Annotated in this window: 96 protein-coding genes, 3 pseudogenes and 1 riboswitch (2 of these 100 cut by a window edge); of the genes and pseudogenes, 67 read left to right on the forward strand and 32 right to left on the reverse strand. The window is 74.6% G+C overall.

All coding sequences use genetic code 11. The features are described 5' to 3' along the window. From EV374_RS06925 to EV374_RS06935, 3 genes are all read left to right on the forward strand, one after another. Window positions 1-775: the 3' portion of a phosphatidate cytidylyltransferase gene (locus EV374_RS06925; RefSeq protein WP_132232736.1), read on the forward strand. Its footprint begins 410 nt before the window's first position; only the last 775 of its 1,185 coding nucleotides appear in the window; its start codon lies off the left edge, out of view; the stop codon is at window positions 773-775. Between the two features lie 104 nt (window positions 776-879). After that, window positions 880-2,031 (forward strand): dual-specificity RNA methyltransferase RlmN, encoded by a 1,152-nt coding sequence (gene rlmN / locus EV374_RS06930; protein ID WP_132232738.1) that lies wholly within the window; start codon window positions 880-882, stop codon window positions 2,029-2,031. A gap of 31 nt (window positions 2,032-2,062) precedes the next feature. Further along, window positions 2,063-3,433, forward strand: a complete 1,371-nt coding sequence (locus tag EV374_RS06935) for a DivIVA domain-containing protein (protein ID WP_132232740.1) — start codon at window positions 2,063-2,065, stop codon at window positions 3,431-3,433. Window positions 3,434-3,533: 100 nt separating this feature from the next. Here the strand turns inward: EV374_RS06935 and EV374_RS06940 are convergent, their stop codons facing one another. Then, window positions 3,534-3,755 (reverse strand): DUF2631 domain-containing protein, encoded by a 222-nt coding sequence (locus tag EV374_RS06940; protein ID WP_132232742.1) that lies wholly within the window; start codon window positions 3,753-3,755, stop codon window positions 3,534-3,536. 319 nt (window positions 3,756-4,074) lie between these two features. Here EV374_RS06940 and EV374_RS06945 point away from each other — a divergent pair, with 319 nt between their 5' ends. Further along, entirely contained in the window at window positions 4,075-5,637 is a 1,563-nt protein-coding gene (locus tag EV374_RS06945; protein WP_132232744.1) for a Rieske 2Fe-2S domain-containing protein, read from the forward strand. Between the two features lie 61 nt (window positions 5,638-5,698). On the opposite strand, the gene EV374_RS06950 is transcribed toward EV374_RS06945, so the two are convergent. Beyond that, the gene (locus EV374_RS06950; protein ID WP_132232746.1) at window positions 5,699-7,291 is read right to left on the reverse strand and encodes a phytoene desaturase family protein; all 1,593 of its coding nucleotides are present in this window, start codon (window positions 7,289-7,291) and stop codon (window positions 5,699-5,701) included. 34 nt (window positions 7,292-7,325) lie between these two features. Then, on the reverse strand, window positions 7,326-8,075 hold the full coding sequence (locus tag EV374_RS06955; protein WP_132232748.1) for a TetR/AcrR family transcriptional regulator: 750 nt from the start codon (window positions 8,073-8,075) through the stop codon (window positions 7,326-7,328). A gap of 103 nt (window positions 8,076-8,178) precedes the next feature. Here EV374_RS06955 and EV374_RS06960 point away from each other — a divergent pair, with 103 nt between their 5' ends. Continuing rightward, window positions 8,179-10,365, forward strand: a complete 2,187-nt coding sequence (locus EV374_RS06960; RefSeq protein WP_132232750.1) for an MMPL family transporter — start codon at window positions 8,179-8,181, stop codon at window positions 10,363-10,365. A gap of 71 nt (window positions 10,366-10,436) precedes the next feature. Then, entirely contained in the window at window positions 10,437-11,600 is a 1,164-nt protein-coding gene (locus EV374_RS06965; protein WP_132232752.1) for an alkaline phosphatase PhoX, read from the forward strand. Between the two features lie 116 nt (window positions 11,601-11,716). Here the strand turns inward: EV374_RS06965 and EV374_RS06970 are convergent. Then, window positions 11,717-12,547, reverse strand: a pseudogene (locus EV374_RS06970) (YhjD/YihY/BrkB family envelope integrity protein); the annotation flags it as partial. Between the two features lie 92 nt (window positions 12,548-12,639). On the opposite strand from EV374_RS06970, the gene EV374_RS06975 reads away from it, so the two are divergent. Further along, window positions 12,640-13,203 carry a GNAT family N-acetyltransferase gene (locus tag EV374_RS06975; protein WP_132232756.1) on the forward strand — a complete coding sequence of 188 codons (564 nt, stop codon included), beginning with the start codon at window positions 12,640-12,642 and terminating at the stop codon, window positions 13,201-13,203. A 111-nt stretch (window positions 13,204-13,314) separates the two neighbouring features. Here the strand turns inward: EV374_RS06975 and EV374_RS06980 are convergent, their stop codons facing one another. Beyond that, on the reverse strand, window positions 13,315-14,631 hold the full coding sequence (locus tag EV374_RS06980; RefSeq protein WP_132232758.1) for a family 43 glycosylhydrolase: 1,317 nt from the start codon (window positions 14,629-14,631) through the stop codon (window positions 13,315-13,317). Window positions 14,632-14,787: 156 nt separating this feature from the next. On the opposite strand from EV374_RS06980, the gene EV374_RS06985 reads away from it, so the two are divergent. The 6 genes from EV374_RS06985 (at window position 14,788) to EV374_RS07010 (ending at window position 23,944) form a co-directional block, all read left to right on the forward strand. Continuing rightward, on the forward strand, window positions 14,788-15,474 hold the full coding sequence (locus tag EV374_RS06985) for a Uma2 family endonuclease (RefSeq protein WP_132232760.1): 687 nt from the start codon (window positions 14,788-14,790) through the stop codon (window positions 15,472-15,474). Window positions 15,475-15,517: 43 nt separating this feature from the next. After that, a complete protein-coding gene (gene dxr / locus EV374_RS06990) occupies window positions 15,518-16,732 on the forward strand; it encodes a 1-deoxy-D-xylulose-5-phosphate reductoisomerase (RefSeq protein WP_132232762.1) in 1,215 nt (404 codons plus the stop codon). Next, window positions 16,732-17,982 carry a site-2 protease family protein gene (locus tag EV374_RS06995; protein WP_132232764.1) on the forward strand — a complete coding sequence of 417 codons (1,251 nt, stop codon included), beginning with the start codon at window positions 16,732-16,734 and terminating at the stop codon, window positions 17,980-17,982. The genes dxr and EV374_RS06995 overlap by 1 nt, the downstream gene beginning before the upstream one ends. A gap of 9 nt (window positions 17,983-17,991) precedes the next feature. Then, entirely contained in the window at window positions 17,992-19,164 is a 1,173-nt protein-coding gene (gene ispG, locus EV374_RS07000; protein ID WP_089001519.1) for a flavodoxin-dependent (E)-4-hydroxy-3-methylbut-2-enyl-diphosphate synthase, read from the forward strand. 157 nt (window positions 19,165-19,321) lie between these two features. Continuing rightward, window positions 19,322-20,161 carry a DUF4081 domain-containing GNAT family N-acetyltransferase gene (locus EV374_RS07005; protein ID WP_132232766.1) on the forward strand — a complete coding sequence of 280 codons (840 nt, stop codon included), beginning with the start codon at window positions 19,322-19,324 and terminating at the stop codon, window positions 20,159-20,161. Between the two features lie 156 nt (window positions 20,162-20,317). After that, on the forward strand, window positions 20,318-23,944 hold the full coding sequence (locus tag EV374_RS07010; protein WP_132232768.1) for an ATP-binding cassette domain-containing protein: 3,627 nt from the start codon (window positions 20,318-20,320) through the stop codon (window positions 23,942-23,944). A gap of 41 nt (window positions 23,945-23,985) precedes the next feature. Here the strand turns inward: EV374_RS07010 and EV374_RS07015 are convergent, their stop codons facing one another. The 4 genes from EV374_RS07015 to EV374_RS07030 form a co-directional block, all read right to left on the reverse strand. After that, window positions 23,986-25,053: an NADH:flavin oxidoreductase/NADH oxidase gene (locus EV374_RS07015; protein WP_132232770.1), complete on the reverse strand. Its 1,068-nt coding sequence runs from the start codon at window positions 25,051-25,053 to the stop codon at window positions 23,986-23,988. A 73-nt stretch (window positions 25,054-25,126) separates the two neighbouring features. Further along, window positions 25,127-26,431 (reverse strand): dicarboxylate/amino acid:cation symporter, encoded by a 1,305-nt coding sequence (locus tag EV374_RS07020; protein WP_132233226.1) that lies wholly within the window; start codon window positions 26,429-26,431, stop codon window positions 25,127-25,129. A gap of 263 nt (window positions 26,432-26,694) precedes the next feature. Further along, a complete protein-coding gene (locus EV374_RS07025) occupies window positions 26,695-27,330 on the reverse strand; it encodes a DUF998 domain-containing protein (RefSeq protein WP_132232772.1) in 636 nt (211 codons plus the stop codon). After that, window positions 27,323-28,288, reverse strand: coding sequence for a glutathione S-transferase C-terminal domain-containing protein (locus EV374_RS07030; protein ID WP_132232774.1), 966 nt, complete (start codon window positions 28,286-28,288; stop codon window positions 27,323-27,325). Before EV374_RS07030 ends, EV374_RS07025 begins: the two co-directional genes overlap by 8 nt. Before the next feature lie 107 nt (window positions 28,289-28,395). On the opposite strand from EV374_RS07030, the gene pcaF reads away from it, so the two are divergent. The 9 genes from pcaF (at window position 28,396) to EV374_RS07075 (ending at window position 42,112) form a co-directional block, all read left to right on the forward strand. Continuing rightward, complete coding sequence (pcaF, locus tag EV374_RS07035) at window positions 28,396-29,601, forward strand: 3-oxoadipyl-CoA thiolase (protein WP_132232776.1); 1,206 nt, start codon at window positions 28,396-28,398, stop codon at window positions 29,599-29,601. 293 nt (window positions 29,602-29,894) lie between these two features. Beyond that, entirely contained in the window at window positions 29,895-30,713 is an 819-nt protein-coding gene (locus EV374_RS07040) for an SAM-dependent methyltransferase (protein WP_132232778.1), read from the forward strand. Between the two features lie 4 nt (window positions 30,714-30,717). After that, window positions 30,718-32,895 (forward strand): EAL domain-containing protein, encoded by a 2,178-nt coding sequence (locus EV374_RS07045; RefSeq protein WP_132232780.1) that lies wholly within the window; start codon window positions 30,718-30,720, stop codon window positions 32,893-32,895. Next, window positions 32,892-33,392, forward strand: a complete 501-nt coding sequence (locus EV374_RS07050) for a DUF456 domain-containing protein (RefSeq protein WP_132232782.1) — start codon at window positions 32,892-32,894, stop codon at window positions 33,390-33,392. Before EV374_RS07045 ends, EV374_RS07050 begins: the two co-directional genes overlap by 4 nt. Window positions 33,393-33,905: 513 nt before the next feature. Further along, window positions 33,906-35,267 (forward strand): glutamine synthetase family protein, encoded by a 1,362-nt coding sequence (locus tag EV374_RS07055; protein ID WP_132232784.1) that lies wholly within the window; start codon window positions 33,906-33,908, stop codon window positions 35,265-35,267. A 19-nt stretch (window positions 35,268-35,286) separates the two neighbouring features. Then, on the forward strand, window positions 35,287-36,642 hold the full coding sequence (locus tag EV374_RS07060) for an aldehyde dehydrogenase family protein (protein WP_132232786.1): 1,356 nt from the start codon (window positions 35,287-35,289) through the stop codon (window positions 36,640-36,642). 4 nt (window positions 36,643-36,646) lie between these two features. Beyond that, entirely contained in the window at window positions 36,647-37,414 is a 768-nt protein-coding gene (locus EV374_RS07065) for a 3-oxoacyl-ACP reductase (RefSeq protein ID WP_132232788.1), read from the forward strand. After that, on the forward strand, window positions 37,411-38,124 hold the full coding sequence (locus EV374_RS07070; protein WP_132232790.1) for a gamma-glutamyl-gamma-aminobutyrate hydrolase family protein: 714 nt from the start codon (window positions 37,411-37,413) through the stop codon (window positions 38,122-38,124). Before EV374_RS07065 ends, EV374_RS07070 begins: the two co-directional genes overlap by 4 nt. Window positions 38,125-38,443: 319 nt before the next feature. Further along, window positions 38,444-42,112: a SpoIIE family protein phosphatase gene (locus tag EV374_RS07075; RefSeq protein ID WP_132232792.1), complete on the forward strand. Its 3,669-nt coding sequence runs from the start codon at window positions 38,444-38,446 to the stop codon at window positions 42,110-42,112. Between the two features lie 56 nt (window positions 42,113-42,168). Here EV374_RS07075 and EV374_RS07080 read toward each other — a convergent pair whose 3' ends face one another. Further along, window positions 42,169-42,486: an STAS domain-containing protein gene (locus EV374_RS07080; protein ID WP_486485620.1), complete on the reverse strand. Its 318-nt coding sequence runs from the start codon at window positions 42,484-42,486 to the stop codon at window positions 42,169-42,171. Window positions 42,487-42,581: 95 nt separating this feature from the next. Here EV374_RS07080 and map point away from each other — a divergent pair, with 95 nt between their 5' ends. Both map and EV374_RS07090 read left to right on the forward strand, forming a co-directional pair. Continuing rightward, complete coding sequence (gene map, locus EV374_RS07085; protein WP_132232796.1) at window positions 42,582-43,439, forward strand: type I methionyl aminopeptidase; 858 nt, start codon at window positions 42,582-42,584, stop codon at window positions 43,437-43,439. Next, window positions 43,436-44,152 carry a VIT1/CCC1 transporter family protein gene (locus EV374_RS07090; RefSeq protein ID WP_132232798.1) on the forward strand — a complete coding sequence of 239 codons (717 nt, stop codon included), beginning with the start codon at window positions 43,436-43,438 and terminating at the stop codon, window positions 44,150-44,152. Before map ends, EV374_RS07090 begins: the two co-directional genes overlap by 4 nt. 57 nt (window positions 44,153-44,209) lie before the next feature. Here the strand turns inward: EV374_RS07090 and EV374_RS07095 are convergent, their stop codons facing one another. The 7 genes from EV374_RS07095 to EV374_RS07125 all read right to left on the reverse strand — a co-directional run bounded on the left by EV374_RS07095 (window position 44,210) and on the right by EV374_RS07125 (window position 50,472). Then, complete coding sequence (locus tag EV374_RS07095) at window positions 44,210-44,935, reverse strand: nucleotidyltransferase domain-containing protein (protein WP_132232800.1); 726 nt, start codon at window positions 44,933-44,935, stop codon at window positions 44,210-44,212. A 9-nt stretch (window positions 44,936-44,944) separates the two neighbouring features. Next, window positions 44,945-45,445: a nitroreductase/quinone reductase family protein gene (locus EV374_RS07100; protein ID WP_132232802.1), complete on the reverse strand. Its 501-nt coding sequence runs from the start codon at window positions 45,443-45,445 to the stop codon at window positions 44,945-44,947. A gap of 28 nt (window positions 45,446-45,473) precedes the next feature. Further along, window positions 45,474-48,176: an FtsX-like permease family protein gene (locus tag EV374_RS07105; protein WP_132232804.1), complete on the reverse strand. Its 2,703-nt coding sequence runs from the start codon at window positions 48,174-48,176 to the stop codon at window positions 45,474-45,476. Then, on the reverse strand, window positions 48,173-48,931 hold the full coding sequence (locus EV374_RS07110) for an ABC transporter ATP-binding protein (protein ID WP_486485621.1): 759 nt from the start codon (window positions 48,929-48,931) through the stop codon (window positions 48,173-48,175). Before EV374_RS07110 ends, EV374_RS07105 begins: the two co-directional genes overlap by 4 nt. Further along, on the reverse strand, window positions 48,928-49,515 hold the full coding sequence (locus EV374_RS07115) for a PadR family transcriptional regulator (protein ID WP_132232806.1): 588 nt from the start codon (window positions 49,513-49,515) through the stop codon (window positions 48,928-48,930). Before EV374_RS07115 ends, EV374_RS07110 begins: the two co-directional genes overlap by 4 nt. 64 nt (window positions 49,516-49,579) lie before the next feature. Beyond that, the gene (locus EV374_RS07120) at window positions 49,580-50,026 is read right to left on the reverse strand and encodes a ferritin-like domain-containing protein (RefSeq protein ID WP_132232808.1); all 447 of its coding nucleotides are present in this window, start codon (window positions 50,024-50,026) and stop codon (window positions 49,580-49,582) included. Beyond that, window positions 50,023-50,472, reverse strand: coding sequence for a hypothetical protein (locus EV374_RS07125; protein ID WP_132233230.1), 450 nt, complete (start codon window positions 50,470-50,472; stop codon window positions 50,023-50,025). The genes EV374_RS07120 and EV374_RS07125 overlap by 4 nt, the downstream gene beginning before the upstream one ends. Window positions 50,473-50,701: 229 nt before the next feature. Between EV374_RS07125 and rimP the strand changes: the two genes are divergently transcribed. The 12 genes from rimP to EV374_RS07190 all read left to right on the forward strand — a co-directional run bounded on the left by rimP (window position 50,702) and on the right by EV374_RS07190 (window position 62,514). Beyond that, entirely contained in the window at window positions 50,702-51,403 is a 702-nt protein-coding gene (rimP, locus tag EV374_RS07130) for a ribosome maturation factor RimP (RefSeq protein ID WP_132232810.1), read from the forward strand. Then, window positions 51,400-52,443 (forward strand): transcription termination factor NusA, encoded by a 1,044-nt coding sequence (nusA, locus tag EV374_RS07135; protein WP_132232812.1) that lies wholly within the window; start codon window positions 51,400-51,402, stop codon window positions 52,441-52,443. The genes rimP and nusA overlap by 4 nt, the downstream gene beginning before the upstream one ends. A gap of 16 nt (window positions 52,444-52,459) precedes the next feature. Continuing rightward, entirely contained in the window at window positions 52,460-52,792 is a 333-nt protein-coding gene (locus EV374_RS07140) for a YlxR family protein (protein WP_132232814.1), read from the forward strand. A 93-nt stretch (window positions 52,793-52,885) separates the two neighbouring features. Continuing rightward, window positions 52,886-55,897: a translation initiation factor IF-2 gene (gene infB / locus EV374_RS07145; protein WP_132232816.1), complete on the forward strand. Its 3,012-nt coding sequence runs from the start codon at window positions 52,886-52,888 to the stop codon at window positions 55,895-55,897. 87 nt (window positions 55,898-55,984) lie between these two features. After that, window positions 55,985-56,278 carry a DUF503 domain-containing protein gene (locus EV374_RS07150; protein WP_101414636.1) on the forward strand — a complete coding sequence of 98 codons (294 nt, stop codon included), beginning with the start codon at window positions 55,985-55,987 and terminating at the stop codon, window positions 56,276-56,278. A gap of 157 nt (window positions 56,279-56,435) precedes the next feature. Beyond that, window positions 56,436-56,930 carry a 30S ribosome-binding factor RbfA gene (rbfA, locus tag EV374_RS07155; RefSeq protein WP_132232818.1) on the forward strand — a complete coding sequence of 165 codons (495 nt, stop codon included), beginning with the start codon at window positions 56,436-56,438 and terminating at the stop codon, window positions 56,928-56,930. Between the two features lie 101 nt (window positions 56,931-57,031). Further along, window positions 57,032-58,009 carry a DHH family phosphoesterase gene (locus EV374_RS07160; protein WP_486485639.1) on the forward strand — a complete coding sequence of 326 codons (978 nt, stop codon included), beginning with the start codon at window positions 57,032-57,034 and terminating at the stop codon, window positions 58,007-58,009. 86 nt (window positions 58,010-58,095) lie between these two features. Then, complete coding sequence (locus tag EV374_RS07165; RefSeq protein ID WP_132232822.1) at window positions 58,096-58,503, forward strand: hypothetical protein; 408 nt, start codon at window positions 58,096-58,098, stop codon at window positions 58,501-58,503. Next, window positions 58,503-58,712 (forward strand): DUF6186 family protein, encoded by a 210-nt coding sequence (locus EV374_RS07170; protein WP_207913944.1) that lies wholly within the window; start codon window positions 58,503-58,505, stop codon window positions 58,710-58,712. The genes EV374_RS07165 and EV374_RS07170 overlap by 1 nt, the downstream gene beginning before the upstream one ends. An 868-nt stretch (window positions 58,713-59,580) precedes the next feature. Then, window positions 59,581-59,850, forward strand: coding sequence for an SAM-dependent methyltransferase (locus EV374_RS07180; protein ID WP_486485622.1), 270 nt, complete (start codon window positions 59,581-59,583; stop codon window positions 59,848-59,850). Between the two features lie 338 nt (window positions 59,851-60,188). Then, on the forward strand, window positions 60,189-61,142 hold the full coding sequence (locus tag EV374_RS07185) for a DMT family transporter (RefSeq protein WP_486485623.1): 954 nt from the start codon (window positions 60,189-60,191) through the stop codon (window positions 61,140-61,142). 46 nt (window positions 61,143-61,188) lie between these two features. Continuing rightward, a complete protein-coding gene (locus EV374_RS07190; protein ID WP_132232830.1) occupies window positions 61,189-62,514 on the forward strand; it encodes an MATE family efflux transporter in 1,326 nt (441 codons plus the stop codon). Window positions 62,515-62,517: 3 nt separating this feature from the next. Here the strand turns inward: EV374_RS07190 and EV374_RS07195 are convergent, their stop codons facing one another. From EV374_RS07195 to EV374_RS07205, 3 genes are read right to left on the reverse strand one after another with little or no spacing between them, the layout of a single operon-like run. Continuing rightward, the gene (locus EV374_RS07195; RefSeq protein WP_132232832.1) at window positions 62,518-63,600 is read right to left on the reverse strand and encodes a hypothetical protein; all 1,083 of its coding nucleotides are present in this window, start codon (window positions 63,598-63,600) and stop codon (window positions 62,518-62,520) included. Between the two features lie 10 nt (window positions 63,601-63,610). Continuing rightward, a complete protein-coding gene (locus EV374_RS07200) occupies window positions 63,611-63,910 on the reverse strand; it encodes a hypothetical protein (protein ID WP_132232834.1) in 300 nt (99 codons plus the stop codon). Between the two features lie 17 nt (window positions 63,911-63,927). Continuing rightward, the gene (locus EV374_RS07205; RefSeq protein WP_132232836.1) at window positions 63,928-64,941 is read right to left on the reverse strand and encodes a hypothetical protein; all 1,014 of its coding nucleotides are present in this window, start codon (window positions 64,939-64,941) and stop codon (window positions 63,928-63,930) included. Between the two features lie 238 nt (window positions 64,942-65,179). Here EV374_RS07205 and truB point away from each other — a divergent pair, with 238 nt between their 5' ends. From truB to EV374_RS07240, 7 genes are all read left to right on the forward strand, one after another. Continuing rightward, complete coding sequence (gene truB, locus EV374_RS07210; RefSeq protein WP_132232838.1) at window positions 65,180-66,064, forward strand: tRNA pseudouridine(55) synthase TruB; 885 nt, start codon at window positions 65,180-65,182, stop codon at window positions 66,062-66,064. 63 nt (window positions 66,065-66,127) lie between these two features. After that, entirely contained in the window at window positions 66,128-67,057 is a 930-nt protein-coding gene (locus EV374_RS07215) for a bifunctional riboflavin kinase/FAD synthetase (protein WP_132232840.1), read from the forward strand. Between the two features lie 181 nt (window positions 67,058-67,238). After that, window positions 67,239-67,508 carry a 30S ribosomal protein S15 gene (gene rpsO / locus EV374_RS07220; RefSeq protein ID WP_121396038.1) on the forward strand — a complete coding sequence of 90 codons (270 nt, stop codon included), beginning with the start codon at window positions 67,239-67,241 and terminating at the stop codon, window positions 67,506-67,508. Between the two features lie 225 nt (window positions 67,509-67,733). Then, a complete protein-coding gene (locus tag EV374_RS07225) occupies window positions 67,734-70,121 on the forward strand; it encodes a polyribonucleotide nucleotidyltransferase (protein ID WP_132232842.1) in 2,388 nt (795 codons plus the stop codon). A gap of 49 nt (window positions 70,122-70,170) precedes the next feature. After that, window positions 70,171-71,595 carry a M16 family metallopeptidase gene (locus EV374_RS07230; protein WP_132232844.1) on the forward strand — a complete coding sequence of 475 codons (1,425 nt, stop codon included), beginning with the start codon at window positions 70,171-70,173 and terminating at the stop codon, window positions 71,593-71,595. 203 nt (window positions 71,596-71,798) lie between these two features. Beyond that, complete coding sequence (gene dapB / locus EV374_RS07235) at window positions 71,799-72,572, forward strand: 4-hydroxy-tetrahydrodipicolinate reductase (protein ID WP_132232846.1); 774 nt, start codon at window positions 71,799-71,801, stop codon at window positions 72,570-72,572. A 48-nt stretch (window positions 72,573-72,620) separates the two neighbouring features. Further along, window positions 72,621-73,115, forward strand: coding sequence for a GNAT family N-acetyltransferase (locus EV374_RS07240; RefSeq protein WP_132232848.1), 495 nt, complete (start codon window positions 72,621-72,623; stop codon window positions 73,113-73,115). Window positions 73,116-73,120: 5 nt separating this feature from the next. Here the strand turns inward: EV374_RS07240 and EV374_RS07245 are convergent, their stop codons facing one another. Both EV374_RS07245 and EV374_RS07250 read right to left on the reverse strand, forming a co-directional pair. Continuing rightward, entirely contained in the window at window positions 73,121-73,501 is a 381-nt protein-coding gene (locus tag EV374_RS07245) for a VOC family protein (RefSeq protein ID WP_132232850.1), read from the reverse strand. 275 nt (window positions 73,502-73,776) lie between these two features. Next, window positions 73,777-74,349: pseudogene (locus EV374_RS07250) on the reverse strand (GNAT family N-acetyltransferase); the annotation flags it as partial. Between the two features lie 35 nt (window positions 74,350-74,384). Here EV374_RS07250 and EV374_RS07255 point away from each other — a divergent pair. Continuing rightward, window positions 74,385-75,692 (forward strand): glycosyltransferase 87 family protein, encoded by a 1,308-nt coding sequence (locus EV374_RS07255; RefSeq protein WP_132232852.1) that lies wholly within the window; start codon window positions 74,385-74,387, stop codon window positions 75,690-75,692. On the opposite strand, the gene EV374_RS07260 is transcribed toward EV374_RS07255, so the two are convergent. Further along, window positions 75,591-76,142, reverse strand: a complete 552-nt coding sequence (locus tag EV374_RS07260; RefSeq protein WP_132232854.1) for a GNAT family N-acetyltransferase — start codon at window positions 76,140-76,142, stop codon at window positions 75,591-75,593. The genes EV374_RS07255 and EV374_RS07260 overlap by 102 nt on opposite strands. Window positions 76,143-76,220: 78 nt before the next feature. Between EV374_RS07260 and EV374_RS07265 the strand changes: the two genes are divergently transcribed. From EV374_RS07265 to EV374_RS07285, 5 genes are all read left to right on the forward strand, one after another. After that, entirely contained in the window at window positions 76,221-77,450 is a 1,230-nt protein-coding gene (locus tag EV374_RS07265; RefSeq protein WP_132232856.1) for a DNA glycosylase AlkZ-like family protein, read from the forward strand. Continuing rightward, a complete protein-coding gene (locus tag EV374_RS33270; protein ID WP_486485624.1) occupies window positions 77,447-78,139 on the forward strand; it encodes a DUF2752 domain-containing protein in 693 nt (230 codons plus the stop codon). The genes EV374_RS07265 and EV374_RS33270 overlap by 4 nt, the downstream gene beginning before the upstream one ends. Window positions 78,140-78,806: 667 nt before the next feature. Next, window positions 78,807-79,544, forward strand: coding sequence for an FAD-dependent thymidylate synthase (thyX, locus tag EV374_RS07275; RefSeq protein ID WP_132233234.1), 738 nt, complete (start codon window positions 78,807-78,809; stop codon window positions 79,542-79,544). Window positions 79,545-79,597: 53 nt separating this feature from the next. Then, the gene (gene dapA / locus EV374_RS07280; RefSeq protein WP_132232858.1) at window positions 79,598-80,524 is read left to right on the forward strand and encodes a 4-hydroxy-tetrahydrodipicolinate synthase; all 927 of its coding nucleotides are present in this window, start codon (window positions 79,598-79,600) and stop codon (window positions 80,522-80,524) included. A 52-nt stretch (window positions 80,525-80,576) separates the two neighbouring features. Then, on the forward strand, window positions 80,577-82,265 hold the full coding sequence (locus tag EV374_RS07285) for a ribonuclease J (protein WP_132232860.1): 1,689 nt from the start codon (window positions 80,577-80,579) through the stop codon (window positions 82,263-82,265). A gap of 55 nt (window positions 82,266-82,320) precedes the next feature. Here the strand turns inward: EV374_RS07285 and EV374_RS07290 are convergent, their stop codons facing one another. Both EV374_RS07290 and EV374_RS07295 read right to left on the reverse strand, forming a co-directional pair. Continuing rightward, window positions 82,321-83,970: a type III secretion system chaperone family protein gene (locus EV374_RS07290; protein ID WP_486485625.1), complete on the reverse strand. Its 1,650-nt coding sequence runs from the start codon at window positions 83,968-83,970 to the stop codon at window positions 82,321-82,323. Then, window positions 83,967-84,446, reverse strand: a complete 480-nt coding sequence (locus EV374_RS07295; protein ID WP_132232862.1) for a YbjN domain-containing protein — start codon at window positions 84,444-84,446, stop codon at window positions 83,967-83,969. The genes EV374_RS07290 and EV374_RS07295 overlap by 4 nt, the downstream gene beginning before the upstream one ends. Before the next feature lie 114 nt (window positions 84,447-84,560). Here EV374_RS07295 and EV374_RS07300 point away from each other — a divergent pair, with 114 nt between their 5' ends. Then, complete coding sequence (locus EV374_RS07300) at window positions 84,561-87,011, forward strand: FtsK/SpoIIIE family DNA translocase (protein WP_132232864.1); 2,451 nt, start codon at window positions 84,561-84,563, stop codon at window positions 87,009-87,011. A 119-nt stretch (window positions 87,012-87,130) separates the two neighbouring features. Here EV374_RS07300 and EV374_RS07305 read toward each other — a convergent pair whose 3' ends face one another. Next, on the reverse strand, window positions 87,131-87,376 hold the full coding sequence (locus EV374_RS07305; RefSeq protein WP_132232866.1) for a hypothetical protein: 246 nt from the start codon (window positions 87,374-87,376) through the stop codon (window positions 87,131-87,133). Window positions 87,377-87,466: 90 nt separating this feature from the next. Next, window positions 87,467-87,781 carry a DMT family transporter gene (locus EV374_RS07310; protein WP_132232868.1) on the reverse strand — a complete coding sequence of 105 codons (315 nt, stop codon included), beginning with the start codon at window positions 87,779-87,781 and terminating at the stop codon, window positions 87,467-87,469. Window positions 87,782-87,845: 64 nt separating this feature from the next. Then, window positions 87,846-87,911: riboswitch (guanidine-III (ykkC-III) riboswitch) on the reverse strand. 89 nt (window positions 87,912-88,000) lie between these two features. On the opposite strand from EV374_RS07310, the gene EV374_RS07315 reads away from it, so the two are divergent. The 7 genes from EV374_RS07315 to pspM all read left to right on the forward strand — a co-directional run bounded on the left by EV374_RS07315 (window position 88,001) and on the right by pspM (window position 94,333). Continuing rightward, on the forward strand, window positions 88,001-88,924 hold the full coding sequence (locus EV374_RS07315) for an ornithine cyclodeaminase family protein (protein WP_132232870.1): 924 nt from the start codon (window positions 88,001-88,003) through the stop codon (window positions 88,922-88,924). A 74-nt stretch (window positions 88,925-88,998) separates the two neighbouring features. Continuing rightward, window positions 88,999-90,498 (forward strand): 30S ribosomal protein S12 methylthiotransferase RimO, encoded by a 1,500-nt coding sequence (rimO, locus tag EV374_RS07320; protein WP_132232872.1) that lies wholly within the window; start codon window positions 88,999-89,001, stop codon window positions 90,496-90,498. A gap of 77 nt (window positions 90,499-90,575) precedes the next feature. Further along, on the forward strand, window positions 90,576-91,169 hold the full coding sequence (gene pgsA, locus EV374_RS07325; protein ID WP_207913946.1) for a CDP-diacylglycerol--glycerol-3-phosphate 3-phosphatidyltransferase: 594 nt from the start codon (window positions 90,576-90,578) through the stop codon (window positions 91,167-91,169). Window positions 91,170-91,284: 115 nt separating this feature from the next. Beyond that, complete coding sequence (locus EV374_RS07330) at window positions 91,285-91,872, forward strand: CinA family protein (protein ID WP_132232874.1); 588 nt, start codon at window positions 91,285-91,287, stop codon at window positions 91,870-91,872. Between the two features lie 144 nt (window positions 91,873-92,016). Further along, entirely contained in the window at window positions 92,017-92,451 is a 435-nt protein-coding gene (locus tag EV374_RS07335; RefSeq protein WP_132232876.1) for a helix-turn-helix domain-containing protein, read from the forward strand. Between the two features lie 206 nt (window positions 92,452-92,657). Next, window positions 92,658-93,530 carry a PspA/IM30 family protein gene (locus tag EV374_RS07340; RefSeq protein WP_132232878.1) on the forward strand — a complete coding sequence of 291 codons (873 nt, stop codon included), beginning with the start codon at window positions 92,658-92,660 and terminating at the stop codon, window positions 93,528-93,530. A 23-nt stretch (window positions 93,531-93,553) separates the two neighbouring features. After that, window positions 93,554-94,333, forward strand: coding sequence for a phage shock envelope stress response protein PspM (gene pspM / locus EV374_RS07345; RefSeq protein WP_132232880.1), 780 nt, complete (start codon window positions 93,554-93,556; stop codon window positions 94,331-94,333). Between the two features lie 196 nt (window positions 94,334-94,529). Here pspM and EV374_RS07350 read toward each other — a convergent pair whose 3' ends face one another. Beyond that, entirely contained in the window at window positions 94,530-98,174 is a 3,645-nt protein-coding gene (locus EV374_RS07350; RefSeq protein ID WP_132232882.1) for a hypothetical protein, read from the reverse strand. A gap of 267 nt (window positions 98,175-98,441) precedes the next feature. Beyond that, on the reverse strand, window positions 98,442-99,362 hold the full coding sequence (locus EV374_RS07355; RefSeq protein ID WP_132232884.1) for a zinc finger domain-containing protein: 921 nt from the start codon (window positions 99,360-99,362) through the stop codon (window positions 98,442-98,444). Between the two features lie 110 nt (window positions 99,363-99,472). Between EV374_RS07355 and EV374_RS07360 the strand changes: the two genes are divergently transcribed. Then, complete coding sequence (locus tag EV374_RS07360) at window positions 99,473-100,681, forward strand: hypothetical protein (RefSeq protein ID WP_132232886.1); 1,209 nt, start codon at window positions 99,473-99,475, stop codon at window positions 100,679-100,681. Between the two features lie 93 nt (window positions 100,682-100,774). On the opposite strand, the gene EV374_RS33275 is transcribed toward EV374_RS07360, so the two are convergent. Both EV374_RS33275 and EV374_RS33280 read right to left on the reverse strand, forming a co-directional pair. Next, entirely contained in the window at window positions 100,775-101,563 is a 789-nt protein-coding gene (locus EV374_RS33275) for an SAM-dependent chlorinase/fluorinase (protein ID WP_165947726.1), read from the reverse strand. 258 nt (window positions 101,564-101,821) lie between these two features. Next, window positions 101,822-102,196: pseudogene (locus tag EV374_RS33280) on the reverse strand (GNAT family N-acetyltransferase); the annotation flags it as partial. A gap of 146 nt (window positions 102,197-102,342) precedes the next feature. Between EV374_RS33280 and EV374_RS07370 the strand changes: the two are divergent. Continuing rightward, window positions 102,343-102,936: a hypothetical protein gene (locus EV374_RS07370; protein ID WP_132232890.1), complete on the forward strand. Its 594-nt coding sequence runs from the start codon at window positions 102,343-102,345 to the stop codon at window positions 102,934-102,936. A 9-nt stretch (window positions 102,937-102,945) separates the two neighbouring features. Here the strand turns inward: EV374_RS07370 and EV374_RS07375 are convergent, their stop codons facing one another. Then, on the reverse strand, window positions 102,946-107,532 hold the full coding sequence (locus EV374_RS07375) for an ATP-dependent helicase (RefSeq protein WP_132232892.1): 4,587 nt from the start codon (window positions 107,530-107,532) through the stop codon (window positions 102,946-102,948). A 181-nt stretch (window positions 107,533-107,713) separates the two neighbouring features. Here EV374_RS07375 and EV374_RS07380 point away from each other — a divergent pair, with 181 nt between their 5' ends. The 8 genes from EV374_RS07380 to EV374_RS07415 form a co-directional block, all read left to right on the forward strand. Next, the gene (locus EV374_RS07380; protein WP_207913937.1) at window positions 107,714-108,100 is read left to right on the forward strand and encodes a hypothetical protein; all 387 of its coding nucleotides are present in this window, start codon (window positions 107,714-107,716) and stop codon (window positions 108,098-108,100) included. 156 nt (window positions 108,101-108,256) lie between these two features. After that, window positions 108,257-111,091, forward strand: coding sequence for a Na+/H+ antiporter subunit A (locus EV374_RS07385; protein ID WP_132232896.1), 2,835 nt, complete (start codon window positions 108,257-108,259; stop codon window positions 111,089-111,091). After that, a complete protein-coding gene (locus EV374_RS07390) occupies window positions 111,088-111,567 on the forward strand; it encodes a Na(+)/H(+) antiporter subunit C (RefSeq protein ID WP_132232898.1) in 480 nt (159 codons plus the stop codon). The genes EV374_RS07385 and EV374_RS07390 overlap by 4 nt, the downstream gene beginning before the upstream one ends. Before the next feature lie 25 nt (window positions 111,568-111,592). Beyond that, a complete protein-coding gene (locus tag EV374_RS07395) occupies window positions 111,593-113,098 on the forward strand; it encodes a Na+/H+ antiporter subunit D (protein WP_132232900.1) in 1,506 nt (501 codons plus the stop codon). After that, window positions 113,095-113,676 (forward strand): Na+/H+ antiporter subunit E, encoded by a 582-nt coding sequence (locus tag EV374_RS07400; RefSeq protein ID WP_132232902.1) that lies wholly within the window; start codon window positions 113,095-113,097, stop codon window positions 113,674-113,676. Before EV374_RS07395 ends, EV374_RS07400 begins: the two co-directional genes overlap by 4 nt. Beyond that, window positions 113,673-113,942, forward strand: coding sequence for a monovalent cation/H+ antiporter complex subunit F (locus EV374_RS07405; protein ID WP_132232904.1), 270 nt, complete (start codon window positions 113,673-113,675; stop codon window positions 113,940-113,942). The genes EV374_RS07400 and EV374_RS07405 overlap by 4 nt, the downstream gene beginning before the upstream one ends. Continuing rightward, window positions 113,942-114,307, forward strand: a complete 366-nt coding sequence (gene mnhG, locus EV374_RS07410) for a monovalent cation/H(+) antiporter subunit G (RefSeq protein WP_132232906.1) — start codon at window positions 113,942-113,944, stop codon at window positions 114,305-114,307. The genes EV374_RS07405 and mnhG overlap by 1 nt, the downstream gene beginning before the upstream one ends. A 236-nt stretch (window positions 114,308-114,543) precedes the next feature. Next, window positions 114,544-115,343 carry the 5' portion of a hemolysin family protein gene (locus EV374_RS07415; protein WP_132232908.1) on the forward strand. It continues 550 nt past the right edge of the window, so 800 of the gene's 1,350 nt are visible here — the first part of the coding sequence; it begins with the start codon at window positions 114,544-114,546; its stop codon lies beyond the right edge, outside the window.

Here is a 115,343-nt window from a genome sequence, read left to right on the forward strand (position 1 = left end):
CGTGGGCCTCGGCGCCCTGATCGTGGTGCCGCTGTTCTTCTACCGGACCGCCTTCCTGGTGGTGGTGGCCGCGGCGGTCGCCATCGGCATGTGGGAGATGGCCCGGGCGGTACGCCGCAGCGGCGCGCACCCGCCGCTGGTGCCGCTGATCGCCGGCGGGGTGCTCACCATCGGGCTGGCCTGGTTCTCCGGCCCCGACGCGCTCAGCCTCGGCCTGCTGGTGACCGTGCTGGGCACCATGGTCTGGCGGCTCGGCGACGGGCCGGGCGGCTTCCAGCGTGACCTGACCGCCGCCACCCTCATCGCCGTGTACGTGCCGTTCCTCGGCGGCTTCGCCGCGCTGCTGGCGGCGGTGCCCGAGGACGGCGACCTACGGGTGCTGGTGACGCTGGCCGCGGTGGTCCTCTCCGACACGGGCGGGTACGCCGCCGGCGTCAGCTTCGGCAAGCATCCGATGGCCCCCTCGATCAGCCCGAAGAAGTCCTGGGAGGGCTTCGCCGGCTCGGTCACCGCCGCGGCGCTGGGCAGTGCTCTGCTGCTCTGGCTGCTCCTCGACGTGGCCCCGTGGTGGGGCGCGCTCTTCGGGTTGGCGGTCTCCGGCGCCGCCGTCCTCGGTGACCTCGCCGAGTCCATGATCAAGCGGGATCTCGGGGTGAAGGACATGAGCAACCTGCTCCCCGGGCACGGCGGCCTGATGGACCGGTTGGACTCGATCCTCTTCGCACTGCCGACCGCGTACCTGCTCCTGGCGGTCTTCGTCCCGGTGCTGGAGTGAGGCGTGAATCACCCGTCGTCAGTGGTCCCGCCCGGGCGGCGGGGGGCGATTCGGCACCTCCGGACAGGTGTGTCGGCCGTCCGGCGTGACAGACTGGACGCGCCATGACGAGCTTGCCCCTGATCCCCGCAGACCCCGACGCCCCCGGGCGGCGGCCCGCGATGCCGCCCCGTCACCTCGCCGATCTCGACCTCGCCGGCCGCCGCGCCCTGGTCGCCGAGCTGGGGGAGCCGGCGTTCCGCGCCAAGCAGGTCTCCACCCACTACTTCGGTCGGCTGGTGCGTGACCCGGGGCAGATGACCGACCTGCCGGCCGCCACCCGGGAGAAGCTCGCCGACCAGCTCCTGCCCCGGCTGCTCACCCCGGTCCGCGAGCTGGCCTGCGACGACGGCGCGACCCGCAAGGCGCTCTGGCGGCTGCACGACGGCTCGCTGGTGGAGAGCGTGCTGATGGGTTACCCGGACCGCGTCACCGTCTGCATCTCCAGCCAGGCCGGCTGCGGCATGGCCTGCCCGTTCTGCGCCACCGGGCAGGCGGGGCTGACCCGCAACCTCTCCACCGCCGAGATCGTCGACCAGGCGGTCTACCTGGCCGGGGTGGCCGCCTCCGGGGCGGTGGCGGGTTCGCCGCCGCGCCTGTCGCACGTGGTCTTCATGGGCATGGGCGAGCCGCTGGCCAACTACTCCCGGGTGGTCGCGGCGATCCGTCGGCTGGTCGCCCCGGCACCCGAAGGGCTCGGGCTGTCGCAGCGCCACATCACGGTCTCCACGGTGGGCCTGGTCCCGGCCATCCGCCGACTGGCCAGCGAAGACCTCTCGGTGACCCTTGCGTTGTCGCTGCACGCCCCCGATGATGAGCTGCGCGACGAACTCGTGCCGGTCAACCAGCGCTGGAAGGTGTCCGAGGTGCTGGACGCGGCGTGGGACTACGCGGCCCGCACGGGGCGTCGGGTGTCGATCGAGTACGCCATGATCAGAGACGTGAACGACCAGCCGTGGAGAGCCGATCTGCTCGGGCGGCTGCTGGCCGGGAAGCTGACCCACGTGAACCTCATCCCCCTCAACCCGACTCCGGGCAGCCGTTGGGACGCCAGCCCCAAGCCGGTCGAGCGGGAGTTCGTCCGGCGGCTGCGCGAGGCCGGGGTGTCGACGACCGTGCGGGACACCCGGGGTCGCGAGATCGACGGAGCGTGCGGGCAGCTCGCCGCCGCCGAGGACATTGACACCGACACCGACCGGGCCGGGGAGAAGGCGTGACCGGGCGTAGCGAACGAGACCAGGAGACATAGTGGCGAGTCAGGGTCAGCGTTTCCGGCGTAAGGCGCTCCGTCGGGGATACAAGGTCGACGAGGTCGACGCCTTCCTGGACCGGGTCGAGGCGACGCTCGACGGCCGTCCGGTCGGCGCCCCCGTCGCCTCCCAGGAAGTCCACGACGTCGTCTTCCGGGTCCGCTTCAACGGCTACGACGAGTGGCAGGTCGACCTGCACCTCGACCGGGTCGAGCGGCAGCTGGCCGAGCTGGAGGAGCGCGGTGGCGCCGGCGGCCGCGGCGGCGACCCTCGCGACGCCGACCGCCTGGGCCCGCCCGACCGCCCGGGTGCCCCCGACCGCATGGGTCCGCCCGACCGGATGGGCCCGCCGGACCGCCTGGGCCCGCCCGACCGCATGGGCCCCCCGACGCGTGACGACCGCGGCATGTCGCCGGTCCCGCAGCCGATGCCGCCCCGGCCGATGCCGGCGCAGGCCGGTCCGCCCAACGACCGCTACGGCCGCTACGACGAGCCCACCGGTGCCTTCGCCGGCGGTTACGACGCCCCGCGGGGCGGCTATGAACCGCCGCGCGGCCCCGGTGGCCCCGGCGGCCCCGGCCCGATGGGACCGGGCGCCCCGATGGGCCACGGCGCTCCGCCGCCGCGCGGCCTGCCCGCCGGCCCCAGCGGCTACGGCGACGGTCCCGGCAACTACGGCGACGGCCCCGGCGGTGGCTACGGCGACCGTCCGGGCAACTACGGTGATGGCCCCGGCGGTGGTTACGGCGACGGCCCCGGCAAGTACGGCGACGGCCCGGGCGGTGGCTATGGCGACGGTCCGGGCGGCTACGGCGATCGCCCGGGCGGCTACGGCGACGGCCCGGGCGGTGGCTACGGGGACGAGCCGCGTTTCGACGGGTTCGAGGCCGGCCGGCGCGCTCGCGCCGACATGACCGCCGAGATCCGGATGCCCGAGCGGGACCTGCGTGACCTGCGGGGCCGGGGCCCGGCCGGGCCGCCTCCGCAGCCGGGCTTCGGCGGCCCACCGCACGCCGGCCCACCCGTGGGCGGTCCGCCGGTCGCGGGTCCACCCGTCGGTGGCCCACCCGTCGGTGGCCCGCCGCCGATGGCCGGCCCGCCGATGGCCGGTCCCCCCGGCAGCGACCTCTACCGCGTCGACCAGATCCGTCGCAGCTTCCAGGTGCGCCGGTTCGGCAGCGGGTACGACCCCGACCAGGTCGACCGGTTCTTCGACACGCTGCTGGGCGGCATGCAGGGGCGCAACCCGATGCCGGTGAACCCGAAGGAACTGGACACGCTGCGCTTCGGGCTGGTGCCGGGCGGCTACTTCGAGGCCGAGGTCGACGCCGCGCTCAAGGACGTGCAGGACATCCTCTTCGGCCGCTGATCCGCGTACGGCGAGGGCCCGCTCCCCGATCGGGGGCGGGCCCTCGTGCGTGTGGCCTCCGGCGCGCGGACCGGTGCGACGCCGGCTGACGCGGGTGCGGTCAGGACCGCAGGCCGTTGCGCCGCAGCACGGTGTCGCCGATGACGATGAGCAGCAGCAGCACGGCCAGGCCGATCAGCCAGATGTCCTCGACCCTGCCCTCGTGGTTGCCGCAGAGCATCGCCAGCAGGGCCAGCGCGGAGACCACCGCGCCGATCCGTCCGGACTTGCGGTGCCCGGGCTTGTGCTGGTCTGGCGACGTTACCGGCTCGCTTCCTGCCACTGGCGGTCCTTCCCTCGCGATCGGATCTCCGGTTAGTCTGGCACGCCCCGTGCCGGGCCCGGCGCTGGGTCCGACCGATGGGGCGGACCGCACGATCCGCACGGGCTCGGTGGGCGTCGGCCCGGGGCACGTACGAGGGCCGGCAGGGACTTCGGCACGGGTGCCCGGCGTCGGGCAGGTGGCGGTCACCGGCGTCGGGACCAAGGGCCCGGCTCCACCCGGGCGCATCGGCACTACCGGCGTCGCGGGTAGGTCGCCAGACTCCCTCCGGTAGCGTTTCTGGCGTACACCTTGTTTGTCGTTTTGAGGGGGAACTGCGGTGCGAGTGACCGGTACGGGGCACGCCAGCATGCGGATCGACACGGCCGCGGGCAGCATCCTGTGCGACCCGTGGGTCAATCCGGCCTATTTCGCCTCATGGTTCCCGTTTCCGGACAACTCCCTGCTCGACTGGGAGGCTCTCGGCGACGTCGACTACCTCTACGTGTCGCACCTGCACCGGGACCACTTCGACGCGGCGCACCTGAAGCGCTTCGTGTCGAAGGACGCCACCGTGCTGCTGCCCGCGTTCCCCACCTCCGAGATGGAGGACGAGCTGCGGGAGCTGGGCTTCACCAAGTTCCTGAAGGCGCCGAACGAGCAGGTAGTGGAGCTGGACGGCGGCCTGAAGATCATGATCCAGGCGCTGACCAGCCCGACCGACGGCCCGATCGGCGACTCCTCGCTGTGGGTGGAGTACGACGGGGTCCGGCTGCTCAACCAGAACGACGCCCGCCCCACCGACCTGAGCGTCTTCGCCGAGCTGGGCCACGTGCACGCGCACATGCTCCAGTTCTCCGGCGCGATCTGGTATCCGATGGTCTACGAGCTGCCGCAGGCGGCGAAGACGGCGTTCGGCAAGCAGAAGCGCGACCGGCAGTTCGACCGCACCTGGCGCTACATCGACGACCTGAAGGCCGACCACGTCTTCCCGATCGCCGGCCCGCCGTGCTTCCTCGACGACGAGCTGTGGCAGTTCAACGACATCCACGGCGACGAGGGCAACATCTTCCCCGACCAGTCGGTCTTCCTGAGCGAGTACGCCAAGGTCGGCGGCACCAACGGCGTCGTGCTGCTCCCGGGCAGCGTCGCGGAGATCACCACCACCGGAGCCAGCACGACGCACCCGGTGCCCGTGGAGGAGTTCTTCGCCAACAAGGTGGCCCACCTGGAGGAGATGCGCGAGCGCAAGCGGCCGGTCATCGAGGCCGAGAAGGCGTCCTGGCGGCACCCCGAGGTGGACGTGCTCAAGGAGATGCAGCGCCGGATCGAGCCCCTGCTGGAGGAGTCGATCTACCTGGCCAAGGGGGTCGGCGGCCCGGTCCGCTTCGACCTGGTCAGCTACGACGGCGAGAGCGTCGAATCCATCGTGGTGGACTTCCCGGGCAAGCAGGTCCGACCGTACGCCGACGAGAAGGTCCGCTACCGGTTCCGCACCGAGCGGGCGCTGATCGAGCACCTGCTGCACATCGGCGAGGTGGACTGGGTCAACTCCCTCTTCCTCTCCTGCCGCTTCTCGGCGGCCCGGATCGGCCAGTACAACGAGTTCGTCTACGCCTTCTTCAAGTGCCTCTCCACCGAGCGCCTCCAGTACGCCGAGGGCTGGTACGACGAGCACGAGCGTTCCAGCGACGCCGAGGACATCACCCTCGGCGACTGGGTGGTGCAGCGGCGCTGCCCGCACCTGAAGGCCGACCTGACCCGGTTCGGCATCGTCGAGGGCGACCAGCTCACCTGCCAGCTGCACGGCTGGAAGTTCGACCTGCCCAGCGGCCGCTGCCTGACCAGCGTCGGCCACAAGGTCCGCGCCCACCGCGCAGAAGCCACCCCCACCAGCGCCTGACCCCCTCCCGCCCTCCCGCGGCGCCCCGGCGGGTGGGTGGGGCGGCGGCGGCGGGGGTGGGTCAGGGGGTGAGGTCGGTGAGGATGCGGCGGGCGGCGTTGTGGCCGGCCGCGCCGATGACGCTGCCGGCCGGGTGGCAGCCGGCGCTGCCCGCGTAGACGCCGTCGACGCCGGTGGCGTACGGCATCCGGTCGGTGAACGAGACGGTGTTGTCGACGTGGTGGATGTGCCCGCCGGTGATGCCGAAGTGCGCCTCGATGCCGGGCGGCGGCAGCGGCACCGCGTCGGCGATCAGGTCACCCGTGCCGGGGGCGTACCGCTCGCAGATGCCGATCAGCCGGTCGACGTAGCCGGGCAGCGCCTCGTCCCAGGTGGTGCCGGCCAGCTCGTACGGCACCGACTGCACGAAGAGCGCCGACGAGTGGTGCCGGCCGTCGGACAGTGACGGGTCGACGGTGGTGTGCAGGTACCACTCGATAGTCGGCTCGGCGGGCAGCCGCCCCGCCTGCACGTCCGCCCACATGGCGCGCAGCGCCGCCATCGGCGACTCGCCGCCGCCACCGATGAGCGACTCCGAGCCGGGTAGCAGGTGGATGGTCGAGCCGAACGGGCTCGGGGAGCCCTGGGGCAGGCAGGAGAAGCGGGGCAGCCCGGTCAGCGCCAGGTTGAGCTTGAGGGTGGTGCCGGGGCGGCGGACCGCCGCCATCCGCTCGGCCAGCGGCGCCGGGAGCGCGCCGTCGGGCAGCAGGTCCATCAGGCGGTACGGGTCGCACGCGCCGAGCACCACCCGGGCGCCGATCTCCCGCCCGTCGGTGAGGACGACCCCGCTGGCCGCGCCGCCGTCCAGGGTGATCGCGCTGACCGGCGTGCCGGTGCGGATCGTCGCGCCGGCGGCCCGGGCGGCGTCGGCGAAGGTACGCGACACGGTGCCCATCCCGCCCTCGGCGATCATCCACGTGCCGTCGGAGCCGGGCAGCCGGCACATGTTGTGCACGAGGAAGTTGTGCCCGGTGCCCGGGTCGTCGGGGCCGGCATTGAGCCCGGAGAGGCCGTCGGTGACCGCGTACATGCTCATCAGCAGTTCGGAGCGGAAGTCGAAGCGGGCCAGGTGGTCGGCGACGGAGCCGCGGACGAGGTCGACGAAGACCTGCCGAAGCGCCGGCCGGACGTACCGTTCGGCGGTCTCCTCGACGGGCAGCGGCTCGGCCAGCCAGGCCGGGGCGAGGTCGTCGCGCAGCGCGGCCAGCTCGGCCTGGAGGGCGTCGTCGGCGGCCACGTCGGCGGGGGAGAAGAACTCCGCGAGCTGCGCGCGGGTGGCCGCCGTGTCGCTGCCGAAGAGCAGGTACGGCGAGCCGGGGCCGCCGGGGGTGGGCAGGAAGTAGTGCGGGTCGCGACGCAGCACGGGGATGCGCACGTCCAGCGTGGCGAGCAGCTCCGGCGGCATCAGCCCGAGCAGGTAGGACCCGGTGGAGTGGCGCAGCCCCGGCACCTTCGGGAACGGCGCCTCGGTGCGGGTGGCCCCGCCGATGACGTCCGCCGCCTCCAGCACCAGCACGTCGAGCCCGGCGCGGGCGAGCAAAATCGCGGACACCAGACCGTTGTGCCCGGCGCCGACGATCACCACGTCGGCCCGGGGCGGCAGCTCGTCACCCATGCCGGGGGAGCCTACTGCCCGCAGCCGCCACCGGTCAGCCCTTCGCCGCTCCGCATGCCGGAGGCAGGCCGTCGGCCGCCGGTGGGGCGGCCAGCAGTTGGGCCGTGAACGTCTCCATCTCCAGCTCGAAGAGCGCCTCGGCGTCGGTGACCGCCCAGTCGAACTGGTGGAAGACCTCCAGGGCGACGAGCCCGTAGAGCCGGGTCCAGCCGGAGAGGAAGGCGTACGCGACCTCGACCGGCACCTCGCCGTGGCTGAGCCGCAGCGGCTCCAGCCGCCGCCCACCCAGGCGCTGCCGGAGCAGTTCGGCCGGCGGGGTGCGGAACGGGGAGCGGCGCCAGAGGTCAAGGATCGGTCGGATGAAGACCGCGCCGAAGCGGGCGCCGGGATGGTCCGGTTCGACGCAGTCGTCGACGACGGCGTTCCGCCCGGGGGCCGGGGCGCCGAAGATCAGTCCGAACTCGGCGGGGTGCGCCACGGACCAGGTGCGGAACGTCCGGGACATGGCCAGCAGCTGGTCGACCGGCTCGTCCCCGGCGTCGTCCCGGGCCGCCTCCAGCAGCAGCCGCAGCTCGTCGTAGAGGTCGCCGGCCAGCGCCGCGACGAGCGCCTCCAGGCTGGGGAAGTAGCGGTAGATGGCCGGCGCGGTCATGCCCATGTCGCGGGCGATGGCCCGCAGCGATACGGCGTCGACCCCGCCCGTCACCAGCAGCCGCCGCGCCCCGTCCTTGATCTCGGCGACTGTCGCCGAGCGCAGGCGTTCCCGTCGGCTCGGTGCGCCCATCCGGCTGACTCCCTTGACCGAATCGACCGCCGTTGCGATAGTTAACGGCGTTCACTCAAATAAGCGATGGTCACAGCGTAGCCGTCATCGGAGGGGGAGGCGAATGTTCGCCTGGTGGGGACAGATGGTCGTGCGACTGCGCTGGTCGGTGCTGGCCGCCGCCCTGGTGCTCGTCGCGGTCGGCTCCACCTGGGGGGTCGGGGTCTTCGGGCAGCTGACCGGCGGCGGCTTCGACGACCCGGCCAGCGAGTCCAGCCGGGCCGCCGAGCGGATCACCCGCGAGCTGGGGCCGCAGGGCGCCGACCTCGTCGTGCTCTGGTCCAGTGACGCAGCGACCGTCGACCAGCCCGCCTTCCGCGACCCGGTCGCGGCCACCGTCGCCGGGCTGCGCGAGCGCCCCGAGATCACCAGCGTCACCACCTGGTACGACACCCAAGCCCCCGTGCTGCTCTCCACCGACCGCCGGGCCACCTACGCGCTGGTCCAGCTCAGGGCCGCCGACAAGGACGACAAGGCCGCCGCGTACGAGGAGCTCCGGCCGGCCCTCGCGGCGCCCGGCGTACGGACCGAGGTCGGCGGCGCCACGGCGGCCCTGCAGGAGTCGAACACCCAGACCACCGAGGACATCACCCGCGCGGAACTGCTCTCCATGCCGGTCCTCCTGGTGCTGCTCGTGCTGATCTTCGGCGGGCTGGTTGCCGCCTCCACGCCCCTGCTGATCGGCGGGCTCGCCATCCTCGGCGCGTTCGTCGCCGTGCGGCTGGTCAACATGGTCACCGACGTGTCGGTCTTCGCGATCAACGTCATCACCCTGATCGGCCTGGGCATGGCGGTCGACTACGCCCTCTTCGTGGTCAGCCGGTTCCGCGAGGAGCTGGCCGCCGGGCACGACACCCCGGCCGCGATCCGGCGGACCATGGCCACGGCCGGGCGGACGGTCCTGGTCTCCGGGCTCACCATCGCCACCGCCATGGCCAGCCTGCTGATCTTCCCGCAGGCGTTCCTGCGCTCGATGGCGCTCGGTGGGATGGCCGCCGTGCTGGTCGCCATGCTGGCGGCGTTGACCGTGCTGCCGGCCCTGCTCGCGGTGCTCGGCCACCGGATCGACGCGCTGCGCGTACCGCTGCCGTGGCGGCGTGGGGCGCGCGGTGGGCGGCCGGCGGCGGGTGGGACGGGCGGCGCCTGGGCCCGGATCGCGCACAGCGTGATGCGCCGCCCGGTGCGCTACCTGGTCGGGGTGACCGTGCTGCTCCTGCTGCTGGCCACGCCGATCCTGCGGATGGAGTTCGGCGGCTTCGACGACCGGGTGCTGCCCGCGAGCGCCGAGCCCCGGGTGGTCTCCGAGCGGATCGCCGCAGAGTTCCCCGGCGGCACGATCGCGCCGATCGACGTGCTGGTCTCCGGGGTGTCCCCGGAGCAGGTGCAGCCCTTCGCCGACCGGGTGGCCGCCGTGCCGGGCGTGACCGGGGTGCAGGTGGCGGCCAGCCGGGGCGCGTCGACGCTGCTGACGGTGACCTACCCGGGCGAGCCGACCGGCGACGCGGCGCACGACGTGGTCCGGGCGTTGCGCGACCTGCCCGCGCCGGGCGGCGCCGAGGTGCTCGTCGGCGGCCGTCCCGGCGTCGACCTCGACCTGATCGACGGCCTCGCCGACCGGCTGCCCTGGATGGCCCTGCTGATGGCCGCCGCGATCCTGGTCCTGCTCTTCCTCGCCTTCGGCTCGGTGGTGCTGCCGGTCAAGGCGGTGCTGATGAACCTGGTGTCGATCGGCGCGTCGTTCGGCGTGGTGGTCTGGATCTTCCAGGACGGGCACTTCGCCGACCTGCTCGGCTTCACCCCGACCGGCTTCATCGAACCGAGCAACCCGATCCTCATGCTCGCCGTGCTCTTCGGGCTGGCGACCGACTACGAGGTGTTCCTGCTCTCCCGGGTGCGCGAGGAGTGGGACCGTACGGGCGACAACACCGCGTCGGTGGCCGTCGCGTTGCAGCGCACCGGGCGGATCATCACCGCCGCCGCGCTGCTGCTGATCATCGTGGTGGCCGGCTTCGCGACGGGCGAGATGGCGTACATCAAGCTCATCGGCATCGGCATGATCGTGGCGATCGTGGTGGACGCGACGCTGGTCCGGGCGCTGCTGGTGCCGGCCACGATGCGGCTGCTCGGCCGCTGGAACTGGTGGGCCCCGGGCCCGCTGGCCCGCGTCTACCGTCGCTTCGGCATCAAGGAGTCCGACGGCGAGCCCGGGCCGGCGGCTCCAGAGGCCCGTCACCCCGCGTTCATCAAATAGAGGCTTCCGTCGATGCCCCGTCGGCCCTAGCGTCGACGGGGCATCGTCCCCGCACCCTCCGGGAGCCTCCGATGGACCGTCGTACCCTGCTGCGCGCCACCGTCGCCGGTGGCGCCGCCTTCGCCGGCAGCCTCTGGGCCGGCGCCGCGCTCGCCGCCCCCGCCCAGCCCGGCCCGGGCCCGTACGGCGACCTGCTCGCCGCCGACGGCAACGGGCTCCAGCTCCCGGCAGGCTTCACCAGCCGGGTCGTCGCCCGCTCCGGGCAGCGGGTGCCCGGAACCTCCTACTGGTGGCACCCGGCCCCGGACGGCGGCGCCTGCTTCCCGGCCGGCGACGGCTGGATCTACGTCTCCAACTCCGAGGTGCCGCTGGTCGGTGGCGCCTCCGCGGTGCGCTTCCGAGCCGACGGCTCGATCGCGGCGGCGTACCGGATCCTCGGCGGGACCAACGTCAACTGCGCCGGTGGGGCGACGCCCTGGGGCACCTGGCTGTCCTGCGAGGAGGTGCCGTTGGGTCGGGTGTTCGAGACCTGGCCGGACGGCAGCCGTGCGGCCGAGGAGCGGACCCGGATGGGTCGCTTCACCCACGAGGCCGCCGCCTGCGACCCGGACCGGCGGGTGGTCTACCTGACCGAGGACGAGGACGACGGCTGCTTCTACCGCTTCGTCCCCGACACCTGGGGCGACCTGCGCACGGGGAAGGTGCAGGTGCTCTGCGCCCCGGCTGACCAGGTGGCCGGGCCGGTGACCTGGCGGGACCTGCCGGACCGGGACGGCTTCCCTGTCCCGACCCGCTGGCAGGTCGGCGCGGCCCGGCACTTCGACGGCGGCGAGGGATGCTGGTATGACCGGGGCACCTGCTGGTTCACCACCAAGGGCGACAACCGGGTGTGGGCGTACGACGCGGTCGGCCAGCGTCTCGACCTGGCGTACGACGACTCGCTGGTGCCGGTCGGGGCAGCGCCGCTGACCGGCGTGGACAACATCACCGGCACGGCCGGCGGTGACCTCTACGTCGCCGAGGACGGCGGCGACATGGAGATCAACGTCATCACCCGGACCGGCGTGGTCGCCCCGTTCCTGCGCGTCCTCGGCCAGTCCGGCTCGGAGATCACCGGCCCGGCGTTCTCCCCGGACGGATCACGTCTCTACTTCTCGTCCCAGCGCGGCGCCTCCGGCAGTTCGACCGGCAGCGACGGGGTCACCTACGAGGTCACCGGGCCGTTCCGGCCCTGACCGTCGGCACGCTCGACCGGTGCGGCGCCGGCCCCGTCGCCGGACGCGGCTTCGGCCCGCGCGGTCGGCTCATTCCGCTCGGTCCGCTGGGCCGGCTCCGCCCGGTCGGCGGCCGGTGCGGCGGCGCGGCGGGCGCGCCAGCGGGACAGCGCGAGGGTGGCGGAGTAGCCCGCCAGCACGATCACGTGGAAGAGGTAGAGCCAGAGCAGGACCGCCACCCCCGCCCCGATCTCGTCGAAGCCCCCGAACGGCACCCCCAGGTCGATCGGGAGCGAGGCGAACAGCACGAAGCCGTGCAGGAAGCCGGAGAGGTTCGCCGCCGTGAACGACCCGACGCCCAGCGTGGAGAGCCAGTCCGGCGACGCCGGGCCGACCACCCGGAACACCCAGAGCAGCACGGGGGTGAGCACCAGCCAGACCCCGAGGAACGACAGCACCACGCCCAGCACGCCGGCCCACCCGCCCTGGCGGACCAGGCCGGTGGTGGTGGGCAGCGCGAGCAGGATCGACAGCAGCAGGGCCGGCGCCGGGGCCAGTAGGGGCAGCAGCAGCAGCCGGCCCCGCCAGCCGACCAGCGACTCCTCGCTGCGCGGCACGGCGACCGAGACGAAGGCGCGGCGCAGCCCCTCGCCGTAGAGCGACGCCGGCAGCAACGACGCCAGCGCCAGCAGCGGGGTCAGGCCCACCCCGGCCTCGACGAGCGCCTGCACCGCGTGGGGCGCGCCGATCGCGTCCGGCAGCGTCTCCACGGCGTGCGAGGTGAGCCGGCGCACCCGCTCGGCGCCCGCCAGCAGCGAGGTCAGCCAGATCGCCAGCAGGGCCACCGGCACCACGGCGATCGCCCCGTAGAAGGTGATGGCGGCGGCGTGCAGGGACAGGTCCCGCCCCCGCAGCGGGCGGAACGCCGCACTGGTCACGCGCTTCGCCCGTCGCCATCCGTCGCCCATCGCGGTTTCTTTCCCCGTACCGGCCCGGGTCACGCGCCCGACCGCCGACCGTGACCGGAACGACTCCCGCGCCGCTCGCTAGGATCGCGGGAATGGAGATCCTCGCCACGGAACGCCTGGTCGTGCGGGACTGGACTGCGGCACCGGCCGACCTGGCCCGGATCTTCGACATTTACTCCCGGCCCGAGGTCACCCGCTGGCTGGGCGCACCCGGCCTGCCGCTGACCGACCCGGCGCAGGCCGCCGACCGGCTCGCGACGTGGCGGGAGCGGCACGCGGGGCACGGCGGCCGGTACGGCACCTGGGCCATCGAGGTCCGCGACACCGGCGTGGTGGCCGGCACCGTGCTGCTCAAGCCGCTGCCCGGGCGCGACGAGCGCGTGCCGACCGACGACATCGAGGTGGGCTGGCACCTGCACCCCGACTCGTGGGGCCACGGCTACGCCACCGAGGCGGCCCGGGCGGCGGTGAAGCGGGAGATGGCCGCCGGCACCCGGGAGGTCCACGCCGTCGTGGCCCCCGGCAACGAGGCGTCGATGGCGGTGGCCCGCCGGCTCGGCATGACCCACGTGGGCCGCCGCTCGGACTGGTACGGCGGCGAGGAACTGGAGACCTTCGTGCTGACCGGCGGGGTCACCGCGCCCGGGCCCAGGTGATGAAGGCGTCGCGCCGGGCGTGCCCGGCCCGTTCTGTCCGAGATCTTGGTGAGAACGCGCCCCTCCAGAGGCAGTTTCCCACCAAGATCTCGGGCAGTCGGCTGGGTGCTGTTACGCCACCTCGACGAAGTCGAGTTCCGCCCAGCGGCTCAGGTGGGTGAACCGGAGCGTGTTGAAGCCCGCGTTGAGCGTGACGTCGACGCCCACCTGCCGCCAGACGTCCCAGCCCGTGTTGGGGTAGGTGACGACCTTCGGGTTCGCGCCGTTGACCGTCAGCGTGTGCTGGGCGTCGCCGTAGCCGGCCGCGTAGGCCACGTGGGCGCGGTACCCGCCGGCCCGGGGTGCGAAGACGGTCACCTCGACCCAGCTGTCCGCGTAGTCGATGTACGCCACCACCTGGCCCTGCGACGTGTTCGGGGCGGCGCGCACCCCGCAGTGGTTGAGCCCGCCGCGCTCGGCCTCGTAGCGCACCCGGCTGCCCCGCACCACGGGGTTCCCGCCGGCCCAGCCCAGCGCCGCCACGTACATGCCGCGGGCGGAGTAGTTGTTGATCCAGCCGTGGAAGACGATGTGGTCGCCGCCGGCCTCGCGGACCACGTCCGCGCCGCCCGGCCCCCGCACGGCCGAGTCCAGCGACGCCGTGGTCATCAGCGAGCGGTACGCCTTCGTGTACGGGCCGGTCAGCGAGGTCGACGTGGCGTAGCTGGTCTGGTAGCCGTCGCCGCCGTAACCGCCGAGGGAGTAGAACAGCACGTACTGCGCGCCGACCTTGGTCAGCACCGGCGCCTCGATGATGCCCGCCTCCTCGGCGCGCCCGCTGCGCAGCAGCTCGACCCGGGCGCCCTGGAGGGTCACCCCGTCGGCCGCGACCCGTTGCAGCCAGAGGCTCGTCGGCTGGCCGATGGCGTTGCCGTCGTCCTTGTAGAGCAGGTAGCGCAGGCCGGTGCTGTCGGTGAAGCTCGCCGCGTCGATGTCGCCGCCCTCGCCGGCGTTGCAGACCAGCGGCCCGGTGCCGACGGAGGTGAACGGCCCGAGCGGCGAGGTGGCCAGCGCGGCGCCGAGGCACTGCCGGCCGGTGGCCCGGCTGCGGGCGGTGTAGTAGAGCAGGTAGCGCCCGTCGGCCCGCTGCGACACGTCGGGCGCCCAGGTCAGGCCCCCGTTGGCCCAGGCGCCGAGGGTCGGCATCGCGTCGGCCCGCCTGGTCCACGCTCCGGTCAGCGAGCTGGCCGTGGCGACCGGGACGTTGCCGTGGCCGTTGTTCGTCGAGTACGCGTAGTAGGTGCTGCCGAACTTGACGACGTCGGGATCGGGGAAGTCGCTGGCGATGACCAGCGAGGGGGTGGCGGTGGCAGCCTGGGCCACGCCCGGGCTGACGAGCAGGGGAGCGGCGACCAGCAGGGCCGCCAGCCAGACGAGACCTCTTCGCATGTCGGAATTCAACCACGACGATCGATGTAATGAAAGAAAGCTGCGGCGCCGGGCCGGGGGCCAGCCGGCGTCGGACCCGGTGTGCGATCCCGTGCGGCGGGGACTGCGGCGGCTAGGCTGACCTGAGCAGAATGTCCGCTGAGGGGGTGAGCCCGGATGGCCCAGGCAGCTTTCGCGCCCGAGCCGGCGCCGCAGCAGGCCGAACCCGCGTCGCAGCCCACCGAGCCGTCGTTCGACGTGCTGCGGTGGCGCGACGAGCCGTGGACCGCCCAGCTCGCCCTCGACCTGTTGCCGGAGACCAACGGCCCCAAGGTTGAGGTCCTGAGCGGAAGCGTGATCGTGACCCCGCACGCCGGAATCGACCACCAGTCGGTGGAACGTGAGTTGCCCTATCTGCTGCACCGCGCCGCCCGTAGGGCGGGCCTGTGGGTCTACCCCGAGATCAACGTGGTCTCGGGCAAGGACCTCTTCATTCCCGACGTCGCCGTGCTCCGGTCCTCGGGCGGTGGCCGACCGGCCGTCGACATCGGCCAGGCCGTTCTGCTGGGCGAGATCGTGTCACCGGGTAACCGTCGCAAGGACGTCATCGACCGGCCGCGGGAGTACGCCGCCGCTGGCGTGCCGTTCTTCCTCCGGGTCGATCTGCGCAACCGGGTGCCGACCATGGTCCTGTTCAAGCTGACCGAGGGGGAATACAGGCCGCTGAGCGCGGCGGCGGCCGGCAGCACCTTCACCATGATCGAGCCGTTCGCGTTCGCCGTCGACCCGGCCGACCTCCTCGACGAGGAGGCACCCGAGGGAGACGAGGAAGCGCCGGAGGGGCAGGTCGACGCCGAGGGCTGAGGCTCCCAGCGGGGGCACAGCGACGGTGCGGAAGAATGGCCCGGTGACTTCGCCCCGGGAACTCGTCCTGCTCGGCTCCACCGGTTCGATCGGCACACAGGCCATCGACATCGTGCGGCGCAACCCGGACCGGTTCCGGGTGGTGGCGCTCGGCGCCGGCGGCGGCAACGTCGAGCTGCTCGCCGCCCAAGCCCTCGAACTGCGCGTCGACGCGGTCGGCGTGGCGAAGGCGTCCGCCGCGCAGGACCTCCAGCTCGCCTTCTACGCCGAGGCGAGCCGGCGCGGCTGGGCCACCGGGGACTTCAAGCTGCCCAAGATCGTGGCCGGCCCGGACGCGATGACCGAGCTGGCGCAGTGGCCCTGCGACGTCGTGCTCAACGGGGTGGTCGGCTCGCTCGGGCTCGCGCCGACCCTGGCCGCGCTGCGCGCCGGGCGTACGCTCGCGCTCGCCAACAAGGAGTCGCTCGTGGCCGGCGGCTCGCTGGTCAGGGCGGCGGTGACGCGGCCGGAGCAGATCGTCCCCGTCGACTCGGAGCACTCGGCGCTGGCGCAGTGCCTGCGCGGCGGCGCCCGGAGCGAGGTGCGGCGGCTGGTCGTCACCGCCAGCGGCGGGCCGTTCCGGGGCAGGCGGCGCGACGAGTTGACGCAGGTCACGCCCGAGCAGGCGCTGGCCCACCCGACCTGGAACATGGGACCGGTCGTCACGATCAACTCCGCCACGATGGTCAACAAGGCGCTGGAGGTGATCGAGGCGCACGAGCTGTTCGACGTGCCGTACGCCGACATCGCCGTGATGGTGCACCCGCAGTCGGTGATCCATTCGATGGTCGAGTTCACCGACGGCTCCACCCTCGCCCAGGCCAGCCCGCCCGACATGCGGCTGCCGATCGCGCTCGGCCTCGGCTGGCCCGACCGGGTCGGTGACGCCGCCGCCGCCGTCGACTGGACGAAGGCCCACACCTGGGAGTTCGCGCCGCTGGACGACGAGGCGTTCCCGGCCGTGGCGCTGGCCAAGGCCGCCGGCGAGGCCGGCCGCTGCCGGCCGGCGATCTACAACGCGGCGAACGAGGAGTGCGTGGCCGCGTTCGTGGCCGGCCGGCTGCCCTTCCTCGGCATCGTCGACACCCTCCGGCGGGTGCTGGACGACGCTCCCGACTTCGACGAACCAGGTACCGTCGAGGACGTGCTCGCGGCGGAGTCGTGGGCGCGCGCGCACGCGCAGGAGATCATCATCGCGGGTTCGGTGGAAGGAGCTTGATGGCGTACCTGCTCGGGGTGGTGCTCTTCGCCCTCGCGATCCTCATCTCGGTGAGCCTGCACGAGGCGGGGCACCTGCTCACCGCCAAGGCGTTCGGGATGAAGGTCACCAAGTACTTCGTCGGATTCGGCCCCACCCTGTGGTCCTTCAAGCGGGGCGAGACCGAGTACGGCGTCAAGGGCATCCCGCTCGGCGGCTTCTGCAAGATCGTCGGGATGACGCCCCAGGACGACGACGTCGACCCGGCCGACGAGCCGCGCGCGATGTGGCGGTTCCCGGTCTGGAAGCGGACGATCGTGATGTCCGCGGGCTCGATCACCCACTTCGCCCTCGCCCTGATCGCCCTCTGGATCATCGCGGTGAGCGCCGGGCTGCCCAACCCGCAGTTCCCCAGCACCGAGGCCGAGATCCGCAAGGAGCCGGCGGTCATCCAGCTGTCGAAGTGCGTGGTCCCGGAGAACACGCTGCGCGAGTGCACCACCGCCGACCCCGCCAGCCCCGCCGCCCAGGCGCAGCTGCGCGACGGCGACCGGATCACCGGGATCAACGGCACGCCGATCAACGACTACGGGCAGCTGCTCACCACCCTGCGCACCCTCAAGCCGGGCGACACGGCGCAGATCGCGTACGTCCGCGACGGCCAGCCGGCCACGACCAGCACGGTGCTCGCGCAGACCCAGCGACCCCCGCTCGACGACCCGAAGGGCCAGGTCGCCGCGGTCGCCGCGCTCGGCGTCGGCCTCGTGCCCAGCACCCCGACGCGGGTGACGTACGGGCCGGTCGGGGCGTTCGGCGCGACCGCCGACTTCACCGGCGACATGGCGGTGAACACCTTCGAGGCGATGAAGCGCATCCCGCAGAAGGTCCCCGCGCTGTGGGCGGCGATCACCGGCGAAGAGCGGGACATCGACACCCCGATCAGCGTGGTCGGCGCCAGCCGGCTCGGCGGCGAGGCCGTCGAGAACGACGCCTGGCTGCTGTTCTTCATGCTCTTCGTCTCGCTGAACTTCTTCATCGGCGTGTTCAACCTGCTGCCGCTGCTGCCCCTCGACGGCGGGCACATCGCCATCGCCTGGTTCGAGCGGGCCCGCTCCTGGCTCTACGCCCGCATCGGCCGCGCCGACCCCGGGCGCGTCGACTACCTCAAGCTCATGCCCCTCACGTACGCGGTGATCCTGATCGGTGGCGTGTTCACGCTGCTGACCATCACCGCGGACGTCGTCAACCCGATCACGCTCTTCTCAAGGTGAGTGCCTGAAGTGACCGCTGTCAGTCTCGGTATCCCCGCCGTACCGCCCCCGCCGCTCGCCCCGCGCCGGGTCAGCCGCCAGATCATGGTCGGTCCGGTCCCGGTCGGCGGGGGCGCGCCGGTGTCGGTGCAGTCGATGACCACCACCCTCACCTCCGACGTCAACGCCACGCTCCAGCAGATCGCCGAGCTGACCGCGTCCGGCTGCCAGATCGTCCGGGTCGCCGTGCCCAGCCAGGACGACGTGGAGGCGCTGCCCGCGATCGCGCGGAAGTCGCAGATCCCGGTGATCGCCGACATCCACTTCCAGCCGAAGTACGTCTTCGCCGCGATCGACGCCGGCTGCGCGGCGGTCCGGGTCAACCCGGGCAACATCCGCCAGTTCGACGACAAGGTCAAGGAGATCGCCAAGGCGGCCGGCGACGCGGGCGTGCCGATCCGGATCGGCGTCAACGCCGGCTCGCTGGACAAGCGGCTGCTCGCCAAGTACGGCAAGGCCACCGCCGAGGCGCTTGTCGAGTCGGCGCTGTGGGAGTGCTCGCTGTTCGAGGAGCACGGCTTCCGTGACATCAAGATCTCGGTCAAGCACAACGACCCGGTGGTCATGATCCGGGCGTACCGCCAGCTCGCCGAGAAGTGCGACTACCCGCTGCACCTCGGCGTCACCGAGGCCGGCCCGGCCTTCCAGGGCACCATCAAGTCGGCGGTCGCCTTCGGCGCGCTGCTGGCCGAGGGGATCGGCGACACGATCCGGGTCTCGCTGTCGGCCCCGCCGGTGGAGGAGATCAAGGTCGGCAACCAGATCCTGGAGTCGCTCGGGCTGCGCGAGCGGGGCCTGGAGATCGTCTCCTGCCCGTCCTGCGGCCGGGCCCAGGTCGACGTCTACAAGCTGGCCGAGGAGGTCACCGCCGGCCTGGAGGGGCTGCCGGTGCCGCTGCGGGTCGCCGTGATGGGCTGCGTCGTGAACGGCCCGGGCGAGGCCCGCGAGGCCGACCTCGGGGTGGCCTCCGGCAACGGCAAGGGCCAGATCTTCGTCAAGGGCAAGGTCGTCAAGACCGTGCCCGAGGCGCAGATCGTGGAGACCCTGATCGAGGAGGCGCTGCGCATCGCCGACGAGATGGGTGCCGAGCTGCCCGAGGAGCTGCGCGGCCTGCTCCCCGGCGCCACCGTCAGCGTGCACTGACCCACCGCGCCGTCGCGCGCCGGCCCCGACCGCCCCCGCCGGCGGCCGGGGCCGGCGCGCTTCCGCCGGGCGTACGCGCCGCGTCCCGTCACGGTGCAGGCGTCCCACTGGTCACTCGACCGGCGCGGCACGGGGCGGATCTGGCAGGCTGGTAGCCGTGCTGACGGTGCCGGTACGCCAACTGGGGGAGTCGGAGCGCCGCGCGGTCGAGCGGCTGCTCGACCTCGACCCGTTCGCGGGCGCGCAGGTCGCCGAGCGGATCACGGCGCGTGGCCTGGCCTGGTGGCGTGCCGAGGGGCGGGTGCTGGGCTACGGCAGCCGCCGCAACCTCGAGTCGATCTGCTGGCTCGGCGGCAACCTGACCCCGGTGCTCGCCACCGAGCCGGCCGTCGCCGCCTACGCCGACCTGCTCGCCGGCGAGGAGCGGCTCTGCTCGTCGATCGTGGGCCGGGCCGACGCGGTGCTCGGCCTCTGGGACCGCCTCTCCGCCGTCTGGGGGCCGGCCCGGGACGTACGCCCCAACCAGCCGTTGCTGGCGACCGACGCGCTGCCGGCGCTGCGGGCGGACCCGCAGGTGCGGCGGGTGCGCGCCAGCGAGGTCGACCGGCTCTTTCCGGCGGCGGTGGCGATGTACACCGAGGAGGTCGGCGTCTCACCGCTCGCCGACGACGGCGGGCGCGGCTACCGGCGGCGGGTCACCGACCTGGTCCGGACCGGGCGGGCGTACGCCCGGTTCGTCGACGGCCGGGTGGTGTTCAAGGCCGAGCTGGCGGTGGTGACCCGCCGGACCGCCCAGGTGCAGGGCGTCTGGGTGGCCCCCGAGTGGCGGGGCCGGGGCATCGCGTCGGCGGCCATGGCGGCGGTGGTTCGCGACGCGCTGCTGCGGGTCGCCCCGACCGTCAGCCTCTACGTCAACGACTTCAACCTGCCGGCCCGCCGGGTCTACGAGCGCTGCGGATTCCGCCCGGTCGGCACGCTCGCCACCGTGCTCTTCTGAGTCACCCTTCGCGGCGTCCGCGCGGGACGGCTCCCGGCCGGCGCGGCCCACGCACCGGCCTCCGGCCAGGTGAACGGCCGGTAAATGCGTTGAGCCGGCCGGCTCCACCGACCAGGCTGGATGCTCCGCCCCGGTCTGCGGAGAAGGGACTCCGTCATGCGTCTGCTCCGGGACATGTGGGCGACCTCGCCCCGCCGGATGGCGATCGTGACCTGCCTGATCGTGCTCGGCGCCGGGGGCCAGGCCGCCGCCGCCGCGCTGGCCGGCCCCGTTCTGGTGCACCGCGCCGCCGGGTTCTTCGCGCTGCTCGCCGTGGCGCTGGTCGCCGCCGTCCTCACCGACCTCGCGGTGAGCCTGCTGATGGCCGGGCTGACCGCCGACTGGTCCGCCGACGTGCGGCGCCGGCTGTGCCGGGTCGCGCTCGGGCAGGACCTGCCGACCCTGGAGACCACCCCGGTCGGCGAGCTGCTCGACCGCATCGACGGCGACGTATACCAGGTCGCCGCTGCGGTGCGCAACCAGGGCGTACGGATCGCGCAGGGCCTCGCCGCGGGTGTGCTGTCGACCGTCGTCGCCCTCGCGGTGTGGTGGCCGGCCGGCCTCGGGATGCTGCTGCTGACCGTGCTGCTGGCCGTCGGCCTGCGCAAGCCCACCGCGCGGATCGGCCCGGCCCGGATGGCCGAGGAGGAGGCCTGGTCCGACCTCGCCGCGGTGATGGAGGAGGCCATCCACGGCCAGGACGACGTACGCACCAGCCTGGCCCGGCCGTACGTGCTGCGCCTCTACGCCCGGCGGGCCGCCGAGGTGCTCAGTCGCGGGGTGCGCGTGTGGCGGATGTCCGCCCAGGTCACCACCGTGGCCGCCGGCGTCATCCGGGTCGGGATCGCGGCCGTGGTGCTCGGCGGCGCGTGGGCGCTGGTCACCGGCCGGGTCGACGGTGCCCGGCTCACCGCGATCTGGCTGCTGGCCATCGGCTTCGGCATGACCGTCGAGCACGTCAGCCGGATGGTCCCCGAACTCCAGTACGCCCTCGGCGCCTGGGGGCGGGTGCAGCTGCTGGCGGGCTCCCGGCAGGAGCCCGTGGGCGGGGCCGCCCCGAACGAGGGCGACCTGGTGGTGCGGGGCCTCACCTTCCGCTACGGGGGTGCCGACGACGGGCGCGGCCCCGCGCTGCACGACGTCGACCTGACCTTCACCCGGGGCCGCTCGTACGCGCTGGTCGGCCGGACCGGCTCCGGCAAGTCCACCCTGGCGAAGGTGCTCACCCGGGCCGTCGACGTGCCGCCCGGCACGGTCTTCCTGGCCGGCGACGACGTGTGCGACCTCGACGTCGAGGCGCTGCGCCGGTGGATCGCCGTGGTGCCCCAGCGCACCGAGATCCTCGCCGGGACCCTCGCCGAGAACGTCGCGCTGTTCGATCCGGACCTGCTCGACGCCGCCGCCCGGGCGCTGCGCGAGCTGGGGCTCGACGGCTGGATCGCCGAGCTGCCCGCCGGGCTGCGGACCCGGCTGGGCGACGGCGGGCACGTGCTCTCGGCCGGGCAGGAGCAGTTGGTCGCCTTCGCCCGGATCCTGGTGCGCGACCCGCACGTGGTGATCCTCGACGAGGCCACCGCCCGCCTCGACCCGGTCACCGAGGCGCGGGTGCAGCAGGCCACCGAGCGGTTGCTGCGGGACCGGATCGGCATCGTCATCGCCCACCGCCTCTCCTCCGTACGCCGCTGCGACGAGGTGGTGGTGATGGCCGACGGCGCGGTCGTGGAGGCCGGGCCGCTGGACTCCTCGGAACGCTTCGCCGAACTGCTCGCCACCAGCCACGCCACCGCGTACGCCCACGCGGCGCCGGGCGGTCGCTCCGGCGGGGTCGACCTGCTGACCGGCCCGTCGGACCCGTGGCCGATCCCCGGCCCGGACGACGCCCTCCCACCGGCGACACCCCCGGTCGGCCCACCGGCCACGCCCTCGGCCGTGCCGCCCGTCGGGGTGCCGGCCGTGCCGCCGGTCGGGGCGGTCCCCGCGACCCCGGCGGAGTCGGCCGGGTCGGCCGACGGCCTGGCGGGTCAGGGCGGGTCCGAAGCCTCCGGGGAGCCGGAGCCGACGTCCCCGCAAGGGCTGCGCGGACTGCGGGAGATCCTGCGGCTGTGCCTCAACGACGCGCGCTACGGGCTGGCCTCGCTGGCGCTGTTCCTGCTGCTCGTGCTCCTCGGGCTGGAGGGGCCGGTGCTGCCGTGGCTCTGGGCGGACGTGGTCGACGGCACCGGCGACCCGTGGCAGCCCGCGCTGGGGATCGTCGTCGGCCTGCTGGTGACCCTGCCGGTGCCGTACCTCAACGGCCTGCGCTTCCCGCAGTGGTGGGTCCGGCAGATGCTGCGGATCAGCCTGCGCCTGGTGCACGGCCAGACCGGACCGCGCCGGGTCAGCCGGCACACGCCGGCGGAGGTGGTGGCCCAGGGCGGCGACACCGAGCGGGTGGTACAGCTCGCCGACAACCTGATGGACCAGGGGCTCTCGCTGGTGCTCCTGGTCACGATGACCGCCGTCACCGGCAGCGTGGTGCCGGGGCTCTTCTTCGCGGGCACGATGCTCGTCTCCGGACTCGCCGCCACGCTGTTCGGCCCCCACCTGGAACGGTCGGCGCGGGCCACCGTCGCGGCGCGGGCCGCGTTCGCCACCGCGCTGGTCTCCTCGCTGTCGGCCGCCCGTACGGTCAAGCTCGCCGGGGCCACCCGCCCGGTGCTGGCCCACCTGGCCGACCTCGACGTGGTGCGCAGCGACCGGCAACGCCGGGAGATCGCCGTGCAGGTCTGGTCCCGCTCGACCCCGTCGCTGGTCAGCGGCCTGCTGCCGATCGGCGCGTGGGCGCTCTTCCTGGCCGGGCAGCTCTCGGCCGGCACCACCCTGGTCGCGGTCGCCACCCTGGCAGCCGCCCGCTGGTTCGCGTGGACGACGGCCTCGCTGATCTCGCAGATCCCGTCGGCGCGGGTGTGGACCCGGCGGACGGTGGCGATGACCGGCGTGGAGGCGTACTCGGCGGCGGTGCCGGGGGTGGAGCTCGGCGCGGGGACGGCCCCGGCGCCCGTCGTGCCGCCCCGGCACCCGCTACGCCGGCTGGAGCTGACCGGCTTCGGCGTCCGGCACACCGACGGGACGGTGGCCGTACGCGACGTCGACCTGACGGTGGAACGCGGCCAGCTGGTGCTGGTCGTCGGCCCGGTCGGCTCGGGCAAGTCGTCGCTGCTGCGGGCGCTGGCCGGCATCGCCCCGCACACCGGGCGGCTGACCTGGAACGGCGACCCCGTCACCGAGCCGGAGCTGTTCCTGCGCCCCCACCAGGTGGGCTACGTCGGCCAGCTGCCCCGGGTGCTCTCCGGCACGGTGGCCGACAACATCACCCTCGGCCACCAGGTGGACGCCGCGGCGGCGGTGTCGACCGCTCAGCTCGACCACGACCTGGCATCGACCGGCGGCGGGCTCGGGCTGCTGATCGGGCACAAGGGCACCCGGCTCTCGGGCGGGCAGTTGCAGCGCCTCGCGCTGGCCCGGGCGCTCGCCCCCCGTACCGAGCTGCTGGTGGCCGACGACGTGTCCTCGGCGCTGGACGTCACCACCGAGCTGGCGCTGTGGCAGGCGCTGCGCGAGCACGGCGTGACCGTGGTGGGGTCGACCTCGAAGCGCGCCGCCCTGGTCCGGGCCGACCACGTCGTGGTCCTCCAGTCCGGCACGGTCGCCGCCCAGGGCCCCTGGCGCGACCTGGAACCCCACTGGTCCCACCTGGCCGGCTGACCCCGGCCCGGCCCCACCTGGGCGGGGCCGGGGATCGGGGGTCAGGTGGCGCGGGCGTACTGGGCGGGCCAGGTGGGGGTGGCGCCGAGCTTGGCGGCGGCCCGGTGCGGCCAGTACGGGTCCCGCAGGAGTTCCCGCCCGAGCAGGACCAGGTCGGCGTCGCCGGACGCGACGATCTCCTCGGCCTGCTCCGGCTCGACGATCAGGCCGACCGCGCCGGTGGCCACGCCCGACTCCCGGCGTATCCGGGCGGCCAGCGGCACCTGGTAGCCCGGGCCGACCGGGACGGTCGCAGTGGCCGACGCGCCGCCCGAGGAGCAGTCGACCAGGTCCACCCCGGCGGCGGCCAGTTCGCCGGCGAGCACCACGCTGTCCTCGGCCGTCCAGCCCGTCGGCTCCCAGTCGGTGGCCGAGATGCGGGTCAGTACGGGCACGTCCTCGCCGACCGCCGCACGGACCGCCCGCGCCACCTCCAGGGTGAGCCGCATCCGGCCGGAGCGGTCCCCGCCCCAGCCGTCGTCGCGGTGGTTCGTCAGCGGGGAGAGGAACTCGTGCAACAGGTAGCCGTGCGCGGCGTGGATCTCCACGGCCGCGAACCCGGCGTCGACCGCCCGGCCGGCCCCCGCCGCGAACGCCTCGACGACGCCGGCGATGCCCGCCTCGTCCAGCGCGGTCGGCACCCGGTAGTCGGGCACGAACGGCGCGGACCCCGGGCCGACCGGGGTCCAGCCGCCCTCGGCGTCGGGCACCCCGCCCCGCCGGGACGCCCACGGGTGGTACGTCGAGGCCTTGAACCCGGCGTGCGCGAGCTGCACGACCGGCACCGCGCCGTGCGCGGCGACGAAGGCGGTCACCGGCCGCCAGGCGTCGACGTGCGCCCCGGACCAGAGCCCGGTGTCCTGGGGGCTGATCCGCCCCTCGGGCAGCACGGCGGTGGCCTCGGTCATCACCAGACCCGCGCCGCCGACCGCGCGGGCGCCCAGGTGCACCAGGTGCCAGTCGGTGGGCAGGCCGTCCGGGCCGGCGGTGTACTGGCACATCGGCGCCAGGGCGATCCGGTTGGGCAGGGTCACGCTGCGCAGGGTCAGCGGGGTGAACAGGACACTCATGCGGTCATCCTCTCGGACGCGGGGAGGACCCCGGGGCGGGGTCCTCCCCGACTCGTCGGTCGCGCCGGGCGGCTCAGGCAGGGAGGGGGCTCAGCTCCTCGGAGCGGCGCGGGCCGTCGCCGTCGGCGTCCGCCGGGGCGAGCGGCGACCGCCGGCCCGCCGAGTCGTACGCGGCCCGGTCCAGGGTGCCCTCGCGGGCGGCGACGATCGTCGGCACCAGCGCCTGGCCGGCGACGTTGGTGGCGGTGCGGATCATGTCCAGGATCGGGTCGATCGCCAGCAGCAGACCGGCGCCGGCCAGCGGCAGGCCCAGCGTGCTCAGCGTCAGGGTGAGCATCACGATCGCGCCGGTCAGGCCGGCGGTGGCGGCCGAGCCGACCACCGAGACGAAGGCGATCAGCAGGTAGTCGGTGACGCCGAGGTCCACCCCGAAGACCTGGGCGACGAAGATCGCGGCCAGCGCCGGGTAGATCGCCGCGCAGCCGTCCATCTTCGTGGTGGCGCCGAACGGCACCGCGAAGGAGGCGTACTCGCGGGGGACGCCGAGGCGCTCGACCGAGCGCTGGGTCACCGGCATCGTGCCCACCGAGGAGCGGGAGACGAACGCCAGCTCGATCGCGGGCCAGGCGCCGGCGAAGAAGCGCAGCGGGTTGAGCCGGCCGGCGCCCACCAGCAGCAGCGGGTAGACCACGAAGAGCACGATCGCGCAGCCGACGTAGACGGCGGTGGTGAACTTGGCGAGCGGGGCGACCAGGTCCCAGCCGTACGAGGCGACGGCGTTGCCGATCAGGCCGAGGGTGCCGATCGGGGCGAGCCGGATGACCCACCACAGGGCCTTCTGGACGATCTCCAGCAGCGCGCGGTTGATCGCCACGAACGGCTCCGCGGGCTCGCCGAGCAGCAGCGCCGCCGCGCCGACGACGAGGGCCAGGAAGACGATCTGGAGCACGTTGCCGTCGACGAACGCGCCGACCGGGTTGGTCGGCACGATGCCGGTGAGGAAGTCGGTCCACGAGCCGGTCCTCGTGGGCGCGGTGGCGCCGGCGGTGTCGAGGGTGACGCCGCGGCCCGGGTCGGTGAGCAGGCCGAGCCCGATGCCGACGCCCACCGCGATCAGCGCGGTGACGCCGAACCAGAGCAGGGTCTTCAGGGCCAGCCGGGCGGCGTTGGCCACCCCGCGCAGGCTGACCACGCTGACCACGATGGCGGTGAAGACCAGCGGCGGTACGGCCAGCTTGAGCAGCTGGACGAAGAGGCCGCCGACGGTGTCGAGGGTGCTGGTGAGCCAGCTCAGGTCGTTGGCACGGGCGAGGAAGCCGAGCGCCACGCCGAGGACGAGGCCGAGCAGGATCTGCACGGAGAAGGGGATCTTGCGCAGGGCGGAAGCCATGAGGGTGTGTCCCTGGGTCTGGAGGTCGGAACGGGCAGCGTCAGGAGAGCGGCTGCGCCGGACAGACGCCGCTGGCCTGCAGTCGGAGGTCGACATACAGGCGCACGGTCAGGTGCCAGACGTTGGTCATCGCCGCCGAGGATAACGCCGGCCGTCGATGCTCCGGAAGGAGTCCCCGCGGTGACGCTCCTTACACCAGATGTAAGGAAGGGGCCCTTCCTCTACCGCAGGCGTTAACAAGGGGCCCTTCCTCACCGGCGGAGGGCGACGGCGGTCGCGGCGGCCGTGCCCCACAGGACGGCCACCAGCAGCAGCAGCCGCTCCAGCACGGCGATCAGGCCGCCGCGCCCCACGAAGAGCATGGCCACGGCGGTCGCGCCCGCCAGCGGCAGGGCCGCCGCCAGGGCCACCGCGGCCAGTCGACGCAGCGCCGGCGGCGCGGCCCGGGTGAGCATGATCGCCAGCATCGCGAGGACCACCGCGGCCACCGCGAGGATGCTCGCCGCGCCGTGCACCAGGTCCGCCGTGGTCGCCTGCTCGAACGGCGGCAGCGGGCAGCCGGCGCTGCACGTGACCGCCCCGGAGACCAGCGCGAAGACGCTCCCGGCCGCGAGCAGCCCGGCCGCCGCCCGCAGCACCGGGGGCAGCGCCGCCGCGAGCAGCAGCAGCCCGGCCGCCAGGGCGAAGACCCCGATCCGGTACGCCGGGGCGTACGCGCTGTCGGTGACGCCCGCCTCGCTGACGTACCCGGTCAGGCCCGGCCCCGGACCGGCGACCACGGCGACGGTCACCGCGACCGCGCCCGCGACGACGCAGGCGGCGGAGGCCGACGCGGCGGCGGCCCGGGGCGCGGCGGTACGCGGGTCGGCCCGGCGCGGCTCAGCCACGCCCGTGCGGCGTGGTCCAGCCGGAGGTGTCGGGGCCGAGCGGGACGATCCCCGTCGGGTTGATCGCCGCGTGGGTGCCGTAGTAGTGCCGCTTGATGTGGTCGAAGTCGACCGTCTCGCCGAAGCCCGGCGTCTGGAACAGGTCCCGCGCGTACGCCCAGAGCACCGGCAGTTCGGTGAGCTTCTGCCGGTTGCACTTGAAGTGCCCGTGGTATGCCACGTCGAAGCGGACCAGGGTGGTGAAGAGCCGCACGTCGGGCTCGGTGATCACGTCGCCCATCAGGTAGCGCCGGCCCGCCAGCCGCGCGGAGAGCGCGTCGAGCCGGGCGAACAGCGCCGTGAACGCCTCGTCGTACGCGGCCTGCGAGGTGGCGAAGCCGCACCGGTAGACCCCGTTGTTGACGTCCCGGTGGATCTCCGCCATCAGCGCGTCGATCTCCGGGCGGAGTTCGACCGGGTAGAGGTCCGGCGCCCCCGGCCCGTGCAGGCCCCGCCACTCGGTGGACAGGTCCAGGGTGAGCTGCGGATAGTCGTTCGTGACCACCCGGCCGGTGCGCGTGTCGACCAGCGCCGGCACCGTGACCCGCCCGGTGTAGTCGGGGTCGGTGGCCAGGTACGCCTCGGAGAGGAAGCCGATGCCGAGCACCGGGTCGAACCCGTCGGGGTCGAGGGCGAACCGCCAGCCCCGCTCGTCGCGGATCGGGTCGACCGTGCCGAGGGAGATCGCGTCCTGGAGGCCGAGCAGGCCACGCACGATCCGGGCCCGGTGCGCCCACGGGCAGGCCCGGCACCAGATCAGCCGGTAGCGGCCCGACTCCAGCGGCCACCGGCCCTGCGCGTCCGGCCCGCCGCCGGGCGGGGAGTCGGAGTCCGGGGTGACCCGACCGGTGAACCGGTTGGGCTGGCGGACGAACTCGCCGCCGCCACTGGTCTCTGCGCTGAACTGGGCCCGGGCCATGCCGCCAACCTATCCGCTGCGCGCGCGGATATCCTGGCGGCCGGGCGTCCCCGCGACCCGGAACCGCCCCGCCCCCGCCCCTTCCCACCCCCCGAAGGATCGCGCTGATGACCGTGGCATACCTGGTGGCCGGTGTCCGCACCCCGATCGGCCGCTACGCCGGCGCCCTCGCCGGCGTCCGCCCCGACGACCTGGCCGCGCACGTGATCCGCGAACTGGTCGCCCGACACCCGTCGGTGGACTGGGCGCGGGTGGACGACGTGATCCTGGGCTGCGCCAACCAGGCCGGCGAGGACAACCGCAACGTGGCCCGGATGGCGGCGCTGCTCGGCGGGCTGCCCGAGGAGGTGCCCGGCAGCACGGTCAACCGGCTCTGCGGCTCCGGCCTGGACGCCCTCGCCACCGCGGCCCGCTCCGTCGTGGCCGGCGAGGCGGACCTCGTGGTGGCCGGCGGGGTGGAGAGCATGAGCCGCGCCCCGTTCGTGATGCCGAAGGCGACCACCCCGTTCTCCCGCACCGCCGAGGTCTACGACACCACCATCGGCTGGCGGCTGGTCAACCCGCTGATGGAGAAGCACTGGGGCATCGACTCCATGCCGGAGACGGCGGAGAACGTCGCCGCCGCGTACGGCGTCGGCCGCGCCGAGCAGGACGAGTTCGCGTACCGGTCGCAGCAGCGGGCCGCGAAGGCGCAGGCCGACGGCCGCTTCGCCGAGGAGATCGTGGGAGTGACCGTGCCGGCGGGGCGGCGCGAGACCAGGCTCGTCGAGGTCGACGAGCACCCCCGGGAGACCTCGCTGGAGAAGCTCGCCGCGCTGCCCACCCCGTTCCGCGAGGGCGGCACGGTGACCGCCGGCAACTCGTCGGGTGTCAACGACGGCGCGGTGGCGCTGCTGGTCGCCTCCGAGGCCGCCGTGGCCCGCTACGGCCTCACCCCGCTGGCCCGGGTCGCCGGCGCCGCCGCGGCCGGCGTACCGCCGCGGGTGATGGGCGTCGGGCCGGTGCCGGCCACCCGGAAGCTGCTCGACCGCCTCGGCCTCGGCCTCGACGCGGTCGACGTGATCGAGCTGAACGAGGCGTTCGCCGCGCAGTCCGTCGCGGTGCTGCGCGAGCTGGGCCTGCCGACCGACGCCGAGCACGTCAACCCGAACGGCGGGGCCATCGCGCTCGGGCACCCGCTCGGCGCCAGCGGCGCCCGGCTGGCGCTGACGGCCGCGCTCGAGCTGCGCCGCCGGGGCGGCCGGCGGGCGCTGGCCACCATGTGCGTCGGCGTGGGGCAGGGCATCTCGCTGCTGCTGGAGTCCGCCGGCTGACCCGGGGTCGGCCAGGGCCGCCGCCGCTGTCCGCCCGGTCCGGGGGCTCCGATGCCGTGGGCGACGAAGGCTCGTCACCGGCGGGGGCGGAGCCGTGCCGGCGGGCGAGCAGGGCCGTGACGGACATCCGACGGGCCGACGAAGTGGGTCATGGGACCTCCCGGAGCCGGCAGTACGCGGCCTAGAGTGGTGAGCACCACACGACCCGCGGGTCGGCCGGTGCCTCGCGTACCCCCACGTGACCGCGGCACCGGCTCCCTCCCGCACCGCGGCGACGACCATGAGGTGCAGCAGTGCAGATGCCGGACGGACTTCCCGCCGAGATCGACCTCACCCGCCCGAGCGCGGCCCGGGTGTACGACTACTTCCTCGGCGGGGCGCACAACTTCGAGATCGACCGGCAGCTCGCCGAGCAGATCGCCGCCATGACCCCGAACCTGGCGGCGACCATGCGCGCCGGCCGGGAGTTCCTGCGTCGCGCCGTACGCACGCTGCTCGACGCCGGCATCGACCAGTTCCTCGACATCGGCTCCGGCATCCCCACCGTGGGCAACGTGCACGAGGTCGCCCAGACGGCCAATCCGAAGGCCCGGGTGGTCTACGTCGACATCGACCCGGTCGCGGTGGCGCACAGCCGGGAGCTGCTCGCCGGCGACGAGCTGACCGGGGTGATCCACGGCGACCTGCGTGAGCCGGAGCGGATCCTGGCCGCGGCCCGTGACCTCGGGCTGCTCGACTTCAGCCGGCCGCTGGGCATCCTGCTCGCCGGGGTGGTGCACTTCGTCCGGGACGCCGACCGCCCCGGCGAGATCCTGGCCACCCTCCGGGCCGCCGCTGCTCCGGGCAGCCACCTGGTCGTCTCACACTCCACGTTCGAGGACCAGCCGCAGGAGATGCTCGACGCGCAGCGCCTCTCGGCGCGTACCGACACCGAGATCACGTTGCGCTCCCGGGCCGAGGTGACGAGCTTCTTCGGCGACTGGACGCTCCTGGAGCCGGGTGTGGTGCACATGCCGCTGTGGCGCCCCGACTCGCCTTCCGACGTCGACGAGCACCCGGAGCGGTTCGGCGCCTTCGGCGGCGTCGCCCGGTACGACCAACCCACCGCCTGAGCCCATGGCCGCCGTCCCGGAGCCCGGCGGCGACGACCTCAGCCGGTCGGGCGCCCAGTGGTATGCGGCCGAGTGGGCCAGGGCGGTGCGCCGGCTCGGTTTCGTGCCGCTCAGCGCGGCGGAGACCGAGCGCCTGCTGCACCTGCACACGGTCCGGCTGGCCCAGGCCCTGCTCGCCGAGCCCTTCTCGCCCCTGCCGGCCGAGGAGGTGGGGCGCGCGCTGGTCGAGGAGCACCTGACCGAACCCCGGGTGCTCGACTGGTCGGTGCGGGCCCTCGGCGACCGGTTCGCCGCCCGGGTGGTGCCGGGCCGGGCCCACCGGGACGGGACGGCGCAACGGGTCGCGGCGTTGCAGGGCGGACTCGCCGCCGGCTTCGCCCGCGCCCTGCGCGACCGCACCTTCGCGCAGCAGGAGCGGATCGCCCGCTCGGCCTGGCAGGCCCGCGACGACGTGGAGCAGGCCCTGCGCGACAGCGAGGCCCGGTTCCGGGCCGTCTTCGTGGGGGCGGCCACGGGGATCGGCATCGCCGGTGTCGACGGCCAGATCATCGACGTCAACCAGGCGTTCGCGGACATGCTCGGCTACTCCATCGAGGAGCTGCGCCAGACCAATGTGGCCGCACTGTTCCACCCCGACGACGCGGCCGGGATGTGGGAGCTCTACCAGGAGCTGATCGAGGGCAAGCAGGACCGGGCCCGGGTGGAGAAGCGCTACTACCGCAAGGACGGCAGCGTGGTCTGGACGGACCTGTCCGTCTCGCTGATCCGCCACGACGACGGCCGGCCCCGGTTCACCGTCGCGATGATCGAGGACATCACCGAGCGGCACGAACTCCAGCAGCGGCTGCGCTTCCAGGCGCTGCACGACCCGCTCACCGGCCTGCCCAACCGGACGCTGTTCTTCGAGACGCTGAGCCGGGTCTTCGACGTCGCCGACGCGGCCCGACGGGTCGGGGTCTGCTTCCTCGACCTGGACGGCTTCAAGGCGGTCAACGACAGCCTCGGCCACGACCTCGGCGACCGGCTGCTCGTGGTGATCGCCAAGCGGCTGGCCGACTGCGTCGCGGGCCGCGGCCACCTCGTCGCCCGGATGGGCGGGGACGAGTTCGTCATCCTGGTCGACGACGGCGCCGGGATCGACGACGCGGTGGGTGTCGCCGAGCTGGCCCTGGCCGCGGTCTCCGCCCCGGTCCACATCGGCGAGCAGCAGCTCGCGGTGTCGGCGAGCGTCGGGATCGTCGAGTGCCCGGTCGGCGGGACGAGCGCGTTGGAGCTGATGAAGGCCGCCGACACCACGCTCTACTGGGCGAAGGCGGAGGGCCGGGGCCGGTGGGCGGTCTACGACCCGGAGCGCGGCGCCCGGGACATTGCCCGCTCCGCCCTGGCCGCCGGGCTGCCGGCGGCGCTGGACCGGGGCGAGTTCGTCGTGCACTACCAGCCGATCGTGTCCCTGGTCGAGGGCTCGATGCTGGCCGTGGAGGCGCTGGTCCGGTGGCAGCACCCGGAGCTGGGGCTGATCGGGCCGGACCGGTTCATCGGGCTCGCCGAGGAGACCGGCCTGATCGTCCGGCTCGGCGAGTGGGTGCTGCGGCAGGCCTGCCGGGACGCGGAGGCGTGGCGGCGCGAGTTCCCCCGGGCGCAGCTGGTGGTCAGCGTCAACCTGGCCGCCCGGCAGGCCGACGACCCGGGGATCGTGGACACCGTGGCCGACGTGCTGGCCTCCACCGGGCTGCCGGCGGATCTGCTGCAACTGGAGCTGACGGAGAGCGCGGTGATGGGCACCGCCGGGGAGCCGCTGCGGTCGCTGCACCGGCTGGCCGCCCTCGGCGTACGGATGGCGATCGACGACTTCGGCACCGGCTACTCCAACCTGGCGTACCTGCGTCGGCTGCCGATCCACTGCCTCAAGCTGGCCGGGCCGTTCGTCGAGGGCATCCGGGGTGAGGACGCCGAGGCGGCGCCCGACCACCGGGACGAACGGATCGTGGACGCGCTGGTGCGGCTGGCGCACGCGCTGGAGCTGTGGGTGACCGCCGAGGCGGTGGAGACCGGGGTACAGGCCGAGCGGCTGCGCGCGCTGCGCTGCGACACCGGGCAGGGCCGGTTCTTCGGCCCGCCCGCACCGGCGGCGGAGATCACCGCCCGGCTACGTGGCGACGACGACCGGGGAGCGACGGCATGAGCCTGACGGACAGCGAGGCGGCGGTCGCCGTACTCGCCGGGTTGGCGATCCTCGCCGGGCTCGCCGGGGTGGTGGTGCCCGGCCTGCCGGCGCTGCCGCTGTGCTGGGGCGGGGTGCTGGTCTGGGCGATCTTCGGCGGCGCCGGCCCCGGCCGCTGGGCGGTGCTCGCCGCCGCGACCGTGGTCGCCGCGGGCGGCACCGTCGTCAAGTACGCCTGGCCGGGGCGGAACCTGAAACGCACCGGGGTGCCCACCTCGTCGCTGCTCGCCGGTGGCCTGCTGGGCCTGGTCGGCTTCTTCGTGGTCCCGGTGATCGGGCTGGTGCTCGGCTTCGTCGGCGGGGTGTGGGCGGCGGAGCGGCTGCGGCTGGGCGACTCCCGGCTGGCCTGGCCGGCGACGAAGCAGGCGGTCGCGGCGGCCGGCCTGTCCATGCTTGTCGAGTTCCTCGCCGGTCTGCTCGTCGCCGCGCTCTGGGTCGCCGGGCTGCTGCTCGCCTGAGCCGACGCGGGCGGCCGCGCCGGATCGAGCCGGTGCGGTGCGTGCCGCTTGCTCCGACGGAATCGGTGCGGTGCGGTGCGGATCGGACCTGTACGGGCCGGGCCGGTCGCTCGGTTCGAGCCGATGCGGGTGCGGTGCGCGCGGCGCGGGGCGGGCGTCGGGTACGGCGCAGCGCCGTACGGTGAGAGAGAGGTGACGTGCCCCGCGCCGCCGCGTGCCGGGCGGTCCGAGCGCCCGGCGGTGGCCCGTCGCGATCGGGCCTGGTCACGGCCTCAAGCATGCGGTCCACGAGCCGGCACGGCAACGTAATTTGCCGGCTCGGCCGGCCTGCCGACCCGCGGGCGCTGGCCGTGCCGGCCGGGGCCGGTCGGGCAGGGCGACGGCGGCTGCCGGGTCCGGCGGCTGCGCTGCGAGGCGGGCCCGGGTGCGTGCCGGGGCGGTTGCCGGGATGCCGGGCGGGGCATTGACGGTCGACCGGTTCAGCCAGTAGACCTTGGTGATGGAGGCCCGCCGATGAGGAAAGCTCCGCTCACGTTGGAACAGCTGCGGGTCGCCGTCGCAGAGGATGAGATCGACACCGTGGTGCTGGCCCTGGTCGACATGCAGGGCCGGTTGCAGGGCAAGCGGTTCCACGCGCCCTACTTCCTCGACCAGGTGGCCGCGCACGGCAGCGAGGGCTGCAACTACCTGCTGGCCGTCGACGTCGACATGAACACGGTCGACGGGTACGCGATGTCGAGCTGGGAACGCGGCTACGGCGACTTCGCCATGGTGCCGGACTTCGACACGCTGCGCCGGGTGCCCTGGCAGCCGGGCAGCGCGCTGCTCCTGGCCGACCTGGCCTGGCTGGACGGGTCCCCGGTGGTCGCCTCGCCCCGGCAGATCCTACGCCGGCAGCTCGACCGGCTGGCCGCGCACGGGCTGACCGCGTACGCCGGCACCGAGCTGGAGTTCGTGCTGTTCCGCGACTCGTACGAGGAAGCCTGGCAGCGCGGTTACCGGGACCTGACCCCGGCCAACCAGTACAACGTGGACTACTCGCTGCTCGGCACCGCCCGGGTGGAGCCGCTGCTGCGCCGCATCCGGCGGGAGATGGCCGGGGCGGGGCTCACCCCGGAGAGCGCGAAGGGGGAGTGCAACCTCGGCCAGCACGAGATCGCCTTCCGCTACGACGAGGCGGTGGCCTGCGCCGACCACCACGTGATCTACAAGAACGGGGCGAAGGAGATCGCCGCCCAGGAGGGCATGTCGATCACCTTCATGGCCAAGCCGAACGCGCGCGAGGGCAACTCCTGCCACATCCACTTCTCGCTGCGCGACGCCGACGGCCGCTCGGCGATGCTCGGCGACGGGCCGGCGCACCTGTCGACGACCGGGCAGCGGGTGCTGGCCGGGCTGCTGGCCACGATGCGCGAGTTCAGCCTCCTGTTCGCCCCGAACATCAACTCGTACAAGCGCTACCAGCCCGGGTCGTTCGCACCCACCGCGCTGCGCTGGGGCACGGACAACCGCACCTGCGCGCTGCGGCTGGTCGGGCACGGGCAGGGCATGCGGGTGGAGAACCGGGTGCCGGGGGCGGACGTGAACCCGTACCTGGCGATCGCGGCACTCGTCGCCGGCGCGGTGCACGGCATCGAGCGGGAGCTGGCACTGGGCGAGGAGTGCACCGGCAACGCGTACGACGATCCGGCCGCCGACCGGGTCCCCGGCACGCTCCGCGACGCCCTGGCGCTCTGGGAGGGCTCGACGGTGGCTGCCGAGGCGTTCGGCGACGAGGTGACGGCCCACTACGCCAACCAGGCGCGCATCGAGCTGACGGCCTTCGACGCCGCCGTGACGGACTGGGAGCTGATCCGTGGCTTCGAACGCCTCTGACGGAGGGGAGGGGTCGGGGTTGAGTGAGGTGGTGGATCCGAGTACCGGGGAGGTCGTGGGGGGCGTGCCCGCCACGTCGGTCGGGGAGGTCGACGCGGCGATCGCGCGGGCGGACGCGGCCTTCCGGCGCTGGCGGGCGGTGGCGCCGGGGGAGCGGGCGCGGGTGTTGCGGCGGTTCGCGGCGGTGGTCGACGCGCACCTGGAGGAGCTGGCGCGGCTGGAGGTGCGCAACTCCGGGCACACCATCGGCAACGCGCGGTGGGAGGCGGGCAACGTCCGCGACGTCCTCGACTACTACGCGGGCGCGCCCGAGCGGCTGACCGGGCGGCAGATCCCGGTGCCGGGCGGGCTGGACGTGACGTTCCACGAGCCGCTCGGCGTGGTCGGCGTGATCGTGCCCTGGAACTTTCCGATGCCGATCGCCGCGTGGGGCTTCGCGCCGGCGCTCGCGGCCGGCAACACCGTGGTGCTCAAGCCCGCCGAGCTGACCCCGCTGACGGCGCTGCGCCTGGCGGAGCTGGCGCGCGAGGCGGGCGTACCCGACGACGTGTTCACCGTGCTGCCGGGCGCCGGGTCCGTGGTGGGGGAGCGGTTCGTCACCCACCCCGCCGTCCGCAAGGTCTGCTTCACCGGTTCCACGGAGGTGGGCACCCGGATCATGGCCGGCTGCGCCGCGCAGGTGAAACGGCTGACCCTGGAGCTGGGCGGCAAGAGCGCCAACCTCGTCTTCGCCGACGCGGACCTGGAGCGGGCGGCGGCCACCGCCCCGTACGCCGTCTTCGACAACGCCGGCCAGGACTGCTGCGCCCGGTCGCGGATCCTGGTCCAGCGGCCGGTGTACGACCGGTTCCTGGAACTGCTCGAACCGGCGGTACGCGCGCTGCGGGTGGAGGACCCGTCCCGGGAAACCGCCGAGATGGGCCCGTTGATCTCCGCCGCCCAGCGGGACCGGGTGGCCGGGTACGTCGACGGGGCGAAGATCGCCTTCACCGGCTCCCGCCCCGACGGCCCCGGCTTCTGGTACGCCCCGACGGTGCTGCTCGCCGAATCGACAGCGGACCGGCACTGGCGGGAGGAGATCTTCGGCCCGGTCGTCTCGGTGTTCCCGTTCGACGACGAGGCCGACGCGATCCGCCTCGCCAACGACACCGAGTACGGCCTCTCCGGCTCGGTCTGGACCCGGGACGTGGGCCGGGCGGTGCGGGTGGCGCGGGCCGTGGAGGCGGGCAACCTCAGCGTCAACTCGCACTCCTCGGTGCGCTACTGGACGCCGTTCGGCGGGATGAAGCGTTCCGGGCTGGGCCGCGAGCTGGGCCCCGACGCGCTGCACGCCTTCACGGACGTCAAGAACGTGTTCATCGCGACGGAGGAGTGATCAGGTGCGGGGTCGACTTGAGGACCGGGTGGCCGTGGTCACCGGAGCGGGCAGCGGGATCGGGCTGGCCACCGTGCGGCGGTTCGCCGCCGAGGGGGCCCGGGTGGTCTGCGTGGACGTCGACGCGGAGGCGGGTGGGCGGGCCGCCGAGGAGGTCGGCGGCGAGTTCGTCGCCACCGACGTCGCCGACGAGGCGGCCGTACGGGACCTCTTCGACGGCGTGGCCGAGCGGCACGGGCGCATCGACGTGGCGTTCAACAACGCCGGCATCTCCCCGCCGGATGACGACTCCATCCTGACCACGGGACTGGACGCCTGGGAGCGCGTGCTGCGGGTCAACACCACGAGCGTCTACCTCTGCTGCAAGCACGTCATCCCGCACATGCGCCGGCAGGGCAAGGGCTCGATCATCAACACCGCGTCGTTCGTGGCCCTGATGGGGGCGGCCACCTCGCAGATCGCGTACACGGCGAGCAAGGGCGGGGTGCTGGCGATGACCAGGGAGCTGGGCGTGCAGTTCGCCCGGGAGGGCATCCGCGTCAACGCGCTCTGCCCCGGCCCGGTCGCCACCCCGCTGCTGCTGGAGCTCTTCGCCGCCGACCCGGAGCGGGCCGCCCGCCGGCTGGTGCACGTGCCGATGGGGCGGTTCGGAGAGCCGGAGGAGATCGCCGCCGCGGTGGCGTTCCTGGCCAGCGACGACTCGTCCTTCATGACCGCCGCGCAGTTCGTCGTGGACGGCGGCATCACCGGCGCGTACGTCACCCCGCTGTGAGCCGGCCACTGATCGGGATCACCGCGTACGTCGAGCCGGTCGGCTGGGGGGTGTGGCGGGACGTGCCGGCGGTGCTGCTGCCCGAGGCGTACGTCCGGGCGGTCACCGCGGCCGGGGGCCGGGCGGTGGTGCTGCCCCCGGACGACCGCGACGCGGACGTGCTGCGGGTGCTCGACGGGCTGGTCCTGGCCGGCGGCGCGGACGTCGACCCGGCCCGGTACGGCCAGCCGCCGGCGCCCCGCACGGAGAGCCGGCCCGGCCGCGACGCGGGCGAGCTGGCCCTGCTCACCGCGGCGCTCGACACCGACCTGCCGGTGCTCGGGGTCTGCCGGGGGATGCAACTGCTCGCCGTCGCCGCCGGTGGGGCGCTGCACCAGCACCTGCCGGACCTGGTGGGGCACGACCTGCACCGCCCCGCCCCCGGCGTCTACGGCGGGCACGGCGTGCGGTTCGCCCCGGGCAGCCTGGCCGCGACGGTGATGGCCGGGGTGGACCGGGTCAACTCCTACCATCACCAGGCGGTGGCCGACCCGGGCCGGCTGGCGGTGACCGGCTGGTCCGACGACGGGGTGGTCGAGGCGGTCGAGGATCCGCATCGGCCCTTCCTGCTGGGCGTGCAGTGGCACCCGGAGAACGAGCCCGATCCGCGACCCATCGCCGCCCTGGTCCGGGCCGCCCGGGAAGGCCGGGTCGGCCCGGCGCGCCGGTGACGCACCCCCCTCCACCGCCGCCGCGGGCGGGTGGGGGTGTCGCACATCACAGCCGCCTCCCGGGGTGGTGCCCGCCCGGGGCCGTATCGTCCCGTGCACGGGACTGAAATGCCGCGCTGGTCCAGATTCGGGTGACCAGCCGTCCTGTGTGGACCCGGCCCCGCGACGGCGCGTCCGGGGGATGGCGGCCCGGTGCGGCGGACATGAACAGCGCACGACGGGCGGTATGCGTTACGTTGCTCGTCCGTCGGGGTACCAAGCGGGGCAGGGCCGGTCGGATCACCGGACCGAGGCGGTGACGGCCGGAGCGGGAGGAACTATGAGCTCGGCCCAGGGGGGCGTGGACGAGGGTTGCCCGTCCGAGGTGGGCCAGCAGGTTGATCTTCCCCCGTTGCTGGCCGCCGCCTTCGCCGGCGGCGGCGAGATGGGCGGGTTGATGGGCCGCCTCGACTGGTCCGCCCACCCGCTCGGCACCCCCGACCGGTGGCCGCCGGCGCTCTGCTCGGCGATCGGCCTCATGCTCGCCTCCAGCGCGCAGATCGTCATGTTCTGGGGCGAGGACGAACTCGCCTTCTACAACGACGCCTACCGCCCCACGATCGGCGGCAAGCACCCGGACGTGCTGGGCCAGCCGGCCCGCGAGCACTGGGCGGAGACCTGGAGCGTGCTCGGGCCGCTGCTGGAGGGCGTCCGGCGGGGCGGCCGGTCGTACCGGGCGCAGGACCACCCCTTCCCGCTCGACCGGCGCGGCTTCCTGGAGGAGACGTACTTCGACGTCTCCTACGACCCGATCCTGGCCGCCGACGGCACCGTCGCCGGCGTCTTCTGCATCGTCAACGAGACCACGGGCCGGGTGGTCGGCGAGCGCCGGCTGCGACTGCTGGCCGAGCTGGGCACCGACCTGGCAGAGGTGGACAGCCGGCCCGAGCTGGGCCGGGTCGCGGCGGCGGTGCTCGACCGGCACCGGCCGGACGTGCCGTTCTCGCTGGTGTACCTGTCCGACGAGGCCGGCAACCTGGCCCTGACCGGGTGCGGCGGCGTCGGCCCACGGGCGGTCGCCACGCCCCCGCCGGCGCGGCTCGCCGAGGTCACCGCCGCCGGCACCGCCGTCACCGTCGCCGTCACGGACCTGCTCACCGAGGCTCCGGCCGACGCGACCGGTGAGGCGCTGGTGCTGCCGGTCACCGCCGGGAACGAGACCGTGGGCGCGCTGGCCGTCGGCGTCGCCCGCCGCCAGCCGCTCACCGAGGAGTACCGGGACTTCTTCGACCTGGTCGCCGCGCAGCTCTCCCGGGCCGTCGGGCGGCAGCAGGCGTACGAGCAGGAACGCACCCGCGCCGCCGAGCTGGCCGCCCTGGACCGGGCCAAGACCAACTTCTTCGCCAACGTCAGCCACGAGTTCCGCACCCCGCTGACCCTGGTGCTCGGTCCGCTGGAGGACCTGCTGGCCGACCCGGCGCTGCCGGAGGCGTACACCGAACGGCTCACCACCATGCACCGCAACGCGCTGCGGCTGCTCAAGCTGGTCAACACGGTGCTCGACTTCTCCCGGCTGGAGTCCGGGCGGCTGGCCGCCCGCTACCAGCCCACCGACCTCGCCGACTACACCGCCCGCCTGGCCAGCACGTTCCGGTCGGCCACCCAGCGGACCGGGCTGCGCCTGGTCGTGGACTGCCCGCCGCTGCCGGCGCCGGTCTTCGTGGACCGGGACATGTGGGAGAAGGTCGTCCTCAACCTGGTCTCGAACGCGGTGAAGTTCACCTTCGACGGCGAGATCCGGGTGCGGATCCGCGCCGTCGACGGGGCCGCCCGGCTGGAGGTCACCGACACCGGCGTCGGCATCGTGCCGGAGGAACTGCCGCAGATCTTCGAGCGCTTCCACCGGGTGCCCGGGGTGCGTTCGCGCAGCCACGAGGGCACCGGGATCGGCCTGGCACTGGTCCGCGAGCTGGTCGAGATGCACGGCGGCGAGGTGGCCGTGCGCAGCCGCGTCGACGAGGGCAGCACGTTCACCGTGACCGTTCCGTTCGGCGCCGGGCACCTGCCGGTCGAGCGGGTCGTCGACGCCGGCCCGCCGGCGCAGGTCGAGCTGGCGCAGGCCGACCTCTACGTCGCGGAGACGGCGCTCTGGACCGTCGCCGCCGGGTCGGCCGACGGTGCCGGCTCGGCCCGGGGGACCGGCACCGCCGGCCGGATCCTGGTCGCCGACGACAACGCCGACCTGCGCGAGCACGTCACCCGGCTGCTCTCCCCGTCCTGGGAGGTGGTCGCGGTCACCGACGGCGTGGAGGCGCTGCGGCACGCCGTCGACGGCTCGTTCGACCTGGTGCTGACCGACGTGATGATGCCCCGGCTCGACGGGTTCGGGCTGGTCGCCGCGTTGCGCGCGGATCCGCGTACCCGGCACCTGCCGATCGTGCTGCTCTCCGCCCGGGCCGGCTCCGCCGAGGAGGTCGCCGGGCTCGCGGTCGGCGCCGACGACTACCTCACCAAGCCCTTCTCCGGTCAGGAGTTGACCGCCCGGGTACGGGCCAACGTCGAGCTGGGCCAGCTCCGCGGCCAGATCATCCGTGGGCTGCGGGCCCTGGCCGACGCGGCGGTCGCGGTCAACACCGCCCGCTCCACGGCCGACGTGCTCCAGGTCGCCGCGCGGCACGCCCTGAGCCTCGCCGAGGCCGCCCGGGTGGTGGTCTCCGCCACCGGGATGCGCTTCGAGGCCGACGGCGGCGGGCTAGCCTCGATCGAGCCGTCCTTCGTGCTGCCGCTGACCGGCACCGCCGGCGAGCGGCTCGGCGAGCTGCGGGTCTGGCGTCCGGACGGCGACGGGACCCACACCGACGAGGCCGCGCTCACCCAGCTCGCCCGGCTGGTCGGCGTGCGGCTGGAGAACGCCCAGCTCTACGAGGCCGAGCACCGTATCGCCACCACGCTCCAGCACAGCCTGCTGCCCCGGTCACTGCCGCAGCTGCCGGGCGCCCTGGTGGCCAGCCGCTACCTGCCGGGCAGCGCCGACGTGGAGGTCGGTGGGGACTGGTACGACGTCGTCGCGCTCGGCGACGACGAGCTGGTGCTGGCGATCGGCGACGTGGTCGGCAAGGGCGTGCGGGCGGCCGCCGCGATGGGCCAGCTCCGCAACGCGCTGCGGGCGTACGTCCTGGAGGGCTTCGATCCCGGCGAGTCGCTGACCCGGCTCAACCGGCTCGTCGGCACCAACGAGGGCCGCTCCTTCGCGACGGTGTTCTGCCTGTGGTTCAGCCCCTGTACCGGCCGGATGCGGTACGCCAGCGCCGGCCACCCGTCCCCGCTGCTGATCCGAGGAGACGACGTGGCGTTCCTGCACGACCGGGCGCTCGGGCCGCCGGTCGGGGCGATCCCCGACACGGCCTACCGGACGGTCGAGGGGGAGCTGGCCGCCGGGAGCCGGCTGCTGCTCTTCACCGACGGGCTGATCGAGGACCGGCAGCTCGGCATCGACGCCGCGCTGGCCACGCTGCGGCAGGACGCGGCCACCCCCGGCGAGCACGTGACCGACCTGATCGACGCCGTGGTGGAGCGGGTCGCCGGTCGGCCGTTGCGCGACGACGTCGCGGTGCTCGCCCTGGAGGCGGCGGAACTCAACCGGTTCGCGCTGCGGCTGCCGGCCGATCCCACCCGGCTCAGCGTGCTGCGCAAGCGGCTGGAGGACTTCCTCGTCGCGCACAAGGTCAGCGAGACGGACCTGTTCGACCTGACCGTCGCCGTCTCCGAGGCGGCCGCCAACGCCATCGAGCACCCGGTCGAGCCGGCCGAGCCGACGATCGGCGTCGAGGTGACCATCTCCGACCGCACGGTGGTCGCCACGGTGCGCGACAGCGGCCGGTGGCGGGAGTCGACCGGATCGGGCTTCCGGGGGCGGGGACTGTCCCTCATCGAGGCGCTGGGGGAGCTGTCGGTGCACCGTACCGCCGAGGGGACCGAGGTGACGCTGCGCCGGCGGCTGGCGGACTGAGCGCGGCCGGCGGCGCTCCGGGCGCGCGCCCGGTCGTGCGGCGCGGGTGCGGGGGGTCAGGCCGGGCGGAGCCAGGCCTGGTCGGCCAGGCCGGAGATGTCCAGCACCCGGTGGACCTGCCGCGACGGCAGCACGGTGAGCGCGCCGGGAAGCTGCTGGGCCAGCCGGACCACGGCGTGGATGGCCGCCGAGTCGAAGAAGGTGACCGCCCGCAGGTCGAGCGTCACCCGCTCGGCCGGCTCCCGCAGCGCGGTCTGGAACATGACGTCGGCGGTGGCCATGTCGACCTCGCCGGTGACCAGGACGCATAGGTGGTCACCGTCGATCTCCGCGCTGGCGGAGAAGACGGGAGACGCGCCGCCTCCTTGATCCACGGAGCCACAATTGCACAGCGGACCGGGCACGGCAACAACCGCTCCGGGCGGGCGGTGGCGGGGGTCACCACCGGGCGCGGCGATAAACTCGCGTCATGACCGTCCGTGCGCCGCTGACCCCCGGCACGCTCACCCCGCTGCGGCCCGTGCCCGCCCACATCGTCCGCCCGGAGTACGTGGGCAAGAAGCGTCCCCAAGAGTGGCGCGGCTCGCACGTGCAGACCCCGGAGACCATCGAGAAGATGCGGGTCGCCGGTCGGCTCGCGGCGCAGGCCACCCAGCTCGCCGGCGAGCACTGCAAGCCGGGCGTGAGCACCGACGAGATCGACCGGGTCGTGCACGAGTTCCTCTGCGACCACGGCGCCTACCCGTCGACGCTGGGCTACCGGGGCTTCCCGAAGTCCTGCTGCACCAGCCTCAACGAGGTGATCTGCCACGGCATCCCCGACTCCACCGTGCTCGCCGACGGCGACATCATCAACGTCGACGTGACCGCGTACCTCGACGGCGTGCACGGCGACACGGACGCCACCTTCTGCGTGGGCGAGGTCGACGAGGAGGCCCGGCTGCTGGTCGAGCGCACCCACGAGGCGATGATGCGCGGCATCCGCGCGGTCGCCCCGGGCCGCCAGATCAACGTGATCGGCCGGGTCATCGAGTCGTACGCGAAGCGCTTCGGCTACGGCGTCGTGCGCGACTTCACCGGCCACGGGATCGGCGAGGCGTTCCACAGCGGGCTCTACGTGCCGCACTACGACAGCCCTCGCCCCACGGACGTGATGGAGCCGGGGATGACCTTCACCATCGAGCCGATGATCACCCTCGGCACCCACGAGTACGACATGTGGGACGACGGCTGGACCGTGGTGACGAAGGACCGCAGGTGGACGGCCCAGTTCGAGCACACCATCGTGGTGACCGAGGACGGCCACGAGATCCTCACGCTGCCGTGACGGAGACCCCGGCGGCGCTGCGTGAGGCGCACCACGCGGACGTCTCCGGCGGTTGGCTGCGCCCCGCCGTCTTCGGGGCGATGGACGGGCTGGTCACCAACATCGCCCTGATCGCCGGGGTGGCGGGCGGCGGGGTGTCGCCGCGCAGCGTCGTGCTCACCGGCGTGGCCGGCCTGGTGGCGGGCGCCATCTCGATGGGGCTGGGGGAGTACACCAGCGTCCGCTCGGCGAACGAACAGGTCGCGGCCGAGGTCGCCAAGGAGCGTCGCGAGCTGGAGCGGCACCCCGAGGCGGAGGCGCGCGAGCTGGCCGAGGCGTGGGTCGCCCGGGGACTGCCGCCCGACCTGGCCATGGAGGTCGCCCAGGCCGTCCGGCGCAACCCGGAGGAGGCGCTGCGGGTGCACGTCCGGGAGGAGCTCGGCGTCGACCCGGACGAGCAGCCCAGCCCCTGGGCTGCGGCGATCTCGTCGTTCCTGTTCTTCTCGGTCGGGGCGCTGGTGCCGCTGCTGACGTACCTGTTCGGCGCGACGAGCCTGTGGCTGGCGCTCGCGGTCGGCGGGCTCGGGCTCTTCGTGGCCGGGGCGGTGGTCGCCCGGTTCACCGCCCGGCCCTGGTGGTCCGGCGGTCTGCGTCAGCTCCTGCTCGGCGCGGCGGCGGCCGGCGCCACGTATCTCGTCGGCACCCTCATCGGCGTGCAGGGCGGGCTCGGCTGACCTTTCCGCGCCGGCCCTCCCGGCACCGACGGGCGCCGGGCGCCGTCCGGCGCGGTGTCAGCCGTCGAGAAGGTCGTCGACCGTGCCGTCGACGGGGCGGCCCCGGGCCGCCAGCTCGTCCGCCTGGCGGGCCAGGACGACGCCCACCTCGGTCATGTCCGCGCCCGCCAGTCCCGTCCGACGCACCGCGTCGCCCGGGTCGCGGAAGTAGGTGCGGCTGAGCAGGCCGGCGACCGTGGCCGCCGCCAGCCGCGCCTCGCCGAGCATCAGCAGCGCCTGGTCGGTCTCGTACCACTCGGCCAGCCGGGCGGCGCGGGCGTGCGCCGCGCCGCCCCGGTACCAGGCCCGGCGGGCCGCCGTGCTGAACTCGGCCGGCCGGGCCCGGGCCAGCCGGCCCAGGTGCGCGTCGCGCAGGGTGCGCAGCCAGCCGGTGGGGTCGTGCAGCGCCCGGGTGCTGACGTACCGGTCGGCGGTCAACGGCCAGAGCGGAGAGATCACCCGGGCCTGGCGCAGGTAGTCGTCGGCGCCGGCCACGGTCAGGTCGACCAGCACGCCGTCGACCCGCCGCGTCGCCGGGGAGGGCCCGCCGCCGGGCCGGTACGTCACCACCAGCAGCCCGACCTCGCCGTCCCCGCCGCCGTCGTCGTCGCCGTGGGCGAGCGGGCCGTGCACCGCGACCGCCAGCACGTCGGCCGGGAACCGCCGGCGCACGGCGTCGGCGACCCGCTCGGCCACCGCCCACCGTGGATCGTCGGGGTGGGGTTCGCCGTCGGCGCCGGTCACCGCACCAGCCTATTCGCGGGCGGTCGACCCGTCCGGCACGCCGCGCCCGGTGGGCACCAGCCGGAAGACGAGGATCTCCCGGCCGCCGGCCCGCTGGGCGTACGTCCGGTAGGCGGGCCACTCCGTGACCAGCAGCGTCCAGAGGCGGTCCCGTTCGGCGCCGGTGGCGACCTCGGCGCGCACCGGGACGCGGCGGCCCTTGACGGCCACCTCGGCGGCCGGATCGGCGCGCAGGTTCATCGCCCAGCCGGGCTGGTGGGTCTGGCCGAAGTTGGAACCGACCACCACGTACGCGTCGCCGTCGGGCACGTAGAGCAGCGGATTGCTGCGCGGCTTGCCGGAGCGGCGGCCGGTGGTCGTGATGACCAGCGACGGGATGAGCCCGAGCGCGACCACCCGCCCCCGGGTGAGCCGCCCCACCATCCGGTCGGCGGGGACGAGCAGGCGGACGGCGGCGCCGAACCAGCGGTGGTGACCGACACGGCGGGTCAGGGCTCCCAGTACGGGCACGGCGACCAGTGTGCCCGCTCCCGGCCCGTCAGTCGAGACGTCGCTCGACCGGCAGCCGCGACCGGGTGAAGAAGCCCGCGCCGAGCATCGCGACCAGCGGCACCACGACCAGGACGCCGAGCGTGGTCCAGGGGACCACCACCGGGTACGGCTCCGTGACCGGCCACAGGGTGGCGTACCGGCGGTTGAGGGCGGTCAGGATGATCGACGCGGAGCCGAGGCCGGCGACGATGCCGAGCGCGGAGCCCAGTACGGCGATCACCCCGGACTGGCAGAGCGAGAGCAGCCGGCGCAGCCCCGGGCCGGCGCCGACCGCCGCGAGGGTGGACAGGTCGGCCCGCCCCTCGGCCGCCGCCAGCCCGGTGGCGATGGCGGCGGCGCCCAGGGTGATCACCCCGGCGGCGGCGGCCAGCAGGAGCAGCAGCGGCCGCCCCGCGTCGCCCTGCGTGCCCCGGTCGATCTCGACCTGCGCGTGCAGCGGACGTACGGCGGCGACGAACCGGTCCTGCCGGTCCTCGTCGGGCACGCCGTCGGCGGCGATCGCCCAGCCGAGCGGGTGGACGCTCAGGCCGAGCCGCCCGGCGGCCGCCGGGGAGAGCAGCAGCCGGTCCGCCCCCAGCGCGGTGGGCAGCGGATACCCGGCGACGGTGGTGACGGCCTGCGGGTCGGGCCGGGCCTGCCCGGCGCGGGTCACCCGCACGTCGACCCGCCCGTCGCGCACGTAGCGCGGATGGGTCACGACCGCGCCGCCGGCCCGCAGCACGGCGGTGGCGGCGGCGACGTCGGCGGGGGTGGCGCCGGTGAGCGCCGGCAGGGCCGTCCCGTCGTCCACCAGGACGTGGAAGTACCGGCCGAGGTGCTCCTCGGGTTCCGCGCAGCGGGCGTCGGCGCGGGCGCGGCGCTGCTGCTCCGGGGTGAGCCTGTCACCCGGCGTCCACGGGCAGACGCGCTCGGCGGGCAGCACCGGCGAGACCACGCACAGGTCGGTGGCCGTGCCGCACCGGGGCTCCGCCAGCGGCGCCACCGTCCGGACCCCCAGGTGGGCGCGCGCGGCCTCGCTGACCCGGGGCAGGTCGGGCAGGCTTTCCCCGTCCGACCCGGTGACCAGCACCGTGGTGGCCGGCAGGGTCGGCAGGTACATCGTGGCCGACCGGGCGTCGTCGCTGGCCAGGTACACCCCGATGGCGACGCTGCCGGCGACCGCGGCCATCACGGCGGAGATCGCGGGCGCGGTCGACGACCGGTTGCGGCTGGCGTCGCGCAGCGCGATCCGGGGCGCCAGCGGCAGCGACCGCCCGAGGCGGGCGAGCAGGCCGACCAGCGTCGGGGTGGCGAAGACCAGGCCCAACTCGCCGAGGACGAGGCCGGCCAGGATGACCGCCGGCGCCGTCCGGGCCGCCCCGAACGCGGCCACCGCGGCCCCGGCGGCGGCCAGGACCGCCCCGACGGTCAACCAGCGTCGCCGGTGCGCCGGCGGGGTGCGCCGGCCGGCCAGCCCCGCCACCACGTCCTGCCGGGCGGCCGTCCAGGCCGGGGCCAGCGCGGCCAGCACCCCGGCCAGCACCGCGACGGCGGCGATCGCCGCGAGCGCCTCCGGCCACCAGCGGTACGCGCCGAAGCGCGCGCCGAAGAGGTGCTGCTCCACCAGGGAGCGGCCGGCGAACGCGGCGGCGACGCCCAGCGCGACCCCGACGGCGGCGCCGACGGCACCCAGCACCACGCCGTCGGCCAGCACGATGCGGCGCAGGTGGGCGTCGTCCCCGCCCGCCACGGCGACCAGCGCGAGGTCCCGGCGCCGCCGCCGTACGCCGACCGCGAAGGCCGGCCCGACGAGCAGCACCACCTCCAGCAGCCCCAGCCCGCCGACGAGCACCGAGACGCTCATCCCCTCCACGTCCATCGCGGAGCGGCCGTACGCCGGGAACGTGACGGTGTCCGACGCCGGGGCGGGGACCCGGGCGTGCACCACGACGCCGTGGGCGTTGAGCCGGCGGAACAGCTCCTCGTCGGGGTCGCCGGGCAGGTCGACCAGCCAGCTCGTGCCCGGCTCGGCCTCCATCCGCCCCTCCGACGGGTGCAGCGTCACCACCGGGCCCAGGTCGTCGGGGTACTCGGCCACCCCGACCACCCGCCAGGAGCGGGCGCCGTCGCCGGAGGTGACGGTGCCGCCGAGGCGGGCGTCGAGGCGGCGCAGGGCCGCCGGGCTGACCGCCATCTCGCCCGGCCCGGCCGGCGCCCGCCCCGAGTGGAACCGGACCAGCCCCCGGCCGAGCGGGTCGTCGAGGTCCACGGCGCGCGCCGTGAGGCCGGCGTCGACCCGCTCGCCGACCAGGGCGTCGAACGACACCCAGCGGCGCAGCGGGACCACCCGGCTCCCGGCCGGCAGCAGGGCGGCCACCTGCCCGGCGGTGACGGGCCCGGCCGAGGGACCGTCGTCCGGGTCGGTACGCCAGGTCTCGGCCCAGGCGCTCTGCACGAGGGGGGTCCGCGTCACCCAGTTCAGCTCCGCGTCGGCCACGCCGAGCTGGCGGTCGGCCCGCTCCACCGGGGTCAGCTCGGACATCCGCCAGCTCACCGCGGTGAAGCTCAGCACCAGCACCGGCAGCGTGATCATCGCGAGCACCAGCGCCGTACGCCCCCGGGCCCGCCGGGCCTCCCGCCGGGCGATGCGCAGCGCGGCCCACCAGGAGCCGGCGGCCCGGGCGAGCCGGCCGCCCCGGCCCGCGCTCACCGACCGCTGCCGCTCAGCAGCTGCTCCACGCTGCCCAGCGGGGCCGTCGTGTCGACAAGCACCCCGTCGCGCAGGAAGACGACCCGGTCGGCCCAGGCGGCGTGTCGTGCCTCGTGGGTGACCAGCACGGCGGCGGCCCCGGCGTCCACGCGCCGGCGCAGCAGGTGCAGCACCGCCTCGCCGGTCTGCGAGTCCAGCGCGCCGGTCGGTTCGTCGGCGAGCACCAGTCGCCGTTCGCCGACGAGCGCGCGGGCGATGGCCACCCGCTGCTGCTGGCCGCCGGAGAGCTGGTCGGGGAACCGGTCGCCCAGCTCGGGCAGTCCCACCTCGGCCAGCGCGTCCAGCGCGAGGCGGCGGGCCCGGCGTACGCCCGTGCCGTCGAGTTCGAGGGGGAGGGCGACGTTCTCCACGGCGCTGAGGCTGCCGAGCAGGTTGAGGTCCTGGAAGACGTAGCCGATGCGGCGGCGCCGCACCTGGGCCAGCCGCCGCCGGTCGAGGGCGCCGAGCGGCTCACCCTCGACGTACACCTCGCCCGCGGTCGGGCCGTCCAGCCCGCCGGCCAGGGCGAGCAGGGTCGACTTCCCCGAGCCGGACGGTCCCATCACGGCGACGAGTTCCCCCGCGCGCACGGTGAGGCTCACCCCGCGCAGCGCGTGCACGGCCGCCGCGCCGGAGCCGTGGGTGCGGTGCACGGCACGCACGTCGAGCACGGGTGTGGCGGGGCTCCCGCCCGCCGGCCCGCTCCCCGTGCTCACCGTCGCGCCTCCTGGTCCGTCCGGTCCACCGCCTCGGCGGGCGTCGTCGGCACGCGCCCGGGCTCCGTCGGACGGTAGCGCACCAGGCTCGTCTCGCAGTGGTCCAGCCAGCGCACCTCGGCCTCGGCCTGGAAGACCATGGCGTCCAGCACCAGCCGCCACGGCAGGTCCTCGGGACGGTCGCTGGCGTACTTCAACCGGGTCAACTCCTGCAACGTCCGCATGGTCGCGCTGCGCTGGGTCTGCACCACCGATCGGACGTCCACCCCGGGGGTGGTCAGCGCGAGGGCGAGCTTGATCGCCAGCTCGTCCCGGGGCCGGTCGGTGCGGCTGATCGGAGTGGCGAACCACAGGGCCAGGTCCGTCCGCCCGGCGTCGGTGATCTCGTACGGGCGCTGCCCCGTCTCGCTCTCGGGCAGCGACCGGACCAGCCCGTCCCGCTCCAGCCGGGACAGGGTGGTGTAGACCTGCCCGATGTTGAGCGGCCAGGTCGAGCCGGTCGACTCCTCGAATGCGGCGCGCAGCTGGTAGCCGTACATCTGGCCGCGTTCGAGCAGGGCGAGCAGCCCGTGACGGATGGACATGGCAACGGAGTATGCATACCTGGTATGCGACCCGCAACCGGAGCGGGCGTCGAGGGTCGGCCGGTCAGGCGGGTCGACCCGGGAACGGCACCGTCAGCGGGGTGATCCCGGCCGTCCGTCGCCAGCGGGTGGCCCGTACGGCGTACTCGACCAGGGCGGCCAGGGCCCTGTCCCGGTCGGCGCCGCTGGTGGCCGGCACCGCCGCCCGCCAGAACGCGGCCGTGCGCTCCTCCACCTCGGCGGCCAGCCGCAGCGCGCTCGCCCGGTCGGTGACCGGGAACGGCAGCGTGTAGCCGGCCCGGTCCGGCGGGACGTTCCCGCCACCGGCGCTCAACTGCACGATCAGGTCGTCGCGGCGACGCCGGTGCGCGGCCTCCGCCTCCTTCGCGGCGGTCCGGGCGGCGCCGGTGAGGCGTACCCCGATGGGCCCGTAGGCCCAGATCGCGGCGTACTCGGCGGAGAGCACGGCGCCCAGCGCCCCGGCCGGCCCCGGCGGTGTCGGCGCGGTCATCTCAGCGCCTCCACGTGCGTGGCCCGGGCCGCGGCGATCGAGGCGAGCAGCGCGGCCCGCTCCGCCGGCGCCGCCGCGCAGGCCCGGGTCGCCGCCTCCCGGGCGGCGCGTTCGTCCTCGCGCAGCGCGGCCCGTGCCGCCGCCGGATCGCCCGGCGTTGCGGGCGTGGCCGCGGCGGACGCCGAGGGCAGCGGTACGCCGATGAGCCGGGCCAGTTCGGTCGCGTGCGCGCGGTGCGCCTCGGCGATCGGCGTGAGCAGGCCGGCGAGCGCGGGGTGCGCGGCGGCGGCGTCCCGGTGCCCGGCGGCGAGCCGGAGCGACTCGTCGAGCAGGGGCGTGAGCGGATCCGGCCCGGGGACGGGGTCGTCGTCGCGGCTCAGGAGACCGCAGCCGGTCAGCGGCGCAGCCGCCCCGCCGAGCGCCAGGAGCACCCCGGCGCGCAGCACCTTTCGCCGGGAATGCCCGGTCGTCTCGCCGCGTCGTGTCGTTCTGCCCGTCGCCACCGGACAAGTCAACACCATCACCGGCCGTACGTGGGCGACCGGCGTCGGTGCGCCGCCCGGCCCGCCGCGCGGCAGGCGCGTTACGCTCTGCGCAGCCACCGGCGCGTCAGCTCCGGTGGCGTGCCGGCATGGCGGCCGACCGGGTGCCGTCGATCAGCAGGAGGGTGCGGAGATGACGCAGCGTGGCCGTGCCACGAGGCCGACGGGTCCGGCGGGGAGACCCCGACGCACCGACGCCCCACGGGGCGGGGAGCGTGCCGGCGGCCCGCGCGGCGACCTCGCCGCCCGGCGGGCCCGGCTGCGCGAGGTGATCGAGCCGGTGGTCGCCGGCGCCGGTTACGACCTGGAGGAACTCTCCGTGTCCCGCGCCGGCCGGCGGCACGTGGTGCGGGTGATCGTGGACGCCGACGGCGGGATCAACCTGGATGCCGTCGCCGAGGTCTCCCGGGCCGTCTCCGCGGCCCTCGACGCGGCCGAGGAGGCCTCCGGCGACCTCGTCGCCGGGGAGTACCAGCTGGAGGTCAGCTCCCCCGGCGTGGACCGCCCGCTCACCCTGCCCCGGCACTGGCGGCGCAACGTCGGCCGGCTGGTGAAGGTGACCGCCCGCGGCGCGGGCGCCCCGTCCGGCGAGCGGGCCGGGCAGCCCACCGGCGACCGGCAGGTCACCGGCCGGGTGGTCGAGGCCGACGACGAGCGCGTGGTGCTGGAGACCGACGCCGGCCGCGCCGCGTGGACGTACGCAGAACTCGGCCCCGGCCGGGTGCAGGTCGAGTTCCACCGCCTCGACGAGGTCGAGGAGACGGACGGACCCGACGACATGGACGACACCGACGACTTCGACGACGAAGATGATGTGGAGGACGAGGAGAGGTGAACATCGACCTCGCGGCGCTGCGCGCACTCGAGCGCGAGCGGGAGATCCCGTTCGACACGATCCTCGCGGCGATCGAGACCGCGCTGCTGACCGCCTACCGGCACACCGAGGGGGCGGAGTCGCACGCCCGGGTGGAGATCGACCGCAAGTCCGGCGCGGCCCTGGTCTACGCGCAGGAGTTGGACGACGACGGCACCGTCGTACGGGAGTGGGACGACACCCCGCACGACTTCGGGCGGATCGCCGCCATGACGGCCAAGCAGGTGATCCTCCAGCGACTGCGGGAGGCCACCGACGAGGTGCACTTCGGCGAGTACGTCGGCCGCGACGGTGACCTGGTCACCGGCGTGGTGCAGGCGCACGAGGCCCGCAGCGAGAAGGGCATCGTCAGCGTCGACCTCGGCAAGCTGGAGGGGGTCCTGCCGCAGTCCGAGCAGGTGCCCGGCGAGCGCTACGCGCACGGCGAACGGATCCGCTGCGTGGTGGTGCACGTGGCCAAGGGGATGCGCGGGCCGCAGATCACCCTCTCCCGGTCGCATCCGGCGCTGGTCAAGAAGCTCTTCGCGCTCGAGGTGCCGGAGATCGCGGACGGCACGGTCGAGATCGGCGCGATCGCACGTGAGGCGGGTCACCGCACGAAGATCGCGGTCCGCTCCACCACCCAGGGGGTCAACCCCAAGGGCGCCTGCATCGGCCCGATGGGGCAGCGGGTACGGGCCGTCATGAGCGAGCTGCACGGCGAAAAGATCGACATCATCGACTGGTCGGACGACCCGGCGACGTTCGTCGGCAACGCCCTGTCGCCGGCCAAGGCCCTGCGGGTCGAGGTGGTCGACCTGGCCACCCGCACCGCCCGGGTCACCGTCCCGGATTTCCAGCTCTCCCTCGCCATCGGCCGGGAGGGGCAGAACGCCCGACTTGCTGCCCGGTTGACCGGTTGGCGGATCGACATCCGCTCGGACGCCGAGCAGTCCGGCACCGCCGGCCGGGGCGGAGCTGATCACGTCCCGGAGCCGGGCGGCGCGATCTCGGGCGCCTAGGGGTAGACTTTCTCCAGTGGTACGACGCGCGCTGCCGGAACGCACCTGTGTGGGTTGCCGGCGACGTGCGCCGGCCAGCGAATTGCTGCGGATCGTCGCGGTCGGCGACGAGGCTGGTCACAGCCTCCGGCCCGATCCGGCCCGCAGGCTGCCGGGTCGGGGAGCGAACATGCACCCGGATCCGGCCTGCTTCGCGCAAGCGGTGCGGCGACGCGCTTTCGGGCGTGCGCTGCGCCTCACCGGGGTCCCCGACCACGGTGAGCTTGCGGAGCACGTCGATGCGCCAACCACTACGTCCGGTCAGCCCGACCGGGCGAGGGTCGCTAGCAGGGTAGGACGACCGACATGAGCACACGATGAAGTCCCTGAAATGACCAGGCTTCAAGTGCACGAGTGAGGTCGCTGCGGGTGCTGCCCGCACGACCTCGGAGTGAGGAGTGCAGTGGCAGGTAAGGCCCGCGTACACGAGCTTGCAAAAGAGCTCGGGGTCGAAAGCAAGACCGTTCTCGCCAAGCTCAAGGAGATGGGCGAGTTCGTGAAGTCCGCGTCCAGCACCGTCGAGGCGCCCGTCGCCCGACGGCTGCGGAGCGCATTCGTCGCCGGCGCCGGTTCCCCGGCACCGGCCGCCCCACCGGCGGCCGCCCCGGCGCCGACCCCGACCCCGACGCCCTCCCCGGCCCCCGGTGGGCCCCGGGTCTCGGCCAAGCCGATGCCGCCCCGGCGGCCGGCCGCGCCGGCGCCCGGTCCCAAGCCCAAGGGCCCGGTGCCCGGTCCGCCGCAGCCCGCGGCCCCGGTCGCCAAGCCGGCGAGTGCCCACGACATCGAGGTGGCGGCCGCCGAGGCGCGTGCCGCCGCGCTGAAGGCCGAGCAGGAGGCGGCGGTCAAGGCCGCCCAGGCCGCTCGGCAGCAGCAGCGTGAGAACGTCCGCCGGGAGCCCCCGGCGGACGGTGGCAACCGTCCCGGTCCCCGACCGGGTCCGGGTGCCATGCCGCCCCGCCCGGGTTCCCCGGCCGCCGGTCGTCCCGGCACGCCGGCACCGGGCCCGGGTGGTCGTCCGGGCGGGCGTCCGCCGGCGCGCGGCGCCGGTAACAACCCGTTCGGCATCCAGGGCAGCCAGCAGCAGCAGCGGCCTCCGGCCGCCGGTGCGGGTGGTCCCCGGCCCAGCCCGGCCGGCATGCCGCCGCGTCCGAGCCCGGCCTCCATGCCGCCCCGCCCGAGCCCGGCCTCCATGCCGAGCCAGCGTCCCGCTACCGGTCGCCCCGGCCCCGGTGGCGCCGGTCGCGGTCCCGGTGGCGGCGCGGGTCGTCCCGGTGGTGGCGGCGGCGGTGGCGGTGGCTTCCGCGGCGGTCCCGGTGGTGGCGGCGGTGGCGGTGGCTTCCGCGGCGGTCCCGGTGGTGGCGGCGGTGGCGGTGGCTACCGTGGCGGTCCCGGTGGTGGCGGCGGTGCGCCGGGCGGCGGTTTCCGTCCGGGTGCTCCGGCCGGCGGCGGCGGTCGTCCGGGTGGTGGCGGTCGTGGCCGTGGCGGCGGCGCCGCGGGTGCCTTCGGGCGTCCGGGTGGCCGGCCGACGCGCGGTCGCAAGTCCAAGAAGCAGCGCAGACAGGAGTTCGACAACCTGTCGGCCCCGACCATGAGCTCGGGTGCCCCCCGGGGTCAGGGTCAGGTCGTCCGGCTCTCCCGTGGCGCCTCGCTGTCGGACTTCGCCGACAAGATCAACGCCAACCCGGGTTCGCTGGTCCAGGAGATGTTCAACCTGGGCGAGATGGTCACGGCGACCCAGTCGTGCTCCGACGACACCCTGCTCCTGCTGGGTGAGCACCTCGGCTTCAACGTGCAGATCGTCAGCCCGGAGGACGAGGACCGCGAGCTGCTCGCGCAGTTCAACATCGACCTCGACGCCGAGGTCGCGGAGGACCGCCTGGTCGACCGTGCGCCGGTCGTGACCGTCATGGGTCACGTCGACCACGGTAAGACCAAGCTGCTCGACGCGATCCGCAAGGCGAACGTCGTGGCCGGCGAGGCGGGTGGCATCACCCAGCACATCGGTGCCTACCAGGTCCACGTGCCGCACGAGGGCGAGGACCGCGCGGTGACCTTCATCGACACCCCGGGTCACGAGGCGTTCACCGCCATGCGTGCCCGTGGTGCCCAGGTCACCGACATCGTGGTGCTCGTCGTCGCGGCCGACGACGGTGTCATGCCGCAGACGATCGAGGCGTTGAACCACGCCAAGGCGGCCGACGTGCCGATCGTGGTGGCGGTCAACAAGGTCGACAAGCCGGAGGCGAACCCGGACAAGGTCCGCCAGCAGCTGACCGAGTACGGCCTCGTCGCCGAGGAGTACGGCGGCGACACCATGTTCGTCAACGTGGCGGCGAAGCCGGGCATCGGCATCGACGAGCTGCTCGAGGCGGTCCTGCTGACCGCCGACGCGTCGCTGGAGCTGACCGCTCCGATCGACGGGCCGGCGCAGGGTGTGGCCATCGAGGCGCACCTGGACAAGGGTCGCGGTGCGGTGGCGACGGTGCTGGTGCAGAAGGGCACCCTGCGGGCGGGCGACTCCATCGTCGCCGGTGGGGCGCACGGCCGGGTCCGGGCGATGCTCGACGAGAACGGCAACCAGGTCGCCGAGGCAGGTCCGGCCCGTCCGGTCCTGGTGCTCGGTCTGACCGCGGTGCCCGGTGCCGGCGACACGTTCCTGGCGGCCGAGGACGACCGCACGGTGCGCCAGATCGCCGAGCAGCGGCAGGCACGGCGGCGGGCGGCGTCGTTCGCCAACTCCCGCGGCCGGGCCACCCTCGAGACGCTCATGGAGCAGCTCAAGGAGGGCGAGAAGACCTCGCTCAACCTGGTGCTCAAGGGCGACGTCTCCGGTTCCGTGGAGGCCCTCGAGGACGCGCTGTTCAACCTCGACATCCCGGAGGAGGTCCAGCTCAGGATCATCCACCGGGGCGTTGGCGCGATCACCGAGAGCGACGTCATGCTCGCGAGCGCGTCGTCCGAGCCGGTCACGATCATCGGTTTCAACGTGCGGGCCGCCAACAAGGTCCGCGAGATCGCCGACCGCGAGGCTGTGGAGATCCGGTACTACACCGTGATCTACCAGGCCATCGAGGAGATCGAGGCCGCGCTCAAGGGCCTGCTCAAGCCGGAGTACGAGGAGGTCGAGCTGGGCACCGCGGAGATCCGCGACGTCTTCCGCTCGTCCAAGATCGGCAACATCTCCGGCTGCATCGTCCGGTCGGGCATCATCCGACGCAACGCCAAGGCGCGCCTGCTGCGGGACGGGTCGGTGGTGGCGGACAACCTCACCGTCAGCTCGCTCAAGCGGTTCAAGGACGACGCCACGGAGGTGCGCGAGGGCTTCGAGTGTGGTCTGACCCTGGGTGGTTACAACAACGTCCAGGTCGGCGACATCATCGAGACCTTCGAGATGCGGGAGAAGGTTCGCGCCTGATCCGCTGAACCACTGATCGAGGGGTTTGCGCCGAAAGGCGTAAACCCCTTGATCATGTGGGGGGTCGTGCGGGTATCGTCCGGGGCGATGTTCACCGGAACCGCGGTCTTCGACCTGCTGCTGCCGGGCGACTCCCGGTCGCTCAAGGCCAAGAGATCATATGTACGGCCGATCGTGGCGGCGCTGCGCCGTTTCGAGGTCTCGGCCGCCGAAGTGGGAGCGCTCGACCTGCACGGTCGGGCCGAGATCGCCGTGGCCGTGGTGGCCGCCGAGGCGTCGCACGTCCGCGAGGTGCTGGACTCCTGCGAGCGCCTGGTGGCCGGCCGGCCGGAGACCGAGTTGCTCTCGGTGCGCCGGCGCCTGTACGGCGAAGAGGACTGACCCGGCGGCGCCCGTCCGCCGGGTGGCCGGGACGGTACCGGCGGCGCGCGGCGCGGGTGGCCGCGCGGGTAGTGTTCGAGTTGTTGGGCCGTCGGCTCCGGGGCGCTCCGCGTCGCCGGATGGCGGCCGGGAGCGGTACGCCGTGGAGGTGGCGAAGATGTCGGATCCGGCCAAGGTACGCCGGCACGCGGAGCGGGTGCGTGAACTGGTGGCGTCGGTGGTGCGCAGCCAGATCAAGGATCCCCGGCTCGGCATGATCACCATCACCGACGCCCGGATCACCGCCGACCTGCGCGACGCGACCGTCTTCTACACGGTGCTCGGCGACGCGGCGGCCCAGGCGGGCACGGCGGCGGCGCTGGAGAGCGCCAAGGGCATGCTGCGCAGCACCGTCGGCAAGGCGCTCGGGCTGCGGCACTCGCCGACGCTGACCTTCGTCCTGGACGACGTGCAGGATCAGGTCAAGCACATCGACGACCTGCTCGCCCAGGCCCGCAACGCCGACGCCGAGGTGCAGCGCATCGCCGCCCGGGCCGAGTACGCGGGCGAGCCCCAGCCGTACCGGCTGGACGAGGACGAGGACGCCGACGAGGCGCGCGACGCCGACGAGGACGCCGAGGAGACCCCGCCCCGGGGCGGGGACGCGCGGTGACCGAGCCCTCCGGCGGCACGACCGGTGGCGCCCTCGCCGAGGCGCCGCCACCGGTCGACTCCTGCCCGACCGAGGCGGACTGGGCCGCCGCCGTCGCGGCCGTGCGAGACCTGCCGCCGGACGGGCGGGTGCTGCTGATCTGCCACGTCAACCCGGACGGGGACGCGCTGGGCAGCATGCTCGGCTTCGGGCTCGGGCTGCGCCGGCTGGGTGTGCGGCGGATGCAGGCGACCTTCCCCGGCCCGCCGGAGGTGCCGGAGCCGTTCCGGGGGCTGCCCGGGCTCGACCTGCTGGTGCCGGCGACCGAGGCGTACCCGGACCCGGACCTGGTGATCTGCTTCGACGCGGCCAGCGAGTCACGCCTCGGCGACCTGGTCGACCGGCTGGAGACCGCCGGCGCCGCGCTGGTGCTCGACCACCACGCGTCGAACACCCGCTTCGGCCGGGTCAACCTGGTGGACCCGCACGCGGCGGCCACCTCGGTGGTCGCCGAGGGGCTGCTCGCCCGGCTCGGCGTCCCGCTGGACGCCGGGATCGCGGAGTGTCTCTACGTCGCCCTGAGCACCGACACCGGCTCGTTCCGGTTCGAGGCGACGACCCCGGCGGTGCACGAGCTGGCGGCCCGCCTGCTGGCGACCGGCATCCGGCCCGGTGACATCTCCCGCCGGATCTTCGACACCCGGCCGTTCGGCGCCGTCCGCCTCTTCGGCGAGGTGCTCGGCCGGGCCCGTCTGGAACCCGCCGGGGCCGCCGGGCACGGTCTGGTGTGGACGTACGCGACCCAGGACGACCTGGCCCGGCACGACCAGCGCCCGTACGTGCTGGAGGCGCTGATCGACTCGGTCCGGTGCACCGCCGAGGCCGACGTGAGCTGCGTGGTCAAGCAGACGCCGACCGGCGACTGGGCGGTGTCGATGCGCAGCAAGGGCGCGGTCGACGTCAGCCGGGTGGCGGTCGCGCTGGGCGGCGGTGGACACCGCTTCGCCGCCGGCTTCACCGGTTCGGGGACGGTCGACGAGGTCGTCGACCGGATCCGCGCGGAGCTCGACGGCGCGCTGACCGGCCCCGGCCGGCGCTGACCGGAAGGGCCCGGCCCGGGAAGATCAGGGAGAGCTCGGGGAGTGTCCGTCTTCCCGGTCGCGGCGAGTACGGGGAGAATCGCTGGATGGAACAGCCCCACGACCTCACCGTCGAGGCGCCCCGCGCCTGGGACCGTCCCGCCGTCACCGTGCCGGTGCTCGTCTGCCTCTCGCTGGTCGGCGGCCGGTTCCCGTCCTTCTCGACCGAGGCCAATCTCTGGACCCTCGGCACCGGCGGGGTGCTGATCTGGCTGGGCCTGAGCAACCGGGTGCCCCGGCGGCCCGCGCCACGTCGGCTGGGCACCCCGGCGGCCTGGTGGGCCCTGCCGGTGGTGGTCTTCGGGGTCTTCGAGGGGACCACGTTCGTGCTGGCGGCGGGGGACGACTTTCCCACCTTCTCGCGGCTGGCCGATCCGCTGCTGGAGGACCAGCTGGTCCGCTCGGCGGTCTGGCTGGGCTGGTTGTCGGCGTTCTGGGGGCTGGTGCGGCGATGATGCGGATGCTGGCCATCGGGGGCTTCCTGGTCTCCCTGGTGCTCTTCGCCGCCGTCGAGTGGGCGGCCCGCCGCGAGGGCTCGCGGATCCCCACGCTCGGCGAGGTCTGCGCCTACGTGATGCGCTACGAGGTGGGCCCGGTGCCGGTCGGCCGGATCGGCCTGTTCGGCTTCTGGTGGTGGCTGGGCTGGCACTTCCTGGCCCGCTGACCGCCCGCACCGCATTCCCGTCGGGGACCGTGCCGCGCGCCGGCTCCGGACGAACGTGAGTCCAAATCGCGGGAACACCGGGCAGTATGTGGAACTGAACGATAGCTTGGGAATCGGTCGGCGTCGTGTGGCGGCGCTGGCCGTGGGCGGTGTCGCCACACCCGGTGACGCCTCCCTCCAGGGTCGGACCGACCCGGGCTCTCGCTGCCCACAGCCGCTCCGGTGACCCCGGACCGCTGCCGGGCGCGCAGCACGACCGCCCGTGAGGGCTGCCGCCGGTCGGCGGCCCACGCCCTGGAAGGGGACCACCATGCCGAGCAAGCCCAAGCCGCAGACCACCGACGAGGCCCGCGAGCAGATGCGCCGCGCGCTGCAGACGTCCATGGACACCCGTCAGTGACCGACGCCGACCGGCGGTGACGCCGCCGGCGTACCGCGCCGACAGCGTCACCGCCCACCCGGCACCGGACGCGGCGGTCCGCCGCCCCCGGCCCGTGAGCGGCTCTCCGCCCGGACCACCGGTAGGTCAGACAACTTCGCCGGTGCGCCCGCCAGCCGGTCGGCCCCGGGGTCGCGCAACTCCGCCGTGACGGTTGCCGCATGCGTCGGGTCCCGTCGTCGGCAACGCGGGCGCCGGTAGGAGCACCCTGTCCCGCGAGGTCGCCCGCCGGCTCGGCCTTCCACTGATCCACGTGGACCGGCAGTACCGGCAGCCCTGCTGGGTGGCCCCGGGCGACGCCCGCTGGCGGACTACGGTGGCCGAACCCGCCGACCGGCCGGCGTAGGTGCTGGACGGCTACCACGACACGCCCGACCTCCGCCCGCCCTGTGCCGACCTCCCGCCTGGCTGCCCGGGATTTTCGCCCACGTGAAGGTGGTCTTCTTCTTCGACCGCCTCGCCGAACGGCAGGACTACCGGCCGCCGTCGCGTCCCCGGGGCCGGGCCGACCTGCCCGAGGTCGGGGTGTTCGCCGGCCGCGGTCCGCGACGGCCCAACCGGATCGGCTGCACCGTCTGCGAAGTCGTCTCGGCAGGCGGCCGAAAGCTGCGGGTACGCGGGCTGGACGCGGTCGACGGCACCCCGGTCCTCGACGTCAAGCCGGTGATGCGGCAGTTCCTTCCGGAAGGTGTCCGGTAACCGGAGTGGGTCGACCGCCTGATGGCGGAGTACTTCGACGGCCAGCCCGAGCCGCCGACGGGCACCGAAACCCCGGGGCAGGCCGGGACGGTGGTGCGCTAGGGTGCGGGTATGAGGCCGTTCCAGGGCGTTCTGCCCCCGCCGCGCTCCTGACCGGAGCGCCCGACCACCGGCCGCGTCCCCGCGTGCGGGACTGCCGCCGGTCCTCCGCACGGTGGCCCGTCTGAGCGACGGCCCCGCAGAACCCGGGTGGAAACGCCCCGCCTCATGTTCGTCGTGCGTGCGCTCCGACAGACGTCGTCTCCTGTCAACGTCTCGACCCGCCCTGGAGCGCCGCTGTGTCCCGAACGTCCCTGTCCCACCTGTCCGCGTCCCCGTCCAACCCCCACCCGCGCCGCGACCAGTCCGGCGGCGTACGTCGAGGGCTGCTGTACGTCACCGGCGCCGCCGTGCTGTGGGGCACCACCGGCGTCGCCGTGCAGCTCGTCCGCGAGTCGACCACGCTCACCCCGACGGCCATCGGGTTCCACCGCCTCGCCATCGGCGCGCTGGTGCTGGTCGCCCTGCTCGCGCGCCGCCTCGGGCCGGTGCTCGCGGCGCTGCGGTCGGAACCGGTCGCCCTCGTCGGCGTCGGGATCGGGCTCGGGGGCTACCAGGCGTTGTACTTCCTCGCCGTAGCGTCGGGCGGCGTCGGGGTGGCCACCGTGGTCAGCCTGGGGCTCGCCCCGGTCCTCATCTTCGGCTGGGAGTCGCTACGTGCCCGGCGGCTGCCCGGGCGGACGATGCTGGGCGCCCTGGTGGCGGGCGTCATCGGCCTCGTGCTGATCACGGTGTCGGTCGGCGAGCCGGGCACCACCGCGCCGCGCCCGCTGCTCGGGCTGCTCGCGGCATTCGGCTCGGGGGTGGGCTACGCCGCCAGCACGGTGCTGAGCCGGCACGCCGCACAGCGCGTCGCGCCGATGGCGCTCACCACCGTGTCGGCGGCGGTCGGCGCGTTGGCGCTGGCCCCGATCGCGCTGGCCGAGGGGATCGGCGTTCCGGCCCGGATCGTGCCGATCGGCCTGCTGCTCCACCTCGGAGTGGTCACCACGGCGGCGGCGTACGCCCTGTTCTACGCCGGGTTGCGCAGCATCACCGGCAGCGCCGCCGCGCTGGCCACCCTGGCGGAGCCGCTCACCGCCGTGCTGCTCGCGGGCTGGATCGTGGGTGAGTCGCTGCCCGTGCCGGTGCTCGTCGGGGGAGTGCTCCTGCTCGGCGCGGTGACCGTCGTCCATCTCTCTCCTGGTAAGTAACCATGCCGCTTGCGATCCTTACCTGACCGTGCCAGGATCGGCGGCGATGAGCCAATCCGTCGCGTTCGAACCCCGCGCCGTCGCGCCCCGCCGGATCGCCGCGTTGGCACTGCCGGCGCTGGTGGTCCTGGCCGCCGAGCCGATCTACGTGCTCGTGGACACGGCGGTGGTGGGGCACCTCGGCCGGGTGCCACTGGCCGCCCTCGCCGTCGGCGGCACGGTGCTGACGCTCATCGCCTGGCTCGGCACCGTGGTCGCGTACGGCACCACGGGGCGGTCGGCCCGACGGTTCGGGGCCGGCGACCGGGCGTCCGCCGTCGCCGAGGGCGTGCAGGCGTCGTGGTTGGCCCTCGGGGTGGGGGTGCTGGTCGCGCTCGGCATGCAGATCGGCGGCGGGGCGTTGGCGCGTACCCTCGCCGGAGGCCCCGGCGAGGTGGCCGACGCCGCCGCGCAGTGGCTGCGGGTCGCGGCGCTCGGCGCGCCCGGGCTGCTGCTCGCCGCCGCCGGCAACGGCTGGCTGCGCGGCGTGCAGGACATGCGCCGCCCGCTGATGTTCGTGCTCGGCCCGAACGTGCTCTCCGCCGTGCTCTGCCCGCTGCTGGTCTACCCGGCCGGGCTCGGACTGGTCGGCTCCGCCGTGGCCAACGTGATCGCGCAGAGCATCGGCGGGGTGCTCTTCGCCGGGGCACTGGTCGCCGAACGGGTCTCGCTGCGCCCCCGCCCGAGGCTGATCGGGCAGCAGTTGGCGCTCAGCCGGGACCTGCTGATCCGGGGCGTCGCGTTCCAGGCCAGCTTCCTCTCCGCCACCGCCGTCGCCGCCCGCTTCGGGGCCGCCGCCGTCGGCGCGCACCAGATCGCCCTGCAACTGTGGTTCTTCACCGCCCTGGTGCTCGACGCGCTCGCCATCGCCGCCCAGTCCCTGGTCGGCGCCGCCCTCGGGGCCGGCGAGGCCGCCGCGGCCCGGGACCTGGCCCGCCGGATCGGGCTGCTCGGCGGCGTCTGCGGCGTGGCGTTCGCCGTGCTCGTCGCCGCCGGCGCCGGCGTGGTCCCCGGCTGGTTCAGCTCCGATCCGCAGGTACGCGAGCAGGCCATGCTCGCCTGGCCGTGGTTCGTGGCGATGCTGCCGCTGGCCGGCGTCGTGTTCGCCCTCGACGGCGTGCTGATCGGTGCGGGCGACGTCCGCTACCTGCGCAACCTCACCATCCTGGCCGCGCTCGGCGGCTTCCTGCCCGCCATCTGGCTGGCGTACGGGCTCGACCTCGGCCTCGGCGGCATCTGGGCGGGCCTCACGCTCTTCGTGGTGCTCCGGCTGGTGGCCCTGCTGCTGCGGCTGCGCTCCGGGGCCTGGGCCGTGGTCGGCGCGGTGCGCTGAGCCTCAGCACCTCGAGGTGGACGCCATCGGGGCGGCCAGGTCGAAGAAGTCGCCCGGATCACCGCCCGGCACGCGAGGGCCGTGCAGGTCCGGCAGCCACTGCATCACGTTCACCCAGCCGTCGCGCAGCCAGGCGCAGTCGGCGTTCCAGGTGACGGCCTTCGCGGACGCCACCCAGAGCCCTCGGGACGACGCCGGAACGTCCTTCGGGTGCGGCACCTGCCAGACCACCCGGTCCCGGACCGCCACCAGGCCGGCACCGGCCGGCGCCCGGCGCATCACGTCGAACGGGTACGCCCAGACGAACTCGGTGGTCACCTCCAGCAGGCGGACCCCGGCCACCGTCCTGGCGCGGTAGCCGATCCGTCCCTGCGCGCGGATGTCGTACTCCCAGTCCGCCTGGGATCCGATCCTCGTGGCGACGTGCAGGAAACGGGCGTTGTCGAAGTGCGGCCGCATCTCCGCGCGGGAGTCTGGCGCCAGCAGGCCGAGGAAGGGTTCGGTGTTGCCGACCAGCATCGCGGTCTCCAGCCGGCTCTCGATGAGCGCCTTCCGTACCGAGTCGAGCGCGGCGCGTACCTGGACCTTGTCGAACGGGCCCTGGGCGGTGGCCGCCGGCAGGACGATCGCCTTCTCCCGGAGGGCGAAGGACGCCGCCGGGGTGCCGGCGAAGAGATCGCGGGGGGTGCCGACGGCGCTGATCGGCTCGGGCGTCGCGCTCGCGCTCGGTGCGACGGTCGCCGTGCGACGCCAGTCGGCCACCTGGACGACCATCCACCCGGCCGCGACGACCATCAGCAGCGCCAGCGCGAACGCGAAACCGACCGCCAGCGGGCCGTTGTGCCGGGCCTGGAAGAAGCGCACCCGGTCCAGCCCGGTCGGCTGGTGATCCGGGCCCCTCGACCGCATCCAGTCGGGCAGCCGCACCGGCTCGGCCTCGGCGAACAGGACCTCTCGTCGCCCCTCGGCCGCACTGGCGGGTGGCGGCTGGTCGGCGGCCGGCGGCCCGTCGGCGGGGGAGGGGCGTTCGGCTGGCGGCGCCTGATCGGCGGTCCCGGGAGTGCCGGCGAATGGGTCGGTGTGCATCTCGTCCGCCTCAGAGTGTGTCGCGCAGGCTCAGGTGGAGCCAGTAGAAGAACCCGGCGGCCAGGGCGAACGTCACCGTCGCGGTGACGAGGAACACGGCGACCGTGACCACCGGGCGGGACTCGGTCAGCCTTTCGCGGTCCCGCCACCGCCACAGTGACCGCCGGGCCGTACGCAGCACGGGCAGCCGCTCGACGAGGTCGGTGACGCGACGGCCGAGGGTCCGTCGCGGTGGTGTCGGGTTACGCATCCAGTCCGGGAGGTCGACCCGGGCGTGGTGGTCGTGCGCGCGTCGTGTGTCTGGTGTCATGAGTGCTCCGGTCCGGCTCAGCAGGTGTCCGCGACGTCCAGCGAACGATCGGGGTCGAACATCGCGTCCGGGTCCTCCGTGTCGACCGGAAGGCCGTAGCTCGGGGCGCCGAGATCCAGCAGACCCTTGTCGAACGACGCGCAGTCCATGTTCGAGGCGTACGAGTCCGCCTCCATCAGCCAGAGCCCGACGCCCGCCTTCGCGACGTCGTCGGGATGCGGCACGTGCCAGACGACGGTGTCGTGGACGACCACCACCCCGGCACCCGGAGTGGGGTCGAGGGTGCGGAACGCGTACGCCCAGACGAAGTTGGTGGTGATCTCCAGCACCCGGATGCCGTCGCTGTCCCGGGTCGCCCGGTAGGTGACCCGTCCCTTGACCCGGGGTTGGTCGGCGGTCAGTCGGGCACCCGGCGCCAGCCGGGTCGCGTACGTGGCGAAGGAGTCGTCGCGGAAGTCGGCCCGCATGCTCGACCGGGTCGCGGGAGCGAACATCCGCACGAACCGGTCCAGCTCGCCGCCGGCCAGGAACTTCCGGTCCAGCCGGGCGAGCAGCATCGCCGCGCGGACGTCCGCGAGGGCCGCAGCCACCTCGGTGGCGCTGAACACACCCGTCCGCCGGGCGGGCGGCAGCGTGATCCCGGCCGCCCCCTTGGCGAAGGCCGCCGCCGGGGTGCCCGCGAAGTTGTCGGCGGGCGATGCGGGCGGTGCGGGCGATGCGGCGCTCGTCGCGGAGACGCCCGGCGGCGGGCTGGTCGTCGGGTAGCTGCGCGGCGTCTCCCCGGCCCGTCGCCACAGGTCGAACCACCCCACGCCGAGCAGGAGGACGAGGACCAGTCCGCCGCCGACCACGGCGGTGACCGCCCGGGTGTGCTCCTCCCAGAACAGGCGGAGCCGTTCCAGGGTGCCGACCGGATGCTCCTCGGCCGGCTGACGCAGCCACTCCGGAACCTGCCCCGGCTCGTCGTCGGATGTCAGGGGAGCCGGCCGGCTCGGCGGGGACGGCTCGTCCACCGGTGGGGGACTGGTCATCGGCATGTCCTTGGTGAACGGTCCGTCGAGGGCGCATGATCTTCGCACCCGGCCGCCCGGGACGTGATCCCGTACGCCCCTGCCGCCGTGATCCCGCCCGAGTGGCTGACGGCACATCGGCCGACCACCGGAGGCGGCCACCGCCGCCGTACGGGCGGGAAGCGACTCCGTCGCCACGCGGGCGGGCGAGCGGCTCCGGCGGCGGGGCGTCCGGCCCGGTCTGGCAGGCTTGGGTGTCGTGAGCACAGACGGTCTGATCGTGGTCGACAAGCCCGGCGGCATGACGTCGCACGACGTGGTGGCGCGCATCCGCCGGTTGGCGCGTACCCGCCGGGTGGGGCACGGCGGCACCCTCGACCCGATGGCCACCGGCGTCCTGGTGATCGGGGTCGGGCGGGCCACCCGCCTGCTCACCTACGTGATCGGCGCGCACAAGAGCTACACGGCCACCGTCCGGCTCGGCCAGGCCACCGTCACCGACGACGCCGAGGGCGACGTGATCGCCACCACCCCGGCCGGCCAGGTCACCGACGAGGCGGTCCGGGCGGCCCTGGCCGCGCTGACCGGGGAGATCGACCAGGTGCCGAGCGCGGTCAGCGCCATCAAGGTCGACGGGCAGCGGGCGTACAAGCGGGTGCGCGAGGGGGAGAGCGTCGAGCTGCCCGCCCGCCGGGTCACCGTGTCCCGGCTGGAGCTGCTGGCGGTACGCCGCGACGCGCCCGACGTCGTCGACGTGGACATCGACGTGACCTGCTCCTCCGGCACGTACATCCGGGCGATCGCCCGCGACGCGGGCCTGGCGCTCGGGGTGGGCGGGCACCTGACGGCGCTGCGCCGTACCGCCGTCGGGAACTTCGCCCTCGCGGAGGCCGCCACCCTCGACGAGCTGGAGCAGCGCGCCCCCGAGGTGGTGAACCTGCCGCTGGCCGCAGCGGCCGACCGGTTCTTCCCGCGCCGCGACGCCGGCGCCGACGAGGCGAAGGTGCTCTCCCACGGCGGGCCGCTCGACCCGGTGGGAATCGCCGGCCCCTACGCGGTCTTCGGCCCCGACGGCGGGCTGATCGCTATCGTCAGCGAGCGGGACGGCCGGGCCCGCGCGGAGATCGTGCTCGCCCCCGCCTGACGGGGGCGGGGTGTAGGACCGGCGGCCGGTGCGGGCCGCCGCGGAAGGCAGGGGAGGAGCGGCATGCAGCGGTGGCGGGGGTACGACGCGGCGCCCGGCGGCTGGGGGCGGTCGGTCGTCACCATCGGCGTCTTCGACGGTGTGCACAAGGGACACCAGGCGACCATCGGGCACGCCGTGTCCCGGGCTCGCGAGCTGGGCGTGCAGTCGGTGGTGGTCACCTTCGACCCGCACCCGGCCGAGGTGGTGCGCCCCGGCTCACACCCGGCGGTGCTCACCGAGACCGCCCGCAAGGCGGAGCTGATCGAGGCGCTCGGCGTGGACGTGCTCTGCGTGGTGCCGTTCACCCCGGAGTTTTCCCGGCTGCCCGCCGAGGCGTTCGTGCACGACATCCTGGTCGAGCACCTGCACGCCGCGCTGGTCGTGGTGGGCGACAACTTTCGCTTCGGGCACAAGGCCGCCGGCGACGTGGCGCTGCTGGAGCGGCTCGGGCGCACCTTCGGCTTCGCCGTGGAGGGCGCCCCGCTGGTCGCCGAGGCGGGCACGGTCTACTCCTCCACGTACATCCGCTCCTGCGTCGACGCGGGGGACGTGACGGCGGCGGCCGCCGCGCTCGGCCGCCCGCACCGGGTGGAGGGCGTGGTGGTGCGCGGCGACCAGCGCGGCCGCGAGCTGGGCTTCCCCACCGCCAACCTGCTCTGCCACCGGTACGCGGCGGTGCCCGCCGACGGCGTCTACGCCGCCCGGCTGGTGCGCCGGGGCCACGCCGAGCCCCTGGCGGCGGCGGTGTCGGTCGGCACCAACCCGACCTTCTCCGGCCGGGAGCGGCGGGTGGAGGCGTACGTGCTCGACTTCACCGGCGACCTCTACGGCGAGCGGCTGGCGCTGGACTTCGTGGCGCACCTGCGCGGGCAGATCCGCTACGACGCGATCGAGCCGTTGATCGCCCAGATGAACCAGGACGTCGAGCGGACCCGGCGCGTGCTCGGCTGACCGCGTCGCGGCCCTTGACAGGCCGCCGCCCGGCAGGGCTGGTAGTCTGGCGGGGACGTCGGCTGACCGACGTGGGGCCTCGCGTGCCTGCACGACGCCGCGGGTGCGAGGTACCGGTCCGTTTCCGGTCCACTGACCGATCCGACGGACATCATCGAACAACCCACGAAACAGGGAGAACATGGCGCTCGACCAGGAAGCCAAGGCCAAGATCCGCGCGGAGTACGCGACCGCCGACGGCGACACCGGTTCGCCGGAGGTGCAGGTCGCGGTCCTCACCAAGCGGATCGCCGAGCTGACGGAGCACCTGAAGGTGCACAAGCACGACCACCACAGCCGCCGTGGGCTGCTGCTGCTGGTCGGCCGCCGCCGTCGGCTGCTCAACTACGTCCAGAAGAAGGACATCAACCGCTACCGGTCGCTCATCGAGCGGCTCGGTCTGCGCCGGTGACGTGACGGGGGAGTGGCCCGACCGGGCCGCTCCCCCGCTTCGCCGCCACACGAAAACCGGGCCGCGCGACCACCTGAAAGGGAGCCGGTCAGCGTACCGGTCTCCGGTAGTGGCCCCCGGGCACCCCGGCCTAGCGCCGGCCACCCGGGCGCTTCGATCGAAGACCGGCCGTCTGAGCAGCTCCCCGCGTCGTGGGCCCCCGATGCGAAGGAGCACGACAGCACCATGACCGAGACCAACCTCGGCACCGAATCCCGCACCGCCGTGATCGACAACGGGTCCTTCGGCACCCGTGAGATCACCTTCTCCACCGGCCGGCTGGCCCGTCAGGCCGCCGGCTCCGTCGTCGCCCAGCTCGGCGAGACGGTCGTCCTCTCCGCCACCACCGCCGGCAAGCAGCCGAAGGAGCAGTTCGACTTCTTCCCGCTGACCGTCGACGTCGAGGAGCGGATGTACGCCGCGGGCCGCATCCCCGGCTCGTTCTTCCGCCGCGAGGGCCGCCCCAGCGAGGACGCGATCCTCACCTGCCGGCTGATCGACCGGCCGCTGCGCCCGTCCTTCGTCAAGGGCCTGCGCAACGAGGTCCAGGTCGTCGAGACCATCCTCGCGCTCGACCCGCAGCACCCCTACGACGTCGTGGCGATCAACGCCGCCTCGATGTCGACCAAGCTCTCCGGCCTGCCGTTCTCCGGCCCGATCGGGGCGACCCGGGTCGCGCACATCGACGGCCAGTGGGTCGCCTTCCCGACCCTGGAGGAGCTGGCCCGGGCCACCTTCGACATGGTCGTGGCCGGCCGTTCCCTGCCGGACGGCGACGTCGCGATCATGATGGTCGAGGCCGAGGCGACGCCGCACGCCGTGACCCTGATCGCGGGCGGCGCGACCGCGCCGACCGAGGAGATCGTGGCCAGCGGACTGGAGGCCGCGAAGCCGGCGATCCGCGAGCTGTGCCGCGCGCAGAGCGAGCTGGCCGAGGTGGCCGCCAAGCCCGTCGCCGAGTTCCCCGTGTTCCTCGACTACCAGGACGACGTCTTCGAGGCGGTGGCCGACCTGGCCCGCGCCGAGGTCGCCGAGGCCCTCCAGATCGCCGGCAAGGCCGACCGCGAGGAGGCCCTCGACCGCATCAAGGCCAAGGTCGCCGAGGAGCTCGGCGGTCGCTTCGAGGGCCGCGAGAAGGAGCTCAGCGCCGCCTTCCGGTCGCTCACCAAGTCCGAGGTGCGCAACCGGGTGCTGCGCGAGCAGGTCCGCATCGACGGCCGCGGCCCGCGCGACATCCGCCCGCTGACCGCCGAGGTCGGCGTGCTGCCCCGGGTGCACGGCTCGGCGCTGTTCGAGCGTGGCGAGACCCAGATCCTGGGCGTCACCACGCTGAACATGCTGCGCATGGAGCAGATGGTGGACACCCTGTCCCCGGAGAACCGCAAGCGCTACATGCACAACTACAACTTCCCGCCGTACTCGACCGGTGAGACCGGCCGGGTCGGCTCGCCGAAGCGGCGCGAGATCGGCCACGGCGCGCTCGCCGAGCGGGCGCTGATCCCCGTGCTGCCGTCGCGCGAGGAGTTCCCCTACGCCATCCGGCAGGTCTCCGAGGCGCTGGGCTCCAACGGCTCCACCTCGATGGGCTCGGTCTGCGCCTCGACGCTGGGCCTGCTCTCCGCCGGTGTGCCGCTGAAGGCGCCGGTGGCCGGCATCGCCATGGGGCTCATCTCCGACGAGGTGGACGGCAAGACCGAGTACGTGACGCTGACCGACATCCTCGGCGCCGAGGACGCGTTCGGCGACATGGACTTCAAGGTCGCCGGCACGCCCGAGTTCGTCACCGCGCTCCAGCTCGACACCAAGCTCAACGGCATCCCGTCGGACGTGCTGGCCGCCGCGCTGCAGCAGGCGTACGAGGCCCGGCAGACGATCCTCGGCGTGATGCAGGCGGCGATCGAGGCCCCGGCCGAGATGTCGGAGTACGCCCCGCGGGTCACCACCGTCAAGATCCCGGTCGACAAGATCGGCATGGTGATCGGCCCGAAGGGGCAGACCATCAACGCGATCCAGGACGAGACCGGCGCCGAGATCTCCATCGAGGACGACGGCACGATCTACGTCGGCGCCACCAACGGCCCGTCGGCCCAGGCGGCGGTGGACCGGATCAACGGCATCGCCAACCCGACGCTGCCGAAGGCCGGGGAGCGCTTCCTCGGCACGGTGGTCAAGACCGCCGCGTTCGGCGCGTTCATCTCGCTGCTGCCCGGCCGCGACGGCCTGCTGCACATCTCCAAGGTGGGCGACGGCAAGCGGGTCGAGAGGGTCGAGGACTTCCTCAACGTCGGCGACCGGGTCGAGGTCGAGATCGCGGACATCGACGCCCGCGGCAAGATCTACCTGGACAAGGTCCGCCCGGAGGGGGCCGAGGCGCCGGCCGCCGGCGAGGCCGCTGGCGGCGAGCGTCCGGCCGGCCGGGACCGGGACGACCGGGCTCCGCGCGACCGGGGCGACCGTGAGCGCGGCGGCGACCGGGGCGGTCGTGGCCCGGGCGGCGGCGGCGAGCGCGGCGAAGGCGGCGGCGAGGGTGGCGAGGGCGGCGAGCGTCCGCGTCGCCGCACCCGGCGCAGCTGACGCACCGCACCATCGCATCACCCACCCCTCGTCGATCTGGGAGCAACACGTGAGTCGGGCCGTCAGCGCGCCGTTTCCGCCGGATCGACGGGGGGTGGCGTCCGTCCCGGGCCCCGCAGGAGCCTCGCACCGGGGCGCCGGGACGGCCCGCTCCGGCGGCGCCGCCCGGGCGGTGACCCGCACCATCAGCGACGACCCGCTGGGCGGCACGGTACGCCGTACCGTGCTGCCCAGCGGGCTGCGCGTGCTCACCGAGGCGATCCCCGCGATGCGCAGCGTCTCGTTCGGCGTCTGGGTCGCGGTCGGCTCCCGGGACGAGACCGGCCCGCAGGCCGGCGCGGCCCACTTCCTGGAGCACCTGCTCTTCAAGGGCACCAACAAGCGCAGCGCGCTCGACATCTCCGCCGAGATCGAGGCGGTGGGCGGCGAGACCAACGCCTTCACCACCAAGGAATACACCTGCTACTACGCCCGCGTGCTGGACGAGGACCTGCCGCTGGCCATCGACGTCATGTGCGACGCGGTCGCCGACTCGCTGCTGGAGCCGGCCGACGTGGAGACCGAGCGGGGCGTGATCCTCGAAGAGATCGCCATGCACGACGACGAGCCCGGCGACGAGGTGCACGATCTCTTCGCCCGGGCCGTCTACGGCGACCACCCGCTGGGCCGGCTGATCTCCGGCACCGAGGAGACCGTCACCCCGATGACGCGGCGGCAGATCCAGGGCTTCTACCGCCGCCGCTACACCGCCCCGCAGATCGTCGTCGCCGCCGCCGGCAACCTGGACCACGCCACGGTGGTCAAGCTGGTCCGCCAGGCGCTGCACGGCACCCCGCTGGACACCGACCCGGCGACGCCCGCGTCGCACCGGTCGGCCACCCCGGCCGTACGCACGAAGCCCGCCACCACCCTGGTGGAGCCGAAGGAGACCGAGCAGGCGCACGTCATCCTCGGCTGCCCCGGCATCGACCGGCTCGACGAGCGGCGCTTCGCGCTCGGCGTGCTCAACAACATTCTCGGCGGCGGCATGTCGAGCCGCCTGTTCCAGGAGATCCGCGAGCGGCGCGGCCTCGCCTACTCGGTCTACTCCTACGCCAGCCAGTACGCCGACAGCGGCCTCTTCGCCGTCTACGCCGGCTGCGCCCCCGGCAAGGTCGACGAGGTGCTGGAGCTGACCCGGGCCGAACTGGCCCGGGTGGCCGCCGACGGCCTGACCGAGGCCGAGGTGGCCCGCGGCAAGGGGATGAGCAAGGGCTCGTTCGTGCTGGGGCTGGAGGACACCGGCTCGCGGATGAGCCGGCTGGCCAAGGGCGAGCTGCTCTACGGCCACCTGATGCCGGTAGACGAGCTGCTCGGCCGGGTCGACGCGGTCACCGTGGCCGACGTCAACACCCTGGCCGCCGAGCTGCTGAGCCGGCCGATGTCGCTGGCCGTGGTCGGCCCGTTCGGCGCGAACGACTTCGCCGCCCGCTGACCCGTCCCGCACTCCCGCCCGGTGCCCGCCCGGGTGCGCGCGTCCCGGCCGCTGACGGTCGGCCCGGATGGTGACGTCCCGGCCGCTGACGGTCGGCCCGGATGGTGGCGTCCCGGCCGCTGACGGTCGGCCCGGATAGTGGCGTCCCGGCCGCTGACGGTCCGCCCGGATGCGCGCGTCCCGATTGGGATAGGTTGTGCCCCGTGACTGACGAGCAGGAGAAGAGCCCGGACGAGCTGATCCGGGTCGGTGTGCTGGGCGCCCGGGGCCGGATGGGCGTCGAGGTGTGCCGGGCCGTGGACGCCGCCGCCGACATGGAGCTGGTGGCCATGGTCGACGAGGGCGACGGCCTGTTCGCCGCGTCCGACGCCGGGGCCGAGGTGGTCGTCGACTTCACCACCCCCGACGTCGTCATGGACCACCTGCACTGGTGCATCGACCAGGGCATCAACGCGGTGGTCGGCACCACCGGCTTCACCGAGCAGCGGCTGGAGCGGGTGCGCGGCTGGCTGGCCCACAAGCCCGGGGTGGGCGTGGTGATCGCCCCCAACTTCGGCATCGGCGCGGTGCTGATGATGCAGTTCGCCGCCCGCGCCGCCCGGCACTTCGAGTCGGTCGAGATCGTCGAGCAGCACCATCCCCGCAAGCTGGACGCCCCCAGCGGCACCGCCACGCACACCGCGCGGCTGGTCGCGGCCGCCCGCGCCGAGGCCGGCCTCGGCCCGGTGCCGGACGCCACCAAGGACGAGGTCGCGGGCGCCCGGGGCGCCGACATCGACGGGGTACGTGTGCACGCCATACGCGCCACCGGCCTCGTCGCCCACCAGGAGGTGCTCTTCGGCACCGTGGGGGAGACGCTGACCATCCGGCACGACTCGTACGACCGGGTCTCGTTCATGCCCGGCGTGCTGCTGGCCGTCCGCGCGGTCCGCACCCGGCCCGGGCTGACCGTCGGCCTGGACGCCCTGCTCGACTGACGCGCAAAGCGGTCGCGGCGGCGGCCGGGCGGCCCCTAGGCTGCCCGGGTGATCGATTCTGGACTCTCCGACCGGGCCGGGCGCCGGGTGACCCTGCGCCCGGTGGACGACGACAACTGGCGGGCGGTGGCCGACGTCGCCCCGCGCGACGACCAGCGCGGGTGGGTGGCGGCGCTGGCCGCCCGCTATCTGCTGCTGACCATGCGCTCCGACGTGTGGACCTCACTGGCGGTCTACGCGGACGAGACCGTCGCCGGGCATGTCATGTGGGGTGTCGACGATGACGGGTCCCGCTGGATCGGCGGCATGGTGATCGACGCGGCCGAACAGGACCGGGGCGTCGGTCGGGCGGCCGTGCGCACCCTGGCCGCGTGGCTGGGTGGCCAGGACGGCGGTCACCCCGTCCGGCTCTCCTACCACCCCGACAACGCCCAGGCCGCCCGCCTCTACACGAGCCTCGGCTTCGTGCCCACCGGGGCGATGGAGGACGACGAACTGGTCGTCGAACTCGTTGCGCCCACCCAGGGCTCGCCGCGCGCCTGACCGGGTCAGCCTTCCTCGATCACCGACATGATGTTGCCGGCCGGGTCGGTGAACCACGCGATCGTCGGCCCGTTGCCGCGCATGACGCCCTTGTCGTCATGGGGCATGCCGGGGTAGTGCGCGAACCGCACCCCACGCGCGGTCAGCTCGTCGACGGCCCGGTCGACGTCGTCGACGGGGAAGTTGAGCACCGTGTGGGCCGCGGGGGTGTGGTCCGCCTTCGGGTAGACCATCACGTCCCGGCCCCCGGCGAGGTGCAACGTGAGCAGGCCGCCCATGGCATCGTCCCGCGACACCCGCAGGCCGAGCGTGTCGGCGTAGAACCGTTCGGCCCGGCCGGGGTCGTCCACCGAGAAACTGCTCCACGCCATCGTGTCCGCGAACATGCCCGATGCCTCCCTCTCGTGGACGCCGTCACCGCGACCATGGGGTCACGGTAGGCGACACCCCCGACAGTGTCCGGCGGATCGCCGGCACCGGCGGGCCGGAACGCGCGGCCCGGTGCGCTCCGGGCGCGGGAACGCCCGGTCCCGGTGCGCTCCGGGCCGGCGCCACCGGGCCCGGGGCCCGGGGCAGGTCAGTCGGCGGGCGTCGCCGGTGTCGGTGACGACGCACCCGGCGTCAGGTCCGGGAGCGTCGCCTCGGTGGGCGTCGCGTCCGCCGGATCCGCCTCCCCCGGCACCGCCACGTGCAGCCGCACCTGCGGGACGAGCATGTCCTCCACGTCCAGCGCGCGGGCCGCGCCGTCGGGCTCCCAGCCGGTGCTGGTGAGGAACTTCCGGGTCGCCGCGTCGCCGTCGAAGGCCCAGGCCAGCGCGCGGGTGAACCCGTCGGCACGCCACAGGTCGACGGTCGCGGCGAGCAGCCGGCTGCCGTGCCCCCGCCGGCCCCAGCGCGGCTCCACCAGCAGGTCCGTCACCGCGGCGACGTCCGGCCCGAGGACCTCCGCCGGCTCACCCGGGGCGAGCGCCTCGGCGTCGGCCGGACCGGAGGCGGCGAACCCCACCAGATAGGATTGCTCGGCCTGTTCGACGGCGACCAGCACCCGATGGGCGCCGGAGGGCGGCTCCTGCACGGCCGCGCTCCACCGCCTGGCGAGCCACGCCTCGTCCAGGTTGTCGAGCACGTGCCGGGGCAGGATCCGGCGATAGGCGACCCGCCAGGTCGCGAGTTGGATGCGTGCGATCTCGCCGGCGTCTTCCGGACGCGCCGGGCGGACGTACCCGAGAGCCATGGGACGGAAGCCTACGCAGGGCGAGGGAGGCGATGGTGGCGCAGGGTCCCCGACGGACGATCCAGCAGGTCGTCGGCGTCGTCGCGCTCGCCCTCGCGGTGACCGCCTTCCTGTCCGTCGCGGCCGTCCGGCACGGCTTCTTCGACCTCAAGGTCTACTACGGCGCGCTGACCTGGTGGGTGCACGACGGTGGGGAGATCTACGACTTCCTGAAGCCCGGCACCCAGTACGGCTTCACGTACCCGCCCTTCGCCGCCCTGGTCATGCTGCCGATGGCGTACCTGCCGTGGTGGGCGGCGATCGCGGTGAGCGTGGCCGCCAGCGTGGTGGTCACCGCCGTGCTGTTCTGGTGGCTGATCGACCCGGTCTCCCGCCGCTGCGGCTGGACCCGCTGGTTCGCCCTCGCCGTGGCGCTCTGCCTGGCCGCCGCGTACGAGCCGATGCGCGAGACGGTCAACTTCGGCCAGGTCAACATGCTGCTGCTCTTCCTGGTCGCGATCGACCTGCTGCGGCTGCTGCCGGCCGGCAACCGGTGGGCCGGCGTGGGCATCGGGGTGGCCACCGCGATCAAGCTGACCCCGGGCATCTTCATCGTCTACCTGCTGGTCACCCGCCGCTGGCGGGCCGCGGTCACCTCGATGGCCACCGCGGCCGGTGTGACCCTGCTGGCCGCCGCGCTCTTCCCCGACGCCTCGCGGGAGTTCTGGACGGAGGCGCTGTGGAACACCGGCCGGGTGGGTGAGCTGGCGTTCGTCTCCAACCAGTCGCTGCGCGGCGTGGTCGCCCGCCTCAACCCGGAACACCCGAGCACCCTGGCCTGGCTGGCGCTGGTGCTCGCCACGCTGGCGCTGTGGGCCTGGCGGTCCCGCGCCGCCGTGGCCGTCGGCGACGAGGCGACCGGCCTGGCGCTGACGGGCGCGGTGATGTGCCTGGTCAGCCCGGTCACCTGGGTGCACCACCTGGTCTGGCTGCTGCCCGCGCTGATCCTGCTGGTCGACAACGGGATGGCCGCGCCCGCCGGCAGCCGCAGGCGCCGCGTCCTGCTGGGCGCCGCGATCGTCGGGTACGGCTTCCTGATCAGCCGGATCGTCTGGGCCTGGGAGAAGGACTTCACCGGGCTCGACGGCTTCCTCGGCAGCAACACCTACGTCTGGATCAGCCTGGCGCTGCTGGCGTTCCTGCCGGTCCGGCGGGTGGGCGACACCGGCCCGGTCGACCGGCCCCGGGAGAGGCCCGCCGGGTCAGCCGTCGAGGCGTCCGGCGTACCGCAGCTCGACCAGCCCGACCGGCGGGCGCCCGCCGGCCAGCGGCACCGGATAGGTCGACCGCTCACCATCCGGTGACAGCCCGGCCCGCTCGTAGAACCGGCGGGCCCGTTGGTTGGCCTCCAGGACCCAGAGCCGGTAGTCCGACCAGCCCCGGGCGACCAGCCCGTCGCGCGCCGCGGCCAGCAGCGCCCGCGCCGTGCCGTCGCCCCAGCGGGTCGGCTCGACGTACATCGCCACCACCTCGCCGTGCGCGGCGTCGAGGTCGCCACGGTCCTGGTTGTTGCGGTACGGGCCGAACGTGGTGAACCCGGCCAGCGCCCCGTCGACCTCCGCGAGCAGGGTGGTGAACGGGTGCTCCGGGTCGGCGGTGCCGAGGTCCCGGCGGCGCTGCGCCCAGGCCGTGACGTTGAGCCGCCGCAGCACCTCCTCGGGCATGATCCCGGCGTAGCCGGCCTGCCAGCCGTGGATGTGCACCCGGGCGACCGCCTCGGCGTCGTCGGGCTCCTCGCGGCGGATCGTGAGCATGCGTCCGTTCTATGCCCCGGCGGGTGACGGGTCCAGCGTCCGCACCGGTGTCGTACCGGTGGATTAGGGTGCCCGACGATGGCCGCACCGGAATCGCTCTCGCTCGCCCAGGCACGTCGGGTGGCGCTCGCCGCCCAGGGCTTCGCCGACCCCGCGCCCACGGGCGTGCCCACCCGCCGGCACCTGCGTCGGGTGCTCGACCGGGTCGGGCTGATCCAGATGGACTCGGTCAACGTGCTGCAACGGGCGCACTACCTGCCGCTCTACAGCCGCCTCGGGCCCTACCCGACCAGCATGCTCGACGACGCCGCCTACCGCCGCCCACGGGAGCTGTTCGAATACTGGGGCCACGAGGCGTCGCTGGTGCCCGTCGGGCTGCATCCGGCGCTGCGCTGGCGGATGGCCCGGGCCCGCTCGGAGTCCTGGGGCGGAATGCGGCGGATCGCCCAGGAGCAGCCCGACCTGGTCGCCTGGGTCCGCGACGAGGTGGCGGCCCGGGGCCCCCTCACGGCCGCCGAGATCGAGCACGACGCACCCCGGGAGACCGGCAACTGGGGATGGAACTGGTCGGCGGTGAAGCGGGCGCTGGAGTTCCTGTTCTGGGCGGGGGAGGTGACCGCCGCCGAGCGCAACACGTCGTTCGCCCGCCGCTACGACCTGCCGGAGCGGGTGCTGCCGGCCGCCGTGCTCGACGCGCCCACGCCGACCGAAGCCGAGGCCCACCGCGCACTGGTGGGCATCGCCGCGCGGTCGCTCGGGGTGGCCGCCGAGCCGGAGCTGCGCGACTACTTCCGGCTGCCGGTGGCCGGAGCCCGGCAGGCCATCGCCGAGCTGGTCGAGGCGGGCGAGCTGCTGCCGGTCGCCGTGCAGGGCTGGCAGCGGCCCGCCTGGCTGCACGCCGGGGCGCGGCTGCCCCGCTGGGTGCGCGGCAACACCCTGGTCAGCCCGTTCGACCCCGTGGTCTGGGAGCGGGCCCGCACCGAGCGGCTCTTCGACTTCAGCTACCGCATCGAGATCTACGTGCCGGCGCCGCAGCGGGTGTACGGCTACTACGTGCTGCCCTTCCTCCAGGGGGAGCGCTTCACCGCCCGGGTCGACCTCAAGGCCGACCGCAAGGCCGGCGTGCTGCTGGTGCCGGCCGCCTGGGCCGAGCCGGGCGTCGACCGGGGCGAGACCGCGCTGGCGCTCGCCGCCGAGCTGCACCGCCTCGCCGGCTGGCTGGGCCTCGACGCGGTGGCCCCGCCCGCCGCCGGCGACCTGGCCGTCCCGCTGGCCGCGGCGCTGTCGGGCGTGGCCGGTGTACGGTGAGCGACGTGACGAGCGTTGACGGACCGGCCTCCCCGCCGCATCCGCAGACGGGTGGGCTCGACGCCCCGCCCCAGGCGGGCCCGGCCGCACCGGCCGACGGGCGGCCCACGGACCAGGCGCCGCCCCACCCGGGTTCGACCTGTCCGCCCCACCCGGGTTCGCCCCATCCGGATCAGCCCTACCCCGGAGCGCCCTATCCAGGGTCGCCCTATCCGGGGGCGGCGGCCTACCCCGTCGCCGAGCCGGACCGGCTCACCCGCTTCGTCGTCCGCCTCTACGAGCGCTCCCCGCGCTGGGCGGTGCCGCTGGCCGCGCTCGGCTGCGTCGCCGCCGGCATCGGCTACGCGCTGATCAGCGACCCCACCCGCTCGGCGCCCGACGCCGCGCCGAGCTGCCTGCTCAAGCTCACCACGGGGCTGGACTGCCCGGGCTGCGGCGGCACCCGCGCGCTCTGGTACGTGCTGCACGCCGACCTGCCGGCCGCCGCCCGGCACCACTTCCTCTTCGTCTTCGCGCTGCCCTTCCTGGCCTACCTCTTCGTCGCGTGGGCGGGCCGGCAGGCGTTCGGCTGGCGGCTGCCCGAGCTGCGGATCAGCTCCCGGACGATCGGCGTCTTCCTGGCCGCCTGGCTGGCCTTCACGATCCTGCGCAACCTGCCCTGGGCACCCTTCACCTCCCTCTACGTCTGATCGCTCCACGCCTGACGGATGCGCCCGCCGGCGAGCGCGCCGTCCGGGCTGCGGTCGCGTCGGGCGGGGCCGGGGGCGCCCGGGCCGAGGGGCCGGCCGGCGAGCAGTTCGGTGGTCGGCACGGTCGGCGGCGGGGTCAGTCCGTGCCCCGAGGCCACCCCCTCGATCTCCGGCTGGCGGTGCGCGTGCCCTGTCGAGCTGACTCGTATGCGACATCACACTCCCGCAGCCCGTTCGCCTCGACGCACACACCGACGGGCCGTCCAGCGCGCCGGCGGATGCGGGACGCGGCTGAGCTCCGAGCACGGTGGCGGGCCGCCAAACCGAGGACGTCGCCGCCCGCTGATGTCGTAGACGATTCAGCTCGACAGGGTGCGAAAGCTGATGCGTCGGACCGGCCCCCGAGCCCCGCCCGCGGCCCCGCACCCGGACCGTCGGCCGCCGCCCTTCAGCCCCGGCTCCCGGCTCCGCACCCGGACCGCCGGTCCCCGGCGTGACGTCCGATGGCCCTCGTGCCGATGCTGGCCGCAGTCCTGCCCGGTCACGTCTGCCGACGCGGCGGGTGGAACACGGGCGACCGGCGTCGTTTCGTGACCGACGTTGCACTCGGGCGAGGCTGGCTTGGGCGGGCGGGGGCCACGGCACTACAGTCCCAGGAATGCCGGAGATGGTGCAGCCCCAGGTCAAGCTCGTCGCGTGGACGCACTTCGAGGCCCCCGACGACGTGCCGTGGTCGACCGACGCCGAGGGCGGCCAGGCGCTCGCGGAGTTCGCCGGTCGGGCCTGCTACCAGAGCTGGAAGAAGCCGAACCCGGCCACCGCCACCAACGCCGGCTACCTCGCGCACATCCTGGAGGTCGGTCACCTTAGCGTGCTGGAGCACGGCTCGGTCAGCTTCTACTTCAGCGGGGTCTCCCGTTCGTTCACCCACGAGCTGATCCGGCACCGGCACTTCTCGTACTCGCAGCTCTCCCAGCGGTACGTGCCGGAGCGCGACGCCGCCATGGTCGAGCCCTTGGTGATCGCCGACGACCCGGAGCTGCACAAGAAGTTCGTGGAGGCGGCCGAGGCGAGCGTGCGCGCGTACAACGAGCTGCTGGAGGGGCTGGAGCGGCGCTTCGCCGACGTGGAGAACGCCACGCTGCGGCGCAAGCAGGCCCGGCAGGCGGCCCGCGCCGTGCTGCCCAACGCCACCGAGACGCGCATCGTGGTCACCGGCAACTACCGGGCCTGGCGGCACTTCATCGCCATGCGCGCGACGGAGCACGCCGACGTGGAGATCCGCGAGCTGGCGGTGGAGTGCCTGCGGCAGCTCCAGGGCGTCGCCCCGAACGTCTTCGCCGACTTCGTCATCTCGGCCCTGCCCGATGGCACCGAGGTCGCGGCGAGCCCGCACGCCGAGTGAGTCCTGAGGGCTTCCCCGGCGGGGCGCCGGTGGTCGTCCGCTAGGTTGGTGGCATGACGCACGACCACCCTGACACGCCCGCCCGAGCGGTGTCCCGCCCCTTCGGGCGAGTGCTCACGGCCATGGTGACCCCGTTCACCGCCGACGGCTCGCTCGACCTCGACGGCGCCGCGCGGCTCGCCAGCTACCTGGTCGACGAGCAGGGCAACGACGCGCTGGTGGTCAACGGCACCACCGGCGAGTCGCCGACCACCACCGAGGCCGAGAAGGAACAGCTGATCCGGGCCGTGGTGGAGGCCGTCGGTGACGGCGCCAGGGTCGTGGCCGGGGTCGGCACCAACGACACCCGGCACACCATCGAGCTCTCCACGGCCGCCGAGAAGGCGGGCGCGCACGGCCTGCTCGTGGTCACGCCCTACTACAACAAGCCGCCGCAGAGCGGCCTGCTGCGGCACTTCACCGCCGTGGCGGACGCCACCGGGCTGCCGGTGATGCTCTACGACATCCCGCACCGGGCGGGCGTGCCGATCGACACCGAGACGATGGTGCGCCTGGCCGAACACGCCCGGATCGTCGCGGTGAAGGACGCCAAGGGCGACCTGACCGCCACGAGCTGGGTCACCAGCCGGACGAACCTCGCCTTCTACAGCGGCGAGGACGCCCTCACCCTGCCCGCGCTGGCCGTGGGTGGCGTGGGCGTGGTCGGCACGTCGACCCACTTCACCGGCGCGCTCACCAAGCAGATGATCGAGGCGTACGACGCGGGGGACACCGCCACCGCGCTGAGCCTGCACCGGCGGCTGCTGCCGCTGTTCACCGGCATCTTCCGTACCCAGGGCGTGATCCTGGTGAAGGCGGGCCTGGCGGCCGCCGGGAAGCCCGCCGGGCCGGTGCGTTCGCCGCTGGTCGACGCCACCGACGACGAGATCGCCCAGCTCCGCGCGGACAGCGCGGCGGCGGGCCTGGAACTGCCCGAATGACCGAACGACACGACGGACGCCGAGTGACGGCGTCGCAGAATGAGGTGGACGCGTGACCGAGGCGCACTTCGAGACGGAACTGCCCCCGCCGCTGCCGGAGGGTGGGCTGCGGATCATCCCGCTCGGCGGGCTCGGCGCCATCGGTCGCAACATGACCGTCTTCGAGTACGACGGCAAGCTGCTGGTGGTCGACTGCGGGGTGCTCTTCCCCGACGTGGAGCAGCCCGGGGTCGACCTGATCCTGCCCGACTTCGGTCCGATCCTGGACCGGCTCGACGACGTCCAGGCGATCGTGCTGACGCACGGCCACGAGGACCACATCGGCGCGGTGCCCTACCTGCTCGCGCACAAGCCCGACATCCCGCTGGTCGGCTCCCAGTTCACTCTCGCCCTGGTCGAGGCGAAGCTCGCCGAGCGGCGGATCCAGCCCTACACGCTGACCGTTCGGGAGGGCGGCCGGGAGCGGCTCGGCCCGTTCGAGTGCGAGTTCTTCGCGGTCAACCACTCGATCCCCGACGCGCTCGCGGTCGCCATCCGCACGCCGGCCGGCCTGGTGCTGCACACCGGCGACTTCAAGATGGACCAGCTCCCGCTGGACGGCCGGATCACCGACCTGGCCGGGTTCGCCCGGCTCGGCGCCGAGGGCGTGGACCTGCTGCTCTCGGACTCCACCAACGCGGAGATCCCCGGCTTCGTCACCCCCGAGCGGGAGATCGGGCCGGTGCTCGACTCGATCTTCGCGAAGGCCAAGGGGCGGATCATCGTCGCGTCCTTCGCCTCGCACGTGCACCGGGTGCAGCAGGTGTTCGACTCCGCCGCCGAGCACGGCCGCAAGGTCGCCCTCATCGGCCGGTCCATGGTCCGCAACATGGGCATCGCGCGCGACCTGGGGCTGCTCAACATCCCGTCCGGGCTGGTCGTCGGGCTGGAAGAGGCGACGAACATGCCGCCCGAGCAGATCGTGCTGATGTCCACCGGTTCGCAGGGCGAGCCGATGAGCGCCCTGGGCCGGATGGCCAGCGGCGACCACCGGCACATCACCATCGCCCCCGGCGACACCGTGGTGCTCGCCTCGTCGCTGGTGCCCGGCAACGAGACCTCGGTCTACCGGGTGATCAACCGGCTGGCCCGGGCCGGCGCCGTGGTGGTGCACAAGGACGTGGCCAAGGTGCACGTCTCCGGCCACGCCCCCGCCGGCGAGCTGCTCTACCTGCTCAACGTGGTCCGGCCCAGCAACCTGATGCCGGTGCACGGCGAGTGGCGGCACCTGCGCGCGCACGCCCGCCTCGGCATCGAGTCCGGCGTCGCCCCCGACCGGGTGGTGCTCTGCGAGGACGGCGACGTCGTCGACCTCGTCGAGGGCCGGGCCAGCCTGGTCGGGCACGTGAAGAGCCGCTACGTCTACGTCGACGGCCTCGCCGTCGGCGACGTCAGCGAGTCGCTGCTCACGGAGCGCCGGATCCTCGGCGACGGCGGGTTCATCGCCACCACCGTGGTGGTCGACTCGGTGACCGGCAAGGTGGTGGGCGGCCCCACCCTGTCGGCGAAGGGCTTCTCCGAGGACCCGGAGGCGTTCAGCCCGGTGATCCCGCTGGTCACCGAGGCCCTGAACCGGGCGGCCTCCGACGGCATCACCGATCCGCACCAGCTCCAGCAGATCGTCCGGCGCACCGTGGGGCGGTGGGTGAACGACGCGTACCGCCGTCGGCCCATGATCGTCCCCACCGTCGTCGAGGTCTGACCCCGCGCCGCCGCGACGCCCGCCCGCACCCCGTGTGCCGGCGGGCGTCGTCGGCTCAGGGCAGGGCGGCGACCGCCTCGGCGTACGCGACGCCGGTGTCCACGGCCGCGTCGAGCAGGACCGAGAGCTGGGCCGGGGCCACCCCGTGCGCCAGGTCGGTGGCGACGTGACCGGCCAGCAGCAGCTCGCCCTCCCGCTCGTGCACGTACGCCTTCGGCAGCAGCCGGTCGTGGTTCCAGGCGTTGCAGAAGGCGTACGCCTCCGCGAGCCGGTCGGCCGGCAGCCGGCGGTTCGCCACGGACCGGGCCTGGAGGATCTCGCCCCGCTCGCCGGCGCGCCGGAACTGGATCAGCGCCTCGCCCCACCGCCCCGTGACGGCGCCATGGTCGTCCACCGCGTACCGGTCCCCGCGCCGGTCCAGCTCGGCGGTGATCATCGCCAGGCTCAGCGGGCGCGGCTCCTCGTCCGGCAGGACGTCGTCGGGTGGGTCGTCGGCGTCGTCGTCCGCGTCGTCGTCGGGCGGCAGGGGCACCGGTGCGGCGGCCGGCCGTTCGGCCAGCCAGGACGCGATCCGGCCGGACTGGTGGCCGGTGCCGTTGCGGGCGTCGAAGCTGCCGGCCAGCGCGGTGGCCACCCCGAGCAGGGTGGCGCCCAGCGTGGCCACGTCGAGCTCGGCGGCCGGCCGCACCCCGTACGCCGGGCGGTGCACCGTCCGCCCGCCGAGCCCCGCCTCGACGGCGAGGGCGCAGACCAGCGCACCGGCGGCGGCGAACTCCATCGCGGACAGGTCGTCGTGCGGCCGGTCCAGCCGGGGCAGCTGCTCGGCCAGGACGTCGACGCCCCGGGCGGGGTGCCCGGCCAGCGCGCACCACCGCAGGTGCGTGGCGACCAGCGGGAAGGCGGCCCGCTCCCGCCGGTGCCGCCGGTAGGCCCGCACGTGCGCCTCGGCCGCCCGCTCCGGCTGGCCGGCCCGCAGCCAGGACAGCAGCCCGGCGACCAGCGTCCGCTCCGGCTGCTCGGTGCAGTCGACGCCGCCGTGCGGGGAGTCCGGCAGGGCGGCCAGCGCGGCCGGGTGGTCGCCCCAGCCGGCGAGCAGTTCCGCCCGTCGGGCCGCCGTGCAGTCCGGGCAGCCGCCGACCGGCCCCGGACCGGCCGTCGACCAGCGGTCGTACCACCGCCGGGCGGTGGGCTCGTCGCCGAGGTGGTCGGCGATGCGGCAGCGCAGCTCGGCGACCACCGCCGGGTCGTCGGCTGCGCGCGCGGCGAGGTCGTCCAGCATGGCCCGGGCCTGGTCCAGCCCGACCCGGGGCGAGCCGAGCAGGGCCTCGACCGCGTACCGCCGGTAGCGCCGCAGCGGCTCGGCCTGGTCTTCGGCCAGCAGGTCGGGGCGGCGCTCCACCGTGGCGAGGCAGCGGCGCACCGGCTCGACCAGCCGCCACCGCTGCCCGTGCAGGAGGTACGCCTCGATGAGCGCGAACCGGGCCGCCAGCGCCGTCCGGTCGTCGCCTGTGGCGTCGGCGTGCGCGGCGATGCGTTCCAGTTCGGTGCTGCGGGCCTCGCCGTCGGGGGTGTCGCGGGCGTCGGCGAGCGCTCCGGCCAGCGCGGGGTCGGGCCCCCGGCCTCCGCGCCGCAGCCCGCTCCACCAGCCGGGCAGCCCGAACGGGTCGAGGCCGCGACCGGCCAGGTCCCCGCCGCGGCCCGTCACGCCACCACCCCGCCGGGCAGCCGGGCCACCTCGGTGGCGAGCTGGCAGCCGGTGGCGATGCCGCAGTCGAGCAGCTGGTCGAGCTGGTGCGCGGTGACGCCGCGTTCCAGGTCGGTGATGACCTCGCCGCAGATCCGGGCCCGCCCGTCGTCCTCGACGTGCACGAAGGCCTTCGGCCAGAGCCGGTCGTGGTTCCACGCGTTGCAGAAGGCGTGCAGCGCCGGCACGTACTCGATGGGGAACGCCGGCGCGGTCAGGGTGCGGACCTGGAGCAGCTCGCCGTTGGCGCCGGGGCGCAGGAACCAGATCAGGCTGTCGTCCCAGCGGCCGACCAGGTCGCCGTCGGCGTCGGCCTGGACGCGGTATCCCCGGCTGTGCAGCACGGCGGCGATCAGCTCGCCGGTCAGCGGTTCCAGCGCCCCCGGGTGCCCGGCCAGGTGGCCGTCCCGACCGTCCTCGGTTCCCGGCGACGCCATGGGGGCAACCCTTCTGAGGCAGATATCACGTGACGCGGCGGGGCCCGCGCTGCGACACGCGGACACGACCCGGAAAGGCGGCGATCTGCCGGGTCACGCCATTAGGTTGATGCTATGGCGGGCCGTACCTCTCAGGCGAGCCGGCGGCGCGGCGCGTCGCCGCGTGGCACCACGAACAGTCGTGCCCGTCAGCCGGCGAAGAAGACCGCCCGCGCGGCGGCCCGGCGGCGGCCGGCGGCCCGATCCGGCCCGGGTCCGATGGTCGGGCAGGCGGTCCGCGCACTGTGGATGGGGATGGCGCACGGCCTCGGCTGGGCGTTCCGGCAGGCCGGCTCCGCCCGGGGGCTCGACCCGGAGCAGCGCCGCGACGGCGCGGGCCTGCTGGTCTTCGGCCTCGCCCTGCTCAGCGCGGTGGCCCTCTGGTTCTCCGGCGCCGGCCCGGTGGGCGCGCGGCTGGCCGACACCTTCCGGCTCTTCCTCGGGGCGATCTCGGTCGTGGTGCCGGTGCTGCTGATGATCGGCGCCTGGCGGCTCATGCGCGAGCCCGTCGATCCCGAGCACCGCGGCCGGGGCCTGGTCGGCTGGACCTCGATGCTGGTCGCCACCGCCGCGATGCTGCACATCGGACAGGACCCGGCCGACGCGGGCCAGCGCGACTTCGCCGGCGGCCTGGTCGGCGCCGGCGTCGGCAGCCTGATGGAGCGGGCGGTCACCGCCTGGGTGGCCGTGCCGCTGCTGATCCTGCTGCTGGTCTTCGGCCTGCTGGTGGTCACCGCGACCCCGATCAACAAGGTCCCGGAGCGGCTCGGCCTGCTGTTCGGCACCCGGATCGCCCCGCCGGTGGTGGAGGAGGAGACGGACGAGGCGTCCGCCCGGCCGGCGCCCCGCAAGCGTGCGGCGAAGCGGGCGGCCCCGCCGCCGCCCGACCCGGCGGAGTTCGACGACGACCTCGACGGGGTGGACCTCCAGGAGACCCTGGTGCTGCCCCGCAAGCCCCCGGGCCGGGTGCCGGCCACCCGCAAGCCGGCGGAGCCGCCGGAGCACTCGCCCGCCCCGACGCGGGCCGAGCAGCTCGCGCTGACCGGGCTGGCGGGCGACTACACGCTGCCGCCGGCGAACATCCTCGGCAGCGGCGCGGCCCCGAAGTCCCGGAGCAAGGCCAACGACGAGGTGATCGTCGCGCTCACCGGCGTCTTCGAGCAGTTCGGGGTGGACGCGGCCGTCACCGGGTTCACCCGCGGGCCGACCGTCACCCGCTACGAGGTGGAGCTGGGCCCGGGCGTCAAGGTCGAGCGGATCACCCAGCTCTCCCGCAACATCGCGTACGCGGTGAAGTCCCCGGACGTGCGGATCCTCAGCCCGATCCCGGGCAAGAGCGCGGTCGGGGTGGAGATCCCGAACACCGACCCGGAGAACGTGGCGCTCGGCGACGTGCTGCGGTCGCGGGCCGCCACCAGCGACCACCACCCGATGGTGGTGGCGCTCGGCAAGGACATCGAGGGCGGCTACGTGGTGGCCAACCTCGCCAAGATGCCGCACATCCTGATCGCCGGCGCGACCGGCGCGGGCAAGTCGTCCTGCCTGAACTCGCTGCTGGTGTCCATCCTCACCCGGGCCACGCCGGACGAGGTACGGCTGCTGCTGATCGACCCGAAGCGGGTCGAGATGACGGGCTACGAGGGCATCCCGCACCTGGTCACCCCGATCGTGACCAACGCGAAGAAGGCGGCCGACTCGCTGGAGTGGGTCGTCCGCGAGATGGACATGCGCTACGACGACCTCGCCGCCAACGGGGTCAGGCACATCGACGACTTCAACCGCAAGGTGCGCAACGGCGAGATCAAGGCGCCGCCGGGCAGCGAGCGGGAGATGCGTCCGTACCCATACCTGCTGGTGATCGTGGACGAGTTGGCCGACCTGATGATGGTCGCCCCGCGCGACGTGGAGGACTCGGTCGTCCGGATCACCCAGCTCGCCCGCGCGGCCGGCATCCACCTGGTGCTGGCCACCCAACGCCCGTCGGTCGACGTGGTCACCGGCCTGATCAAGGCCAACGTGCCGTCCCGCCTGGCGTTCGCCACCTCCTCGCTGGCCGACTCGCGGGTCATCCTCGACCAGCCGGGCGCGGAGAAGCTGCTGGGCCGCGGCGACGGCCTGTTCCTGCCGATGGGCGCCTCGAAGCCGATCCGGATCCAGGGCGCCTGGGTGACCGAGCGCGAGATCGCCGACGTGGTGAAGTTCTGCAAGGACCAGCGCGAGCCGGAGTTCCGCCCGGACGTGCTCGTCGCGCCGGACGCCGGCAAGAAGAAGATCGACGAGGAGATCGGCGACGACCTCGACCTGCTGGTGCAGGCGGTCGAGCTGGTGGTCACCTCGCAGTTCGGCTCGACCTCGATGCTCCAGCGCAAGCTGCGGGTCGGCTTCGCCAAGGCCGGGCGGCTGATGGACCTCATGGAGACCCGGGGCGTGGTCGGCCCGTCGGAGGGGTCCAAGGCCCGGGACGTGCTGGTCAAGCCGGACGAGCTGGAGGAGGTCCTGGTCGGCCTGCGCGGCGGCGAGGACTAGGCCCGCCGGCCACAGACGGGCCGCGCCCGCCGGCCAGACACGCGACGGCCGCCGGCCAGACACGCGACGGGCCCGCCGGCACGCCGGCGGGCCCGGTCTTCGCCCGGGGGAGCGGGGGGTCAGTTGTTGACGAGCGCGTTGATGATCAGCAGGCTGACCACGATGGCGGCCACGTTGGCGGCGGCGGCGTACCAGCCGAGCGGCTTGTCACCGAGCACGGCGCCGACGATGCCCAGGACCAGCCCGATCACGCCGAAGATGAGCGGGTTGAGCAGGAGCGCGAGGACCGCGAACACGAAGCCCACGATGGTGCAGATGCGGGCGGCGTTGGTGCGCGGGCGGGCGGTCGAGTGCATGTTGGTCATGTCTGCCTCCGTGGGTGAGAGCCTTTCCGGTGCCAGGCACAGCTCTACCCACTGTGGTCGTCCGGCACGCCTCGCCCCTGTGGACGCCGGTCAGTGGAAGACCTTCAGGCCGACGACGCCGGCGACCACCAGCAGCAGGCAGGCTATCCGGGGCAGGCTGGCCGGCTCGTTCAGCGCGAGCATCCCGACCAGGGCGGTGCCGACCGCCCCGATGCCGACCCAGACGACGTAGCCGGTGCCGACCGGGATCTCGCGCAGCGCGTACGCCAGGCCGGCCATGCTGAGCACCAGGGTCACCACGAAGACCAGCGACGGGACGAGCCGGGTGAAGCCGGCGCTGCGGTCGAGGGCGATCGCCCACGCGGTCTCGAGAAGTCCGGAGACCACCAGCACGATCCAGGCCATGGAAGATCACCTCTGCGTAGGCGCCCGGACCAGCGGGCCGGGAGGAGTGGGTTCGGTACACACACGCGGGGCGTCTTGGCCTGACCGGGTACGCCCACCACTCGTCCGGGGCGACCTGGGGCCGCCACGACCGACGGTAGCACCGGCCGGGCGGCTTCCGGGGTGAGCCGGGCCACCACGGGTTGACGTGAACCTCGCTTCAACTTGCAGTATCGGGGTATGCCGCTGCTCTTCTCCGATCCCGAGGTCGCCGCCGCGCTGGACGCCCCCACCACGGTCGCCGCGATGCGGGACGCCCTGCTCGCCGCGTACGCCGGCCGCCTGGTGGCCCCGCCCCGGGCCGCCGCGCCGCTGGGCGGGGGACGGATGGTGCTCACCGCCGGCCACCTCACCGGCGACTGGTACGGCTACCGCTCGTACGACACGTTCGGGCACCCGGGGAACGAGCAGGTGGTCGTGCTGCACGACGGACGCACCGGGGCGGTCCGGGCGCTGGCGGTCGGGGCGGAGCTGGGCTCCCGGCGTACCGGCGGGCTCGGCGGGGTCGCCGTGGACGCCCTGGCCCGGCCGGACGCCGCCACCCTGGGCGTGATCGGCTCCGGCGGGCAGGCATGGACCCAGGTCTGGGCCGCCGCCGCTGTCCGCCCGCTGTGCGAGGTCACCGTGCACAGCCGCTCCGTCGCCCGGCGGGAGTCGTTCGCCGCCCGGGTCCGCGCCGAGTTGGGCGTGCCGGCGCGGGCGGTGGACTCGGCGCGGGCCGCCGTCCGGGACCGGGACGTCGTGGTGCTCGCCACCACCGCCGTCGGCCCCGTGCTCGACGCCGCCGACCTGGCCCCCGGCACGCACGTCAACGCGGTCGGCTTCAAACAGGTCGACCGGCACGAGTTCGGCACCGACCTGCTGGACGCCGCCGACCTGCTGGTCACCGACTCGCCGGCGCAGGCGGCCGCGTACGACCCGCCGATGCTGGCGGCGCTGCCCGCGTACGCCGGGCGGTTGCGCGACCTGGGCGCGGTGCTGGCCGGTGCCGCCCCCGGCCGGACCGGCGCGGACCAGGTCTCGGTCTTCTGCTCGACCGGCCTGGCCGGCACGGAGGTCTTCCTGCTCGACCGGCTGGTCGGGGTGGGCGCGGCGACGGTCTGAGCGGGTCGCGGCCGCCGGGAGCGTGCGGGCGGCCCGCCGTTGGCGGCCGCCGGCCACCCGCCCGGTACCCTCGGATGGTGTCTGCCACCTCCCCTTCCCCCGCCGACGGCCGCCGTGTCGCCCTGCTGACCCTGGGCTGTGCCCGCAACGAGGTCGACTCGGAGGAGTTGGCCGCCCGGCTGCACGCCGACGGCTGGCAGGTCACCACCGACGGCGAGGGCGCCGACGTGGTGGTCGTCAACACGTGCGGCTTCGTGGAGAAGGCGAAGCAGGACTCCATCCAGACCCTGCTGGCCGCCGCCGACACCGGCGCCAAGGTGGTCGCCGCCGGCTGCATGGCCGAGCGGTACGGCCGCGAGCTGGCCGACAGCCTCCCCGAGGCGCAGGCGGTGCTGAGCTTCGACGACTACCCGGACATCGCCGCCCGGCTGGACGCGGTGGTGGCCGGCGAGCGGATCGGCGCGCACACCCCGCGTGACCGGCGCGAGCTGCTGCCCCTCACCCCCGTCTCCCGGCGGGACAGCGGGGTGTCGCTGCCCGGCCACGGCACCCCGGTCCGGGGCGTCACCGAGACCGACGAGCACACCCCGGCCCACCTGCGCCAGGTGCTGCGCCACCGGCTCGACACCGGCCCGGTCGCCTCGCTCAAGCTGGCCAGCGGCTGCGACCGGCGCTGCGCGTTCTGCGCCATCCCCGCCTTCCGCGGCGCCTTCGTCTCCCGTACGCCGGACGAGCTGCTCGCCGAGGCGGAGTGGCTGGCCAAGACCGGCGTCCGCGAGCTGGTGCTGGTCAGCGAGAACTCCACCTCCTACGGCAAGGACCTGGGCGACCCCCGGGCGCTGGAGAAGCTGCTGCCCCAGCTCGCCGCGATCGACGGCATCGTCCGGGTGCGGGCGAGCTACCTCCAGCCCGCCGAGACCCGGCCCGGCCTGGTCGAGGCGATCGCTACCACGCCCGGCGTGGCGCCCTACTTCGACCTGTCGTTCCAGCACTCCAGCGAGCCGGTGCTGCGCCGGATGCGCCGTTTCGGCTCCACCGAGCGGTTCCTGGAGCTGCTGGCGAGCGCCCGCGCGCTGGCCCCGGGCGCGGGCGCGCGGAGCAACTTCATCGTCGGCTTCCCCGGCGAGACCCGCGGCGACTACCAGGAGCTGGTCCGGTTCCTGACCGAGGCCCGGCTCGACGCGATCGGCGTGTTCGACTACAGCGACGAGGACGGCACCGAGGCCGCCGGGCTGCCCGGCAAGGTCTCCGCCGCCACGGTCAAGCGTCGCTACGACAAGCTCAGCGCGCTCGCCGACGAACTCTGCTCGCAGCGCGCCGAGGAACGCCTGGGCTCCACGGTCGAGGTGCTGGTCGACTCGGTCGACGACGGCGTGGTCGAGGGGCGGGCGGCCCACCAGGCCCCCGAGGTCGACGGCTCGACCACCCTCGTCGCCCCGGCCGACGGCGGGGTGGACCTGGCCGCGCTGCGCCCCGGCGACCTGGTGCGGGCGACGGTGACCAGCACCGAGGGAGTGGACCTGGTGGCGGTCCCGGATGAGATGATCTCGGCGGCGCCCGGCGCAACACGGTGACGGCGGGCCCGGACGGAGCGGGGGAGCCACGTGGTGGGGTGCCAGGTACGCCACGGCCGCCGGAGCGGGGCGCGGCGGTGACCGGGGCGACGGAATCGACGCCCGCGCCGGTGGTGGCCGGCGTACCGGTGATGAACGCGGCCAACGCGCTCACCGCGCTGCGGCTGGTCCTGGTGCCGGTCTTCGCGGCGTCCGTGGTCGCCTCCGCCATGGACCACGCCGGCTGGCGGATGGTCGCCTGCCTGATCTTCGCCGTCGCCTCGGCGACCGACCTCGTGGACGGCTGGATCGCCCGCCGGTTCGCCCTGGTCACCTCGGTGGGCAAGGTCGCCGACCCGATCGCCGACAAGGCGCTCACCGGTGCGGCGCTGCTGCTGCTCTCCTGGTACGACCAGCTGCCCTGGTGGGTGACCGCCGTGATCCTCGTCCGCGAGCTGGGCATCACCGCGCTGCGCTTCTGGGTGATCCGCCACGGCGTGATCGCGGCCAGCCGGGGCGGCAAGATCAAGACTGCGCTCCAGATCCTGGCCATCACGTGGTACTTGTGGCCCATGCCGGCCGTGCTCGCCGCCGTCGGCCCGTGGATCATGGCCGCCGCGGTCGGCGTCACGGTGGTCACCGGCTTCGACTACGTCGCGCAGGCCCTCCGGCTGCGCCGCCCCGCCGCCTGACCCGGTACCCGTACCGGCCGCCCCTCTCCCGCCCGGCCCCGCACCTCTCCCGCCCGGCCCCGCGCCCGTCGGGAAGGATGAGTAGGGCCAGCGGGGCGGGGAAAGGATCTGGGACATGGACAGTGACGCTGACGGAACGCGGCCGGCCGGAAGCCCGGCGGCCGGCGTGGTGCACAGCCTCTCGGAACGGCACGAGACCCTGGCCACCGTCGAGTCGCTCACGGGCGGCCTGCTGGCCGCCTCGATCGTGGAGATCGCCGGGGTGAGCGGGATCTACCGGGGCGGCCTGGTGGTCTACGCCACCGAGCTCAAGTCGCTGCTCGCCGACGTACCCGAGGATCTGCTGGCCGACCGGGGACCGGTCGACCCGGACGTGGCGGTGGCCCTCGCCGAGGGCGGACGGCGCCGCTGCGGGGCCGACTGGGGCCTGGCCACCACCGGGGTGGCCGGTCCCGAACCGCAGGACGGCAAGCCGGTCGGGCTGGTCTACGTCGCCGTGGCCGGGCCGTCCGGCACCGACGTCCGGCAGCTTGACCTGGACGGCGGTCGCGACCACGTCCGCTCGGCCGCGGTCGTCGAGGCGTTGCGGCTGCTCGCCGCGCGGATCCACCAGACCGACGCCGCCGGGGCGGCGGCGTCCGACGGCCGGTCGGCCGGGGCCGACGGCGGGCGGACCGACGCGGCCGGCGCGGGTCGCCGCTGACGGCCTTCCAGGATCCGAGGGGCGGGGTGGGATGTCGTGGGGGCCCGCAACGGGTACGGTTGCGGGAAGGCTCCGACGACCGGTCCGGCTCGACGTGCCGGACGGGCCGCCTGGAAGAGTGGTGTCCCTCAGGGGGAGGTGCGAATGGTCCTGCTACGCCGCGTGATCGGTGACGCACTGCGGGCGCGCCGGCAGGGGCAGCACCGCACCCTGCGCGAGGTCTCCTCCGCCGCCAACGTCAGCCTCGGCTACCTCTCCGAGATCGAACGCGGCCAGAAGGAGCCCTCCAGCGAGCTGCTGGCCGCGATCTGCGACGCCCTCGGTGCGCGCCTGTCCGAGCTGCTGCGTGAGGTCAGCGACACCGTCGCCCTCGCCGAGCAGATGCCCGGCGTGCTGGTGCCGGTGCAGGACGAGCCGGCCGCGCCCGTCGCCGTCCGCAGGAACGCGGGCCGGGGCGTGCACCAGGTCAGCTCGGACGGCACGGTCGCCGTCCAGGTTCGCCAGGACTCCCCGCTCAAGGCCACCCTGCGCAGCTCCCGGGTCCGGGGCAGCGAGCGCGACGTGGTCTGCGCCGCCTGATCCACCCCCTCTTCCTCGCCACGTGGTCGGCCTCGACGCCGCCGCGTACCCTTGATCGCGGACGGCGTCGGCGCTCGCTTCGCTCGCCGGTACGGATGCCCCGGTGGCGTCCGGCTGGGACGATGGATCCACTGCCGCGCCGGAGCCGGCCGGGAGCACCTGGCGCGGTCCAGGCGGAGCGACGCTACTGAGGGGACAACGCAAAGATGGCGAACCCGTTCGTCAAGGGGTGGAAGTACCTGATGGCGCTCTTCGGCGCCAGGATCGACGAGCACGCCGATCCGAAGGTGCAGATCCAGCAGGCCATCGAGGAGGCCCAGCGCCAGCACCAGGCGCTGGTCCAGCAGGCCGCAGCCGTGATCGGCAACCAGCGGCAGCTGGAGATGAAGCTGTCCCGTCAGATGTCCGAGGTCGAGCGGTTGCAGGCCAACGCCCGCCAGGCACTGGTCCTCGCCGACCAGGCCCGCGCCCGGGGCGACGAGACCGAGGCCGGTCGCTACGAGCAGTCCGCGCAGACCCTGGCCACCCAGCTGGTCTCGGCCGAGCAGGCCACGGAGGACCTCAAGACCCTGCACGACCAGGCGCTCGGCGCCGCCGCCCAGGCCCGCCGGGCGGTCGAGAACAACTCGATGATCCTCCAGCAGAAGCTCGCCGAGCGCACCAAGCTGCTCAGCCAGCTGGAGCAGGCCAAGATGCAGGAGAGCGTGGCCCGCTCGCTGGAGTCGATGTCGTCGCTGACCGCCCCCGCCAACACGCCCTCGCTCGACGAGGTGCGTGACCGCATCGAGCAGCGCTACGCCACGGCCATGGGCCGCGCCGAGCTGGCCGGCAACTCCGTCGAGGGCCGCATGCTGGAGATCCAGAAGTCGACCCTGGACTCCGCCGGCTCGTCGCGCCTGGAGCAGATCCGGTCGAGCATGGCCGGCGAGCAGCTCGGCGCCAAGCAGGAACGACCGGGTGTGGAGCAGGCCCAGCCCGCCGCGCCGGCCGCCGACCCGGCGGCCGCCGCCCGGCTGGACGAGATCCGGGCCAGCATGGGCCGCGAGCGCGGCACCGGGGACACCACCGCCGCCGGCTGAGCGGCCGGGGCGAGGAGGCAGAAGTGGCAGACGAGCGCACGCGGTACTTCCGGCGCCTGAGCCGGCTGCGGGGGTCCGCGCGCCGGTGGAGCGTCACGGCCGGCGGCCTGGGCGGTGCCGCCGCCGTGCTGACCCCGTACGCCGGGCTGGGGCTGCCCGACGCGGCCTGGGCGGCCGGGGCGGGCGGCGCGCTGGTGCTCGCCGCCTGGCGCTGGATCGACCTGCGGGCACTGGCCGCCCAGCCGGCGCCGCCGGCGCTCGACCCGGCCGAGGCCGCCGCCCGGTCCCGCGCCAGGCTGGTCGCCGCCGTGGAGCGGCTCCCCGTCGGCCCCGGCGTGCTGGCCGAGGTCCGCCGGGTGCGCTCCCGGGTGGCGCTGCGCGGCACCAGCGCCGCCGAGCCGTGGGCCCGGCTGGACCGGGCCGCCCTGGCCCTCGCCGGGATGACCGGCCGGCTCACGGGGCTCGCCTCGCCGGCCGTGCTGGAGGCCGCCGAGGCCGACCGGTCGCTGCGGGACCTCGCCGACCGGGTGGCCAGCGTCGAGCGCACGCTGCGGCTCGCCCCGGCCGAGTCCCGGCCGGCGCTCGCCGAGGCGCACCGGGCCCTGAGCGCGCAGCTGGAGCAGGGCGTCACCGCGTACGAGCGGCTCGTCGTGGCCGCCGCCGGCTATGTCGCCGGGGAAGCCCACCCCGACGCCGCGCACCCGGCCGCCTCCCGGCTCACCGAGGCGACCGACCTGCTGCACGGCGTCGCCACGGCCCTGACCGAACTCCGCGGCGTCGGCGCCCCCCTCCGCACCCCCTGACCCTCCCCGCCCCGCCTCGGCCCCGCTCCTCCTCGCGCGGTCCGAGTGCCCCGCCCCTCCGGCGGGGTTGATCATGCAGTTGTGGTGCTGGATAGATACCTGTTTGAGCGTTTTGCATCCCGCCACAACTGCATGATCGGCCCAGGCCCAGGGGCGGGGGCGGGGACGCGGGGCGGGGAGCGGGGGAAGGGAGGGGTCAGGGGGGTGTGGTTACCGGGACCGGGCCGGTGAACGGGGAACTGCCGACGACGTTGAACGACCGGATCCGGTAGTGGTAGGTGACGCCGCGCGCCAGCCCGGTGTTGGTGAAGCCCCGGCCCGTGACGGTGAAGGTCGCCACCTCCCGGCCGAACGCCGGATCCAGCGCCCGCTGCACGATGAACCCCGCGCCAGGTGCGGCCGGCGTGCTCGCCGCCCAGGCGAGGATCACCGTCGCCGTGTCCGGCCCGGGTGCCGTCGCGGTGGCGGTCACCCCCGTGGGCGGGCCCGGGGCCGGCGGGGTGGTCGCCCGGGCCACCGTCGACCAGGCCGACGCGGCGCCGAGATAGGTGGTCCGCACCCGGTAGTAGTACGTGGTGTCGGGGGCGACGGCGATGTCGAGATGGTTGTCGCCGACGCCGATCGCGGTGGTGCCCGGCCCGCTGCTGAACGTCGGGTTGGTGGCCCGCTGCACGTCGATCCCGGTGGCGAAGGAGCGGTTGGCCCAGCGCAGCGCGATCCGCAGCGGCGCGGCCGGCGGGATCGCCGCGGTCAGCCCGGCCGGCGCGGCGAGGTGCACCGAGGCCGGCACGCTGTTGGACCACGTGGAGCAGCTCACCGCGTTCTCCGCCCGGATCCGGTAGTGGTAGGTCACCCCGGGGGTGACGCTGGCGTCGGTGTAGCGGGTCGCCGTGGCCGCCACGGTGATCGCCGTGAGGCCCTCCGTGAAGGCGGCGTCCGTGGCCCGTTGGAGCAGGTGGCTGGTGGCCGGTGGCCGGCTCCCGTTGCCCGTCCAGGTCAGCGCGATCGCGGGCAGCGCGGTGGCTGAGCCGGGGGCAGGGGTCGCGGTCAGCCCGGTCGGTGCCCGGGGCGACACCCGCAGCACCAGCGGCCGGATCATGCCCTGGTCCCGGTGGCCGGCGAGCTGGCTGTGCCAGTGGTACTCCCAACCGAGGTTGACGAGCTGGTTCACCACGACCGCGGGTCGGCCGTCGACCGGGCTGACCGGGGTCGAGCCGGTCCGGGCGCCCGCCGGCCGTAGCGGGTCGAGCAGCCGTACGCTGTCGCCGATCTTGAACGGCAGGGGCGGCGCGACCGGCCGGAGCGCGACGATCACGTCCTCGCGTGGGTCGACCCGGACGACCTGCTTCCAGCCCCGCTCCGCCGGGTGCGGCGGCCGGGTGGCGCCGTCCCAGCCGACCCGGCCGACCAGCTGCACGTCGCAGCCGGTGAACCGCACCGGCTGGGTCTGCCGGCTGTTGCCGCGGATCCGCCAGAGCTGGGTGCCGTCGCCGGGCCCGCCCACGGCGACGGCCGGGTCGCTGACGTGCAGCACCTCCGTGGCCGGGTCGGTCGGTCCGAGCGGCAGGACGGTGGGGGAGAGCGGCCCGGCGTGCGGGTGCCCGACGCCGAGCCGGCCGACGAGCCGGCCGTGGTCCGGTTCGAAGACCTGCTGCACCGCCTTGACCTCCAGCGGCAGGAGCACCGGGGCGGCGGCGCCGGCCGGGACGAAGCTGACCGTCGCGGCGTGCACCGGGACCACCGTGTCGCGCGCGGTCCGGGTGCCGAACGCCACGTCGTACGCCGGCTGCGGCACGATCGGCGGGCGCTGGCTGGCCGCGTACGCCTCGGGCAGGCGCTCGCGCAGCCGCGCCAGGTCGTACGGCGGCGCCGGCGTGCCGGCGACCCGGAACTGGAGCAGGGTGCGGGTGTTCGGCCCGTACCCGGGGCGCGTCGGCGGCGCGCCGCCCTCGGCGCTGCGGTCCGGGGCACCGGTGAAGTGGTCGGCGCGCGGGTCGAAGCCGGGCAGCGGGGCCGGGCAGTCGTTGTAGAGGATCAGCGTGCCGCCGGGCGCGACGGTGGAGAAGTCGACGAGCACGTCGGCCGCCTCCCCCGGGGCGAGCAGCAGCGCGTGCGCGTCGACGTTGAGCACGGTCGGGTCGCGCCGGTCGTACCGGTAGCTCACCGGCCGGTTCGGCACCACCACCGGCGCGGGCAGCAGGCCGCACTCGTTGCCGATCTGGACGAGCTCCGGGCCGGCGGCGCGCGGGTCCGGCACCCCGCCGTCGCGCCCGTCCGTCGGCCAGCCGGCGGGCCGCTCCGGCGCGCGTACCGCCTCCACCATCGGCACCTCGCCGGCGTCGGCGTCGGCCAGAGCGCCGTCCGGGTCCCACATCGGCCCGTCGGAGCGGGCCCGGTAGAGCTGGAGGTTCAGGCCGCGGTCCAGGCAGGCGTTGAGGATCCGGAACCGGTACGTCCTCGGCTCGACCTCCAGGTACGGGTAGGCGACCCCGTTGACCAGCACGGTGTCGCCGAACGCGTCCGGCACCGCCGAGGGGTGCGGGACGCCGGGCGCGAGCGGCGGCTCGTCGGGTGCGGCGACGGGGTCGTGGTGCGGGTTCGGCACGGGTTCCGCCCGGTGCCGCGTACCGCCGTGCTCCCGCTGCCCGACGTCGTCGCCCGTACGCGACCACGGGCCGTAGTCCCACCGGCCGGTCGGGTTCGTCCCGTCGGCCCGGTGCGGGTTCTGCCGGGGCTGGTAGACGTGCGGGTGCCAGAGGCTGCCCCGGGAGCCCCAGCGGTCCCGGTCCCACGTCGGGTCCTCCCCGGCGAGCTGGGCGTCCTCCGGCACGAACGTCTTGTCCTCGATCACCAGGGGCAGCTGGTCGGCGGGGAGCACCTCGTCGGCGACGAGCCGCTCCTCGGCGGGATCGGTGAGCAGGTAGAGGGCGACCTGCCCGGAGTAGACGGTGAGCCGGGCCAGGCCGACGGTGTTGTCGTGGAACCAGCACAGCCGCCCGCTCTGCTCGTTTGGGTAGTAGAGCGTGGTGGCGCCCGCGCCGGGCGGCGGCATGTCGGGCACGTGGGTCAGACCGGGGCCCGTCGGGTAGGGGGTGATCTCGCCGGCCGGGGTCACCCACTGCCAGGGGTTGCCGGCGCTGGTCCAGCCGGTGTGCGCGCCCGCCAGCCGCAGTACCGCCCGGTTCTGCGGGTAGGGCGCCGGGCCGTCGAGCGGGCCGGCCCCGGCGCCGTCGACGGTCGGGTCGACCGGCAGGAAGAGCTCGCCGGAGCGGCCGGTGGGGAGCTGGTTGATGAACTTGACCCGGACCGCCCGCCCGCGCCGGGCCAGGACGAGCGGGCCGAGGTGCCAGGGGCGCCCCGCCGGCACGACCGTGTTGTGCCCGTGGGCGTCCGTGCCGAGGTTGAGCTGCCGGTAGCCGCGCAGCCGGGTCGCCGGCAGGTCCCGGTGCAGCCGCTGCGCGTACTGCTCCAGGCCGATCTCGTAGTAGTCGCAGCCCGGATAGCTGACGGTGTCCGGCACCGCCACCGGCAGGTGGGCGCCGAGCTCGGTGGGGCCGAGCGTGCCGGGGCGGGGCAGGGCGTCGACGAACTTGCGGATGCCGGTGCCGGGCAGCACGCAGCCGTCGGCGTCGACGATCGGCAACGGGCTGCGGGCCTGGTTCGGCAGCGGGCCGAAGTAGCGCGGCACGGCGGCCGGGTCGAGGCTTGCCGGCGCGGCGACCGGCTCGGCCGCGCGCCGGGCCGCTGGCACGGGACCCGCCCCGGTCCCGTCGGCGTCGTGCTCGGCGCGGGCGCTCGCCCGCTCCGCCCACGGGATCCGGAGTTTGCGGAACAGCTCCATGGCTCTCCCCGGTGTCCGGGCGCGGCGGGCACCACGTCGGCGTGGCGGACCGGTCGCGCGTCGCTGACGATGCGTGAGGAGTCAACCGCAGCATGCGACCTCGACGGCGGTGTTAGGAAGTACCCAATCGTCCGTATCTGTGGCAAGGACGCGACTCGCCGCCCTGTCGGCGGAGTGTCCCGCCCGACACGCCGACCGGGTGGCTGCGGGTGGCTACCAAGCCATACGTGAGGCGGGACACGCGCGTGTCGCGCCGGCCCGGCCGGGTCAGCCGGCGGGACGCTCCGGCTGGCAGACCGGGCACCAGTAGGTGACCCGTTCGCCCAGTTCCTCCTTGCGGATCGCGGTGCCGCACCGCCGGCAGGGCTGGGCGCGCCGGCCGTAGACGTAGCTGGTCTGCCCCCGGCGCAGCGATCCGGTGGTGCTCTGCGTCCAGCGGCCCCGGTTCGCCGCGAGCAGCTTCTGCGCGAGGGCGACGGTGCCGGCGAGGTCCGGCACCGCGCGCACCGGGGTCCACGGCGAGACGCCGCGCAGGAAGAGCACCTCGCACTTGTAGAGGTTGCCGACGCCGGCCAGGTTGCGCTGGTCCAGCAGCGCCTCGGAGATGGTGACGTCCGGGTCGGCGGCCAGCCGGCGCACCGCCTCCGCCGGGTCCCAGTCCGTGCCGAGCAGGTCGGGGCCGAGGTGCCCGACGAGCGACTCCTCCTCGGCGGTCGGCACCAGCGCCAACTCGTGCAGGTGGTAGCCGACGGCGACCGCCCGCGCGCTGCGCAGCACGACCCGGATCAGGTGCGCCGGCCGGGCCGCCCAGCGTTCCCCGGGCGCGTACGCCCGCCAGGCGCCGTCCATCCGCAGGTGCGAGTGCAGCGTCCAGCGCGCCCCGCCGTCGTCTCCCGGTGCCGCGTCCCCAGCCGCACCGCCGGCCTGCGCCGGGGCCGTGCCGCCCTGCGCCGAGGCGGTGCCGGCCTGCGGTGCGAGCGGGGCGTCGGGCGGTGGCGTGGCGTGCGGTGGGGCGGTGAGCCGCAGCAGCAGGTGCTTGCCCCGGCTGGCCGACTCCCGCACCGTCCAGCCGGCGAGGTCGGTCGCGGCGAGCTGCGGCACCCGGAAGTCGCTGCCGGTCAGGCGGGCGCCGGCCAGGGCACGGTGCAGTACGCGGGCGGTGTTCCAGACCGTGTCGCCTTCGGGCACCCGTCCATCCTTCCTCGTCCGAGCCGAATTCGCATGTGTCGCTATTTGTATGGAGGTTCCTGTCGATCTACGGACAAGGGCACGATCAGGGAGTTCTGAGGAGAATGCCCATGATTCTGCCCCAACGTCGCGCCCGTACCGCCGCCCTGACCGTCATCCTCGCCCTCGCCCTCGTCCCCGCCCCGAGCCCCGCGTTCGCCGCCGCCGGCGGCGGCGAACGGTGGAGCACCGACCTCTCCCGCGTCGACGCCGACGACGTCAACGTCCGGCACACCCGCGCCGGGCTCCGGCTGGCCGATCCCGGCCCCGCATGGTCCCGCGCGCCCCGCAGTGCGGTCGCCGAGGGGATCTTCCTCGCGTCGCCGCGCACCCTGGCCCGGCCGGCCACCCGGATCCGCGCCGCCGTCGATGCCCGCACCGCCGCCGGCGGCACCGCCGAGGCCCAGGTGCGGGGCTGGCGGGCGGCGGGCTGGACCGAGTGGCGCGAGGCCACCGGCGGGGCGGTCTTCGACCGGCCGGTCACCCGCGTGCAGACCCGGGTGGTGCTCACCGCGAGCCGGCCGGGCGCGACCGCGGAGGTGCGCGCCGTGCGACTCACCGCCGACACCGTCGCCGCCGTCGCCGCCTCGCCCGGCCTCACCTACCGGGTGTACGCGACGCGGATCGGGCTGGTCGGCGAGGTGACCGCCAACGGGCACACGATCGTGGCCGGGGACCACTTCGTCGCGCTGCCGTCCCGGCGCGCCCTGGCCCCGGCGAACACCGGCGACTACACCGTGCGGGTCTGCACCACCACGGGCAGCCGCTGCGAGTACGCCCCGGTCTGGGACGTCGGCCCGTGGAACACCCGGGACGACTACTGGAACCTCAGCGCCGTCCGGGAGAACTGGAAGGACCTCCCGCAGGGCCGGCCGCAGGCACAGGCGGCCTACCAGTACGGCTACAACGGCGGGCGGGACCAGTTCGGGCGGGTCGTGTTGAACCCGGCCGGCGTCGACCTCGCCGACGGCACCTTCTGGGACGGGTTGCAGCTCACCACCAACGCCTGGGTGGACGTGGCGTACCTGTGGACCGGCAGCGGCCCGCGTGGCGTGGTCGGCGACGGTCCACTCAACATCCGCGCCGGCGCCGGCACGGGGTACGCGGTACGCGGCCTGGCCGCCCGGTACGCCAACGTGCCGATCGAGTGCTACGTGACCGGGCAGACCGTCGTCGGCCCGTACCGGACCACCAACCGGTGGAACCGCCTCACCGGCGGCCAGTACGTCAGCCACGCGTACGTCTCGGCGGTCTACGGCGGCACCGTGCCGCTCTGCTGACCACCACCCGCGTACGCCCGCCGGGCCGGCCGGCTCCGGTCCGGCCCGGCGCCCGGGTCGCCCGCCCGACACCTCGCCCGGCCGGCCCGTTGCTCAGCCGGTCGTGATGCGCAGCAGGTCGCCCGGCGCCACCGCCAGCAGGTCCACCGCCCGGCCGCCGTTGACCGCCACGGCGACCAGGCCGGCGGAGTCGGCGTGCACCAGCAGCCCGCCCGGTCCGGCGTCGCCGAAGGTACGCCCGTGCACGGCCTCCCGGGCGGGCCCGGCACCCGCACCCGGTCGCACCCGGACCCGGACCGGCAGCGGCGCCAGCAGGTCGGCCGGCGCGGCCAACTGGACGTTGCCGAAGTGGTCGACGGTCAGCACCTCGGCCGTGAACCCGTCCGCCTCCCGCCGGAGCACCGGCGCCGGCAGTCGGACCAGGGACTCCGGGTCGACCGCCGGGCCGACCCCGGACAGCGGTGCGCCGAGCGCCAGCCGCGCGGCGACCGGCGCGAAGACGTCCCGGCCGTGGAACGTGCGGGACACCTCGGGCGCGAGCCACTGCGGGTCGGTCAGCTCGACGGCCGCGGTCACCCCGCCGAGCGCCTCGGCGGCCTCCACCAGCAGGCCGTTGTCCGGCCCCACCAGCAGCCCGCGGGGTGTGGCCAGCGCGACGCCCCGCCGGGCGGTGCCCACGCCCGGGTCGACGACGGCCACGTGCACCCCCTGCGGCAGGTGCGGCACGGCCTGCGCGAGCACCGTCGCGCCCCGGCGTACGTCGGCCGGCGGGACGAGGTGGGTCACGTCGACGACCCGGGCCTCCGGCGCCAGCCGCGCGATCACCCCGTGGCAGGCGGCGACGAATCCGTCGGCGAGGCCGTAGTCGGTGGTCAGCGAGATCCACGGGGCGCGGGCCGCGTCGGCGGGCGGGCCGGCGACGACCTGCCGACCGTGGAACGGGCGGCCGGCGGGGACCGGTCCCTCGGCGGTGAGGGGCGGTTCCGGGGCCGGTCCGTCGGCGGTGAGGGGCAGTTCCAGGACCAGTTCGTCGTGCAGGGGGATGCCGTCCTCGCCGACCACCGGGATGCTCGGCTTGAGCCGGCGGGCCCGGTCCACCGCGCCCCGGTCCACGCGTACCAGCCGCAGCCCGCGCCGCTGGTAGAAGCGCAGTGCCCGCAGGTTGTCGTTCGTGGTGACGAGCCAGAGCCGGGCCCGGCCGCCGGCCCGGGCCACCTCGCCGGCCGCCGCCAGCAGCGCCGTGCCGACGCCGCCGCCGGGCGTCGCGGCCACCACGCTGACCACCTCCAGCCCGTCGGCGTCGTCGTGGTGGGCGAGCGCCCCGACGACCGCCCCGACCCCGTCGGTCGCCACCAGCGTGGGCAGCGTACGCAGGTCGTACCGGGTGTCGTGGGCGACGACGTACGGCCCGCCCCACTCGCGTTCGTGCAGCACGTCCACGGCCGCCCGGTCCCCGGCCCGCGCCGGCCGGACGGTCAGCCCGTCCGCCCCGTCCGCCCCGTCCACCACGGTCATCGTCGGCTCCCCTCGTCGACCGGTCGGGATCGTACCGACGCCGCCAGACCGCCCCGGTCGACCGGGGCGGTCTGGCGGAAATGGGACAGCCGCACTGACCGACCGGCCACTGCCGGGACGGGATCCGGTTGGGCAGACTGCCAGGGGTGACCAACCGGAGCCTGCCCGCCGTCGCGGTGCTCGTGATCGCCGCCGCCCTCACCGCCGCCTGCGGCGACGACGCGGAGGACCGGCGCGCCGCGCCGCCAGCCGCCACGGCGTCGACCCCGGCCGACGTGCCGTCCCCGGGCCCGACCGGCGCGGCGGAAGCCACGGCGACGCCCGCCCCGCCGAGCGCCCGGCCGACGGGGGCGGGCCCGGCGGCTCCGAGCGCCGGCGGGTCCACTCAGCGCCGCCCCGCCAGCCCGCCGCCGGTCAAGCTGCCGGTCCGCCCGACCGGGACGCCCGGCGCGCGGCAGGTCGTCGACGCGTTCAAGGCCGCCGGGCTGAAGGTGCCTAACCCCCGGGACCGGTCGGTCGAGTGCGGCCCGGACGGGCTCGGCCTGGGCTGCTCCGAGCTGGTCGCGACCGACGCCGTCACCGTGTACGTCTTCCCCGACGAGACCAGCGCCAGCGACATCGCCGAGACGTGGGGCGGCCAGTCGTTCCGGCGGGGCACGGTGGTGCTCAACTACCTGGAGGCGAAGACCCCCACGGCCGATCGCGCCAGGTACGAGAAGGTCCTCACCAACCTGCGCTGACGGTGCGGGTCAGCCGCGCAGGCGCAGGCCGCGCGGGGTGGCCCGGAAGCCGGCGGCGGTGAGGGCGTCGCGCAGCGGCGAGGAGCGCACGGCCTCGCCGTCGGCCCGCTCCACCGACATCGCGCCCAACGCGCCGGAGTGGACCGCGTCGGCGAGCGCCTTCCCGGCCGCCGCCAGCAGGTCGGTGTCGTCGGTGAAGGAGAGGATCGTCCGCCCGCCGCGCTCGACGTAGAGCACCAGGTCGCCGGCGACCAGCACCACCACGGCGCCGGCCTTGCGCCCCGCCCGGTGCCCGGTCGCCGGGGCCGTCCCGTCGCCCGAGTCGACCACCCGCTCCGGCCAGGACAGCGCCGCACCGTAGGGGTTGGCCGGATCCGTCGCGGCGAGCACCAGGGTGGGCCCGCCGCGCCCCCGCCCGCCGTCGGCGGGCTCGGCCAGCGCCCGGATCCGGTCCACCGCCCCCGGCACCGCGAACTGCGCCGCGCCCAGCCCTTCGACGAAGTAGCCCCGCCGGGCCGCGCCGCGCTCCTCCAGCGCCGAGAGCACCGGATAGACCGCGGCGAAGCCGCCGGTCACCTGCTCGGCCATAACCGCGCCCCGGGTCACCACGCCGTGCCGTTCGAGCAGCACGTCGGCCAGGGCCGCGGCGCGCCGGGTCGGGTCGGTGTCGCGTTCCGGCAGCCGCGACCAGCGGCCGGCGACGGTCGGCGGGCCGCCGCGCGTCGGCAGGGCCACCCGCCCGGGGCGTCGGTAACGGGTGCGGGGCGCGGTGGCACGGGACCGGTGCGCCCCGCCGCCGCCGAGTGCCGCGCGCAGCGGCGTCAGGGTGTCGTTGGTGAGGTGACCGGCCCACACCAGGTCCCAGACGACGGCGCTCAGCGCGGCGTCGTCGGTCGAGCCGACCCGGTCGGACAGCGACCGGAAGAACAGCGCCTGCCCGTCGCCGAGCGCGTCCAGCACCGCGTCGTGCAGCGGGGTGCGGGTGAGCGCCTCGTCGGGCGGGGCGAGCAGCAGCGGCGCGACGTCCGCGTAGGCGAGGGTGACCCAGCCGTCCCCGCCGGAGATGGCCCCGGAGCCGGCCCAGAGCACCTCGCCGCTGGCGCAGAGCTCGTCGAGCTGGGCGGGGGAGTAGTCGGCGACCCGGCCGGGCAGCACCAGCCGTTCCAGCGCCGACGCCGGCACGGCCGCGCCCTGCAACTGCTCCACGGCGGCGGCCAGCGCCTCCACCCCCCGCGCGGACGAGCCGACCTGCTGCCACCGGGGCAGGAACGCGGCCAGCGCGCGGGGCGGCACCGGCTCGATCTCCCGGCGCAGCGCGGCCAGGGACCGGCGGCGCAGCAGCCGCAGCACCTCCGCGTCGCACCACTGGCTGCCGGCCGTGTCGGGGGTGAACTCGCCGGCCACCACCCGACCGGTGGCGGCGAGCCGGCGCAGCGTCTGCTCGACCACGAAGACGCCGAGCCCGAAGCGGGCCGCGCAGGTGGCGGCGGCGAAGGGCCCGTGCGTACGCGCGTAGCGGGCGACCAGGTCGCCGAGCGGATCGGCCACCGGGGCGAGGTAGGCCTCGGCTACCCCGACCGGCAGGGCCACGCCGAGGGCGTCGCGCAGCCGCGCCGCGTCCTCGACGCCGACCCACCGCTCCTCGCCGGCCACGCGTACGCGCAGCACCCGGCGGGCCGCCGCCAGCTCGGTCAGCCACGCGGGGGAGGCACCCCGCTCGGCCAGCTCCGCCTCCGACAGGTCGCCGACCACGCGGAGCAGCTCGACCACGTCCTCCGCGTCGCGTGGGCGGCGCTGCCCGGTCAGCCAGCGCAGCTGCCGCCCGGTCTCGGCCAGCACCGCAGGATCCAGCAGCTCCCGCAGGTCGACCCGGCCGAGCAGCTCGCCGAGCAGGGTCGAGTCCAGCGCCAGCGCGGCGGCCCGGCGCTCGGCCAGCGGCGCGTCGCCCTCGTAGAGGAAGGCACCGACGTAGCCGAAGAGCAGCGACCGGGCGAACGGCGACGGCTGCGCGGTCTCCACCTCGACCAGGCGCACCTTGCGGGCGGCCAGGTCGCGCATCAGCTCGGCCAGCGCGGGCTGGTCGAAGACGTCCTGGAGGCACTCCCGGGCGGCCTCCAGGGTGACCGGGAAGTCGGCGTACTCGCGGGCGACGTCGAGCAGCTGGGCGGCGCGCTGCCGCTGCTGCCACAGCGGCTGGCGGCGGCGCGGGTCGCGGCGGGGCAGCAGCAGCGACCGGGCCGCGCACTCGCGGAACCGGGACGCGAAGAGCGCGGACGTGCCGACCGACTCCTCGACGAGCTGGGCGATCTCCTCCGGCTCGAAGACCACCACGTCGGCACCGGGCGGCTCGTCCGCCGTGTCCGGCAGGCGGACCACGATGCCGTCGTCGGACGGCATCACCTGGGCGTCCACGCCGTAGCGCTCGGCGAGCCGGCGGCCGATGGCCAGCGCCCACGGCCCGTTGACCCGGGCGCCGAGCACGCTGTGCACGGCCAGCCGCCAGTCGCCCAGCTCGTCGCGGAACCGCTCGACCACGACGGTGCGGTCGTCGGGCAGGGACCGGGTGGCGGCGCGCTGCTCGCGCAGGTAGGCCATCAGGTTGCCCGCGGCCCAGTCGTCGAGGCCGCCGGCCCGCAGCGCGGCGACCGCCGTCTCGTCGCTCTGCCGCAGCAGGGCGCGCACCCGGGCGCCGATGGCCCGGCCCAGCTCGACGGGGCGGCCGAGCTGGTCGCCCTTCCAGAACGGCATCTTCGCCGCCTGCCCGGGGGCCGGGGAGACCAGCACCCGGTCGGGGGTGATCTCCTCGATCCGCCAGGACGACGAGCCGAGCAGGAAGACGTCGCCGACGCGGGACTCGTAGACCATCTCCTCGTCCAGCTCGCCGACCCGGGCGGCCCGCTCGGCCCCCGCCAGGAAGACGCCGAAGAGGCCCCGGTCGGGGATCGTGCCGCCGCTGGTCACTGCGAGCCGCTGCGCGCCGGGTCGGCCGGTGAGCGTGTCGGTGGCACGGTCCCAGACCAGCCGGGGCCGCAGCTCGGCGAACGCGGTGGACGGGTAGCGGCCGGAGAGCATGTCGAGCACGGCGTGCAGCGCCGAGTCGGGCAGCTCGGCGAAGGGCGCCGCCCGGCGTACGAGCACGGCCAGGTCACCGACGCGCCACGGCTCCAGCGCCACCATGGCGACGATCTGCTGGGCCAGCACGTCGAGCGGGTTGCGCGGGTGGTGCAGCTCCTCGATCGCGCCCTCGGCCATCCGTTCGGCCACCACCGTGCACGACAGCAGGTCGCCCCGGTGCTTGGGGAAGACCACCCCCCGGGAGACCGCGCCGACCTGGTGCCCGGCCCGGCCCACCCGTTGCAGGCCGGCGGCCACGCTGGGCGGCGCCTCGATCTGCACCACCAGGTCGACGGCGCCCATGTCGATGCCCAGCTCCAGGCTGGAGGTCGCCACCACGGCGGGCAGCTGGCCGGACTTGAGCGCCTCCTCGATGTGCTTGCGCTCCTCCCGGGAGACGCTGCCGTGGTGGGCGCGGGCGATCACCGCCGGCGCGCCGGCCGCCGCGCCGGCCTGCGCCATCAGCTCGGCCGGCGTGCGGCCGACGCGCACCGGCCCTTCGGGGCCGCCCCACTCCTGTGCGCCGCGCGGCGACGGCGCGGGCCCGCCGGCCTGTTCCTCGCCGGCCAGCTCGTTGAGCCGGGCGCAGAGGCGCTCGGCGGAACGCCGGGAATTGGTGAAGACGATGGTCGAGCGGTGCGCCCTGACCAGGGAGAAGACGCGTTCCTCGACCGCCGGCCAGATGGACGCCCGGCGCGCGCCTAGGCCGCCGAGGTCGTCCTCCGGCGCCTCCTGCTCGTCGAGGCGGGTCATGTCCTCCACCGGCACCTGGACGCTGACCTCGATCGTCTTGGCGGTGGGCGGCGCGACGACGTCGACGGGGCGGGCGCCGCCGAGGAAACGGGCGCACGCGTCGACGGGCCGGACGGTGGCGGAGAGGCCGATCCGCTGTGCCGGGGCCGGCAGCAGCTCGTCGAGGCGCTCCAGGGAGAGCGCCAGGTGGGCGCCGCGTTTGGTGCCGGCGACCGCGTGCACCTCGTCGAGGATCACCGTCTCGACGCCGCGCAGGGAGTCGCGGGCGGCGGAGGTGAGCAGCAGGAACAGCGACTCGGGTGTGGTGATGAGGATGTCCGGCGGGGTGCGGGCGAAGGCCCGCCGCTCGTCGGCGGGGGTGTCGCCGGTGCGCATCCCCACGGTGATCTCCGGCGGGGCGACGCCGAGCCGGGTGGCGGCCTGGCGGATGCCCGTGAGGGGGGTGCGCAGGTTGCGTTCGACGTCGACCGCGAGCGCCTTGAGCGGGCTGACGTAGAGCACCCGGCACCGCTGCCGGGGGTCGGCCGGGGCGGGCTCGCGGGCGAGCCGGTCGAGCGACCAGAGGAACGCGGCCAGCGTCTTGCCCGAGCCGGTGGGAGCCACCACCAGCGCGCTGCGCCCGGCGGAGACGGAGCCCCAGGCGCCGGTCTGGGCGGCGGTGGGCGCGGCGAAGGCGGCACCGAACCACTCCCGGGTGGCCGCGCCGAAACCCGCCATCGCATCCGTCATGCCCTCCATCCTGCCCCGGCGGTGTGACATCGAGGCTCTGGACGGAGGGTCATTGCCCCGCTCCGGCGCATACGCGATGTTTGCGCGTTCAATCCGTTAAGTCTTACTTAACTGCTTGCTTGTGCACCACAACATAAAGTAACTTCACCCGGAGCGTCGGCCCGGGGTGGAGGAGATCGGATTGACCGTCGAGCAGCGGAGCTTCGAGCCCGGCACCGACGTGCTCATCCGCAAGGTCGACGGTCACCTCGCTGCCGTCCGCACCGGGCTGTCCGGCCCGGAGCTGGAGCTGGCCGAGCGGCTCGCCGCCGCGCTGCGGGAGCTGGTCGTCTCCACCGCGCAGGCCAGCGCGGCCGACCGGGGCCAGGTCCGCGCCGCGGTGCACTACTTCGTGCTGCGCCGGGAGAGCCGGGGCCGGTTGCTGCCGGTGCGCTCCCTCGCCGCCGCCCAGCGGGTGGTCAACAAGGTCGTGGTCCAGCTCGGCCGCCCCGACCTGCTGGTGGAGCCCCGTCGCGAGCGCCCCGTCCGGGAGCCCGTCGCCCCCACCGCCGACGTCGCCGTCGGCTGACGGCTGGCCGACCGTCTCGGCCGGTTACCCGCACGCGGGCGACAACGGGACGAATTCGCGCAAAACCGCCCGCCGGGCGACGATCTGGCGTGTGATCGCACCTAGGTGCCGTCCCACCTCCGGCGCGCGCCGCAGCCACCTCGACCGGGAGCGCGGGTGCTCGTACTGCTGATCCTCCACTTCGTGGCGGCCCTCGTCGCGCCGCTGCTCGTCCGGTGGTGGGGTCCCCGCGCCTGCTACCCGCTGGCGTTGGCGCCGGCGGCGGCGTTCGGCTGGGCGCTGGTCCGCACGCCCGCCGTCCACGACGGCGGCGCGGTGGTCGAGACGTACCCGTGGATCGGCCAGCTCGGCGTCGACCTGGCGCTGCGGCTGACCACCCTGTCCTGGCTGATGACCCTGCTCGTCGGTGGCGTCGGCGCGCTGGTCCTGGTCTACAGCGCCCACTACTTCGGTCGGGAGTCCGCCGGCGTGGCCCGGTTCGCGGCCGTGCTGGTGGCCTTCGCGGGGGCGATGCTCGGCCTGGTCCTCGCCGACGACCTGCTGCTGCTCTACGTCTGCTGGGAACTCACCACGATCTTCTCGTACCTGCTGATCGGGCACAGCACCGAGCGGCGCTCCAGCCGGTGGGCGGCGGCGCAGGCGCTGACCGTGACCACGTTCGGCGGGTTGGCGATGCTGGTGGGGTTCATCATGCTCGGCGGGCACGCCGGCACCTACCGCTGGTCGGAGATCGTCGCCGCCCCGCTGCCGGGCGGGGCGTACCTCGTCGCTGCGGTCGCGCTGATCCTCGTCGGGGCACTGTCCAAGTCGGCGTTGCTGCCGTTCAGCTCGTGGCTGCCGGTGGCGATGGCGGCGCCGACGCCGGTGAGCGCGTACCTGCATGCCGCCGCGATGGTGAAGGCCGGCGTCTACCTGATCGCGCTGCTCGCCCCGGTGCTGGCGAGCGCCGGCCCGTGGCGGCCGGTGGTCGTGGTCGCCGGCCTGGCCACCATGCTGACCGGGGGCTGGGCGGCGCTGCGGCAGACCGACCTGAAGCTGCTGCTGGCGTACGGCACCGTCAGCCAGCTCGGCCTGATCGCGGTGGCCGTCGGGGCGGGCACCCCCGACACGGCGCTCGCCGGGGTGGCGATGCTGCTGGCGCACGCCCTGTTCAAGGCGCCGCTCTTCCTCGTCGTCGGCATCATCGACCACGGCGCCGGCACCCGCGACCTGCGGGAGCTGTCCGGGCTGGGGCGCCGCGCGCCGCTGCTCGTCACCGTGACGGTGCTCGCCGCTGCCTCGATGGCCGGGCTGCCACCGCTGGTCGGCTTCGTCGCCAAGGAGGCCGTGCTGGCCGCCTTCACCGACCGGCCCGCCGTCGTCGCCGTGCTCGTGGTGGGCACCGCGCTCACCGTCGCCTACAGCGCCCGCTTCGTCTGGGGCGCGTTCGCCACCCGGCCGGGCGTGGCACCGGCCGTGCTCGGGCGGATCCCCGCGTCGATGCTCGCCCCGCCGGCCCTGCTGGCCGCCGCCGGGCTGGCCGCCGGCCCGGCCGCCGGGATCCTCGACGGCCTGCTCCGCCCGTACGCCGAGTCGTTCGGCGTCGTCGGCAAGGACCTGGCGCTCTGGCACGGCCTCAGCCCCGCGCTCGGCCTCTCCGCGCTGGCCGTGGCCGGCGGCGCGGCGCTGTTCGCGCTGCGCGGCCCGCTCGCGCCGGTGCTGGCCCGGCTGCACGTCCCGGTCGGCGGCAACCAGGGGTACGAGTGGCTCATCCGCCGCTTCGACCGGCTGGCCATGAGGGTCACCGGCGCGACCCAGCGGGGCTCGCTGCCGCAGTACCTCGGCGTCATCCTGGTCGTGCTCGCCGTGGTGCCCGGCGGGGCGATGCTGGCCACCCGTCCGTGGCGGGAACGGATCGTCCTCTGGGACAGCCCGTTGCAGGTCGTGGTGGTGGCGGTGGTGACCGTCGCGGCGGTCCTGGCGGTGGGCGCCCGCCGGCGGCTGACGGCGATGCTGCTGGTGGGCATGACGGGCTACGGCACGGCGATGCTCTTCGTGGTCTACGGCGCGCCGGACCTGGCACTGACCCAGTTCCTCGTCGAGACCGCCACCATCGCGGTGTTCGTGCTGGTGCTGCGCCGGTTGCCGGAGCGGTTCTCGGCCCGACCGAGACGCCTGAAGTGGGCGCGTCGGACGATCGGGCTGGTGGTCGGCGTGGTGGTCGGCGGGCTGGCCCTGACCGCCGCCTCGGCCAGGCGGGCGCCCACCATCTCCGCCGAGTTCCCGGACCTGGCCGTCACCCACGGCTACGGCCGCAACGTGGTCAACGTGACCCTGGTCGACATCCGGGCCTGGGACACGATGGGCGAGCTGTCGGTGCTGGTGGTGGCCGCCACCGGCGTGGCCAGCCTGATCTTCCAGCAGTCCCGGACCGGGCCCCGCCCGCGCCGCCCGGAGCCGCCGAACCGGGTCCAGCGGCCGGGGCACCGGGTCTGGCTGCGCGGCGGGGCGACGCTGCACGAGCGGCAGCGTTCGATCGTGCTCGAGGTGGTGACCCGCCTGGTCTTCCACACGGTGGTGGTCTTCTCCCTGTTCCTGCTCTTCGCCGGCCACAACGCGCCGGGCGGCGGCTTCGCCGGCGGCCTGGTGGCGAGCCTGGCGCTGGCCGTGCGCTACCTGGCCGGCGGCCGCTACGAGTTGGCCGAGGCCGCCCCGGTCGGCGCCGGCACGGTGCTCGGCGCCGGCCTCTTCGTCTCGATCGGCACCGGCGCCGTCGCCCTGCTCGCGGGCGGCACGGTGCTCGAGAGCGCCCGGATCAACCTGTGGCTGCCGGTGATCGGGGACTTCTACCTGGTCACGTCCCTCTTCTTCGACGTGGGCGTCTACCTGGTCGTGGTCGGGCTGGTGCTCGACATCCTGCGCAGCCTCGGCGCCGAGGTGGACCGGCACATCGAGGCGGCCGGCGAGTCCGGGGGCGGCCTGCGGGTCGACGGGCAGGGGGAGCGGGCGTGACGACGGCCGGCGCGGGGCCGACCCTGGTGCTGGTCGTCGCCGCCGGGGTGCTGGTCGGCTGCGGGGTCACCCTGCTGCTGGAACGCAGCCTGACCCGGATCCTGCTCGGCGTCATCCTGCTCGGCAACGGCGTGAACGTGCTCATCCTGCTCGGCGGGCGCTCGGGTGCCGCCCCGGTGGTCGGCACGGCGCCCGCCGGCACGTTGAGCGACGGGCTGCCGCAGGCCATGATCCTCACCGCCATCGTGATCACCTTCGGACTGACCGCGTTCCTGCTGGCGGTGAGCTACCGCAACTGGTACCTCACGGGCGACGACGAGGTCCCCGACGACATCGAGGACCGGCAGATCAGGCATGCGGTCGAGCGCAGCGAACTGGCCACCGCCGACCTCGGCGGCGAGGGCCCGGACGCCGACCCCGAGCAGGTCGACCCGGAGCCGCCGCGCCGGCTCCGCCGCGGGGACGGCCCCGGTTGACCGGGTACGCGGGACGGGGCACCCGATGAGCTGGCTCGTGCCGCTGCCCGTGGTGGTGCCGCTGCTGGGCGCGGCGCTGACCCTGCTGCTGGCCCGGTGGCCGGGGCCGCAACGGGTCGTCAGCGTGGCCTGCGTGACCGCCACGCTGGCGGTGGCGGCGGTGCTGCTGGTGCAGGCGTACCGGCACGGGCCGGTGGTGGTCCAGGTCGGCGGGTGGCCGGCGCCGGTGGGCATCGTGCTGGTCGCGGACCAGCTCGCGGCGCTGATGCTGGTGGTCTCCTCGGCGGTCACCCTGTGCGTGCTGCTCTACTCCGTCGGCCAGGGGCAGGGGGACTTCGGCGAGACCGTCCCGGTGACCATCTACCACCCCACCTACCTGGTGCTGACCGCCGGCGTGACCAACGCGTTCCTCGCCGGCGACCTGTTCAACCTCTTCGTCGGCTTCGAGATCCTGCTGGCCGCGAGCTTCGTGCTGATCACCCTCGGCGGCACCGAGACCCGGATCCGCACCGGCTCGACGTACGTGGTGGTCAGCATCCTGTCCTCGATGATCTTCCTCGCCTCGGTGGGCCTGGTGTACGCGGCCACCGGCACCCTGAACATGGCCCAGTTGGCGCACCGGCTGGACGGGCTGCCCGACGGCGTACGGCTGACCCTTGAGCTGATGCTGCTGCTCGCCTTCGGGGTCAAGGCGGCGGTCTTCCCGCTCTCGGCCTGGTTGCCGGACAGCTACCCGACGGCGCCGGCCCCCGTCACGGCGGTCTTCGCCGGCCTGCTCACCAAGGTCGGCGTGTACGCGATCATCCGCACCGAGACGCTGCTCTTTCCCGGCGGCCACGTCTCCGGGCTGCTGATGGTGGTGGCCGGGCTGACCATGGTGGTCGGCATCCTCGGCGCGGTCGCCCAGTCCGACATGAAGCGGCTCTTCTCCTTCACCCTGGTCAGCCACATCGGCTACATGATCTTCGGAGTGGGGCTGAGCACCGTCGCGGGGCTCTCCGGCGCGATCTTCTACGTGGTGCACCACATCACCATCCAGACCACGCTGTTCCTGGTCGCCGGCCTCGTCGAGGAGCGGGCCGGCAGCACCGACCTGCGCCGCATCGGCGGGCTGGCCCGGGCGGCCCCGCTGCTCGGCGTCCTCTTCTTCGTCCCCGCCATGAACCTCGCCGGGATTCCGCCCTTCTCCGGGTTCCTCGGCAAGCTCGGCCTGCTCCAGGCCGGCGTCGCGGCCGGCGAGCCGCTGCCCGGCGCGCTGGTCGCGGCGGGGACGGTGACGAGCCTGCTCACCCTCTACGTGGCCTCGCGGGTGTGGAACATCGCCTTCTGGCGCGCGCCCCGGCTGGCCACCACCGAGCCGGTCGTCCACCTGCCGGCGCTGATGGTCGGCGCGACGATCGCGCTGGTCGGGCTGGGGCTGGCGCTGACCGTCGTCGCCGGGCCGCTGTTCGACGTCACCGCCGACGCGGCGGTCGACCTGCGCGAGCGCACCCCGTACATCCGCTCCGTGCTGCCGGTCGGTGTCCCGTGACCCCCGCCTCGGGGGCGCCGCCGCGCGGGCGGGGGCGGCGGCGCGACCGGCTGATCGCCTTCGGCTGGCTGGTGCTGGTCTGGAGCCTGCTCTGGGGGGACTTCTCGTGGGGCAACCTCGCGGGCGGGACGCTGGTGGCCGGTGCCGTGCTGCTGTTCTTCCCGCTGCCGCCGGTGAGCTTCGGCGGCCGGCTGCGCCCCGGGCCGCTGTTCGTCTTCGCGGTGCGCTTCGTCAGCGAACTGGTCAGCGCCAGCGCGCACGTCGCCCGGGTCGCGGTGCAGCCCGGCTACCGGCCCCGGGGGGCGATCATCGCGGTCCGCCTGCGGGTGCGTACCGACCTGAACCTGGCGCTCACCGCCGAGGCGATCTCGCTGGTGCCGGGCACGCTGATCGTCGAGGTGGACCGGGACGTCGGAGTCCTCTACGTGCACGTGTTCGACACCCACGGCCCGCAGGACCTGCGCGGCAGCCGGCAACGGATCCTCGCCGTCGAGCGGCGGCTCGTCCGCGCGGTCGGCTCCGACGCCGAAGTGCGCCGGGTCAGCGCCGATCCCGTCGAGAGAGGACCCGAACCGTGACCACGTTCCTCGCCGTCACCCTCACCACCCTGTTGTCGGTGACCGCGCTGCTGGCCCTGATCCGGCTCTACCGGGGGCCGTCGCTGATCGACCGGGTGGTCGCGGCCGACATGCTGCTCGCCACCATGGTGGGCGCGGTCGGCGCGGAGGCCGCGGTGAACCGCCACGCCACCACCCTGCCGGTGCTGGTGGCGCTCTCCATGCTCGGCTTCGTCGGATCGGTGTCGCTGGTCCGCTTCGCCGTCCGCGAGGACGGGGAAGCCTGATGTGGGGCACGCTGGCCGACTGGCTGGGCGGCGGCTGCCTGGTGGCCGGCGCCCTGCTGAGCCTCGCCGCCGGGATCGGGGTGCTGCGCTTCCCGGGCACCCTGGACCGGATGCACGCCGCGACCAAGCCGCAGGTGCTCGGGGTGCTGCTCCTGCTGCTCGGTCTGGCGCTGCGCCTGCGTACTCCGGCCGACCTGGGCATGGTGGCGCTGATCGGGATATTCCAACTCGCCACCGCCCCCGTGGCGGCCCAGATGATCGGCCGGGCCGCGTACCGGGCCGGCCGGGTCGAGCCGGGCCTGCTCGACGCGGACGAGCTCGCGTCCGCCGACCGCCGTGCGGGTGGCGGGGGCGATCCGTCCTGACCCGCGGCCTGCGGCCGATCGCATCCGAGGATCACCCAGAGCTGACGCCGGGCAGCCCCCCGTCGGCCCCGCGCCGCGGACGTCGGGGGCCTTCGGCACACCTTCAGCGGATATCCAGCCGATCCCGATAAAATGGGCCGCATGATCGACTCTTCTGCCCAGGAGGGCAGCAGTAGCCAGCCGGGTCGTGCCCGGCGTATCCCGACCCCGACGAGCCCGGGAGCCCTGAGCGACCCGTGTTGATCGTCGTTGGTCTTCTACTCATCATCGTTCTCACCGTCGCCACGGGTTACTTCGTGGCCCAGGAGTTCGGCTACGTCGCCGTGGACCGGGGCCGGCTCAAGCAGCTGGCCGACGACGGCGACAAGGCCGCCGCCCGGGCGCTGGAGGTGACCGCGAGGCTGTCGTTCATGCTCTCCGGCGCGCAGCTCGGCATCACCGTCACCGCCCTGCTGGTCGGTTACGTCGCCGAGCCCTTCCTCGGTGCCGGGCTGGCCGAGCTGCTCGGGCTCGCCGGCGTCTCCACGGCCGTCACGCTGCCGCTCTCCGTGGCCCTGGCCCTGGTCATCGCCACCGTGGTGCAGATGGTCCTCGGCGAGCTGGCCCCGAAGAACCTCGCCATCGCCCGGCCCGAGCCCCTCGCGAAGGCCCTGAGCAGCTCCACCCTGATCTACCTCAAGGTCGCCGGCCCGCTGATCAAGCTCTTCGACCGGGCCGCGGTCCGGCTGCTGCGCCGCGTCGGCATCGAGCCGATCGAGGAGCTGCCCAGCGGCGCCACCCCGCAGGACCTGGAACAGATCATCGCCGAGTCCCGCCAGGAGGGGCACCTCACCGACGAGATGTCCACGCTGCTCGACCGGGGGCTCGACTTCCGGGGGCTGACCGCGGGCGAGGTCATGGTGCCCCGCGTCGACGTGCACACCGTACGCGCGCACGAGCCGCTCAGCCGGGTGGTCGAGCTGCTCGACACCGGCAAGTCGCGCTTCCCCGTACGCGGCACCGAGGGCGTCGACGACCTCGTCGGCGTCGTCGGCAT

The organism is Micromonospora sp. CNZ303 (genome assembly GCF_004345505.1).

What these genes read in the sequence shown, in the direction of transcription:
- rlmN (WP_132232738.1), top strand. Translation starts at nt 880, where the DNA reads ATGACGAGCTTGCCCCTGATCCCCGCAGACCCCGACGCCCCCGGGCGG.
- EV374_RS06950 (WP_132232746.1), bottom strand. Translation starts at nt 7,291, where the DNA reads ATGGGTGACGAGCTGCCGCCCCGGGCCGACGTGGTGATCGTCGGCGCC.
- EV374_RS06955 (WP_132232748.1), bottom strand. Translation starts at nt 8,075, where the DNA reads ATGGGCGCACCGAGCCGACGGGAACGCCTGCGCTCGGCGACAGTCGCC.
- EV374_RS06960 (WP_132232750.1), top strand. Translation starts at nt 8,179, where the DNA reads ATGTTCGCCTGGTGGGGACAGATGGTCGTGCGACTGCGCTGGTCGGTG.
- EV374_RS06965 (WP_132232752.1), top strand. Translation starts at nt 10,437, where the DNA reads ATGGACCGTCGTACCCTGCTGCGCGCCACCGTCGCCGGTGGCGCCGCC.
- EV374_RS06975 (WP_132232756.1), top strand. Translation starts at nt 12,640, where the DNA reads ATGGAGATCCTCGCCACGGAACGCCTGGTCGTGCGGGACTGGACTGCG.
- EV374_RS06980 (WP_132232758.1), bottom strand. Translation starts at nt 14,631, where the DNA reads ATGCGAAGAGGTCTCGTCTGGCTGGCGGCCCTGCTGGTCGCCGCTCCC.
- EV374_RS06985 (WP_132232760.1), top strand. Translation starts at nt 14,788, where the DNA reads ATGGCCCAGGCAGCTTTCGCGCCCGAGCCGGCGCCGCAGCAGGCCGAA.
- EV374_RS06995 (WP_132232764.1), top strand. Translation starts at nt 16,732, where the DNA reads ATGGCGTACCTGCTCGGGGTGGTGCTCTTCGCCCTCGCGATCCTCATC.
- EV374_RS07010 (WP_132232768.1), top strand. Translation starts at nt 20,318, where the DNA reads ATGCGTCTGCTCCGGGACATGTGGGCGACCTCGCCCCGCCGGATGGCG.
- EV374_RS07015 (WP_132232770.1), bottom strand. Translation starts at nt 25,053, where the DNA reads ATGAGTGTCCTGTTCACCCCGCTGACCCTGCGCAGCGTGACCCTGCCC.
- EV374_RS07030 (WP_132232774.1), bottom strand. Translation starts at nt 28,288, where the DNA reads ATGGCCCGGGCCCAGTTCAGCGCAGAGACCAGTGGCGGCGGCGAGTTC.
- pcaF (WP_132232776.1), top strand. Translation starts at nt 28,396, where the DNA reads ATGACCGTGGCATACCTGGTGGCCGGTGTCCGCACCCCGATCGGCCGC.
- EV374_RS07045 (WP_132232780.1), top strand. Translation starts at nt 30,718, where the DNA reads ATGGCCGCCGTCCCGGAGCCCGGCGGCGACGACCTCAGCCGGTCGGGC.
- EV374_RS07050 (WP_132232782.1), top strand. Translation starts at nt 32,892, where the DNA reads ATGAGCCTGACGGACAGCGAGGCGGCGGTCGCCGTACTCGCCGGGTTG.
- EV374_RS07055 (WP_132232784.1), top strand. Translation starts at nt 33,906, where the DNA reads ATGAGGAAAGCTCCGCTCACGTTGGAACAGCTGCGGGTCGCCGTCGCA.
- EV374_RS07075 (WP_132232792.1), top strand. Translation starts at nt 38,444, where the DNA reads ATGAGCTCGGCCCAGGGGGGCGTGGACGAGGGTTGCCCGTCCGAGGTG.
- map (WP_132232796.1), top strand. Translation starts at nt 42,582, where the DNA reads ATGACCGTCCGTGCGCCGCTGACCCCCGGCACGCTCACCCCGCTGCGG.
- EV374_RS07115 (WP_132232806.1), bottom strand. Translation starts at nt 49,515, where the DNA reads ATGTCCATCCGTCACGGGCTGCTCGCCCTGCTCGAACGCGGCCAGATG.
- EV374_RS07120 (WP_132232808.1), bottom strand. Translation starts at nt 50,026, where the DNA reads ATGACCGCGCCGACACCGCCGGGGCCGGCCGGGGCGCTGGGCGCCGTG.
- rimP (WP_132232810.1), top strand. Translation starts at nt 50,702, where the DNA reads ATGACGCAGCGTGGCCGTGCCACGAGGCCGACGGGTCCGGCGGGGAGA.
- EV374_RS07150 (WP_101414636.1), top strand. Translation starts at nt 55,985, where the DNA reads ATGTTCACCGGAACCGCGGTCTTCGACCTGCTGCTGCCGGGCGACTCC.
- rbfA (WP_132232818.1), top strand. Translation starts at nt 56,436, where the DNA reads ATGTCGGATCCGGCCAAGGTACGCCGGCACGCGGAGCGGGTGCGTGAA.
- EV374_RS07165 (WP_132232822.1), top strand. Translation starts at nt 58,096, where the DNA reads ATGGAACAGCCCCACGACCTCACCGTCGAGGCGCCCCGCGCCTGGGAC.
- EV374_RS07170 (WP_207913944.1), top strand. Translation starts at nt 58,503, where the DNA reads ATGCGGATGCTGGCCATCGGGGGCTTCCTGGTCTCCCTGGTGCTCTTC.
- EV374_RS07190 (WP_132232830.1), top strand. Translation starts at nt 61,189, where the DNA reads ATGAGCCAATCCGTCGCGTTCGAACCCCGCGCCGTCGCGCCCCGCCGG.
- EV374_RS07195 (WP_132232832.1), bottom strand. Translation starts at nt 63,600, where the DNA reads ATGCACACCGACCCATTCGCCGGCACTCCCGGGACCGCCGATCAGGCG.
- EV374_RS07200 (WP_132232834.1), bottom strand. Translation starts at nt 63,910, where the DNA reads ATGACACCAGACACACGACGCGCGCACGACCACCACGCCCGGGTCGAC.
- EV374_RS07205 (WP_132232836.1), bottom strand. Translation starts at nt 64,941, where the DNA reads ATGACCAGTCCCCCACCGGTGGACGAGCCGTCCCCGCCGAGCCGGCCG.
- EV374_RS07215 (WP_132232840.1), top strand. Translation starts at nt 66,128, where the DNA reads ATGCAGCGGTGGCGGGGGTACGACGCGGCGCCCGGCGGCTGGGGGCGG.
- rpsO (WP_121396038.1), top strand. Translation starts at nt 67,239, where the DNA reads ATGGCGCTCGACCAGGAAGCCAAGGCCAAGATCCGCGCGGAGTACGCG.
- EV374_RS07225 (WP_132232842.1), top strand. Translation starts at nt 67,734, where the DNA reads ATGACCGAGACCAACCTCGGCACCGAATCCCGCACCGCCGTGATCGAC.
- EV374_RS07245 (WP_132232850.1), bottom strand. Translation starts at nt 73,501, where the DNA reads ATGTTCGCGGACACGATGGCGTGGAGCAGTTTCTCGGTGGACGACCCC.
- EV374_RS07260 (WP_132232854.1), bottom strand. Translation starts at nt 76,142, where the DNA reads ATGCTCACGATCCGCCGCGAGGAGCCCGACGACGCCGAGGCGGTCGCC.
- EV374_RS07265 (WP_132232856.1), top strand. Translation starts at nt 76,221, where the DNA reads ATGGCCGCACCGGAATCGCTCTCGCTCGCCCAGGCACGTCGGGTGGCG.
- thyX (WP_132233234.1), top strand. Translation starts at nt 78,807, where the DNA reads ATGGTGCAGCCCCAGGTCAAGCTCGTCGCGTGGACGCACTTCGAGGCC.
- dapA (WP_132232858.1), top strand. Translation starts at nt 79,598, where the DNA reads ATGACGCACGACCACCCTGACACGCCCGCCCGAGCGGTGTCCCGCCCC.
- EV374_RS07295 (WP_132232862.1), bottom strand. Translation starts at nt 84,446, where the DNA reads ATGGCGTCGCCGGGAACCGAGGACGGTCGGGACGGCCACCTGGCCGGG.
- EV374_RS07300 (WP_132232864.1), top strand. Translation starts at nt 84,561, where the DNA reads ATGGCGGGCCGTACCTCTCAGGCGAGCCGGCGGCGCGGCGCGTCGCCG.
- EV374_RS07305 (WP_132232866.1), bottom strand. Translation starts at nt 87,376, where the DNA reads ATGACCAACATGCACTCGACCGCCCGCCCGCGCACCAACGCCGCCCGC.
- EV374_RS07310 (WP_132232868.1), bottom strand. Translation starts at nt 87,781, where the DNA reads ATGGCCTGGATCGTGCTGGTGGTCTCCGGACTTCTCGAGACCGCGTGG.
- EV374_RS07315 (WP_132232870.1), top strand. Translation starts at nt 88,001, where the DNA reads ATGCCGCTGCTCTTCTCCGATCCCGAGGTCGCCGCCGCGCTGGACGCC.
- rimO (WP_132232872.1), top strand. Translation starts at nt 88,999, where the DNA reads ATGGTGTCTGCCACCTCCCCTTCCCCCGCCGACGGCCGCCGTGTCGCC.
- EV374_RS07330 (WP_132232874.1), top strand. Translation starts at nt 91,285, where the DNA reads ATGGACAGTGACGCTGACGGAACGCGGCCGGCCGGAAGCCCGGCGGCC.
- EV374_RS07335 (WP_132232876.1), top strand. Translation starts at nt 92,017, where the DNA reads ATGGTCCTGCTACGCCGCGTGATCGGTGACGCACTGCGGGCGCGCCGG.
- EV374_RS07340 (WP_132232878.1), top strand. Translation starts at nt 92,658, where the DNA reads ATGGCGAACCCGTTCGTCAAGGGGTGGAAGTACCTGATGGCGCTCTTC.
- EV374_RS07350 (WP_132232882.1), bottom strand. Translation starts at nt 98,174, where the DNA reads ATGGAGCTGTTCCGCAAACTCCGGATCCCGTGGGCGGAGCGGGCGAGC.
- EV374_RS07360 (WP_132232886.1), top strand. Translation starts at nt 99,473, where the DNA reads ATGATTCTGCCCCAACGTCGCGCCCGTACCGCCGCCCTGACCGTCATC.
- EV374_RS07375 (WP_132232892.1), bottom strand. Translation starts at nt 107,532, where the DNA reads ATGACGGATGCGATGGCGGGTTTCGGCGCGGCCACCCGGGAGTGGTTC.
- EV374_RS07395 (WP_132232900.1), top strand. Translation starts at nt 111,593, where the DNA reads ATGAGCTGGCTCGTGCCGCTGCCCGTGGTGGTGCCGCTGCTGGGCGCG.
- mnhG (WP_132232906.1), top strand. Translation starts at nt 113,942, where the DNA reads ATGTGGGGCACGCTGGCCGACTGGCTGGGCGGCGGCTGCCTGGTGGCC.